Here is a 112,052-nt window from a genome sequence, read left to right on the forward strand (position 1 = left end):
CTGCGTTCGCCGAATCTCGTCTACGTCGGCACGCTCGGCAAGGCGGCCGGCGTCGCGGGCGCATTCGTCATCGCGCACGAAACCGTGATCGAATGGCTGATCCAGCGCGCGCGCAGCTACATCTTCACGACGGCCGCGCCGCCGGCCGTCGCGCATGCGGTATCGGCCAGCCTGAAGCTGATCGCGGGCGACGAAGGCGACGCGCGCCGCGCGCATCTCGCCGCGCTGATCGAGCGCACGCGCGCGCTGCTGCGCAACACGCGCTGGCAGCCGGTCGATTCGCACACGGCCGTGCAGCCGCTCGTGATCGGCAGCAACGACGCGACGCTCGCGGCGATGCGCGCGCTCGACGCGCACGGTCTGTGGGTGCCCGCGATCCGGCCGCCTACGGTGCCCGCCGGCACGTCGCGGCTGCGCGTGTCGCTGTCGGCCGCGCATTCGTTCGACGATCTCGCGCGGCTCGAAACCGCGTTGATCGAAGCCAGCGAGGCAGCAGCATGACGGCGCCGCTCTCGCTCTTCGTCACCGGCACCGACACTGAAATCGGCAAGACCTTCGTGTCGGCCGCGATGCTGCACGGCTTCGCGCGGCACGGCCTGCGTACGGCTGCACTGAAGCCGGTCGCGGCCGGCGCGTACGAACGGGACGGCGTCTGGCACAACGAGGACGCCGAGCAGCTCGACGCGGCCGCGAACGTCGTGCTGCCGCCCGAACTGCGCACGCCGTTCCTGCTGAAAGCACCGGCCGCGCCGCATATCGTCGCCGCGCAGGAAGGCGTGACGCTCGACCTCGACACGATCGTCGCGTGCCACCGCGAAGCGCTGACGCGCGCGGACATCGTCGTCGTCGAAGGCGTCGGCGGCTTTCGCGTGCCGCTGAACGACATGCAGGACACGGCCGATCTCGCGGTCGCGCTCGGCCTGCCGGTCGTGCTGGTGGTCGGCGTGCGGCTCGGCTGCATCAGCCACGCGCTGCTGACGGCCGACGCGATTCGCCAACGCGGCCTCACGCTCGCGGGCTGGGTCGCGAACCACGTCGACCCGGCGATGTCGTTCCCGGACGAGAACGTCGCGACGCTGCGCGACTGGCTTGCGCGCGAGCACCGCGCGCCGCTCGTCGGCCGCATTCCGCACATGACGCCGGCCGCTCCCGAATCCGCCGCGGCGATGCTCGACATCGCCGCGCTCGTCGAGTCGCTGCGCGCCGCGCAGCATTGACCCAACCGATCCCCCACTCCCGCCCAGGACAGGAAAACGAAATGACCCAAGCCCAGACCGCCGCCGTGCAACCCGACGCGATTCCCGTGGCCGCACCGGCCCCGCAGCGCTGGCGCGTCGCCGACGTCGTCGCGCTGTTCGCACTGCCGTTCAACGACCTGATCTTCCGCGCGCAGCAGGTGCATCGCGAGCACTTCGATGCCAACGCGGTGCAGTTGTCGACGCTGCTGTCGATCAAGACGGGCGGCTGCGAGGAAGATTGCGGCTACTGCTCGCAGTCGTCGCATCACGACACGGGCCTGAAGGCCGAGAAGCTGATGGACGTCGACACGGTGCTCGACGCCGCGCGCGCGGCGAAGGCGAACGGCGCGAGCCGCTTCTGCATGGGCGCCGCGTGGCGCAACCCGAAAGAGCGCCACATGCCGGCGCTGACCGAGATGGTGCGCGGCGTGAAGGAACTCGGCCTCGAAACCTGCATGACGCTCGGCATGCTCGAGGACGAACAGGCGCAGCAGCTCGCCGACGCGGGCCTCGACTACTACAACCACAACCTCGACACGTCGCCGGAGTTCTACGGCCAGGTGATCTCGACGCGCACGTACCAGGACCGCCTCGACACGCTCGACCGCGTGCGTGACGCTGGCATCAACGTGTGCTGCGGCGGCATCATCGGGATGGGCGAGTCGCGCCGCGAGCGCGCGGGCCTGATCTCGCAGCTCGCGAACCTGAACCCGTATCCGGAATCGGTGCCGATCAACAACCTCGTCGCGATCGAAGGCACGCCGCTCGAAGGCACCGCGCCGCTCGACCCGTTCGAATTCGTGCGTACGATCGCGGTCGCGCGCATCACGATGCCGAAGGCCGTCGTGCGCCTGTCGGCCGGCCGCGAGCAGCTCGACGACGCGATGCAGGCGATGTGCTTCCTCGCCGGCGCGAACTCGATGTTCTACGGCGACCAGTTGCTGACGACCAGCAACCCGCAGACGCAGCGCGACCGCGCGCTGTTCGAGCGCCTCGGCATCCGCGCGAGCCAGGCCGACGCGCTGTCGGACAACGCGTAAGCGAAACGGCCGTCGGGCCGAGCCTGCGAACGAAAAAGCCGGGGCATGCCCCGGCTTTTTTTCACCCGATCGTCTGCACCGCGTTGCTTTTCGCGGCTCGGATCACGGTCTTCTCGACGCGCCTGCGCACGCCGTCGAGCATCACACGTGTGCCGCCGCGCCGTCGAGCGCCGCGCGCACCCGCTCGACGAGCTGTGCGTCGACGGGTGCCAGCACCTCGCCGCGCGGCCGCACGCCCGAGCCGAAATGCACCGCGCGCACGCCGGTGGCCCGGACGAAATCGCCGACCGCATCGACGGTGAGCCCCGAACCGGCCAGCACCGTGCACGCCGCCCCTTCCGCGTGCCGCACCATCCGCGTGATCGTCGCGGCCGCGTCGAGCACCGACGGATGGCCGCCCGACGTCAGCACCGACGTGACGGCCGGCACGCGCAGCAGCGCGTCGAACGCGGCGTTGAGGTCGCGCGACACGTCGAACGCGCGGTGGAACGTCAGCGCGCGGCCATCCGCGGCGGCGGCGATGCGGGCCAGTGCGCCGAGATCGACGTCGCCGCGCGCGTCGAGCGCGCCGAACACGACACCGTTCGCGCCGGCCGCAACGGCTGCGCGCACGTCGCGTTCGATCACGCGCAGGTCGTCGGCGTCGTAGACGAACGACCGGCTGTGCGGACGCACGATCACGTTGACGGGAATCGGCACGGCGGCCACGACGGCCTCGATCAGGCCGACGCTCGGCGTCAGCCCGCCTTCGGTGATCGCGGTCACGAGTTCGAGGCGGTCGGCGCCCGCGCGGGCGGCGGCCTTCGCATCGCCGACGGTCGTGGCGATCACTTCGAGGAGGACGGAGGAAGCGGCGTTTCGGTTCATCGGCGGCTCGCGATTCGTCAGGACAATTCGCGCATCCTAGCCGAGCGGCGCGACGGGCGCCAGCGTGCCGGCCGCCGCGCGTATCAGCCGCGCCGCACGAGCCAGACGCCGGCCAGCGCGGACAACGCCGTCGCCACGGCACCGGGCGCGAACCGGAACATCCGCGCGTTCACGTCCACGCCCTGCTGCTGCATCACGTCGACGATCCCGGGCGACAGCAGCAGCGACGCCCAGCCCATCATCCCGAACGCGGTGGCCGCGGTCGCGACGAGCAGCGCGATGCCCGCGCCCCGCGCACGCGGCCGGAACGCGCCGGCGAACGCGCCCGCGGCGAGGAGCGCGGCCGAAAACGCGAACAGCACGGCGACGAAAACGAGCATCGCCGCCGTATGCCCGATCTTCATGAACGCGACCATCTGCGCGGCGATCACGCACATGCCCGCGATCGTGAACAGCACGACCGCCAGCGCGTTGCGCACGAAGCTCACGCGAGTGCCTGGCGGAAATACGCGGTCGCGGGGCGCCGGAACAGCAGGTAGACGAACAGCGCGAACAGCAGGAAGCCGGGAATCAGCACCGCGAACATCGACGGCGGCATGTTGACGAACGAGAACGCGAAGCCGAGCACGGATGTCGCGACGTACGCCTTGCGCGACCACTCGCGGCCCTTGAGGATCGCGATGCCGATCACGACGTTCGCGGCTTCGATGATCACGCTGATGCCGAGCGTCGCCCAGACGGGCAGCAGGTAGTGCGACAGCAGCGCCTGGGTGGTCGGCATGCCGATCGAGAACGGCGTATAGACGCACGTGATCGCGTTGGTCACGATGATGACCCATGCGAGGATGGTCAGCGAAATCGGTCTTTTCATTGTGTTGTCCTTTTATTCGCCGCCATGGTGGCCCCCGGGGCGGCGCGATCGCGGTCACGACGGCCGCGATCGCGCCATTTTCGGGGAAGCACGCGGGGAACGCAACGGCCGGCCCGGGCCGATGCGTGCCGATCGTCCGGATCGCCGCATGCGGTGCGCACGCGATGCTAGCCGGCGTCCGCCTCGTCGTCGCCCCAGTCGATATCGCCGCACAGCACGCGCTGCGCATCGCCGACGCGCACGGCCACCGACAGCGTCACGCACGGCTGCGCCTCGTTGATCGACAGGTACGGCCGCGTGACCTGCACGCGCCCCGGCTCGGCGATCGCCGAGCGGAAATACGGCCGGCGCAGCCAGTTCGCGCCCTGCGCGTCCGCCAGCGGCGAGAAGCGCGCCTCGCTCAGCGCGCGATCGGCGCGCAGCACGACGTTGCGGCCCGACTGCCGGCCGTGCGCGTCGAGCAGGAAGCAGCGCGCGGCCGCGTCGAGCGCGAGGAAGTTCCAGCACACCTCGTCGAGCGGTTCGCCGGCCGCGAGGCGCTCGGCCGCACGCTCGAACGCGCGCAGGTACGGCGCGATTCGCTGCGCGTCGCGCCGCTCGCGCGCTTCGGTTTGCTGACGAAAGCGCTCGGTCAGCTCGCCGATGCAGGCCGTCGCGGCCGCGCTGTCGGGCAACCCCGGCGCCGGGCGGCCGAAGTAGTAGCCCTGTACGAAATCGGCCTCGCACGACAGCGCGATCTGCGCCTCGTGCTCGGTCTCGATCCCTTCGACGAGCACGAGCTTGCCGGCCTCGTGCAGCAGCGTCACCAGCCCGTGCAGGATCGCGGTGAGCCCCGTGCGGTGCGCCGCGTGCGACAGCATGATGCGGTCGAGCTTCACGATGTCCGGGTTCAGTTGCCAGATCCGCTCGAGGTTCGAGTGGCCGGCGCCGAAATCGTCGAGCGCGATCAGGAAGCCGTGCGTGCGAAATTCGCGCACGGCCTCGGCGAGCCGCTCGACGTCGTCCGCACGCTGTTCGAGCACTTCGAGCACGACGCGGCGCGGCGGCATGCCGAGCCGCTTCAGGTTCGCGAGCAGCGCGGCCGCCTGGAACGGGTCGGTGAGCACGCCCGGATGGACGTTGAGAAACAGCCACTCGCGCTCGGCGCCGAACAGCGCGAAGTTTTCGAGATGCAGCGCCTGCGCGAGCCGGTCGAGCTGCAGCAGTTCGCCCTGGCGCGCGGCTTCGCCGAACACGTCAAGCGGCGACACGGGGCGGTCGAGCGCATCGTGCGCGCGCAACAGCGCCTCGTAGCCGATCGCACGCTGGTGCGACAGGCTGAATATCGGCTGGAACACGGTCGTGAGCGTCAGGTCGCGATGCTGCGTCGCCAGACGTTCGAGGCCGGAGCTCATCTCCCGCTCGAACCGGTACGGCGACGCGGCGGCCGGACGCTCCTGTTGCACGATCGTCATACCTTCCTCCTGGTGAAGCACTCGAACGCGCCGACCGACGAAACGGACGGCGCGTGCAATGTCTTGGTTGGACCCTCGGTTGTCCGGTCGGTGCCGGACGGCTGCCCAGCATCAAGCAAGCTCCGTGCAAGGAGCGAACAACCCATGCGCCGCGCGGGTGAGCGGGGCTGCCGCACCAGCGTGGCGCGCATCCGACGCACCATTTTCGTGCGCACGCACCGGCCGCTTGAGCGCAGCCGTCACTGCGGCACGCTACACTCCGTACGATCGTTTCATTCCCCGCATTCGCCGTATCGATGGAAATCGTCTTCACAGTCCTGATCCTGCTGCTGACCGTCGCACTGTCCGGCGCCGTCACGCGCAACCTGCCATTGCAACTGCCGCTGCCGCTGATGCAGATCGCATTCGGCGCGATCCTCGCGTGGCCGAAGTTCAACCTGCACGTCACGTTCGATCCCGAAATCTTCATGCTGCTGTTCATTCCCCCGCTGCTGTTCGCGGACGGCTGGCGAATTCCGAAACGCGAGCTTTACCTGCAGCGCCGCGCGATCCTGATGCTCGCATTCGGGCTCGTGTTCATGACGGTACTCGCAGTGGGCTACTTCGCGCATTGGCTGATTCCCGAGTTGCCGCTGCCGATCGCGTTCGCGCTCGCGGCCGTGCTGTCGCCGACCGACGCGGTCGCGCTGTCGGGCATCGCCAGCCGTGGCAGGATCCCGCCGCAACTGATGCACATCCTCGAAGGCGAGGCGCTGATGAACGACGCGTCGGGCCTCGTCGCGCTGAAGTTCGCGATCGCGGCCGCGCTGACCGGCGTGTTCTCGCTGCGCGCCGCGTCGGTCACGTTCGTGATCGTCGCCGCCGGCGGGCTCGCGACGGGCGCGATCGTGTCGTGGGGGTTCAGCGCGCTGTCGACGCGCTTCCTGAACGCCGAGCAGGAAGGCGACCCGGCCCCCGGCATCGTGATGACGCTGCTCGTGCCGTTCGCGGCCTACCTGTTCGCCGAGCACCTCGACCTGTCGGGCGTGCTCGCGGCCGTGTCGGCGGGGATGATGATGAATTACACGAGCTTCTCGCGCAAAAGCACCGTCGCGTCGCGCGTGCGCGCCGAAAGCACGTGGGCGATGATCGAGTTCGTGTTCAACGGCATGGTGTTCATCATGCTCGGGCTGCAGTTGCCGCACATCATCGGCCGCGCGCTCGTCGACGCGCACCATACGAGCGACGCGCTCGTCGGCCGGATGATCTTCAACGTGTGCGCGATGATGATCGCGCTGTATGCGATCCGCTTCCTGTGGGTCTGGCTGCTGCGCTGGATTGCGAGCCGCCGCGCGGCGCGCCAGGGCCTCGCGGGCACGATGGCCGGCGTGCGCACGATCGCGGTGATGACGGTCGGCGGCGTGCGCGGCGCGGTCACGCTCGCCGGCGTGCTGTCGATCCCGGTCGCGCTCGCCGACGGCGCGCCGCTGCCCGGGCGCGACACAGCGATCTTCGTCGCGTCGGCCGTGATCCTCGGCTCGCTCGTCGTCGCGGTGATCGGCCTGCCGCTGCTGCTGCGCGGCGTGCGCTCGTCGCGCAACCCGCTCGCCGACGAGGAACGCACCGCGCGTGCCGCCGCCGCGCAGGCCGCGATCCGCGCGATCGACTCGTCGCACGACGCGATCTCGGCCGATCTCGACGAATCGGGCGCCGCGCGCTGCGCGGACATCTCCGCGCGCGTGATGGACCAGTACCGCCGCCGGCTCGCCGCGCTCGCCGAGGACGGCCCCACGCCGCGCGCGGAAGCGAAGCAGAGCGAAACGATGGAGCTGCAGATGCGGATCGCGGCCGTGCGCGCGGAACGCTCGGTGCTGTACCGGATGCGCAGCGAGAGCAAGATTTCCGACGAGACGCTGACGAAGCTGATCCGCGAGATCGACCTGTCGGAAACCGCGCTGTCGACGCGCAAGAAAGGCATTCTCTGACGGGCCGTTCGATGCCCGGAAGCAACCGCCCATAAAAAAACGGCGACGCCGAAGCGTCACCGTTTTCACATCCGCCCGCGTTCGCGTTACTTCGCGACGACGACCGGAATCCCCTTCAGCATCCCCGCCCCCTTCATCTCGTCGAGCGCGTGCTGCACGGCCGCGCTCGTCGCCGCGTCGATGCCGAGCTGCAGCGCGAGCTCGCGCTCCGCGCGCTTCACGCCGGCCAGGTTGCGCACCTTCACGTGACCGAAGCCGCGCACGCGGGCGTGCAGGTCGGCCAGCTGCGCGACCTGCGCCGCATTGCCGGCCGTCGTCGCGGCGAGCGCACGGGCGAGCGTCGTCTCGTAGTCGTCGGCGAGCGCGCGTTCCATCCTGCGCTCGACGGTGCGGCCGAACGGATCGAGCCACGTGCCGCGCAGGCTGCGCACGCGCGCCAGCATGCCGAACACCGGCCACATCCACTGGCCGAACACGCGCTTCTTCGGCACGCCGCCGTCGCGGCCGGCCTTCGAGACCGTCGGCGGCGCGAGGTTGAACTTCACGCGATAGGCCTGCCCCGGCACGCCTTCAAACTGCGCTTCGAGCGCGGTGCGGAATGCCTCGTCCGCGTAGAGCCGCGCGACCTCGTATTCGTCCTTCACCGCGAGCAGCCGGTAGAACGTCGTCGCGACCGCGCGCGTCAGCGCGTCGTCGCCCTTCGCGGCCGCCGCGTTCACGAGCGCCCGGTAGCGATCGACGTAGCGTGCGCCGCCGTACGCATCGAGACGCGCTTCGCGATCGGCGATCAGTTCGGCAAGCGTTTCCGGCGCGGCGTGCGCGGCCACCGCGTGACGCGCGTTCCACAACGCATCGAGCCCCGCCGCATCGCCGGCCGCCATCCGCCCGATCGAGAACGCGAGCTTGTTCATCGGCACCGCGACGTTGTTCAGCTCGATCGCGCGCATCATCGCGGCGAGCGACACCGGCACGAGGCCGAGCTGCCACGCGTAGCCGAGCATCAGGATGTTCGCGCCGATCGAGTCGCCGAGGAACTTCGCGGCGAGCGCCTGCGCGTCGCAGCTCGACAGGTAGCCGTCGCCGGCCGCGTGACGCATCTTCTCGAGCAGCGCGTCCGCATGCAGGTTCGCGTCGGGGTTCTGCACGAACGACGCGTTCGGGATCCGGTGCGTGTTGACGACGATCCGCGAACGCTCGTGACGCACCGTCTGCAGCGCTTCGGCACTCGCGCCGACGACCATGTCGCACGCGAGCAGCACGTCGGCCTGCTGCGTGTCGATGCGCACCTGGTTCAGCCATCGGTCGCTCGCGGCGATCCGCACGAACGACAGCACCGAGCCGCCCTTCTGCGCGAAGCCCATGAAGTCGAGCACCGATGCGCTCTTGCCTTCGAGGTGGGCGGCCATGCTGATCAGCGCGCCGACCGTCACGACGCCCGTGCCGCCGACGCCCGTCACGAGCATGTCGAACGGCGCCGCGTCGAGATGCGTCGCCGGCACCGGCAGCGCGTCGACACGCACGGCGAGCGCCGCTTCGTCGAACGCGGCACCCGCGGCCTTCTTCAGCGCCGCGCCTTCGACCGTCACGAAGCTCGGGCAGAAGCCGTTCACGCACGAATAGTCCTTGTTGCACGACGACTGGTCGATGCGGCGCTTGCGGCCGAGCGGCGTCTCGAGCGGCTCGACCGACAGGCAGTTCGACTGCACGCCGCAGTCGCCGCAGCCTTCGCACACCGCTTCGTTGATGAACAGGCGCTTGTCCGGATCGGGGAATTCGCCCTTCTTGCGGCGGCGGCGCTTCTCGGCCGCGCAGGTCTGGTCGTAGATCAGCACGGTGACGCCCGGCGTCTCGCGCAGTTCGCGCTGCACCGTGTCGAGTTCGCTGCGGTGGTGGAACGTCGTGCCCTTCGGGAACAACCCGTGATGGCCGTCGTACTTCTCCGGTTCGTCGGACACGACGACGAAGCGCGACACGCCTTCCGCCTCGACCTGCCGCGCGATCTGCGGCACCGAGATGCTGCCGTCGACCGGCTGGCCGCCCGTCATCGCGACCGCGTCGTTGTAGAGGATCTTGTACGTGATGTTTGCTTTCGCGGCGACCGCCTGGCGGATCGCGAGGATGCCCGAGTGGAAGTAGGTGCCGTCGCCGAGGTTCTGGAACACGTGCTTCGTGTTGGTGAACATCGCGTGCGCGGCCCAGTCGACGCCCTCGCCGCCCATCTGGATCAGCCCCGTCGTGTCGCGCTCCATCCACGACGCCATGAAGTGGCAGCCGATGCCGGCCTGCGCGATCGAGCCTTCCGGCACCTTCGTCGACGTGTTGTGCGGGCAGCCCGAGCAGAAGTACGGCGTGCGCTTCACCGCGTCGGCCTCGTTCGACAGGATCTGCGGCGCGACGAGATCGACGACGCGTTCGCGGCGGTCGAGCGCCGGCTTGTGCCGCGCGAGCCATTCGGCGAACACCGGCAGGATGCGCGACGGGCGCAGCTCGCCGAGTTCGGACAGCAGGCAGGCGCCGGCGGCGTCGTGCTTGCCGAGCACGCGCGGACGCGCGCCTTCCGTGCGGTTGTACAGGTAATCCTTGATCTGCTGCTCGATGACCGGGCCTTTCTCCTCGATCACGAGCACTTCGGCGAGCCCGTCGACGAAGGTCTCGATGCGCGTCATCTCGAGCGGATACGACAGGCCGACCTTGTAGATCCGCACGCCTGCCGCGTCGAGGTCGGCCACCGTCAGGTCGAGACGGCGCAGCGCTTCCATCAGGTCGAGGTGCGCCTTGCCGCAGGTGACGATGCCGACGTTCGCCTGCGCGCTCGGCGCGATCCACTTGTCGATGCTGTTGGTGCGCGCGAAATGGCGCACCGCGTCGAGCTTCGCGGCGAGACGCGCCTCGATCGTGAGGCTCGGCAGGTCGGGCCAGCGGTTGTGCAGCCCCCCCGGCGGCGGCGTGAAGCCCGCCGGCGCCGGCCACTGCGTCTGCAGCCCGTCGAGGTCGACGGTCGAGCCCGACTCGACCGTTTCCGAAATCGCCTTGAAGCCGACCCAGGCGCCCGAGTAGCGCGACAGTGCCCAGCCGTACAGGCCGAATTCGAGCATGTCGGCGATGTTCGCCGGGTTCACGACCGGCATGTGCCACGCGATCATCGCGAAGTCGCTCTGGTGCGGCATCGACGACGATACGCAGCCGTGGTCGTCGCCCGCGACGACGAGCACGCCGCCGTGCGGCGACGAACCGTACGCATTGCCGTGCTTCAGCGCGTCGCCGGCGCGATCGACGCCCGGGCCCTTGCCGTACCACATCGCATACACGCCCTCGACCGTGCGCTCGGGATCGGCCTCGACACGCTGCGTGCCGAGCACGGCCGTGCCGCCGAGTTCCTCGTTGATCGCGGGCAGGAAGCGCACGCCGCTGCCGTCGAGCAGTTTCTGCGCTTTCCACAACTGCTGATCGACCATGCCGAGCGGCGAGCCGCGATAGCCGCTGACGAAGCCGGCCGTGTTGAGCCCCTGTTCTGTGTCGACCGTGCGCTGCATCAGCAGCAGGCGGACCAGCGCCTGCGTGCCGGTCAGGAAGATCCGGCCGCGCGTCGCGGTCAGGTTGTCGGTCAGGCGGTAGTCGGACAGGGCGGGCGGGCCGTCGACGGGCAAGCGGGCGGTCATGGGGGAAGTCTCCTGATTGTGCTGTTCTGGGCTGCGCGGCGGGGCGTCGGACGACGCGCGATCGGCGGCAGCGAATGGCTCTATTTTTTCGCGCGCAGACGAGAATGTTTTTTCTCTTCTTGCTCGGGCGGGCCCGCAGCGAGAAAAACTGCGCAGCTTTTTATCGGGATTTGAGAGAGTTTTCGCGCGCGGCGGCGGAGCGGGATGGGCGGGATGGGCGGGGCGTCGGGACGGCCGGGTGGTTTGCGGGAACAACCGGTGCGGGCCCGAAGACAGCCGGCCGGCGCGGCGGCGGGCGCTCGCGCCTCGTGCGACAAGGGTTTCAGCGGTCGGTGGCGGTCACCCTCACCATTGAAATGCACAGCATTCCGATTGGCCGGGGGCGCGGGATGTCCACAATGCTGCGCCCTTCAGCCGATCGGGCTCGCGCGCTCACCGTTCGAACGCACAGCGTTTCGAGTGGCGTTGGGGGAGGGATGTCCACATCCGAAATCGGTATCCGGTTCGCTCGGGCGCCGATGCTCACCGTTGAAATTCACAGCGCGGCGAGTGGATTTCGGCGGTGGATATCCACATCGGGATCGGCTCGTTTCGTCGATCCGAGATTCACTCTCACCGATCGAATACACAGGATCGCGAGTGGGTTTGTCGACCGGATATTCACACCGGAACACTTACGCTGCGCAATCGCAAGGGCGCTCTCACCGTTGAAATACACAGCGCTTCGAGTGGCTGCGGTAGTGGTTATCCACCGCCCGAACCGACCCTGTCGTCCGGTCTCGCGCGCACCCTCACCGTTGAAAACCACAGCACTTCGAGTGACTTTGAGAGGCGGATATCCACATGGACGAGAATCCGTGAGTCGGCCGGCATCGGCACGCTGTCCAATCGGGCGTCGACACTCACCTTCGAAATACACAGTGCCGCGAGTCGTTTGGCTGGCCGGATATCCACACGAGAATCCGCGTTGCCCTCGATAGCGTACTCGCTCTCGAGCCCGAAATGCGCGGCGCTTCAGACGACGTTGTCGGCCGAACGGCTGCGTCTTGACCGGCTGTCCGCCGATGGCGCACTCACGCTCACCATTGAATTACACAGCGCTTCGAGTCGCTTGAGAAGGTTGATACGCGCAATGAAATCCGCTCGCTGCGGACCACTTACCCGCGCTCACCGTTAAAATGCACAGCCCTTCGATTGGCTTCCCGAGCCGGATATCCACGTCGCCACGCACTCGACGTTCGGTCACGCATGCGCGCGTTCGGCTAGAATGCGCGGCGCCCGGAACCGCGCCGGAGATCGGGAAGCCGCGCCGGAGCAGGCGCTTCGCGCGATCGGGCACCGACACTCACCGCTGAATTTCACAGCATTTCGCGTCGTTCCTTGGATTGGTTATCCACAACCCTCTTCATGCATTACGTGGCATCCGGTCACCCTCACCGGCGAAATGCACAGGGCTGCGAGTCGTTTCGGTGCCGGATATCCACAACGGATCGCGCGAAGGAACGTGCTTCGGCACATCGGCGGAAGCGGCCTGCGCATCGACGCGCGGCAATCGGGCAACAGCCGGAAAGCCTTGTCCAGACAGCCTTGGCGGCACCCTCACCATTCAAATGCACAGCGTTTCGAGTCGCCTTGAGGGTGGGTTGTCCACATCCGGCCCATTGCGCTGACTCAAGCCGACTCGCACTCCGGGCAACCTCACTCGGCAATCGAACGGATGACCGTTGCCGGATTGCCGCCGACCAGCGTATTCGGCGGAACGTCCCTGGTAACGACGGCCCCGGCCGCGACGACCGAATGCTCGCCCACCGTCACGCCGCCGATGATCGTCGCACCCGCGCCGACCCACACGTTCCGTTCGATCGCGATCGGCTTCGCGACGACGAAGTCGCGCCGCCGGGAAGGTTCGACCGGATGGCCGGACGTGATGAGGCTGACGTTCGGCCCGATCATCACGTCGTCGCCGATCTCGAGCCCGCCCAGGTCGTAGAACGTGCAGTTCTGGTTGACGAACACGTTGCGCCCGATCTTCATGCCGGCGCCGCCCGTCGCATGGAACGGCGGGATCAGCACGAAGCCGTCGTCCACCTGCGTGCCGATCAGCTCGCTGAACAGCGCGCGAACTTCTGCCGCATCGTCGAACGTCAGGCGGTTGAGCCGCGCGGTAATCGCCATCGCTCGCTTGACCTCGGCCACCATGGCCGCCGATTCCGGCGTTCTTCGCGGAATGATCGTGGTGCGATCGTCGTTTGCCATTCGTTGCTTGTCTCCATGCGCGGTCGAACCGGCGGTGGGTGCGCGGCAGCGGCGCCGGGTTGAAGATTCCCGCGTTGCGCAAAGCGTCGCGATCGCGGATGAATGCCTGCACTGCCATGTGCACGCGTGCAGCGGGAGAGGCGGTGCATTGTAGTGACGCAGGCTTACACCGGGATTTTTCGTCGTTATTCATAACTAGTTTCAATATAACTAGTTATTCGAAGAATCCTTGTAACAGCGGGCTTCGCCCGGCCTTCCACCTGATTCATGTCCGACACAACACACCGGACGAGACGCGCGCAGCGGGCCGCCCCTAGCCGGGCGCGCCTGGCCGAACCTCCTGCGCTCGGGTACGCTTGAGCATCCACCGGACCCTGCCTGCACCCAAACGCGGAGGCGCGATGAAGCTCTACTACTGGCCGAAGACCCGGGCATTCCGGGCGTTGTGGATGCTCGAGGAAATCGGCGTGGTGTACGAACTCGTGCCGATCGACCTGCGCTCGCACGAACAGGGCAGCGACGCGTTCGTCCAGGTCAACCCGATGGCCAAGCTGCCCGCGCTCGACGACGGCAGCGCGCCGTTCGCCGAATCGGGCGCCGTGCTGCTCTATCTCGCCGACCGTTGCCCCGGCGCCGGGCTCGGCATCGCACCCGACGATCCGCTGCGCGGCCGTTTCCTGCAATGGATGTTCTTCACGCCGACCTGCCTCGAACCGGCGATGGCCGAGAAGTTCACGGGCGCATCGGGCAATCCGGTCGCGTTCGGCTGGGGCAACATCACGCGCGTGCAGCGCGCGCTCGCGCAGACGCTCGCCCACAGCCCCTGGCTCGTCGGCGAGCGCTTCACCGCGGCCGACCTGCTGCTCGCCAGCACGCTGAAGACCGCGTTCGACGCGCATCTGCTGCCGCACGAAGGCGTGCTCGGCGACTACGTCGCGCGAGCCGAGGACCGCGACGCGTTCCGCCGCGCGGTCGCGATCGAACAACGCGAAGCGGCGCGTCTGCTGCACGCGTGACGCATGCGGGGCGGCGCCCGCCGCCCCTCGAGCACACCTACGCAGCCGGCCCCTGCGCCGCCGCGCCCGCGTCGACCACCACGCCCGGCGAACCGCGCTCGTCGGTGTCGGCGTCGACCGGCACTATGTCGTGAAAATGCGTGTAGTCGATGTGCGTGATGCCGTCTTCGTCGTGCATCAGGTCGACATAGCGGTGACGCCAGCGGATCTCCCCGTGCGCCCACGAGTAACGCGCCTGCATGACCTGCGCGGTCGTCTCGTCCGAGCCCTCGATCGTGATCAGCAGCGACGCGTCGCGCGCGGCGAGCGATTCGGGCGTCTCGCCGAACAGCGCGCTCGATTCGTCGATCACGTGCATCAGGTTCCAGCCGAGCAGGAAGATCGGATGCTCGCTGCGCACGAGCGGCAGGTCGTGGATCTTGCGCAGCGAGTAGCCCTCGTGCGTGCCTTCGACACGCATCAGCCGCAATTTCGCCTGCGCCTCGGCAATCACGTTCTGACGCGCATTCGCGGCGCGCACCATCAGCGTCATTCGGCCGTTCAGCGGCCGCACGATCGCATAGCGCGCGAACAGGATCTTCGCCTGCGGCCGGGAAAACCGCGCGAACACGAGCCCCGTGGCCAGCGCGATGCTCGACATCCCGACGAAGATCTCGAATGTCGCGACCAGGTGCGCATAAGTGGTCTGCGGATGCATGTCGCCGTAGCCGACGGTCGCGAGCGTCTCGACGCTGAAGAAGAACGCGCCGCCGAACCCGGCCGGCGACTGGTTCGCGATCGGCGCGTGGCCAAGCATGTAGAGCATCGCGAAGCCGCCGTTGAGCAGCAGGAACAGCACCGCGAGCGACAGGAAGAACACGGGCCAGCTCACCGTCAGCGCGCGGTGATAGAAGTCGCGCCAGCCGAGCGGCGGCATCCCGTACGCGATCACCGGGCGGGTGCCCGACCAGATCTTGCGGCCACGGCCGCGGGAAGCGGGGGAGGACGAATCGACGTTCATCGCGCGATGCCGGTTGCAGGAAGGCGATGAGCGTAGCACGCGCGGCGGCGGCCGGGAATGCGCGCCGATTCGGAATGGAAATTTGCCGCGCCGCCGGACGCGTGCGGCCGCGCAGCGTCGAAAAAAACCGGCCGCATGAAAGCAGCCGGCTGCATCGTCATCGTGCGGACAAGCGCGCGGTGCGCGCCGTTATCACTTCCGGTCGACGATCACCTGGTCGAACGTGCCGCCGTCGGCGAAATGGGTCTTCTGCGCGTTCGCCCAGCTGCCGAAGACCTGCTCGACGCTGAACGTCTTCAGCGACTTGAACTCGGCCGCATGCTTCTTCAGCACGTTCGCGTCGCGCGGGCGCAGATGATGCTGCGCGATGATCTCCTGCGCTTCCGGCGTGTACAGGTAGTCGAGATACGCCTGCGCGACCTTGCGCGTGCCCTTCTTGTCGACGACCTTGTCGACGACGGCGACGGGCGGCTCCGCGAGGATGCTCGCCGACGGATACACGGCGTCGAACTGCGCGCCCGACGCGCCGGTATCCATCAGCGCGACTTCGTTCTCGAACGTGACCAGCACGTCGCCGATGCCGCGCTGCGTGAACGTCGTCGTCGCGCCTCGGCCGCCCGAGTCGAGCACCGGCACGTTGCGGAAGATCGCCTTCTCGAAGTCGAGCGCCTGCTGGTCGGTCGCGCCCTTCTGCTTCTGGAAGCCCCACGCGGCGAGATACGCGTAGCGGCCGTTGCCCGACGTCTTCGGGTTCGCGATGATCACCTGGACGCCGGGCTTCGCGAGATCGCTCCAGTCCTTGATCGCCTTCGGGTTGCCCTTGCGCACGAGGAACACCATCGTCGTCGAGTACGGCGAGCTGTTGTCCGGGAAGCGCGCGCGCCAGTCCTTCGGCAGCAGTTGGCCGCGCTCGGCGAGCAGGTCGATGTCGTTCGGCTGGTTCATCGTCACGACGTCGGCCTGCAGCCCCTGCAGCACCGACAGCGCCTGCGCGCTCGACGCGCCGTGCGACTGCTTGAGCGCGACCGTCTCGCCGGTCTTCTGCTTGTACGCGGCGGCAAAGCTCGCATTGATGTCCTTGTACAGCTCGCGCGTCACGTCGTACGACACGTTCAGGATCGACGTGTCCGCGTGCGCAACCGTCGCCGCCACGACCAGCGCCGCCGCCGCGCCCGTATGCAGCCAGCGGCCGATTCCCTTGATGCTTGCCATCGTGATATGCCCCGTTTCCAGTGGTGGTGAATGTGCGTGACGGCACGCGTACGCGCTGTCATCGAAACGTAAGCGGGCATTCTAGCGGCCGGCCGCGGCGCGCTTTCCAATCAGTCGTGGAAAGCAAATCTCGAATCCTGCTAAACGGCGGCTGACGCTCGCGCACGCGTCAGATCCGGTGTTAAGATCGCCGTTCAGCCCACTTCACGGTTCATCCATGTCCGCTGCCCTGCGCTCGCTCCCGATCCTCGCCGCCGTCGCGGCAGGTGCGCGCGCGGCCGGGCTGAAACTGAAAAAACGACTCCTCGACTGACGGGGACGTCGCGTCCCGTCAGGCGAATGCCGGACGGGACGCCCGCAGGTCGTTTCTTTCTCCTTGCCCGCATGCCTCGTTCCGGCACTCCGCCGGCGGAACGGTTCCTTCCCACTCCGTTTCCACCATGAGGCTTTGCATGCACACACGTTTCGAAGGTATCTGGCTGCCGATCGTCACGCCGTTCCACCACGGCGAAGTCGATCATGCGGCGCTCGCGCGGCTCGCGCGCCACTATGCGGCCGCGGGCATCGCCGGCTTTGTCGCGGGCGCGACGACCGGTGAAGGCGTGCTGCTCGACGCGCGCGAACAGGACGCCGTGTTCGCGACGCTGCGCGACGCGGCGCCTGGCCTGCCGATCGTCGTCGGGCTGACCGCGAGCGCGACGCATGTCGCGGCGGCCCGCGCGCGCGAACTCGCCGCGCTGCGGCCCGACGGGCTGCTCGTCACGCCGCCCGTCTACGTGCGGCCGACGCAGGACGGCATCCGCCGCCATGTCGAGGCGATCGTCGACGCGGCCGACCTGCCGGTGCTCGTCTACAACATCCCGTACCGCACCGGCGTGAACGTCGAACTGGAAACGCTGCAGGCGCTCGCGCGCGACCCGCGCGTCGCGGGCATCAAGGAATGCGGCGGCACGCTCGACCGGATGAGCCGGCTCGTGCACGACACGCCGCTCGCGATCCTGTCCGGCGACGACAACCAGAACTTCGCGGCACTGTGCGCCGGTGCGCACGGCGCGATTGCCAGCAGCGCGCACGTGCTGCCCGAATGGCATGTGCGCATCCATGCGCTGCTGCGCGACGGGCGGCTCGCCGATGCGCGGCGCCTGTCGGTCGCGCTGCAGCCGCTCGTCGCGGCGCTGTTCGCGGAGCCGAACCCTGCGCCTGTGAAGGCCGTGCTCGCCGCGCAAGGATGGTGCGAGGACGGGTTGCGGCTGCCGTTCGTGCCAGCGAGCGACGGGTTGCGGGAGCGGCTGGCCAAGCTTTGTGCCGAACTGGAAGCGTCTGCGCAAGCTGTCGCGGCAGCGTAGGATTTCGCTCCAAAAACTGTTTCAGACCGTCAGAATCCGCGACGCGCCATACTGCGAAAGATGGCCGTCCGCGATGATAAGCAGCAGCGGTTCGTACCGCGCTTGCGCGACAAGCAGCCGGTCGAACGGGTCGAGATGATAATGGGGCAGATGGCGCACGGCCGCGCCGTGCGCGGCCCGAACCGGCAGTTCGCGGTACTGGTTCGCGTCGATCCTGTCGACCAACCGATCCACATCGACGTCCAGCTTTCCCTTCCCTGCCTTGATCGCCACTTCCCAGATGCTCGCGCTGCTGATGAACACTTCGTCGGCAGCGGTGATCAGATTACGCGCACGAACGCTCAGTTTTGGATCGTTCGCCAGCGCCCACAGAAAGATGTGCGTATCGAACAGCAGCCTCATTACTTCCCTACGAACGCGGCAAGCTCTTCGGCGGAAAGCGGTGCGTCGAAGTCATCGGCGATCCATATCTGCCCCTCGAGGGCGCCGAATGAATGAATTGGCCTGAGCGGCACGAGCCGGACCGACTGCTTGCCGTCCTGCATGATCACGACGCGTTCGCCCGCGATCGCGGCATCGACCAGCCGCTGCAGATCGAGCGAGGCTTCCTGGAGGTTTGCGACTTGCATGATGAGCTCCGTCCATTGAGTGATCACCATTGTCGCGACATTCGCCCCGTTGCTCCAATAGGCCGAACGTTCAGCTGAACGCATGCCAGTCGACCCGTATCAGGCCGCCAGCGCCGCCACCGCCCCCTCCGTCGCATCCCGCACCGCCTGCGTCACGATCCGCGCGAGCCGGTCGACGGTCGGCGTCGCCGACGACGTGCGCCGCAGCAGGATCAGCGGCAGGCTCGGCAGTTCCGGCAGCCCGGACGACGCCGCGTCGAGCACGCGCACCGACGCGGGCAGCCCGTAGTGCGAGCGCACCGTCAGCCCGAGGCCGGCTGCCGCCGCCGCCCATAGCCCGGCGAGGCTCGGCGTCGTGAACGCGACGCGCCACGGCACGCCCGCGCGGTCGAGCGCATCGGTTGCCGCGCCGAAGAACCGGCACGGCCGGTCGAACACGACGAGCGGCAGCGGCTCGCCAGGCGCGCGCACGGCACGGCCGCCCGCTTCGCCGCCCGTTTCGCCGCGCGCAACCGGTGCCGCACCGTCTTCCGCACCCTCCCCGCCGCCGTCCGGCATCCCGAAACCGCCCGCGCCCACCGCGCCGATCCATTGCATCAGCACCTGCGCGATCGCTTCGCTGTCGATCCCTGCCCGCGACACGAGCGCCGCCGACGCCGGGTCGCCCCACACCAGCGCGAGATCGAGCTGGTTCGCATCGAGCCGGTCGAGCAGTTCGGCATTGCGCGCCACGCGCGCCTCGATCCGCACCTTCGGATGCGCGCGCGCAAATCGCCCGAGCACGTCGGGCAGGATCGCCTCGCCGAAGTCCTCCTGCAGCCCGACGCGCACCCAGCCGTCGAGATTCACGCCGCGCACGGCCGCGGCCGCCTCGTCGTTCAGTTCGATCATCCGGCGCGCATAACGCAGCATCGCGTCGCCGGCATCGGTCAGCGCGAGCCCACGCCCGGCTTTCACGAACAGCGGCGTGCCGGCCTGCTCCTCGAGCTTGCGGATCTGCGCGCTCACCGCCGACGACGAGCGCGCGACACGGTCGGCCGCCTTCGCGAAACTGCCGAGATCCACGCCCGCGACGAGGCTGCGCAGCGCCGCCACGTCGAAATTGGGCCGGGCCTGCGCGGCATCGGCCATTGCGGGCGGCTCGCCGCCGCCACGGGGAAGGTCTTGTCCGGGCACGTCAATCATCCTGTTTTACCGAACGATTCATCAAAAACTTTCCGATTTTCAGGATGAATGTAGGCCGCCAGACTGTCGATGTCAATTTCCAATTGGGCCTGCCACCATGGATACCATCTGCATCGCTTCCCCGACCTCGCCCACCCGCGACGCGCGCGGCCCCGCCCACCGCTGGCGCGTGCTGGCGGCCGGCGTCGCCGCGAACATGAGCTTTTCGGCCGCCGCGGCCGGCATTCCGACCACCGCCGTGTGGATGCGCACGGCCTATCACCTCGACAACGGCGCGCTCGGCCTCGTGCTCGGTGCGCTCGGCTTCGGCGTCGCGCTATCCGAGCTGCCTTGGGGGATCGCCGCCGACCGCTTCGGCGATCGCCGCGTGCTGCTGAGCGGGCTCGTCGCGACGGCCGCGATGCTCGCGCTGATGGTGTGCACGATCGTCCCGACCGCGCACGCGGTGCCGCCGCTGATGCGTGTCGTCGCGATGATGAGCTGCGTCGGCCTGCTTGGCGGCAGCGTGAACGGGTCGAGCGGGCGGGCGGTGATGCGCTGGTTCGGCGAGCGCGAACGCGGCCTCGCGATGAGCATCCGCCAGACGGCCGTGCCGCTCGGCGGCGGCATCGGCGCGGCACTGCTGCCGTCGCTCGCGTCGCACCTGGGTTTCGCCGCGGTGTTCGGTGCGCTGATGCTGTTGTGCGCGGGATCGGCCGCGCTGACCTGGCGCTGGCTGCACGAACCGCCCGCCGCGCCGGCCGCCGTGCACGGCACCGTGCATCGTCCCGTCGAACAGCAGCAGCCCGCCCGGCATGCGCGCGGCCCGCTCGCGAGCGGCCGCGTGTGGCGCATCGTGCTCGGCATGGGCCTGTTGTGCACGCCGCAGTTCGCGGTGCTCACGTTCGCGACGGTGTTCCTGCACGACTTCGGCCGGCTCGGCCTCGCCGGCATCAGCGCGGCGATGGTCGCGCTGCAGCTCGGCGCGATGGTGATGCGCGTCTGGAGCGGCCGTCATACCGACCGGCACGGCAACCGCCGCGCGTACCTGCGCGGTTCGGTGCTCGTCGCCGCCGGGTCGTTCGCGCTGCTTGCAGCCGCGACGGCCGGCAGCCCGCACGTGCCGCTCGCAGCGATCGTCGCGATTCTCGTGTTCGCGGGCGTCTGCGTATCGGCATGGCATGGCGTCGCGTATACGGAGCTCGCGACGCTCGCCGGCGCGAACCACGCGGGCACCGCGCTCGGGATGGCGAACACGATCGTCTACCTCGGGCTGTTCGCGACGCCGCTCGCGATTCCGCCGTTGCTCGCCGTCAGTTCGTGGAGCGTCGTCTGGCTCGCGGCCGCGCTGGTCGCCGGCGCGACCTATCCGCTGTTCTCGCGGTAGCGGGCACGCGCAAACCGTCAGAACTTGTACACGGCCGACAGCATCGCCGAGCGACCGTCGCCGAACTCGACCGCGGACGATCGCGATTCGCTTCCCGACACCTGCCGCACCCGCTCGACATATGCGCGGTCGAACAGGTTGTCGACGTTCAGCTGGAAACGCAGCCGGCGGCTCACGTCGTAACCGGCCATCAGGTTGTGCACCCAGTACGCGCCAAGCTGGCCGTCGCCTTGCGACGTCACGTTGCGCCGGCCGACGAAATGCGAACCGTAGCCCACCGTCCAGCCGGCCGGCAGCCGATAGGTCGTCCACAGATTGAACGCGTGCCGCGGCGTGTTGCCGAGCGCCTGCCCGTCGCGGCGTGGCGAAGACGGCGAACTCAGCGTGACGCTCGCCAAATACGTGTAGTTCGCGAACACGTCCCAACGCGGCGTCACCTTGCCGGCGGCACCAAGCTCGACGCCGCGCACGCGCTGCCGGCCCACGAGCGCGTAGCTGCCGTCGGCCATCCGTTCGCGCGCGTTCTTCTTTTCGGTCTGGAACAGCGCGCCGTTCAGCGCGACGCCGGCAAGTCCCTCCCATTTCGCGCCGAGTTCGAAGCTCTCGTTCTTCTCGGGCGCGAGCGCGCCCGTCGCCGCGCTCACGCCCGAGCCCGTCGTGACGAGAAACTCGGCGGACGGATTGAACGACGTGCCGTACGCGAAATACGCACGGCCGTTGTCGGTCGGCTTGAACACGAGCCCGGCGCGCGTGCTCAGGTGACGGTCGGCGCTGTCTGCGCGCTCGGTCGGCTTGCCGGCCGGCGTGCCTTCCGAGCGGCCGTCGATCCAGTCGTGCCGCAGCCCGACGTCGACGTCCCAGTACCGGCCGAGCGCGATCGTGTCGAACGCGTAGAGCGCCTTCACGACCAGCGCCGTGTCGTTGTGCGCGCTGTCCTGGCGCTGCGCGGGGCCGCGCCAGTCGCCGGGCGGCGCGGCGAGCGGGAAACCGCCGGCCGGGTAGAACCGGTTGAGCCCATATGAATAGGTCGTGCGGTCGTACGTTTCCCGCGAGATCTCGAAGCCTGCAACGAGCGTGTGCCCTAGCCCGAACGTGCCGAACGTGCTCGTGACGTTCGTCTGGTTCGCCCACATCGCCGTCGACGCATCGCGGCCGTAACCCTGCGGCCCGGCCGGTTTGTAGCGCCCGGGCGGCAGCCCCTGCAGGTTCACGTGCGACGCGGAGATCACCGTGTCGCGATGCAGGTGCGCATAGCGGCTCAGGTTCTGCAGCTTCAGGTTCGACGACACGTCGTGCTCGGCCTTCACGGTGAACGTGTCGGACGTGATGCGTTCGCGGTCGAGATTGCGCCAGCCGAAATAGCTGTCGCGCGACACGCCGCCCAGCACCTGCCCGTTGTGCGCGGGCAGTCCGTAGTCGGGCAGGTTGTTGTCGTCCTGGTGGAAATAGCCGAGCGTGACGCGCGTCGGCGTGCCGAGGCCGAACGCGAGCGATGGCGCGACGCCCCAGCGCCGCTTGCTGATGTCGTCGCGGCCCGGCACATCGTTGACGTGCGCCATCGCGTTCAGGCGGAACGCGGTCCTGCCGTCGGTGCCCGGCAGCGGCCGGTTCGCATCGAGCGTCACGCGCCGGTAGTCGGACGTGCCGAGCGTCGCACCGGCTTCCGTGAATGCGCCGGCCTTCGGCGCCTTGCTGACCAGATTCACCGAACCGCCCGTGGTGCCCGCGCCGCCGAACACCGAGTTCGGCCCCTTGATCACCTCGACCGCCTCGACGTTGAACAGGTCGCTGCGATTGTTCTGCGCGCTGTCGCGCAGGCCGTCGAGCTGCAGGTTCGCGCTCGCGCCGAAGCCGCGGATGTTGAACATGTCGCCCGACCCGCCCCCGCCCTCGCCCGCGTTGAACGTGATGCCCGCGACGTTCGACAGCGCTTCGCGCAGGCTCAGCGCCTGCTGCTCGTCGAGCACCGCGCGCGGCACGACGGTGATCGTCTGCGGCACGTCGAGCAGCGGCGTCGCGTATTTCGCGGAGCCGGAGCGGTCGACGCGCGAACCGGTGTCGCGGTCGCCCTGCACGAAGATCGGGCTCAGGTGCGGCGCCTGCCGCGGGTCAGCCTCTTCCGCGCACGCCGGTGCGGCCGCACAGGTCATCATCGCGAACGCGACGGAAGCAGTCGCGCGACGCGGCGGCGTCGCGCTCGACACAATGCAAAGACTCATGTTCATTCCACCTCATTGACGAGAATGATTCTCATTCAATATGAATGAACATGGCATGGCAATTGGACGTGTTCGAATTTCGTTATGCGAACGAACCCGGAGACGAAACCGGCGCGCGACCGATCGGGCGTGCTCGCGCCGTCAGCCCGCCTCGCGCGCCAGCGCACGCCGCGTGGCCGGCCGTTCGGCCTCGCGCTGCGCATGGGCGGTCCACGCGGGATGCCGCGTCATGTCGAGCCCGATCGCGACGCCCCAGCGATACAGCACGAGCAGGAACGGATCGACGATCGAATGGCCGCCCGGTTCGGCCCATGTGCGGCCGTCAGCGAGCGCGGCTTCGATCTTCTCGTTCGCGGCATCGATCGTGCCGCGCCCGTGCGTGCTGACCGCACCGTGCAGGGCCGGGTCGCCGATGAAGCGGCCCGGCCGCCACAGCGCGCCGTAGCCGACGCCATGCACCCAGCCGACCAGCCAGGCGAGCCATTCGTGGCAGCGCGCCTCACGCAGCGGATCGTCGAGCGGCAGCAATCGCGCATCCGGATAACGGCGCGCGAGATACGTGAGGATCGCGGGCGTTTCGGTGAGCACGCGCGGCTCGCCCGGAATCGCGAGCACGGGCACGCGCGCCTTCGCGTTGATCGCGAGATAGCGCGCTTCGAGGTTCTGCTGTTTCTGCAGGGAGACGATCTCGACGTCGAACGGCGCGCCGGTTTCCTCCAGCGCGATGTGAGCGGCAAGCGAGCAGGCGCCCGGCGAAAGATAGAGACGGTATGCGTTCATGATGGTGTGGCCCGACCGGGCTGTGGAAGACGGAACCGAGTGTAGGAACGCGTGGCCGGGCGCCGCAAACGATGAATTGTCGTGCTCGGACATTAGTGTTACTAATATCCGCATGCGACGCATCCACCTCCCTCCGCTGCAGACGCTGCGCGCGTTCGAGGCCGCCGTGCGGCTGCAGAGCTTCACGCGCGCGGCCGACGCACTCGCACTCACGCAAGGCGCGGTCAGCCAGCACATCCGCACGCTCGAGGCGCAGCTCGGCTATCCGCTCTTCACGCGCGAGCGCAACGGCGCGACACCGACGCACGCCGCGCACGCGCTCGCGCTGCAGGTGCGTCAGGGCCTGAACGTGCTCGAACGCGCATTCGAGCCGACGCTCGCCGTGCGCAGCCGCCCGCGCACCTGCGACGTCACGCTGAACGTGAGCGTGCTGCCGAGCGTCGCCGAGCGCTGGCTCGCGCCGCGCCTGCCGCGCTTCTCGGCCGCGCATCCGCACATCGCGATCGCGCTGCACCCGGACGCGACGCTCGCGCCGCTGCGCAAGCGCGACCGCATCGACGTCGCGCTGCGCTACGGGCCCGGCACGTGGCCGGGCGTCGTCGCCGAGAAACTGATGAACGAGACGATCTTTCCGGTCGCGAGCCCCGTGTACCGCAATCGCGACGGCGTCGCGCCGCGCGCGCCGGCCGATCTCGTGCGCGCGACGCTGCTGCGCCATCCCGCGCAGCCGTGGGAACCGTGGTTCCAGGCCGCGCGGCTCGACCTCACCGAATCCGCGCGCGCGCCGCGCTTCACCGATGCGAACGCGCTGATCGACGCGACGCTGAAAGGGCGCGGCGTCGCACTCGCACGCCGCTCGCTGATCGAGCCCGAACTCGCGGCCGGCACGCTCGTGCGCGTGTCGACGGTGCGCGTGACCGACGTGTATGCGCACTACGTCGTGTGGCGCCCCGGCCATCCGCACGAAGCGGCGATCCGCACCTGGCTCGACTGGCTGCGCAGCGAAGTACGGCGCAGGACACCGCGGCGCTGACAGCCGGCGGTCGGCGGTCGGCGATGGCCGCACGCACGCGAAAGTAATCCGTTAATTTGACGAAAGCGTTTCGCGATCACACACCGATCGCAAACGATTCACCGAAACGTCGCATCGTATCGGCATACTCGAAAACGTTTCCCGATCAGCCTGCCAGGAGAGAAGTCATGCGTCGCGTTTCCGCCGTCGTCGTTCTTTGTGCCGCCGCTTTGGTCGCCGCCTGCAGCGACGACGCGCCGCACGACGCGCACGCGGCCGACGCCTCGCAGCAGGCCGGCGCATCGAGCGGCTCCGCCAGCGCATTCAACAGCAATGCGACCGCGAATGCCGCCGCGTCCGATGCCGCGCCGCTCGCACCGTCCGTCGTGCACTACCCGCCCGATGACGACGACGATGCGAAGCCCGCGTCGAACGCGGCCGCGTCGGCCGCCGCTGCATCTTCGCCGGGCTGATCGCGCCGTTTCCGCCCCCGACCGCAGAACCGAGGTGGTCAGACCGCGTGCGCGAGCGCGCGGTCGACGAGCGCGGTCTCGAAGCCGTCGTCCGCATCGCGAAAGCGCAGCGGCGCCGCGCAATGGACGAGCGTGTCGACGAAGTACTTCGCGCGCGGCCACGGCCCGAAGCCGGCTGCCGTATTGATGTGCCCGGCGTCGCCGAGGTTCACGAACGCGCTGCCCAGGCGCTGCGCGAGCGCCCGCGCATCGGCGAGCAGCATCCACGGATCGGTCTCGCTGCCGATCACGATCGACGGCACCGCGAGCCGGCGTGCGTCGAACGGCCCGGCAAACGTGAATTTCTTCGGACTGGCGGGCGCGACGAGCAGCACGCCCGCGACATCGCCCGTATGCGGCCACTGCGCCAGCGCATGCGCGGCCGCAAGGCAGCCGAAGCTGTGCGCGGCGAGCACGAACGGGCCGCGCTCGCGGTCGAGCAGCGCGCGCACGGACTGCGCCCAGCGCGCGAGATCGGGCGCGTCCCAGTCGTCCTGCTCGACGCGCAGCGAGCGCGGGAACTGCCGCTCGAGCCAGGTCTGCCAGTGAGCGCCTTCGCTGCCGTGCAGGCCCGGTACGGTGACGAGCCGCGGCGGCCACGCCGATTTGCTGCATGCGCGCATGATTGCCCTCGCTTGCTTGAAGACGAGTTTCGATTGTGGCGCGCGGCGCCCGGCGGCCGAACCAATATTTTGTGCTTTGCTTTTGCGCGCGCCGGCCCGCGCGACGGCGCGATTCGCGTCGAAACCGTAGAATGTGGGCTTCCCGTCAGCTTCACACGGAACCGGGCCCGGCGTCGACGCGCCGGGCCCGGTCGTCAGGAGACGCCCGATGTCCGCTACGCCCGCCGGCGCGCTGCGCCCGGCCCCTCTCGCCTTTCCCGTGACGAGCCTCGCCGGCGCGCGCGAAGTCACGCAATGAAGATCCTGTTCTACTCCCCGCACCAGGAAGCCGCCGCATGGCGCGACGAGATCGCGCACGCGCTGCCGGAAGCCGAACTGCGCGCATGGCAGCCGGGCGACACGGCCGCCGCCGACTACGCGCTCGTATGGCGCGCGCCGCGCGAGTTCTTCGCGCCGCGCGACGGCCTGCGCGCGATCTTCAACCTCGGCGCGGGCGTCGACGCGCTGCTCGCGCTCGACCGCGCGCATCCGGGCACGCTGCCCGCGCACGTGCCGCTCGTGCGGCTCGAGGATTCGGGCATGGCACGGCAGATGGTCGAATACGTGACGCACGCGGTACTGCGCTACCTGCGCCGTTTCGACGAATACGACGCGCAGCAACGCGAGCGCCGCTGGCACCCGCTCGAACCGCATCCGCGCGCAACGTTCACCGTCGCCGTGCTCGGCCTCGGTGTGCTCGGCGCGCAGGTCGCGCTCGCGCTCGCCGCGCTCGGCCTGCCGGTGCGCGGCTACAGCCGCGGCGCGAAGCAGCTCGACGGCATCGCGACCTTCGCCGGCGACGGCGCGTTCGATGCGTGCATCGACGGTGCGAAGGTGCTCGTCAACCTGCTGCCGAGCACGCCCGACACCGACGGCATCCTGTCGTCGCGCGCGTTCGCGCGACTCGCGCCCGGCGCGTACGTCGTCAACGTCGCGCGCGGCACGCATCTCGTCGAGGCCGACCTGCTCGACGCGCTCGCGAGCGGCCGGATCGCCGCGGCGACGCTCGACGTGTTCCAGCACGAACCGCTGCCGGACGACCATCCGTTCTGGCGCGCGCCGCGCATCACGATCACGCCGCACAGCTCGGCCGAAACGCTGCGCGCTGAGGCCGTCGAGCAGATCGCCGGCAAGATCCGCGCATTCGAGCGCGGCGAGCGCGTCGGCGGCATCGTCGACTACGCGCGCGGCTACTGAATACAGACAAAACCGGAGACAACCATGAGCTTCCCCACCGCCGTCAAGATCGTCGAAGTCGGCCCGCGCGACGGGCTGCAGAATGAGAAGACCTTCGTGCCGACCGACGTGAAAATCGCGCTCGTCGACCGCCTGTCGCGCGCCGGCTTCCGCAACATCGAAGCCGCGTCGTTCGTGTCGCCGAAATGGGTGCCGCAGATGGCCGACGGCGCCGACGTGATGGCCGGCATCGAGCGCTGCGCGGGCACCGTGTACTCGGTGCTCACGCCGAACCTGAAGGGCTTCGAGAATGCGCTCGCCGCGCGCGCCGACGAAGTCGTGATCTTCGGCGCGGCGAGCGAGGCGTTCTCGCAGCGGAACATCAACTGCAGCATCGCCGAGAGCATCGCGCGCTTCGAGCCCGTCGCGAAGGCCGCGAAGGATGCGGGCCTGCGACTGCGCGGCAGCGTGTCGTGCACGCTCGGCTGCCCGTACCAGGGCGAGGTGCCGGTCGCGTCGGTCGTCGACGTGGTCGAACGCTTCGCGGCGCTCGGCTGCGACGAGATCGACATCGCCGACACGATCGGCGTCGGCACGCCGAAGCGCACGCGCGAAGTGCTGTCGGCCGTCACGCGCGTGTTCCCGCGTGAGCGCCTGTCGGGCCACTTCCACGACACCTACGGCCAGGCGCTCGCGAACATCTACGCTGCGCTGTTCGAAGGGATCGAGATCTTTCACGCGTCGGTCGCCGGCCTCGGCGGCTGCCCGTACGCGAAGGGCGCGACCGGCAACGTCGCGACCGAGGACGTGCTGTACCTGATGCAGGGCCTCGGCATCGACACCGGCGTCGATCTCGCGCAGGTCGTCGCCGCCGGCGACTTCATCTCGAACGCGATCGGCCGCACGAACGTGTCGCGCGCCGGTCGCGCGCTGCTCGCCAAGGCGCAGAGCGCGGCCGACGCCGCGAACTGCGTCTGACCCCGGCATTCCATGGATTCCTCAACATGACGACACCTGCTTCATTCGATTCCCTCCCCGATTCCGCGCGAAGAGTCGCGCTGCTGCTGCGCGAGCGCGGCCATGCGAAAGGCATCGTGATGCTCGCCGGAACCGGCAAGACGTCGGCCGAGGCGGCAGCCGGGCTCGGCTGCTCGGTCGCGCAGATCGCGAAGTCGATCCTGTTTCGCCGGCAGTCGGACGACGCGCCCGTGCTCGTGGTCGCGAGCGGCGTCAACCGCGTCGACGAGAAGAAGGTCGCCGCGCAGGTCGGCGCAGTGGGCCGCGCGGACGCGAAGTTCGTGCGCGACAACACCGGCTATGCGATCGGCGGCGTCTGCCCGATCGGCCATCTCGTCGAACCCGTCACGCTGATCGATGCCGACCTGCTCGAGCTCGACAGCCTGTGGGCGGCCGCCGGCCATCCGCACGCGGTGTTCAACCTGTCGCCGCACGAACTCGTGTCGCTGACGGGTGCGCCGGTCGCGGACGTCGCATTGCGGGACAACGCATGAGCGACGTACCGGTGTCGGTACCGGTCGGCACGGTCGCATCGCCGTGCACGGACGTCTGCAGGATCGATCCGCGCACCGACTGGTGCGCGGGCTGCCTGCGCACGCGCGACGAGATCAAGGGATGGCGTGCGTCGGACGACGACGCGAGGCGCGCGCTGCTCGCGCGGCTCGATGCGCGGCGGCGCATGCTCGCCGGGAGCGGCACATAAAAAAAGAGCCGTTCAGCCTCACGGGCGAACGGCATCGAGATCGGAATCCTGTGAACGTGATCAACGTCACAGCCCGCATGATACGAGCGACGCGGCCGCATCGCATCGGGTGTTTCCCTACAACTTCTTACAGCGTCTTTCGCGCGTGCGCGCGGGCCCATTTCGAACGCAATCCGAGCGCAATCCGCGTTCCTGAAATCCCCCGGCGAGCCGCGGCGATACCCCGTCGCGGCGCCAAATCGTACGGTTTCAGTTGCCGACCGCCGTGCGACGCGTGGGCACGATGCGCCAGCCGAGATTCACGCCGGCCGCCGCAAGCAGGATCAGCAGCGCGCCGAACACCTGCGTCCACGCGAGCGTCTGCCCGAACGCAACGCGATCGACGACGATCGCGACGACCGGATACACGAACGACAGCGCGCCGGTCATCGCGGTCGGCAGCTTCTGGATCGCGCCGTACAGCAGCACATACATCAGGCCCGTGTTCACGACGCCGAGCACGACGAGGTCGAGCCATTGCCCGGCAGTCGCGGGCAGCGTATCGAAGTGCGCGAACGGCGCGAGCAGCACGATCCCGAGGCCGGCCTGCAGCAGCGCGAGCAGATGCGGCGGCGTGCCCTTCAGATGCTTCGTGACGATCGACGAGATCGCGTACAGGAATGCCGCGCCGAGCGACAGCGCGACGCCTTCCAGATATTCGCCCGGCACCGCGAGCACGGCCGGCTCGACGCGCACCACGAAGACGAGCCCGGCGAACGCGAGCGCGAGCCACGCGATCGTCGACGCGGTGATCCGTTCGCGGAACACGATCGCGCCGAGCGCGACGAGCATGAACGGCTGCGTGTTGTAGACGGCGGTCGCCATCGAGATCGACGCGCGCGAATAGGCGGCGAACAGCAGCAGCCAGTTCGCGACGATCGCGACGCTGCCGAGCGTCGCGAGCGCGAGCATCCGCGGCGAAAACAGCGAGCGGCGCAGGAAGCCGAACGCCGCGCAGACGATCGCAAGCGTCGCGGCGCCGAACAGGCAGCGGAAGAACACGACGTTCGTCAGCGGCTGCCGCGACGACATCACGAGCCAGCCGATCGTGCCGGACATCATCATCGCGACGACCATCTCGGCGGCACCGCGGCGAATTTCATTCGAGGCCATCTTGAACTCCGTTGATGAGAGTGGATGACTTCGATTCTAGAAACTTGCTTTCGCCGAAACCACGGCTAAACTGAAGTGAATCAGCCGATTTACCTTCGAAAGCAAAGCGATCATGCCGAAACGCCTTTCCCCACCTGCCGTCGCGTCGCTCGACGCGACCGACCGCGCGATCCTCGCTGCGCTGGCCGACGACGCGCGCATCGCGACCAGCGAGCTCGCGCGGCAGATCGGGCTGTCGGCGCCCGCGACCGCCGACCGCGTGCGGCGGCTCGAGGCGCAAGGCGTGATCGCCGCGTTCACCGTCGAGCTCGACCCGCGCGCGCTCGGCTACACGCTGCAGGCGATCGTCCGCGTGAAGCCGCTGCCGGGCCAGTTGCATCTGGTCGAGGAGTTGCTGCGGCGGATTCCGGAATTCGTCGAATGCGACAAGGTGACCGGCGAAGACTGCTTCATCTGCCGGCTTTACCTGCGCACGATCGAGCACCTCGACGACATCCTGTCGAAGGTGACGGAGCGCGCGGAGACGAGCACCGCGATCGTGAAATCGACGCCCGTGCCGCGCCGCCTGCCGCCGCTCGTCGAGGACGACAACGCGCACCGCTGAGCGGACGGCCCGCGCCGCCCGCCCGCGCCCTCATGCGGCCGGGTCGCGCGCCTCGAAGAACGCGAGCAGTTCGTCGATCAGCGCGACGGGCGCCTCTTCCGGAATGTAGTGCCCGCATTCGAGCGCGCGGCCGCTGACGTCGCGCGCGACGCGACGCCATTCGTCGAGCGGATCGAAGCAGCGACCGACGATCCCGTGCTCGCCCCACAGCACGCGCAGCGGACACGCGACCTTGTTGCCGCGCTCGAGATCCGCGCGGTCGTGCTCGAGGTCGATCGTCGCCGATGCGCGGTAGTCCTCGCACATCGCGTGCACGGCGCCCGGCTGCGCGAGCGCGGCGCGGTACGCGTCGAGCGCCTCGGGCGCGAACGGCGCGAGCCCGGCGGACCGGTTGCCCATCACGCGCTCGATGTACGCATCGGTATGCCCGCCGATCAGCGTCTCGGGCAGCGGCTCCGGCTGGATCAGGAAGAACCAGTGGAAATACGCGGTCGCGAACGCGCGATCGGTTTTCTCGTACATCGCAAGCGTCGGCGCGATGTCGAGCAGCATCATCCGCTCGACGGCATCCGCGTGATCGAGCGCGAGCCGGTGCGCGACACGCGCGCCGCGATCGTGCGCGCAGACATGGAAGTGCTCGAAGCCGAAATGCCGCATCACGGCGACCTGATCGGCCGCCATCGCGCGTTTCGAATACGGCGCGTGCCGCGCGTCGCTCGGCGGCCGGCCCGACGCGCCGTATCCGCGCAGGTCGGTGGCGATCACCGTGAAGTGATTCGCGAGCGTCGCGGCAACGCGATGCCAGATCATGTGGGTTTGCGGATGCCCGTGCAGCAACAGGAGCGGCGGGCCCGCGCCTCCTTTGACACCGAAGATGTCGGTGTCCTGCACCGTCACGCGAAACGGTGCAAACGCCTCAAACGACATGGTTTATTTCTCGTTGGTTTGTTATGGCGGCTATTTTAGGAGCGCTAGCGCATCTTCACAGCGGGGCAGCAGCCGGAATCCGTAGAAAGAGAACACTCACTCGATTGCGGCCATACCGCGCATTTTGTTAAGCTCGCGTAGAATCGCACGACCGTTCGTATTAATATGAACGATCTCGTTCCGCAGCTACACTCGAATCATCGTTCGACCGCAAAGCATGGTGTCGGCGTCAACGCGACCGCGCGGGCGCCGGCCCTCCCTGGAGACTGGAGACATCACATGGCATTGCCCACCGTCCTGCAGAACCTGACGCTGCCCGTCATCGCGTCGCCGATGTTCATCGTCAGCTACCCCGAACTCGTGCTCGCGCAATGCAAGGCGGGCATCGTCGGTTCGTTCCCCGCGCTCAACGCCCGTCCGGCCGAACTGCTCGACGAGTGGCTCACGCAGATCCAGTCGGAACTCGCCGACCACAAGGCGAAACACCCCGATGCGGTGATCGGCCCGATCGCGGTCAACCAGATCGTCCACCAGTCGAACGCGCGGCTCGAGCACGACGTGCGCGTATGCGTCGAGCACAAGGTGCCGATCTTCATCACGAGCCTGCGCGCGCCGGCGCGCGAGATCGTCGACGCGGTGCACAGCTACGGCGGCATCGTGCTGCACGACGTGATCAACCTGCGCCACGCGCAGAAGGCGCTCGAAGCCGGCGTCGACGGGCTGATCCTCGTCGCGGCCGGCGCGGGCGGCCACGCGGGCACGACGTCGCCGTTCGCGCTCGTCGGCGAGGTCCGCAAGATCTTCGACGGTCCGATCGTGCTGTCCGGCGCGATCGCGAACGGTGGCTCGATCCTCGCCGCGCAGGCGATGGGCGCCGATTTCGCGTACATGGGCACGCGCTTCATCGCGACGCAGGAAGCGCACGCGATCGACGACTACAAACACGCGATCCTGAACGCGAAATCGTCCGACATCATCTATACGAACCTCTTCACCGGCGTGCACGGCAACTACATCCGCGAGAGCATCGAGAAAGCCGGCCTCGATCCGGAAGCGCTGCCGGAATCCGACAAGACGAAGATGAATTTCGGCGGCGACAAGACGAAGGCGTGGAAGGACATCTGGGGCGCCGGCCAGGGCGTCGGGCTGATGGACGACCTGCCGAGCGTGGGTGCGCTCGTCGAGCGCCTGAAGCGCGAGTACGACGACGCGAAGGCGCGGCTCGGCATCGCACGCTGATGGATGCGGCGGCCATTGCGGCCGCATTCGCCACCGCCGCCAATCCCGTCGGACCAGACAAAAAGCGCGAACCGAGCGGTTCGCGCTTTTTGTTTCATCGCCCCGCCGCCGCGGGACACGGCTCAGCCCGCGCGCTTGATCCGTGTGATCGGCAGCACGCGCAGGCGCGACTCGATCGACGGGCACAGCGACTGGCCTTCGAAACGCGCCGCGAGGAAATCGACGAACGAACGCACCTTCGCGGATACGTGACGGCGGCTCGCGTACACCGCATAGATCGGCGCCTCGTGCGGCGGCACCGAATCGAGCAGCACCGGCACGAGCCGGCCGGATTCGATGTCGTCGCCGACCACCTCGGTGCCGAGCAGCGCGATGCCCGCGCCCGCGAGCACGGCCGCACGCAGCCCTTCGAGATGGTTCACGATCAGGTTGCCGTTGAGGGTCACGCGCGACGCGGCCGCCGCGTCGATCACGAGCGAGTCGAGCATCGTCGAATTCGAGTCGCGCCGCAGGTAGTTGTGATGCGCGAGATCGGCAATCGTTGCGGGCGTGCCGTGCTTGTCGAGATACTCGGGCGACGCGACGAGCAGGATGTGCGCGGTCGCGATCTGCCGTGCGACCAGCGACGACGACTTCAATCCGTTCGGCGCCGCGCGCACCGCGACGTCGTAGCCTTCCTCGATCAGGTCGACCACGCGATCGGACAGCGTCATGTCGACGGTCACGTCCGGGAACCGGCCCGCGTAATCGGTGACGGCCTGCATCACGTGCCGCAGCCCGAACGCGGACAGCGACGTCACGCGCAGGCGGCCCTGCGGCACCACGCTCGCGGCGCCGACGGCCTGCCCGGCTTCGTCGAGTTCAGACAGCGCCTGCACGAGGCGCTCGTAATATTCGCGTCCCGCCTCGGTAGGCGCGACGCGGCGTGTCGTGCGATGCAGCAGCCGCGCGCCGAGCTGCTGCTCGAGATGCATCACGTGCTTGCTCGCCATCGCAGCCGACATCTGCATGCGCTCGGCCGCGCCGACGAAGCTGCCCACTTCGACGACGTAGCGAAACACATTCATGCTGACGAGGGTATCCATCAAACTAGCTCGTAATGACGGGGGGAATGGTCCAATTACGAGATAGGGTAACAAAGGCGAGGAAACAGAAAGGTCAACAAAGGCAAAACGGCGCCGCGGAGCGCTTTCCAATGGAACAGGAGCCTGGGCGAGGGTCTTCGCTGGTTCTTGTGTAGCGCCTTTGGCGCGTTTCCAATGCAAATGAGCCTGTTGTTGGCCCGATACGCACGAGTTGACCGACATCGGAGCACCGGGGTGGATGATCATTTACCGGATGATCATCAACTTGAACGAATCGCAAATCCGCGCCCTGGACCAAGTGCGTGCCGTCCTCGACGGCACACAGACGCTCGACTTCGCACCCGCCGCGTGCCCTCACGAACGGCGCGAATGGGTCGCCTCCGTGCTACGGCGCTTTCGCTACGACCGGCTCAAGCGAACTCACCGGGGGCTCGTGCTGCGCTATCTGCGCCGCTTTAGCGGCTTCAGCCGAGCTCACATGACACGGCTGGTACAACGCTGGGTGCAAGGGCAAAGGCTCGCGTGGCTGAAGGGCACGCCCGCGAATGCCTTCGCCCGCCGCTACACCGATGAGGACATCTTCACGCTCGCCCAGACCGAGCGCGAGTACGGCAGGCTTTCCGGACCGGCGATGGTCGTGGTGCTGCGCCGGATGTATCAGGTCTACAACGATGAGCGCTACGAGCGCCTGCAGCACCTTTCAGCATCTCACCTGTACAACCTGCGACGTTCGCAGGCTTATCGTCTGCATCACACGGTCTACACGAAGACTCAGGCCAATCCCAGAGGCGCGGCAATCGCCGTGCGCCGGGCTCCCGCGCCAGAGAACCGCCCCGGCTTCATCCGCATCGACAGCGTTCATCAGGGCAACATCGACGAACAGCGCGGCGTGTATCACATCAACGCCGTCGACTGCGTAACCCAGTGGGAAGTCGTCGCGACCGTGCCATCGTTGGAGCGGGAACACATGCTGCCGGTACTGCGCGACATGATTGACCAGTTTCCGTTCCGTATTCTTGGCTTTCACAGCGATGGCGGTTCGGAGTACATCAATCACGAGGTCGCGAAGATGCTCAAGGAACAACTCATCGAGTTCACCCGCTCACGTCCACGACGCTGTAACGACAACGCCCTGGCCGAATCCAAGAACGGCAATGTCGTGCGCAAGCAATTCGGCTACGCGCACATACCGGCCGAGTGGGCGAAGCAGTTCAACGCCTTTTGCGTAGATCTGCTTAATCCGTTTTTGAACATGCACCGACCCTGCCTTTTCGGCACCGAAGTCCCTGATCCCAGGAAGCCGGGCCGCATGCGACGCGTTCACCGAGCCGAAGATGTGATGACGCCGCTTGAGAAGCTAGCCAGCCTGCCGGACGTGGATGATTTCCTGCGCAAGGACATCACGATCGATCAACTGAAGCAGCACGCGCGCAGCCAGACAGATGTCGAAGTCGCCCGTCAGGTTCGCCAGGCGCGGGAACGTCTGATGGGCAAGGTTGCCGACCAAACCCGGCCTCGGTACCCCGATGTATGGAGCCTGGCTCGGGCACGCCGCGCATAGCCCGCAAGGATGCAAGCCGCTATGGGCTATGCCCGTCACAGCTTCCCCTCGCAACCGAGACTCCCCATACCCTAAAATGCAGTTCCCTTTAACGACCATCCAACCCCAAGTACTCCGCTCCCTCCAGGCTCCTTTCGGTTTTGGAAAGTACTGCGGATGGCGGCGCCGTTTCGGGCGGGACAACATGCAGCCGGAACGCGCGATTTCCGCGCGCGTCCGGCGCGCCGATCGCGCGTGCGCGTCAGAACTTCGCGCGGATACCTGCGCCGAACGTGTTGCCGGTCGACAGGCCGCTGATGTGGTCGTTCATGTACGCGGCGTAGACGTCCGTGCGCTTGGACAGCGGGTAGTCGTAGCCGACGGCCCAGGTCTGGCGCGTCTGGTCGAGGCCGCCGGCATCGCGCGAATATGCGTACGACGCCATCGCGTTGCCGACGCCGAGCGGCACCGACACGCCGCCCTGCGCGGTGTTCACGTGCCAGCTGCCCGCGATCTGGTCATTCTTCGTATACATGTACTGGCCGAACAGCTTCACGACCTTCAGGTCGTAGGTCGCGCCGACCAGCGCGATGCCCTGGCTCTTCATCCCGGCGACGAGTGCGCTCAAGTCGCGCGGGCCGTTGTTGAAGTTCACGTACTGATACATGGCAGTCGCCGCGAACGGGCCGTTCGCATAGTTGAACTGCGCGCTCCACTTCTTCGAGCCGTTGTCGCCGGCCTGGTTGCCGAACGCGTACATCGCGCTGCCATTCAGCCCGCCGAACGAAGGCGACGTGTACGACACCGCGTTGTTCCAGCCCGAATCGCCGACCGCGCCCTGGTCGCTCGGATAAGTCGGGAACGTGCCGAGGCCGAGGAACACGTGGTACACCATCGGCGAGAAGGTGTACGAATCGTAGAACGGGTTGAACAGGATCGTCGACAGGAACAGGTGCGTCGTCAGGCGGCCTGCCGTCACCGTGCCGTACGGCGAGCTGATGCCGACGTACGCGTTGCGGGCGAAGAACGTGTCGCCCTGGAAGCGGCCGAACTGGCCGTTCTGCGCGCGGAAGAAACTTTCCAGCGTGAAGATCGCCTTGTAGCCGTTGCCCAGATCCTCTGCGCCGTGCAGGCCCCAGTACGACGTCGACATCCCGCCGCCCGACACGTTCCATGCGCGATCGCCGCCCGGGAACTTGGTCGCGCCGACCCATTCGTCTACCTGACCGTAGAGCGACACGCTCGATTGCGCATAAACGGGTGCGGCAGCCGCCGCACAGGCGGCCGCGGCGATCAGCTTGACGGACGTGCGCGACGCACGGCGAGCGAATGCTTTCATGGGATCTCCAGGTTTTGTCGAATGGTCGATAAGTGGCGCGAGCGTTGTTTTTTGGAGCCGAGTGCTTGCGTCGTATGGGGCGCAGCCATCTTTACGGATCATTTGTCCGGTCAAAATTGCGCACACTTATTGCTGGTATAGCGCCAGCATTAACTTCGCGGAATCGATACGTGGCGGATGCGCCGCGGTGGCCCCGCGCAAAAGCGGTTGCGCGACGGGACGGCGGCGTGGCGCACGCGAGCCGGGCGCGAAAGATAGCGCAATGCGACGGGAAAATCAGCGGAAATCTGCGCGCGACTGTGGCGAATTCGCATCAGCCGGCGGGGGGCCAGGGCCTGTTCCCGCTAATAACGGGCTTGCGCTGGCGCGCGGGCGCTCAGTTTCGGTAGAACGGGGAGAAATACGGCGAGTGCGAGGGCTCTTCCTGCGAACGGGGCGGCGGCATCGGACGGCCGCCGCGCTCCTCGTTGTAGCGCGCGACGTCGGCGCGGATCGAACCGGCGCGCAGCGGCACGTTGCCGCCGCCCGGTGGGCGCGGCATCTGGCGCGCGTCGGCACTGATCGGGCGATACGGGCTTTGCGCGGCGTAATGACCGTACGACGGCGTCGGCCGCAGCCCCCAGCGGGAGCCGTAGCTGCTCACGCCGCCGGCGCGTGCACCGGCGGGGGGCGGAACGCGGCGCCAGACGGGCCCGCCACCGAACCCGCCGCCAGCCTGCTGACCGTACGCACGCATGTCGCCGCCACCGAAACCGTGGCCGCCGAACCCATGACCGCCGTGTGGCGGCTGCGCGAGCGCAAGCGGCATCAGCAGCGCGCCGAGCACGCCTGCCACCCATCGTCCGATCTTCCGTTTCACACGTTCCGTCATCGTTCAGTGCCTGTCCACGCCTGCCGCCGGCTCCTTTCGGCCGACGCAAGGCTTTCAGCAGTAATTTATGAGCGGCCCGAAACGGTGTCGAGCCAAAAAGTGTTAGGTCGCCGGCATCGGTGTAACACCATGTTACTGCTAGGTTTTTTCACTTCAGGGCGCGAACGCGACAGAACATTCTTCTGCCGTTTTGCGCATGGCCGGGGTGGGTGCGACGGCCGTTGTCGCATGCAGTCGATTCATCAATCGATTCTCACAATGAATTTGTGTAGTGAATGGCCAACCGGGACAATAGCGCCATCCGCGCGCGCGACGCGCGCCTCCGTCGTTTCCGAATCGAGTTCCCGATGGCCCGCCCCCGTTTTCTTCCCGACAACTTCACGCTCGCACTGGTCGGCACCGTCGTGCTCGCGAGCCTCCTGCCGTGCCGTGGCCCGGCCGCCCACGCGTTCAACTGGGCGACCAACATCGCCGTCGGCCTGCTGTTCTTCCTGCACGGCGCGAAGCTGTCACGGGAAGCGGTCGTTGCGGGCGCAACGCACTGGCGGCTGCACGCGGTCGTGCTGCTCAGCACGTTCGCACTGTTCCCGCTGCTCGGCTTCGCGCTGAAACCCGTGCTGCAGCCGCTCGTCACGCCGGCGCTTTACGCGGGCGTGCTGTTCCTGTGCACGCTGCCGTCGACGGTCCAGTCGTCGATCGCGTTCACGTCGATCGCGAAAGGCAACGTGCCGGCCGCCGTGTGCGCGGCATCGGCGTCGAGCCTGCTCGGGATCTTCGTCACGCCGGCGCTCGTCGGGCTGATGATCACGTCGCAGTCGGCCGCCGCCGCGTCGCCGTGGAGCACCGTCGGCAGCATCGTGATGCAGCTGCTCGTGCCGTTCATCGCCGGCCAGTTGCTGCGGCCCGTGATCGGCCGCTGGATCGAACGCAACCGCGGCGTGCTGCGCTTCGTCGACCAGGGCTCGATCCTGCTCGTGGTCTACGTCGCGTTCAGCGAAGCCGTCAACGAAGGCCTGTGGCACCAGATTCCGGCGCGCGCGCTCGGCGGCCTGCTGATCGTCAACCTCGTGCTGCTCGCGATCGCGCTGCTGCTGACCGCGTTCGTCAGCAAGCGGCTCGGCTTCAATCGGGCCGACCAGATCACGATCATCTTCTGCGGATCGAAGAAGAGCCTCGCGGCCGGCGTGCCGATGGCGAAGGTGATCTTCTCGGCGAACGCGGTCGGCGCGATCGTGCTGCCGCTGATGCTGTTCCACCAGATCCAGTTGATGGCGTGCGCGGCGCTCGCGCAGCGCTGGGGCGCGCGCGACACGAGCGGCGAGCGCGACGGGCAGGATGGCGCGGCATCGGCGCCCGGCGCGCTGAACGCGGGCAAACGCTGACGGGACGGGAGGCGGGACGGTCACTGGATGGTGGCGCTTTCCGCTCCCCGCCTTTCCGCCTTTCCGCCTTCCAAACGCGCACCGAGGCGCGCCCGACGCGATGCACCATCAGCGCCCATCGCGTCACGAAATCTTCATTCAATTCCCCGCGAGCGGTGCCGTTAAGCCGGATATCCCGTCGATTCGGCTGCCCTCGCCCATGCCCGCGCTCCATTCCGACTCCGCTGCCGCCAGCATCACGCGCCTGATCGCGGATCGCGCGCTCGCCGCCGTTTTCCAGCCGATCGTCGATCTCGGGTCGGGGACGGTCGTCGGCTACGAAGGCCTGATACGCGGCCCGCGCGGTACCGACCTCGAGCCGCCCGCCGCGCTGTTCGCGCAGGCCGCGCGCGAAGGCGCGACCATCGTGCTCGAACAAGCCGCCGCGCTCGCCTGCCTCGACGCGTTCGCGGCGCTCGGCTGCGACGGCAAGCTGTTCCTCAATTTCAGCGCGGGCACGATCCTGCAGCTCGCCCGCGAACGCGAGCGCGCGCGCCACTTTCTCGGCCGCGCGCGGGTCGGCGCCGAGCGCATCGTGATCGAGCTGACCGAGCAGAACGCGATACCGGATGTCGCGCACTTCGGGCCGGCGGTCGCGTCGCTGCGCGATGCGGGCATCCAGTTCGCGCTCGACGACTACGGCACCGCGAACGCGAGCATGAACCTGTGGCTGCGCCTGCAGCCGGACGTCGTGAAGATCGACCGCTTCTTCATCCACGACATCGCACGCGACCCGCTCAAGTTCGAGGCCGTGAAGGCCATGCAGCACTTCGCGCAGGCGAGCGGCGCGCGACTGATCGCGGAAGGCATCGAGAACGAATGCGACCTGATCGTCGTGCGCGACATGGGGATCTGCTGCGTGCAGGGCTTCCTGCTCGGCCGGCCGGACGCGCAGCCGTCGCGGGTCGTCGCGCCGGCCGCGCGCGATGCGATCCGCGCGCCGCACATCGCGGTGTTTCCCGGCGCGACGCGCACCGTGCGGCCGGCCGGCACGATCGCCTCGAAAATGCTCGTCGCCGCGCCGGCACTGCCGCGCGACGCGACCAGCAACGACGTGCTCGACCTGTTCAACCGGATGCCCGACCTGCACGCGGTCGCGCTGGTCGAACGCGGGCGGCCCGTCGCGCTCGTGAATCGCCGCGGCTTCATCGACCGCTTCGCGCTGCCGTATCACCGCGAGGTGTTCGGGAAGAAGCCGTGCCTGCAGTTCGCGAACGACGCGCCGCTGATGATCGACAACGCGACGACGTTCGAGCAGCTCGCGACGCTGCTCGCGAGCCACGACCAGCGCTATCTCGCGGACGGCTTCGTGATCACCGAACACGGCCGCTACGTCGGGCTCGGCACCGGCGAGAGCCTCGTACGCGCGGTGACCGAGATGCGCATCGAAGCCGCGCGCTACGCGAACCCGCTGACGTTCCTGCCCGGCAACATCCCGATCAGCGCGCATATCGACCGCCTGCTCCAGCGCGATGCCGGCTTTCATGCGTGCTATGTCGACCTGAACCAGTTCAAGCCGTTCAACGACCAGTACGGCTACTGGCAGGGCGACGAGGTGCTGAAGTTCGCCGCGACGGTGCTGGCCGGCGTGTGCGACCCGCAGCGCGACTTTCTCGGGCACGTCGGCGGCGACGATTTCCTCGTGCTGTTCCAGCGCGACGACTGGCACGTGCGCGCGACCGACGCGATCGCGCGCTTCAACGACGGCGCGCAGCGCTTCTACACGCAGGCCGACCGGCAGGCGGGCGGGCTGCGCGGCGAGGACCGCCACGGCAACCCGGCATTCTTCGGCTTCGTGACGATGGCGATCGGTGCCGTCGGCGTGCCGGCCGGCGCGCACGGCGCGAAGCGCTACGGCAGCGACGAGATCGCGTCGGTCGCGGCGCTCGCGAAGCGGCGCGCGAAACAGCAGCCGGGCGGACTCGCGGTCGTCGATCTCGACGCGGGCCGCGCCGCGCTGCGCAATCGCGGCGAACCGCCGACGGTGGCGGCGACGGTCGCGGCGGACTGAACGGCGGGCAATCGTCGAGCGCGGATACGGCTGCGCTCCGGGCGACGGAGACGGGCATCCGCCCGTCAACCAGCCGAATCGTTGCGCATCGGCTGCCGGCCGCTCGTGCAGGTCGCCGGGCACGCTGCGCAGACGCTCGAAACAGCCCGTTTTCCAGCATATTCCCGCCCCCTTCCCGCCAGTCGCCCGCGCCGCCGGGCGCACGCACGACCACCTTGCCTTTTTCGCGTTTTGTTTAGTATTTTTAGTAACGGCGTTTTCGCAGATTAGCGCTTAAAAACCCGTTATTCACGGGTATTCCCCGGTTATCCGGCCCGAATTTCGCGATATGTTTTACTATACAATCGCTTTCACCCTAAACAAACCGAACCCCGAACGATGGGCACCACCATTCGCGATGTCGCGCGGGCGGCAGAGGTCTCGATCGGCACCGTCTCCCGCGCGCTGAAAAACCAGCCGGGCTTGTCGGAAGCAACGCGTGCGCGCATCGTCGAGATCGCGCAGCAGCTCGGCTACGATCCCGCGCAGTTGCGGCCGCGCATCCGCCGGCTCACCTTCCTGCTGCACCGCCAGCACAACCGCTTTCCCGCGAGCCCGTTCTTCTCGCACGTGCTGCACGGCGTCGAGGACGCATGCCGCGAGCGCGGCATCGTGCCGACGCTGCTCACGGTCGGCCCGAACGACGACGTGCTGCGCCAGATGCGCCCGCACGCGCCCGACGCGATCGCGGTCGCCGGCTTCATCGAGCCCGAGACGATCGAGGCGCTCGCCGCGACCGGCCGGCCGCTCGTGCTAATCGACCTGTGGGCGCCCGGGCTGCGCTCGGTCAACATCGACAACGCGACGGGCGCCGCGCTCGCGATGCGCCACCTGCTCGCCACCGGCCGCTCGCGGATCGCGTTCATCGGCGGCTCGCCCGCGCACTACAGCATCGCGCAGCGCGCGATCGGCTACCGGCGCGCGTTCTTCGAGGCCGGGCGGCTGTTCGATCCCGCGTACGAAGTGACGATCGACGCGGGGCTCGACCCCGACACCGGCGCCGCGCGTGCGATGGAGCAACTGCTCGACGCGCCGGGCCCGCGCCCCGACGCCGTCTTCGCATACAACGACGCGGCCGCGCTGGCCGCGCAGCGCGTGTGCACCGCACGCGGCCTGCGGATTCCGGACGACATCGCGATCGTCGGCTTCGACAACATCCCGGCCGCCGCGCACGCGAGTCCGCCGCTCACGACGCTCGCGGTCGACAAGGAAGCGCTCGGCCGCCGCGGCGTCGAACTGCTGCTCGCCGAAGCGCCCGAGCGCACCGAGATCTCCCTGCCCGTCGAGCTGATCGTGCGGGCCAGCAGCCAGCCCGCCGGCTCTCCGGCACTCGATACCGCCACGGTCACCGAATCATGAACATGCCCCCGGTCCAACCCTGCACGGCCGCGCCGGCCGCCCACACGCAAGCCGCGCCGCTCGTCGCGAATTTCCGCGATCCGTCGTTCCTGCTGTCGCACATCGAGGACACGCTGCGCTTCTACGCGACGAATGCGTACGACCCGACGGGCGGCTTCTATCACTACTTCCGCGACGACGGCAGCATCTACAACCGCACGTCGCGCCACCTCGTCAGCAGCTGCCGGTTCGTCTTCAACTACGCGATGGCGTACCGGCATTTCGGCGACCCGCGTCATCTCGACTACGCGCGCCACGGGCTGCGCTTCCTGCGCGACGCGCACTGGGACGACGAACTGCAGGGCTACGACTGGGAACTCGACTGGCGCGACGGCGCGAAGCGCGCGACGCTCGACGGCACGCGCCACTGCTACGGGCTCGCGTTCGTGCTGCTGGCGGCCGCGCACGCGACGATGGCCGGCATCGACGAGGCGCGTCCGCTGATCGCGGCGACCTACGAGCTGGCCGAGCACCGCTTCTGGGATGCGGCCGCGGGCCTGTATGCGGACGACGCGACGCCGAACTGGATCGTGTCGTCGTACCGCGGCCAGAACGCGAACATGCACATGACGGAGGCGCTGCTCGCGGCCTACGAGGCGACCGGCCACCTCACGTACCTCGATCGCGCGGAAAAGCTCGCAAGCCACGTCACGCAGCGCCAGGCCGCGCTGTCGGGCGGGCTCGTATGGGAGCACTACCACGCGGACTGGTCGGTCGACTGGGACTACAACAAGGAAGACAGCTCGAACATCTTCCGTCCGTGGGGCTTCCAGCCCGGGCACCAGACCGAATGGGCGAAGCTGCTGCTGATCCTCGAGCGGCACCGCCCGCTCGACTGGCTCGTGCCGCGCGCGGCCGAACTGTTCGACGCGGCGCTCGCGCACGCGTGGGACGCCGATCACGGCGGCCTGTACTACGGCTTCGGCCCCGACTTCACGATCTGCGACCACAACAAGTACTTCTGGGTGCAGGCGGAAACCTTCGCGGCGGCCGCGATGCTCGGCGCGCGCACCGGCAGCGAGCGCTTCTGGGACTGGTACGACGAGATCTGGCGCTATAGCTGGACGCATTTCGTCGACCACCGCTACGGCGCGTGGTACCGGATCCTCACCTGCGACAACCGCAAGTACAGCGACGAGAAGAGCCCGGCCGGCAAGACCGACTATCACACGATGGGTGCGTGCTACGACGTGCTCGCGACCCTTGCGCGCACGGTGCGCAGCGAGCCGACGCAATGAGCGGCGGCACGTTTCCGGCTTTCGTGTCGGCGGGCGACATCCTGACCGACATGGTGCGCGCGGGCGATGCGCAGTGGACGTCGGTGCCGGGCGGCGCCGGCTGGAACGTCGCGCGCGCGGTCGCGCGGCTCGGCGTGCCGAGCGCGCTCGCGGGCTCGATCGGCGAGGACTGCTTCTCCGACGTGCTGTGGCGCACGAGCGAAGCGGCCGGGCTCGACCTGCGCTTCCTGCAGCGCGTCGCACGGCCGCCGCTGCTCGCGATCGTCCACGAGACGCGCCCGCCCGCGTACTTCTTCATCGGCGAAGCGAGCGCCGATCTCGCGTTCGATCCCGCGCGGCTGCCGGCCGGCTGGACCGGCCACGTGAAATGGGCGCATTTCGGCTGCATCAGCCTCGTGCGCGAACCGCTCGCGGGCACGCTGGCCGCGCTCGCGGCCGACCTGCACGCGCGCGGCGTGAAGATCAGCTTCGATCCGAACTACCGGAACCTGATGACGGCCGCGTACCGGCCGACGCTGGAGAAGATGGCTGCGCTCGCCGACCTGATCAAGGTGTCCGACGAGGACCTGCGGCACCTGTTCGGCGGCGACGGCCCCGACGCGGTCGCGGCGGTGCGCGCGCTGAACCCGCGCGCGTCCGTGCTCGTCACGTGCGGCGCGCAGGCGGCGACGCTGTATGCCGACGGCGACGTGCACGAGGCCAGCCCGCCGCGCGTCGAGGTGGTCGATACCGTCGGCGCGGGCGACGCGTCGATCGGCGGCATGCTGTTCAGCCTGATGGCCGCGCCGCAGCGATCGTGGCGCGAGCATCTCGCGTTCGCGCTGGCGGCGGGCGCTGCCGCATGCCGGCACACGGGCGCGCACGCGCCGACGCTCGACGAAGTCGTCGCGCTGATCGAGGGCTGATCGTCGAGGGCTGATCGAACGGTGACCGAGCGCCGCGACCGGACACCGCGACCGGACACCGTTCGGTCACCGATAAGCCGCGCTGTACATGCTGCGCCGCAGTGCTACGATGAAGTGTCCTTTTGCGGGAGAGGCACGATGGACACGAACACGTTCACGAAGGGCATCTACACGGCCAAGGCGCATACCCAGCATTCGGCCAACGGGCAGTTCCAGGGTTACGTGATTCTCTCGAAGGACGACGGGGACGACACCGAGAACACGCGCTATGACGTCCACTCGACGAGCCCCAGCGAGGAAGAAGCGTTTGACGAGGCGAAGGCGCTTGCGCACCGGATCCTCGGCGAGATCGAGCTGTAACGCGCACCGCCCTTTCCGGCGCGGCTCAGAGCAGCCGCGCCACCATCGATACCAGCATCGTCAGCACCAGCGTCGACATGAACGGGAACGGGTAGCGCCGCCCGCCGAGCGTCAACGTGACGTCGCCCGGCATCCGCCCGATGCCGAGCTTGCCGAGCCACGGCCAGCAGCGCGTCAGGATCATCACCGCGACGAACGACGTCATCAGCCAGCGCAGCATGCCGGCCTCAGAGCGCGTGCGAGCGGTCGCCGCGCGCGAACGCGTCGAGCGTGCCGTCGATGCCGCGCGAAAAGGCGATCACCTTGAACAGCTCGCCCATCTCGGCTTCGGAAATCAGCTTCTGCACCGCGTTCGCGGCCGGCAGGAACTGCCGGATGTCGGACGGGTCGATCGCGGCCAGCGCGTCGGTGATGCCCGCGTTCAGCAGGAAGCGCGCCTGCGACGTGTAGCCGAGCAGGTCGGCGCCGGCGGCGACGGCCGCGTCGTAGATGCCGGTGAATTCGACGTGCGCGGTGATGTCCTGCAGGCCCGGGTACAGGAACGGGTCGTCGTGTGCGTGGTGGCGGTAGTGGCACATCAGCGTGCCGCGGTCGCGCTGCGGATGGTAGTACTCGTGCGCGGGAAAACCGTAGTCGACCAGCAGCACCGCGCCGCGCGCGAGCATCGTGCAGACGGTGCGCGTGAACGCCAGCGCGGCCTCGTGCGTCTCGGTCACGTAGCCGTCGGCGACCTCGGCGGTAAGCGCCGCGAGCACCGGCGGCCGGCTGGCCGGCGCGGCCGGCCGGTCCTCGAACACGAACGCGCGCCGCGCGTCGAGCGCGACGCCGCGCTCGTGCCACGCGCCGTCCGCCTTCACGAACAACCGCACCGGCATCGCATCGAGCACCTCGTTGCCGACCACGACGCCCTCGAACCGCTCGGGCAGCGCGTCGAGCCAGCGCACCTTCGCGGCGAGCGCCGGCGCGTCGGCCGCGATCGTGTCGCGCTGACGTTCGCGCAGCTCGCCGGACAGGTCGACGATCAGGTATTCGTCGAGCTCGACGCCCAGCGCGTCGAGCGCCGCGAGCAGCCCGGCCGCGAGCTTGCCCGTGCCCGCACCGAATTCCATCACGCGGCGCGTGCCGCTCGCCGCGAGCGCTTCCGCGACCGGTTGCGCCAGAGTTTGCGCGAACAGCGGCGACAGCTCGGGCGCGGTGACGAAGTCGCTGCCGTCGTCGGCGCGGCGCCCGAACTTGCGCGCGCCGCCGCTGTAATAGCCGAGGCCCGGCGCGTACAGCGCGCGCTCCATGAAGCGGTCGAACGGCAGCCAGCCGCCGGCCGCCGCGATCTCGTCGCGCAGTTGCGCGGCAAGGGTTTCGGACTGCGCGAGCGCGTCAGGGCCGGGAGCAGGTAAACTAGCGGGTTCGTGAGCTTTCGGGTTCATCCCGGCATTGTAAATGACCGTTTCAGCCGATACGTCGACCCTGCGCGTGGTGCTCGTCGCGGGTGCCCTGGGCAGCGCGGCCGACGCCGCGTCGATCGGTCGTGCGCTCGCGACGGAATTCGCGCGCCGCGGCTGGGACGTCGCGCTGCAGCGCAGCCACGGCGCGCCGCGCGCGGCCGCCGATGCGATCGTCGCCGAAGTCGCGGCGCTCGGCCGCCATGCGGCCGTGCTCGACGCCGATCTGGCCCTGGAAGCCGACGCGGCCGCGCTGGTCGCCGCGTGCGGCGCGGCGCTCGGCCGGCCCGCGTGCGCGGTGTTCGTGAGCGCCAGTGCGGGCGCCGACGACGCGCACACGGTGGACGGCGCGTCGCTCGCCGGCGCGCTCGCGCGCAACGTGACGGCGCCGCTCGCGCTGGCCCGCGCGCTCGCCGATGCGACGCCCGACGCCGCGCGCGAGCACGAAGCGCTGCGCGCGTGCGCGATCCACGTGCTGGACCAGGCACTGTTTCACCCGGCGCCGGCACAGTTGTCGCACGCGCTGATGCAGGCCGCGCTGAACCGCGCGACGTCGGCGCTGGCGCTGGCGCTCGCGCCGAAGGTGCGGGTCGCGGCACTGGTGCGCGGCCACGCGGCGCATGCGGACGACATCGCGGCGGCCGCCTGCTATCTCGCGAGCGCGCCCGGCGTCACGGGCGCGACGCTGACCGTCGACGGCGGCGAGCACCTCGTGCCGCCCGCCGCCGGCCCGAATGAATGAACCGCGGGCGCGCGGCCTGACTGCCGCCGCCCGCGCCGCTTTGCGTGCGCGCACGCCAATTTGACTGGGACGACCATGTTTTCCGCTCTCCTGCACCCCCGCCTCGCGGATTGCCGCAGGCTCTACCTGCGCGATTACGAGGTGCACATCAACATCGGTGCCTTCGAACACGAGAAGCGCGGCGAGCAGCGCGTCGTCATCAACGTCGACCTGTTCGTGCCGCTCGCGCTGTCCACCCCCGTCGACGATCGTCTCCATGAAGTCGTCGACTACGACCTGATGAAGCAGAGCGTCGCGCAATGCATGGCGCGCAGCCACATCCACCTGCAGGAAACGCTGTGCGACGCGATCGCCGCGCACCTGCTGGCGCACGATGCCGTGCGCGCGGTACGCGTCTGTACCGAGAAACCGGACGCCTATCCGGACTGCGACGCCGTCGGCGTCGAAGTCTTTCGCATCAAGGACGAGGAGCGCGCATGAACGCCCCCCACATGAACGACACGGCGGCCGACGCCGCCACCCTCGACGCGGCCGCCCCGGCCGGCCGCCAGGCGCTGACGCGCCGCGAGCAGAAGGAAGCGTACGAGAACAACAAGCTGTTCAAGCGGATCGTGCGCCAGGTCGGCCAGGCGATCGGCGACTACAACATGATCGAGCACGGCGACAAGGTGATGGTCTGCCTGTCGGGCGGCAAGGACAGCTACGCGATGCTCGACGTGCTGCTGCGCCTGCGCGAGCGCGCGCCGATCGACTTCGACATCGTCGCGGTGAACCTCGACCAGAAGCAGCCGGGCTTCCCCGAGCACGTGCTGCCCGAATACCTGAAGCAGGTCGGCGTGCCGTTCCATATCGAGAACCAGGACACCTACAGCATCGTCAAGCGGCTCGTGCCCGAAGGCAAGACGACCTGCTCGCTGTGCTCGCGGCTGCGCCGCGGGATCCTGTACCGCGTGGCCGGCGAGCTCGGCGCGACCAAGATCGCGCTCGGCCACCACCGCGACGACATCGTGCAGACGCTGCTGCTCAACATGTTCTACGGCGGCAAGCTGAAGGGGATGCCGCCGAAGCTGCAGTCGGACGACGGCAAGAACATCGTGATCCGCCCGCTCGCGTACGTGAAGGAAACCGATCTCGAGAAATACGCGGAGCTGCGCGAATTCCCGATCATCCCGTGCAACCTGTGCGGCAGCCAGCCGAACCTGAAGCGCGCGGAAATGAAGGCGCTGATCCGTGAATGGGACAAGCGCTTCCCGGGCCGCGTCGAGAACATGTTCAACGCGCTCGCGAAGGTCGTGCCGTCGCACCTGATGGACACGACGCTGTTCCCGTTCACGTCGCTGCGCGCGACGGGCGTTGCCGATCCGCAGGGCGACATCGCGTTCGACGAAGAACCGTGCGCGTCGGGCGACGACGCCGCGGCGCCGGGCGCCGCGCAACCGATCTCGATCGTCCAGTTCGACGACCTGTAAGCGGGGTCGGAAGACCCGCCGGAACGGGGCGCCAGCCGCCCTTTCCGGCGCCGCCGGGCCCGCGCGGCGGGCCCGGAACGGCGGGGGCCGCATGCTAAAATGGACGGCTTCGAACTCCTCTGACAAGCTGGCGCCATGAATATCGTGATTTTGGCGGCAGGCACCGGCAAGCGCATGCGTTCCGCGCTGCCGAAAGTGCTTCACCCCCTGGCCGGCAGGCCGCTCCTCTCCCACGTCATCGACACCGCGCGCACGCTGCAGCCGTCCCGGCTCGTCGTCGTCGTCGGTCACGGCGCCGAGCGGGTCCAGGCTGCCGTCGCCGCGCCCGACGTCCAGTTCGCGGTACAGGCCGAGCAGCTCGGCACCGGCCACGCGGTGCGCCAGGCGCTGCCGCTGCTCGATCCCGCGCAACCGACGCTCGTGCTGTACGGCGACGTGCCGCTCACCCGCGCGTCGACGCTGCGACATCTCGTCGACGCCGCGCGCGACGGCCGCTACGGAATTCTGACCGTCACGCTCGACGATCCGACCGGCTATGGCCGCATCGTGCGCGACGCGGCAGGCTTCGTCACGCGCATCGTCGAGCAGAAGGACGCGTCGCCGGAACAGCTGAAGATCGCCGAGATCAACACCGGCATCATCGTCACGCCCACGGCCCAGCTGTCGATGTGGCTCGGCGCGTTGAAGAACGAAAACGCCCAGGGCGAGTACTACCTGACCGACGTCGTCGAGCTCGCGATCGAGGCCGGCTTCGAGGTCGTCACGGCGCAGCCCGACGACGAATGGGAAACGCTCGGCGTGAACAGCAAGGCGCAGCTCGCCGAACTCGAGCGCATCCACCAGCGCAATGTCGCGCAAGCGCTGCTCGTCGACGGCGTCACGCTCGCCGATCCGGCGCGCGTCGACGTGCGCGGCACGCTGCGCTGCGGCCGCGACGTGTCGATCGACGTGAACTGCGTGTTCGAAGGCAACGTGACGCTCGCCGACAACGTGACGATCGGCGCGAACTGCGTGATCCGCAACGCGTCGGTCGGCGCCGGCACGCGCATCGACGCGTTCTCGCACATCGACGGCGCCGAGCTCGGCGCGAACACCGTGATCGGCCCGTACGCGCGGCTGCGCCCCGGCGCACAGCTCGCGGACGAAGCGCACGTCGGCAACTTCGTCGAGGTGAAGAACGCGGTGATCGGCCACGGCTCGAAGGCGAACCACCTCACGTACATCGGCGACGCCGACATCGGCGCGCGCGTGAACATCGGCGCGGGCACGATCACCTGCAACTACGACGGCGCGAACAAGTTCCGCACCGTGATCGAGGACGACGTGTTCGTCGGCTCCGACACGCAGCTCGTCGCGCCCGTGCGCGTCGGCCGCGGCGTGACGATCGCCGCCGGCACGACGATCTGGAAGGACGTTGCCGACGGCCTGCTCGCATTGAACGAGAAGACCCAGACGACGAAGAGCGGCTACGTCCGCCCGGTCAAGAAGAAAAGCTGAACCCTTTGCGGGCGCCCCGGCGGCGCCCGCGTCGACCTACAGGATTGACCATTCATGTGCGGCATTGTCGGCGCAGTTGCGCAGCGTAATATCGTTCCGGTGCTGATCGAAGGATTGCGGCGCCTCGAATACCGTGGCTACGACTCGTGCGGCGTCGCCGTGCTCGAGCCGGGCGCACCGAAGCGCGCGCGCAGCGTCGCGCGCGTCGCCGATCTCGACGCGCAGGTGCGCGAATCGCACCTCGAAGGCACGACCGGCGTCGCGCACACGCGCTGGGCGACGCACGGCGCGCCCGTCACGCACAACGCGCACCCGATCTTCTCGTCGGACGCGCTCGCGCTCGTCCACAACGGCATCATCGAGAACTTCGAGCCGCTGCGCGAAGCGCTGCGCGCGAAGGGCTACGAATTCGTGTCGCAGACCGACACCGAAGTGATCGCGCACCTCGTGCACAGCCTGTACCGCGGCAACCTGTTCGACGCGGTGCACGAAGCCGTGCAGCAGCTGCACGGCGCGTATGCGATCGCCGTGATCCACAAGGACCAGCCGCACACCGTCGTCGGCGCGCGCCAGGGTTCGCCGCTCGTCGTCGGCCACGGCGACGGCGAGAACTTCCTCGCGTCCGATGCGCTCGCGCTCGCGGGCAGCACCGACCGCTTCACGTTCCTCGAGGAAGGCGACGTGTGCGAGCTGTCGCTCGACGGCGTGAAGATCGTCGACCGCCACGGCGCCACCGTGCAGCGCGACATCCGCGTGGTCAGCGCATACGGCGGCGCGGTCGAGCTTGGGCCCTATCGCCACTTCATGCAGAAGGAAATCTTCGAGCAGCCGCGCGCGATCGGCGATACCGTGCCGCAGACCGACGCGTTCGACGCGACGCTGTTCGGCGACGCCGCGCCCGCCGCGTTCGCGGACATCGACAGCCTGCTGATCCTCGCGTGCGGCACGAGCTACTACTCGGGCCTCACCGCGAAGTACTGGCTCGAATCGATCGCGAAAATCCCGACCCAGGTCGAGATCGCGAGCGAATACCGGTACCGCGAGTCGGTGCCGAACCCGCGCCAGCTCGTGCTGGTGATCTCGCAGTCGGGCGAGACGGCCGATACGCTCGCGGCGCTCAAGCACGCGCAGTCGCTCGGCCACACGCATACGCTCGCGGTCTGCAACGTCGCGACGAGCGCGATGGTGCGCCTGACCGAAATGCAGTTCCTGACGCACGCGGGCACCGAGATCGGCGTCGCGTCGACCAAGGCGTTCACCACGCAGCTCGTCGCGCTGTTCGTGCTGGCCGCGACGCTCGGCAAGCTGCGCGGGCACGTCGACGCCGCGCAGGAAGCCGAATTCCTGAAGCAGTTGCGCCACCTGCCGGCCGCGCTGAACAGCGTGCTCGCGCTCGAACCGCAGATCATCGCGTGGTCGGAGGAATTCGCGCGCAAGGAAAACGCGCTGTTCCTCGGCCGCGGGCTGCACTACCCGATCGCGCTCGAAGGCGCGCTGAAGCTGAAGGAAATCTCGTACATCCACGCCGAGGCCTATCCGGCCGGCGAACTGAAGCACGGGCCGCTCGCGCTCGTCACCGAAGCGATGCCGGTCGTCACGGTCGCGCCGAACGACACGCTGCTCGAGAAGCTGAAGTCGAACATGCAGGAAGTGCGGGCGCGCGGCGGCGAGCTGTACGTATTCGCCGATGCCGATACGCAGATCGTCAACGACGACGGCCTGCACGTGATCCGGATGCCGGAGCACTACGGGCAACTGTCGCCGATCCTGCACGTCGTGCCGCTGCAACTGCTCGCGTATCACACCGCGTGTGCGCGCGGCACCGACGTCGACAAGCCGCGGAACCTCGCGAAATCGGTGACGGTGGAGTAAGGCAGGACGACCGGGATGGCCCTCGCCGGGCCGTCCCGGCTGCGTATCGGTGAGAAGCAGGCCATTCGGCCAGGTCGAAATATGTACCACGTAGTGGTATATAATCCTGTGCTAACTCGACCGGCCCGACATGCCTGCTTCCATACGACGCGTCTTCAAGACGAAGTGGTTTCACAAGGCAGCCAGAAAGGCAGGAATCGCCGATGCCGAACTCTGCCGCGCCGCGCGGGAACTGGCGCGCGGCCAGGGCGTCGAGCTCGGCGGCAACGTCTGGAAAAAGCGCCTGGACGGGAATCGGCACCGCGGGATCGTGCTGAGCAAGGTCGGGCAGGCGTGGGTTTTCGTGTTCCTGTTCGCAAAACGCGACAGGGGCAACATCGACGAACGCGAACTGCGCGCCTTCAGAAAGCTCGCCGCGGATGTCGGGCGCCGCACCGACGCCGATATCGCGACGCTGATCGCACTGAAAGAGCTTGTGGAGATTTGCAATGGCTAAGAGTCGATTCAAGAGCGACGCAACGGAGGCGATCCACAGCGCCGCGTCGGGCCTCTATCGCGCAAACCTGATCGACAAGAAAACGATGCGCGAATACGACGATCTCTGCATCGAAGCCGCCCCGCAGTTCGATCCGCAAGCGATCGCCCGCATCCGCAAATCCGTCAACGTCAGCCAGAGCGTATTCGCGCTCTACCTGAATACGACGACGTCGACGATCCGCCAATGGGAACAGGGCGACAAACGGCCGAGCGGCATCGCCGCGCGGATGCTCCAGATCGTCGAGAAACACGGGCTCGAGGTGTTCTCCTGAGCCGACTTCCCCGAATGCGCATAAGCGGCCGACCGAACGCGGTCCGCACCGGACACCGCGACGCGAGCCGCAACGAATATGACGGAGAGACAATGGTAAGACTGTTTGGATGCGGATTGCTGGCGCTGACGTTCGCGTCGACGAGCTGGGCCGCCGAGCACTACGTCGAGGTCTGGAACCCGCCCGAGGCGCGACGGCCGGCGGCCCGTACGCCGGAAGGCCGTACGCCGGACGCCCATACGCCGGCCGCGCACGCGGGCGCCGATGCACGCGCCGGCAAGAGCGCCGAGAAGCACGCGAGCGCAACGCCGAAAGCCGCTGCGAAACCGCACAAGCGTCGTGTCACGCAAACCGTGAAAGCCGGCTCGCCTCGCCCGCCCGCCGCGGCCGAGGCGCCGGTCGCACCGCGCCCCGTCGCGCAGCCCGCGCCGGGCCGTCTCACGGTGATGCAGCCCGCCGACCCCGACGAGACGCACGCGCTCAACTTCTCCGACATCCCGCGGCAATACACGCCGGACGGCAACGTGCTGCGGGTCGGCACGCACAACCGCTCCGCGGAGGTGACTCGATAATGGAAGCGCAAAACTACCTCGGCTACCAGATCTGGGGCCACGCGATCCTGCAGCAGGACGAGATCCTGCAGCCCGAACGCTTCGCGGCGAGCGGCACGATCACGCAGAACAACAAGCTCGTCGAAGCGTCCGGCGTGCTCGGCGTATTCGACACCGAGGACGACGCGCGCGAGGCCGGGCTCGAATGGGCCCGCGCGTGGATCGACAGCCACCGCTGACCGGCGCGCGGCCGACCTCGGGCTGACCGCGAGCCGCAAACGAAAGAAGGGGCGTCATGGACGCCCCTTCTTTCGTTCGAACCCGGGAAAACTCACGCGGCATGCCGTGGCGGCCTCATCGTCGCCTGCGGACGACCGACGAGCCGCGTCAGCACGACGATCGCCGCCAGCGTCGCGACGTACGCGGCGATCTGGATGCCCGCCGGACGCGCGGTATAGCCGATCAGCGTATGCAGCGCCTTGCCGACGATGCTCGACTCCTTCAGCAGCCACGACGTGTCCCAGATCGCATCGCCCCACGACGGCACGAGGCCAGCCGCCAGCAGGAAACCGACGCACTGGCTCGCCATCCCGGCCGCCAGCAGCACGATCAGCCCGTTGGTGACGGAGAACAGGCGCTTCAGCGGAATCTGCAGCAGACCCGCATACATCGCATAACCGAGCCCGGCTCCGCCGAGCACGCCGAGCAGCCCGCCGACGACCATCTGCGGCGTCTGCCCCGGATCGCCCGCGGCGATGCCGTACAGGAACAGCACGGCCTCGGAGCCTTCGCGCAGCACCGCGACGCCGACCACGATCGCCAGCCCCGTCAGCGGCCGGCTGCCGGCCGCGACGGCCCGTCCGACTTCGCCCATGTGCAGCGCCATCTCGCGGCCGTGCCGGCTCATCCAGATGCAGTGCCAGGCCAGCATCAGCGTCGCGACGAACATCACGCCCGCGTTGAATACCTCCTGCCCCATGCCGGACGCCCACTGCGAGATCACGTCGGCGAACGCCGCGATCAGGCCCGCGCCGACCACGCCGCCGACGAGCCCGCCGCCGACCCACCAGCCGCGCCGCGGCACGCCCTTCGTGGCGGCCATCACGATCGAGACCACCAGCGCGGCCTCGAGCACTTCACGAAAGACAATCAGCGCGGTAGACAGCATGGCGGGATTCGCTTACTTGACGGTCAGGTGGGTCTTCGACTGCGCTTCGTGATACTCGTCGTGAAACTCGTAAGTGCCGGCCTTCAGCGGCCCGACCAGGATCTCGGCCGACTTGCCGGCGGGAATGACCTTCTCGGCCTTGAAGTCGTCGCTCTCGAATTCCGCGGGCGTCGCATCGAGGTTCTTCACGACGAACTTCACTTTCTTGCCGGCCGGAATCGTCACGCCATCGGGCGAAAACTTGTGGTCCTTCAGCGTCAGGTTGACGACGTCGTCGGCGGCGAATGCGGTGGCGGCCGACGCGGCCAGCAGGACAGCGGCGAAACCCAGTGCGAAACGGTTCATGTACGTAATGAAATGAAATATCGAAGGACATTGATAGTAAGATCGATTCGCATTTCCATATCGCGTACCCTTACTTCCGTTATGGAGATAGCGCTTCACAAGTGCGTGCCGCGCGTTGCCAGGCAAGGCGCTCATCGCATGGTGGCGACCGCGCACCGGCGTCAATCGGGAAAGATTCCGACTGACACATGCGACTGTCCTCCTATTTGTCTGACCTCACCCTGACGAATCATTTCGCCGCGCCGGGCGACAACGCATGCATCGGGCTGCATGAATGCGCTTGACCTTCCCACCATGGCAAGCTTCATGCTGACCCTGCTCGTCAATCGTCAACTCAGGAGAACACGATGGAATTCGAAGTCCAGGACATGACCTGCGGCGGCTGCGCCAATGCAATCACGCGCGCGGTGACGGCCGCCGATCCCGCCGCGAAGCTCGATATCGACGTCGCGACGAAGATCGTCAAGGTCGAATCGGCGCAAGGCGCCGAGCGCGTGCAGTCGATCATCGAAGCCGCCGGCTTCCACCCCGCGCTGCGCACCGCATAACGCGGACTTCTGGCTGCGGGCCGCGGGCGCACCGCCTCGCGGCGCTGCGCCCGCGGCATCGCGTCAGCGCAGCCGGATCAGCGTCGACTTCAGCTCGGTGTACTTCTCGAGCGCATGCAGCGACTTGTCGCGGCCGTTGCCCGACTGCTTGTAGCCGCCGAACGGGAAGTTCATGTCGCCGCCCTCGTCGTAGCAGTTCACCCACACCGTGCCCGCGCGCAGCCGGCGCGACACGTCGTGCGCGGTCGTCAGGTTCGACGTCCATACGGCCGCGGCCAGCCCGTATTCGGTGTCGTTAGCGATCCGCACGGCCTCGTCGACGTCGTCGAACACGATCACCGACAGCACGGGCCCGAAGATCTCCTCGCGCGCGATCTTCGCATCGGGTTTCACCTCGAACACCGTCGGCTCGACGTAGAAGCCGCCCGTCTCCTCCTTCACGCGCGCACCGCCCGTGACGAGCCTGCCTTCGCTGCGCCCGGCCTCGATATAACCGAGCACGCGCTCGAGCTGGATGCCGTCGACGATCGCGCCCATCGACACCGACGGATCGAGCGGGTTGCCGGGCACGTACGCGCGCGCGGCCGCCACGAGCTTCTCGATGAATACGTCCTTGATGTCGCGATGCACGAGCAGCCGCGAGCCGGCCGTGCACATCTCGCCCATGTTGTAGAAGATCGCGCCGGCCGCCGCCTGCGCGGCGCGGTCGAGATCGGGACAATCGGGCAGCACGATGTTCGGCGACTTGCCGCCGAGTTCGAGCCATGCGCGCTTCAAATTCGACTGCGCGGCGTACTGCATGATCAGCTTGCCGACCGCCGTCGAGCCGGTGAATGCGATGCAGTCGACGTCGCGATGCAACGCGAGCAGCTTGCCGGGTTCGCCCGCGCCCGGCACGACGTTGAACACGCCGGCCGGGATGCCGGCTTCGTACGCGAGCTGTGCGACGCGAATCGCGGTCAGCGGCGACTTCTCCGACGGCTTCAGCACGACGCTGTTGCCGGCCGCGAGCGCGGGGCCGAACTTCCATGCGGCCATCAGGATCGGGAAGTTCCACGGCACGACGGCCGCCACCACGCCGACCGGCTCGCGCGTGACGAGACCGACGAGATGATGATCGGCCGGCGCGACTTCGCCGCCGACCTTGTCGATCGCTTCCGCAAACCATTCGACGCAATACGCGGCGCCCGGCACGTCGACCGTCGTCGTGTCGCCGATCGGCTTGCCCGCGTCGAGCGTCTCGAGCAGCGACAGTTCGTCGAGATGCTCGTGCATCAGCGCGGCCCAGCGCAGCAGCACGGCCTTGCGCGCACGCGGGTTCAGGCCGGCCCATACGCCCGCGTCGAACGCGCGGCGCGCGGCCGCGACCGCCGCGTTCACGTCGGCTTCGCCGCAATCGGCGACCTTCGCCAGCACGCGGCCGTCGATCGGGCTCACGCAGTCGAACGTCTTGCCGCCCTGCGCGTCGCGCGACGCGCCGTCGATGAATGCGCGCCCTTCGATCTCGAGCGACGCCGCCTTGTCCTGCCAGTCAGCCAAAGTCAACTTGTTCATCAGGATGCCTCAATGTTGTGGCATTCGCGGTGCGACGCGCCGCGCGCATCATGTGCGGCCGGCCGCGAATGCGGTGACGCGCGGTCAGAAGGTTGCCGGCGAATTGGCCGACACGACCTCGCAGATCTGTTCCGCGCTGGGATTGCGAAAACGGTGCGGCAAACGGCTTTCGAAGTAGTAGCCGTCTCCGGGGTCGAGCAGCCACGTCGCGCCGTCGACGGTCAGCTCGAGCCGACCCGATACGACGACGCCGCCCTCGTGCCCAGCGTGCACGAGCATCTCGGGCCCCGTATCGGCGTGCGGCTGGTAGATCTCGCGCAGGATGCACATGTTGCGGTCCTTCACGCTCGCGCCGACCAGATGAAACGCGAGCGTGTCGTTGCCGAGGTTCGGCATCTCGGCGCGACGCGATACGACCGTGCGCGATTCGACGAGCTCGAACGTAAAGAACTCCGCGAGACTCATCGGGATGCATTCGAGCAGCTTCTTCAGCGAGCCGACCGACGGGCTCACACGGCCCTGTTCGATCAGCGAGATCGTGCCGTTGGTCACGCCGGCGCGCTTCGCGAGTTCGCGCTGCGACAGGCCATGCTTGTTGCGCACGAAACGCAGGCGCTCGGCGACTTCGGTGGACATCGATTCGGTTTCGGACACGATAAGTGCGATGACAAAGTGAAACGACGCAGTGGACAGCCGTTGAATATTCTAATCACTTTATGCCGTGCATCAGCCGGGAAAACCCTGAAAGGCGTTCGAAATAATGAACACCGCCCCGATTATTCCTTTTGCGAATCTTTGTTTTCACTGCTCGGGAAAGCCCTGATACAGGACCGTTAAAAAACATTTGACGCCGTTTTTGGCTCGTATATGCTGGCTCTCAGGTCAGCGTCATTTGGCTTTCACAGGCAGCAAAACGCGTTATTGCAACGCAAAAATTGATGCCCATCAATGTAAATGACGTGTAACCGGCGCCTTGATTATTTTAAACGCCCAGCGCGTCGAAACGGTCAGGTGTTCAATACTTTCAACAACCCAGTCGAGTGTAATCGTGAGAGTCCGTGGCCCTCTGGTGAGGTGGGATCGAAGCGTGGCGCGAAGTTCGCGCAGCGCGGCGTCCCCTTCCGATGGCAGTTGCGGCTGGCATAGTCCTCGCCTGCAGCATCTGTCGATCTACACCATCCTGTCCCGTCGTTCCGTTCGGCGCCACAACGCCGTTTCCGCACGCGCATTCGTCGCCGTCGATACCGACGAAGTGGCGTCGCTGCTGCCGTAGCGCCTCTCCTTTCTTTACGTCGTTCGTTTTGTCTGCCGATTCGCCAACCGCATCGTCCATGCGGTGACGGAACGCGTTCGCGCATTCGTTGCCGCGTCGCGTATCGCAACCCAACGAACGACGGCCTGATCGTCGCGCGCAGCGCGGATCGCCACGTCATCCCGCTGCGCCCATTCACCAGCGGCCTTGCGCTCTGCGCCAGGCTGCGGGGCCGTGTCGCGCCTGCGTTTTGCAATATCCGACCCGACGCACGCCACAGCCCTACGGATTACTGATTGACGTCATGGAAAGGAAACCCCTCGTCGGCATCACCGCCGACCACACGCAAATCGGCGCACACGCGTCGCATACGGTCGGCGACAAATACGTCGCCGCGATCGTCGACGGCGCGCAGGCGCTCGCGATGGTGCTGCCCGCGCTCGGCGAGCGCCAGTCGGCTGACGACATCCTCGACACGGTCGACGGCCTGCTGTTTACCGGCAGCTACTCGAACGTCGAGCCGCACCTGTACGGCGGCGAGCCGAGCGCACCCGGCACGAAGCACGACCCGGCACGCGACGCGACGACGCTGCCGCTGCTGCGTGCGGCGATCGCCGCGGGCGTGCCGGTGCTCGCCGTCTGCCGCGGCTTCCAGGAGCTGAACGTCGTCTACGGCGGCACGCTGCACCAGCGCGTGCACGACGTGCCGGGCCTCGCCGATCACCGCGAGGACAACGCCGCGCCGATGGACACGCAATACGGCCCCGCACACGTCGTGCACCTGACGCCCGGCGGCAAGCTGCACGCGCTCGCCGGCGGCCGCGATGAAGTGCGCGTGAACTCGCTGCACCAGCAGGGCATCGCGCAGCTCGGCTCCGGCCTCGCCGTCGAGGCGGTCGCACCGGACGGCCTGATCGAGGCCGTCAGCGTCGTCGATGCCCCGGCTTTCGCACTTGCCGTGCAATGGCACCCGGAATGGCGGCATGCGCAGGATCCGCTGTCGAGCGCGATCTTCCGCGCCTTCGGCGACGCCTGCCGCGCCCGCCGCACTGCCCGCACGCGCGCCACGGCCGCCGCCGCGCTCGCCTGAGCGCGCCGACCCACTTACGAGAACAGACATGCAAGACATCGAAAGTTTTCTGAAGCAACACCGGATCACCGAAGTCGAGGCGATCATTCCCGACATGGCCGGCATCGCGCGCGGCAAGATCACGCCGCGCAACAAGTTCACGTCCGGCGAGTCGATGCGGCTGCCGCAGGCCGTGATGGTGCAGACCGTCACCGGCGACTATCCGGAAGACGGCTCGCTGACCGGCGTGACCGATCCCGACATGGTGTGCGTGCCCGACGAGTCGACGATCCGCCTGATCCCGTGGGCCGTCGACCCGACCGCGCAGGTGATCCACGACTGCGTGCATTTCGACGGCTCGCCGGTCGAGATCTCGCCGCGCTACGTGCTGCGCCGCGTGCTCGAGCTGTACAAGGCGAAGGGCTGGAAGCCCGTCGTCGCACCGGAGCTCGAGTTCTATCTGGTCGACATGAACAAGGACCCCGACCTGCCGCTGCGCCCCCCGGTCGGCCGCACGGGACGCCCCGAAACGGGCCGCCAGTCGTATTCGATCGAGGCCGTCAACGAGTTCGATCCGCTGTTCGAGGACATCTACGAGTACTGCGAAGCACAGAACCTCGACATCGACACGCTGATCCACGAAGTCGGCGCCGCGCAGATGGAGATCAACTTCATGCACGGCGACGCGCTGTCGCTGGCCGACCAGGTGTTCCTGTTCAAGCGCACGGTGCGCGAGGCCGCGCTGCGTCACAACATGTACGCGACGTTCATGGCCAAACCGATGGAGAACGAGCCGGGTTCGGCGATGCACGTGCACCAGAGCATCGTCGACGAGGAAACGGGCCAGAACCTGTTCACGTCGCAGGAAACCGGCGGCGCGACGTCGATGTTCTACAACTACCTCGCGGGGCTGCAGAAGTACACGCCGGCGCTGATGCCGATCTTCGCGCCGTACATCAACTCGTATCGCCGCCTGTCGCGCTTCATGGCCGCGCCGATCAACGTGCAGTGGGGCTACGACAACCGCACGGTCGGCTTCCGCATCCCGCACTCGGGCCCGTCGGCGCGCCGCATCGAGAACCGCATTCCGGGCGTCGACTGCAACCCGTACCTCGCGCTCGCCGCGACGCTCGCGGCCGGCTACCTCGGCATGACGCAGCGCCTGGAGCCGACCGAGCCGCTCGTCAGCGACGGCTACGACCTGCCGTACCAGCTGCCGCGCAACCTCGAGGAAGGGCTGACGCTGATGGCCGCGTGCGAGCCGCTCGGCGAAATCCTCGGCCAAAAGTTCCTGAAGGCGTATTTCGCGCTGAAGGAAACCGAATATGAAGCGTTCTTCCGCGTGATCAGCTCGTGGGAACGCCGCCACCTGCTGCTGCACGTCTAAGCGCGCGCACAACCGCCATACGGAATCACGGAGGAAACATGACTTACCGCAACGAATCTGCCTGGATCCAGCCGGCCGCGCCGGCCGCCGCGCCGCGCGCGACGCAGGCACGCTCGACCGCCGAATACCGCGCGCTCGACGCCGCGCACCACATCCACCCGTTCTCGGACATGGGCGCGCTGAACCGCGCGGGCAGCCGCGTGATCGTGAAGGCCGACGGCGTCTACCTGTGGGACTCGGACGGCAACAAGATCATCGACGGGATGGCCGGCCTCTGGTGCGTGAACGTCGGCTACGGCCGCAAGGAACTCGCCGATGCCGCGTATCGCCAGCTGCAGGAACTGCCGTTCTACAACACCTTCTTCAAGACGACGCACCCGCCGGTGATCGAGCTTTCCGCGATGCTCGCGGAAGTGACGCCCGCCGGCTTCAACCACTTCTTCTATTGCAACAGCGGCTCGGAAGGCAACGACACCGTGCTGCGCCTCGTGCACCAATACTGGCGCGTGCAGGGCAAGCCGCAGAAGAAATACGTGATCTCGCGCAAGAACGGCTACCACGGCTCGACGATCGCGGGCGGCACGCTCGGCGGGATGGGCTACATGCACGAGCAGATGCCGTCGAAGGTCGAGCACATCGTGCATATCGATCAGCCATATTTCTTCGGCGAAGCGCAGCCGGGCGAAACGCCCGAAGCGTTCGGCCTCGCGCGCGCGCAGCAGCTCGAAGCGAAGATTCTCGAACTCGGCGCGGAGAACGTCGCGGCGTTCATCGGCGAGCCGTTCCAGGGCGCGGGCGGCGTGATCTTCCCGCCGTCGACGTACTGGCCGGAAATCCAGCGGATCTGCCGCAAGTACGACATCCTGCTGGTCGCCGACGAAGTGATCGGCGGCTTCGGCCGCACCGGCGAATGGTTCGCACACCAGCACTTCGGCTTCGAGCCGGACCTGATCACGATGGCGAAGGGCCTCACGTCGGGTTATGTGCCGATGGGCGCGGTCGGGATTCACGAGCGGGTTGCACGCCCGATCATCGACAACGGCGAATTCAACCACGGCCTCACGTACTCGGGCCACCCGGTCGCCGCGGCCGTCGCGGTCGCGAACCTGAAGCTGCTGCGCGACGGAGGGATCGTCGAGCGCGTGAAGAGCGACACGGGCCCGTACTTCCAGGCGCTGATGCGCGAAACCTTCGCGCGCCACCCGATCGTCGGCGAAGTGCATGGCCACGGCCTCGTCGCGAGCCTGCAGCTCGCCGAAGCGCCGGCCGAACGCCGCCGCTTCGCGAACGGCGGCGACGTCGGCACGATCTGCCGCGACTTCTGCTTCAACGGCAACCTGATCATGCGTGCGACCGGCGACCGGATGCTGCTGTCGCCTCCGCTCGTGATCTCGCGTCAGGAAATCGATGAACTCGTGTCGAAGGCGAAGAAGGCCGTCGATGCAACCGCCCAGCAACTGGGTATTTCGTAACGGCCTTGCCTACAGGCGTGCGGCGGTCGCCGCACGCTGCCATAACCAGGGGAACTCCACCATGCGTGCCTGCTTTCTTCGCCAAGCCTGCTCTGTTGCCGCCCTCGCCGCCGCGGCAGCGTTCACGTCGGTCGCCAGCCCGTCGGCGCACGCCGACGAGCTGAATGTCTACAACTGGTCCGACTACATCGCACCGGACACGATCCCGAACTTCCAGAAGCAGACGGGCATCCACGTCAAGTACGACAACTACGACAGCGACGATACGCTCCAGGCGAAGCTGCTTGCCGGCAGTTCGGGCTACGACATCGTCGTGCCGACGTCGAACTACATGGCCAAGCAGATCCAGGCCGGCGTGTACCAGAAGCTCGACAAGTCGAAGATCCCGAACCTCGCGAACCTCGACCCGCTGCTGATGAAAATGATCTCGGATGCCGATCCGGGCAACCAGTACGGCGTCCCCTGGGCCTACGGCACGGACGGCATCGGCTACAACGTGCAGGCAGTGAAGAAAGCGCTCGGCGACAACGCGCCCGTCGACAGCTGGGCACTGGTGTTCGATCCGGCCAACATGGCGAAGCTGAAGGGCTGCGGCGTGTCGTTCCTCGACCAGGCCGTCGACGTGTTCGCCGCCACGCTGCAGTACATGGGCAAGGATCCGAACAGCAAAAACCCCGGCGACTACCAGGCTGCATTCGAAGTCCTGAAGAAAGTCCGCCCGTACATCACCCAGTTCAACTCGTCCGGCTACATCAACGACCTCGCGAACAACGACGTGTGCGTCGCGCTCGGCTGGTCGGGCGACGTCGGCATCGCGCACCGCCGCTCGTCGGAAGCGAAGCGCTCGTACGACATCAAGTTCTCGAACCCGAAGGAAGGCGGCCTGCTGTGGTTCGACGTGATGGTGATCCCGAAGGATGCGCCGCACCCCGAGGCCGCGCTGAAGTGGATCAACTACGTCTCCGACGCGAAGGTCAACGCGGCGATCACCAACACGGTGTTCTACCCGACCGCGAACAAGGCCGCGCACCAGTTCGTCACGCCGGCCGTCGCGCAGGACCCGACCGTCTACCCGCCCGAAGACGTGCTGAAGAAGATGGTGCTGATGAAGCCGATGCCGGCCGACATCCTGCGCCTCGAGAACCGTCTGTGGGCGCAGCTGAAAACCGGCCACTGATCGCCATGCATCACGGCGGCGCAGGCATCGCTCCACGCCTGCGCACCTGAGATTCGCGGACCTCCGTCCGCCCGCGCGCACCGCGCGCACTGTTCCATCCGGCACGAGCCGTTGTCCGCGAGTCGCGTTGCGCGCCTCGTGCGGGGACGCTCACGCCTGCAATCCGTGAAGAACGAATGGTGACTCCCATGCAATCGATACCCTCTTCCGCTGCTGCACGACAGACCCAACCGGCCGCCGCGGCCCGTACGCAAAACGACGCGTTCGTGCGCATCGAAAACGTCGTGAAGAAATTCGGCGACAGCACGGCCGTCGACAACGTGAACCTGACGATCGCGAAGAACGAGCTGTTCGCGCTGCTCGGCAGCTCGGGCTGCGGCAAGTCCACGCTGCTGCGCATGCTCGCCGGGCTCGAAACGGCGACCTCCGGCAAGATCTTCGTCGACGGCGAAGACCTCGCGTCGCTGCCGCCGTACCGCCGCCCGGTGAACATGATGTTCCAGTCGTATGCGCTGTTCCCGCACATGACGGTCGAATCGAACGTCGCGTTCGGCCTGAAGCAGGAAGGCACGCCGAAGAATGAGATCAAGGAGCGCGTGGCCGACGCGCTCGCGCTCGTGCAGATGAGCAAGTACGCGAAGCGCAAGCCGCACCAGCTGTCCGGCGGCCAGCAGCAGCGCGTCGCGCTGGCGCGCTCGCTGGTCAAGCGCCCGAAGCTGCTGCTGCTCGACGAGCCGATGTCCGCGCTCGACAAGAAGATCCGCCAGAAGACCCAGCTCGAACTCGTGAACATCATCGAGAAGGTCGACGTGACCTGCGTGATGGTCACGCACGACCAGGAAGAGGCGATGACGATGGCGAGCCGCCTCGCGGTGATGAGCGAAGGCAAGATCGTGCAGATCGGCGCGCCAGGCGAAGTCTACGAATTCCCGAACAGCCGCTTCTCCGCCGAATTCATCGGCTCGACCAACCTGTTCGAAGGCCGCGTCGTCGAGGACGAGCCCGACCATATCTTCGTCGAGAGCGACGACCTCGAGGCGCGCATGTACGTGAGCCACGGCATCACCGGCCCGCTCGGGATGCCGGTCGGCATCTCGGTGCGCCCGGAGCGCGTGCACGTGTCGCGCGAGAAGCCGGGTTCGAAGCACAACTGGGCGCGCGGCGTCGTGACCGACATCGCGTACATGGGCGCGTACTCGCTGTATCACGTGCGCCTGCCGAGCGGCAAGACGGTCGTGTCGAACCTGTCGAGCTCGCACCTGTTGACCGACGCGGCACCGGCCTGGAACGACGACGTGTTCGTGTCGTGGTCGCCGGCCAGCGGCGTCGTGCTGACGCAATGAGGACGACACGATGAGAACCTCCGCTTCCACTTCGTCCGCGCCGGTGTCGACCGGCGCTGCGAGCACCGGCGCCGGCCGATCGCGCCCGGGCCGTTTCGCCGCGCTGTCGCGGTTCCTGCCGTCGGGCCGCAACGTCGCGATCGGCGTGCCGTTCCTGTGGCTCGCGGTCTTCTTCGCGCTGCCGTTCGTGCTGGTGCTGAAGATCAGCTTCGCCGACCAGGTGATGGGCATCCCGCCGTACACGTCGCTCGTCGAGTTCAAGGACGGCGTCGTGCACTTCGCGCTGCAGCTGTCGCACTACGCGTTCCTGCTGCAGGACGACCTGTACATCGCGACCTACCTCAGCTCGCTGAAGATGGCCGCCGTGTCGACGGTGCTGTGCCTGCTGATCGGTTATCCGATGGCGTACTACATCGCGCGTGCGGAACCGAACCGGCGCAACGTGCTGATGATGGCCGTGATGCTGCCGTTCTGGACGTCGTTCCTGATCCGCGTGTACGCATGGATCGGCATCCTGAAGGACGACGGCCTGCTGAACCACACGCTGATCGCGCTCGGCATCATCCACTCGCCGCTGCGGCTGTACCACAGCGACGCGGGCGTCTACATCGGGATGGTCTATTCGTACCTGCCGTTCATGGTGATGCCGCTGTACGCGCACCTGGTGAAGATGGACCTGACGCTGCTCGAAGCCGCGTACGACCTCGGCGCCAAGCCGTGGGTCGCGTTCACGCGGATCACGCTGCCGCTGTCGAAGAACGGGATCATCGCCGGCAGCCTGCTGGTGTTCATCCCGGCGGTCGGCGAGTACGTGATTCCGGAACTGCTCGGCGGCGCCGACACGCTGATGATCGGCCGCGTGATGTGGGATGAATTCTTCAACAACATGGACTGGCCGATGGCGTCCGCGGTGACGGTCGCGATGGTGATGCTGCTGCTGGTGCCGATGGCGCTGTTCCAGTACTACCAGGTCAAGGAACTGGAGGAAGCGAAATGATCAAGCCGAGCAAACCGCTGTCGACGGGCGTTCTCGCCTTCGGCTTCCTGTTCCTGTACATCCCGATCATCAGCCTGGTCGTGTACTCGTTCAACGAGTCGAAGCTGGTGACGGTGTGGTCGGGCTTCTCGCTGAAGTGGTACGCGTCGCTGTGGCAGGACGACGAGCTGCTGAGCGCCGCGTGGCTGTCGCTGAAGATCGGCCTGCTGACGGCCACCGCGTCGGTCGTGATCGGCACGTGGGCGGGTTTCGTGCTCGCGCGCTTCGGCCGCTTCAGGGGCTTCACGCTGTACACGGGGATGATCAACGCGCCGCTGGTGATTCCGGAAGTGATCCAGGGCATCTCGCTGCTGCTGCTGTTCGTTGCGCTGGAGCAGATGTTCGGCTGGCCGAAGGGCCGCGGGATGGTGACGATCTGGATCGGCCACGTGATGCTGTGCGTGTCGTACGTGGCGATCATCGTGCAGTCGCGCGTGAAGGAGATGAACAAGTCGCTGGAAGAGGCCGCGCTCGATCTGGGTGCGACGCCGCTGAAGGTGTTCTTCGTGGTGACGCTGCCGCTGATCTCGCAGGCGCTGCTGTCGGGCTGGCTGCTGTCGTTCACGCTGTCGATCGACGACCTGGTGCTGTCGGCGTTCCTGTCGGGGCCGGGTTCGACGACGCTGCCGCTGGTGGTGTTCTCGCGCGTGCGGCTCGGGCTGAACCCGGAGATGAACGCGCTGGCGACGCTGTTCATCACGGCCGTGACGATCGGCGTGATCGTCGTGAACCGGATGATGATCGCGCGCGAGCGGCGCCGCGTGGCCGACATGAAGGCGGCGTTCGCGGTGGCGTGAGCCTCCCCTTTCCCTTTCCTCGATAACAAGACCCGCGCGCCGCGCCATGCGGCGCGCGAACCGATCGCACTTTGACTGGCGCACGACAAGGAGAATCCGCAATGAAGAAGAAACTGATCTGCCTGCTGGTGGCCGGCGCGTTGCCGGGCATCGCGCTGGCCGGCTCGACATCCGCCGAGATCAAGGCGCTGCAGGCGCAGGTCGCGGCGCTGCAGAAACAGATGAAGGCCATGCAGGCGCAGCTCGCCGCGAAGCCGGGCGGCGCCGTGGTCGCTACGTCCGGCACGGCCGTCGCCGGCAAGTCCGTCGCGGTGGCCGTCGATCCGGGCTCGCCGGACTACGGCCGCGCGCAGGCCACGCTGACCAACGACGAGGTCGGCGAAATGAAGCAGCAGATCGCGAACCAGCAGCTGAAGGTCGACTCGCTGACCGACGCGGCCAGCACGGGCCCGCTCGCCGGCCTGTCGGTGACGGGCTACATCGATCCGACCTACATCTACAACCGCGCGGCCGGCACGTCGTCGTTCCTGTTCGCGAACCACGAGAACGCGTACAACTACTTCAACAGCACGTTCGGCGATCTCTACCTCGACATCAAGAAGACCTTCGGCGTCGGCCCGATGGCGCCGTCGGCCGAGATCACGCTGATGCCGAACCGCGGCAACGGCATCACGCTGCTGCAGAACTCGCGCGGCTCGATCACCGACAACCTGCTGAACACGGCGGTCATCAACGTGCCGATCACCGCCACGACGACGCTGGTCGCCGGCCTGATCCCGAGCTTCGGCGGCTACGAGGTGCAGCAGTCGAACCAGATGCTCACGCTCACGCACAACCTGCTGTACGATTTCTCGGATCCGGGCAGCTACGTCGGTGTCGGCGCGAACTACACGAAGGGCAACTGGGCGTGGAAGTTCTTCCTCGGCAACGAGCAGTACCGCACGTACGGCTCGGTCACGCAGACGGGCACCAACGCGCTCGGCGATCCGATCAGCACCAGCAACAAGGTGCCGACCTTCACTGCGCGCGCGGACTACACGTGGTCGAGCGCGCTCGATATCGGCGGGTCGTTCAACATCGGGCGGCAGACGCTGGCAAGTGCGATCGACGACCAGGGCGTCGTCCATTACGGCCCGGGCGGTGCGGCGCCGAGCGCATACGGTTCGTTCTTCTTCGGCGAACTCGACGCGACCTACACGCTTGCCGATATCCAGTACAACGCCGAAGTCGACTACGGCCGGCAGCAGCATGCGGCGTTCAACGGCGGGCTCGCGCAGTGGTACGGGCTGTCGCTGCTCGCGCACCGCAAGTTCAACGCGCCGGTGGTCGGCCGCATGGGCGTGACGCTGCGCTACGACCTGCTCGCCAATACGAAGAACGGCGGTGGCGGCGGCGGCATCGCGCTGAACGGCAACGGGATGGATCCGAACAACGGCTTCGGCGTCGACGCGGACTGCCTCGCGATGTCGAAGGCCGGCGGCGGCCTGGGCTTCGAGTGCAAGGGCGCCGTGCGCCAGGACGTCGCGCTCGACCTGCTGTTCTATCCGACCCAGCAGATCACCGTGAAGGTCGAATACCGGCACGACTGGGCGAACAACAAGGTGTTCCTGCGCAACGACGGTTCGTACGGCAAGTCCAACGACCTGCTCGCGACGCAGTTCATCTATTCGTTCTGACGCAGCACACGCGGGACGCCGTGCCGCGCGCACGGCGTCCCGCGCCGTTTTTGCCGGCCGGATCGCGGTGCGTCGCGCATCGAATGCCAGCCGTAAAGAGGGAGTCGATTTGATGACGCAGTCTTTCACCCGCCGCGCCGATGCGCTCGCGCGCGACTCGTACTACGAAGCGACGGCCACGCGGCCCGCGGTCGACGATCCTTCGCTCGACGATGGAATCGACGTCGACGTCTGCGTGATCGGCGCCGGCTTCGCGGGCCTGTCGACGGCGCTCGACTGCCGCGCGCGCGGGCTGTCGGTCGCCGTGATCGATGCGCACCGGCCCGGCTGGGGCGCATCGGGCCGCAACGGCGGCCAGGCGATCACCGGCTTCGCGAAGGACGAGGAGATCGAGCGTCAGCTCGGTGCCGACGGCGCGCGCGCCGCGTGGTCGCTGTCGCTGGACGGCGTCGCGCTGATCGCCGAGCGGATCGCACGCTACGGAATCGACTGCGACTTCACGCGCGGCTACCTGACGGTCGCGACGAAGCCGCGCCGCATCGACGACCTGCGCGCGTGGATGGATGCCGCAACGTCGCGCTGGGGCCATCCGTCGCTCGCGTGGCTCGACACCGGCGCGATCCGCGCGCGCATCGCGTCGACGCGCTACCTGGCCGGCGTGCACGATCCGCTGTCGGGCCACCTGCATCCGCTCAAGTATTGCCTGGGCCTCGCCGATGCCGCGCGCCGCGAAGGCGTCGCGCTGTATGCGCACACGCCCGCGCTCGACATCGTGCGCGGCGCGCGGCCCGTCGTGCGCACGCCGTCGGGCGAGGTGCGCTGCCGCTACGTCGTATCGTGCTGCAACGCGGGCCCCGGCGGCGTGCTGCCGGCCGCGACCGCCGCGCGCATCGCGCCGATCGCGTCGTACATCATCGCGACCGAGCCGCTCGGCCAGGTACGCGCCGACGCACTGATCGCGCGGCGCGAAGCCGTGTGCGACAACAACTTCTTCCTCGACTATTTCCGGCTGTCGGCCGACCACCGGATGCTGTTCGGCGGCCGCGCGAATTCGGCCGGCGCGTCGCCCGCGACGCTCGCCGAAACGATCCGGCAACGGATGGTCGGCGTGTTTCCGCAACTCGGCGACGTGCGCGTCGACCACGCGTGGGGCGGCTTCGTCGACGTCACGCGCAACCGCGCGCCGGATTTCGGCGCGCTCGATCCGAATTTCTTCTACGTGCAGGGTTTCAGCGGGCACGGCGTCGCGCTCACCGGCATCGCCGGACGCGCGGTCGCCGGCGCGATCGTGGGCGACACGCGCGCGTTCGACCTGTTCGCGCGCATGCGCCACCGGCGCTTCCCCGGCGGCGACGCATGGCGGCAACCCGCGCTCGAACTCGGAATGCTGTACCACCGCGTGCGCGAGCTATTCTGACTTTCTCCGTTCTCCTGACCATGCAGACATTCGCCAACCAGCCGCACGTCGCGTCCTACTACGCGGCGACCGCCAACGATACGACCCGCCACGCGCCGCTCGGCGGCACGACCGACGCCGACGTGTGCGTGATCGGCGCGGGCCTCACGGGCCTGTCCGCCGCGCTCAACCTCGCCGAGCGCGGCCACTCGGTGACCGTGCTCGAAGCGTCGCGGGTCGGATGGGCGGCGAGCGGCCGCAACGGCGGCCAGTTGATCGGCGGCTTTGCGTGCGACATCGACACGTTCGGGCAATTCATGCCGGAAGGCGACGTGAAGCGCATCTGGGACATGGGGCTCGAAACGCTGTCGCTCGTGAAGTCGCGCATCGCGCGGCACGACATCGACTGCGCGCTGGTGCCCGGCTACCTGACCGCCGCGAACACCGCGCGCGACGCCGATGCGCTGAAGCGCTGGCGCGACGAAGCCGCGAAGCGCTTCGGCTACGACCGCTTCCACTTCGTCGAAGCCGACGAACTCGGCGACTACGTGCAGTCCGCCCGCTATTGCGGCGGCCTGTACGACCCGGACAGCGGCCACCTGCATCCGCTCAACTACACGCTCGGCCTCGCCCGTGCGGCGACCGGCGCGGGCGTGCGGATCCACGAGGACAGTTGCGTGACGCGCGTGCGCGACGTCGCGGGCGGCCACGTCGTCGAGACGAGCGGCGGCAACGTTCGCGCGCGTTTCGTCGTGCTCGCATGCAATACCTACGTCGGCACGCTCGCACCCGCGCTGTCGAAGAAGATCACGCCGGTCGGCACCTACGTGATCGCGACGGAACCGCTCGGCGAGGCGCGCGCCGCCGCGCTGATGCCCGCGCGCGCGGCGATCTGCGACAGCCGCTTCGTGCTCGACTATTTCCGGCCGGCGCCCGACACGCGGCTCGTGTGGGGCGGCAAGGTCAGCTATTCGACGCGAGAGCCGCGCGATCTCGCGGCCGCGATGCGCGCGGACATGCTGAAGACGTTCCCGCAACTCGCGGACGTGAAGGTCGACTACGCATGGGGCGGCTTCGTCGACATCACGATGAACCGCGCACCGCACTTCGGCCGCGTCGCGCCGACGATGTACTTCGCGCAGGGATTTTCGGGGCACGGCGTGAACACGACCGCGCTCGCGGGCAAGCTGATCGCCGAGGCGATCGACGGACAGGCGAGCCGCTTCGACCTGTTCGGCAAGATCCGGCATCGCGACTTCCCCGGTGGCGCGGCACTGCGCACGCCGGCGCTGGTGCTCGCGATGAGCTGGTACCGGCTGCTCGACGCGTTCGGCGTGCATTGAGCCGCCGCGCGGCGCCGGCCGCTTTTCGCATTTTTCCGGCCGCATCGACGCAAAACGGCCGCGCACTGACGTGCGCGGCCGCTCCGTTTCGATGCCCCTATGCAGCGGGGCAGCCTGAGTCGGTCAGTCCGTACCGTACTTCGGCGAATGCGGCCCATACAGCAACCCGCTCGGCGGCCCGGCCGACAACAGCCGGCTGCTCGTGAACGCGGCGACGTCGTGACTCTGATCCATCAACGTGTTCGCGATCTGCTTGACCGCTGCCACCACGAGCATGCCGATCAGGCCGCCACCGCCGTTGTTGCCGCCCTCGTCGCTGCTCGCGCTCGCCCGGCCCTGCCACAGCACGTCGCCCGTGCGCAGGTCGACGAGCTTCGCCGATGCGGACACGACCGTCGCGCTCGCGAGAATCCGGTACACGGTGCCGTACTGCGAAACCTTCGAATACAGCGCGGCGTCCGCGCCGAAGATCTCGCGCAGCTTCGCGGGCGACGTTCCCTGGATCTCGGCCGCGTTGGTCAGGCCGTTCTGCTTGAACGTCTCGTCCATCACCGCGACCGGCACCACGTAATAGCCGGACTCGGCGAGCGGCAGCGTCATTTGCGACAGCACCCCGTAGGTGGCCGCGACGTCCGAGGTCTCGTTGATCGGCGGCAGCACGAGGATCGAGCGCGGCTGGCTCTTCTTGAACGCCGTGTAGTCGGGTCGTTTCACCGGCTGCGCGCACGCGCTCAGCAGCGCGACGATCGACAGCACGGACATCAGCTTGAATGAGAGTGTCTTGAACATGGCGGGCGCGTCACTGTTTGGCGGTGTTCGTATCGGCGTTCTTCTGGCCGGCGATCGTCTGGCCGGCGGCGCTCTGCCCGGCAGTCTTCTGATCCGCGGGTTTCGCTGCGCCGGCCTTCTTCTTCAGCAGGAAATCCATGAAGGTCGACGATTCCGGGAACAGCTGCTTCTCGGCCTGCAGTTCCTGCTCGGCCTGCTGCTCGTTGCCGACGCTCGCGTACAGCATCCCGAGATGCGCATGGAAGCCCGGCGGCGGCGTATGGCCCTTCCCGCGGATGTCCTGCAACGCCTTTTCGAGCGCGTCGATCTGCTCCTGCGGCGACTTCTGCCCCTTGAAGTATTCGTACACCTGCGGCTGATAGCCCGTCCACTGATAGAGCGGCGGCGTGGAGCTCACGCAGCCGGCGAGCAGCAATGCGGCGGCCGTCGCCGGCAGCCAGTTACCCCGTTTCATGGTCTTTTCTCTTTGATGTCGTGGTGAATCGATCGCATGCGGCGCCGGCCCCGGCGCCTGCAGCGCTTACTGCGCGGTCTTCAGCGCACCGGCGTCGACCTGTTCGGCGAGATGGTTCACGGCCTCCTGGATCGCGAGGTCGAGCACCTTGCCGTTGAGCGTCGAATCGTAGCCGGCCGTGCCGCCGAAGCCGATCACTTCGCGGTTCGACAGGCTGAACTCGCCCGCGCCCTGGCTCGACGCGACGACTTCCGACGTCGTCGTGTCGACGATGTTCAGGTTGACCTTCGCGTACGCGACCTGCGTCTTGCCGCGGCCGAGGATGCCGAACAGCTGGTGATCGCCGACGTCCTTGCGGCCGAATTCGGTCACATCGCCCGTCACCACGTAGTTCGCACCCTTCACCGCCTGCGCCTTCTTCATGAAGCCGGCTTCCTGCTTGATCTCGTCGAGGTTCTCGCGATCGAGCACGTTGAAGCGCCGGCTCTGCTGCAGGCGCGTGACGAGAATCGTCTTCGCCTGTCCGCCGAGGCGGTCGATGCCGTCGGAGAAGATGCCGCGCATGTAGCTCGAGCGGTTGTCGAACTTGCCGACCGCGATCGCAACGGGCTTGCCCGCGTAAGGCTTCTGCGCGCTGCTCACGGCCGGCACGTCGAGCGTGCGCGACGATTCGGTCGCGCAGCCGGACAGCGCTGCGACGACCGCTGCCGCCACGAGTACGGTGCGTCGTGTCTGGATTTTCACTGCTGGTCTCCTTGCGTGGAAAGAATGCCCGGAACGGGCGTGTCGGCACGGACGTGCGCGCATCGACGCGGCGCACGCGCGGCCTGATTCATCGCCGGACGGGCGACTACGATATTCGAAGGAAAGATGCGCGCAACAGGCGTGTCGCGGCGAAAAGCGGAAAGGCGGCAGAACACGTGACATGCACGTGCGCGCCCGTTACCCCGTTATTGCGGATGCTGCGCTGTTGATCGCGCATGATCGGCCCCCTGTATGGTTTTGCGCGATGATACCAAACGTATTTATCGAGACGGAACGTGTTTTAGATAATTGACGAATTTTGTGTGGCGGCAGCACGGCAACGGCGATCGCCCGGAATCGACGCTGGACGAACCCGGTCGCCGCGCGCCCAGCCGACAGCTCATTGGCCGAGGCCATCGCGAGCGCGACGATCGGCGATTGGCGCATGCCGATAAATGCCGAATAAGACACGATTCAACATCCGGCATTTCGAAAGCAATCGGGGCAGGAAATCGAATGCGCCCGATTGCAATGCCGCAGGCGCGTCCGTGCGTCCCCCCGCGCCGCTAGTCGGCCGCCTTCTGCCGCATCGTCACGAATTCCTCGGCCGCGGTCGGATGGATGCCGATCGTGTCGTCGAACTGCGCCTTCGTCGCGCCCGCGCGAATCGCGATCGCGATCCCCTGGACGATCTCGCCCGCATCGCGGCCGACCATGTGCGCGCCGATCACGCGCTGGCTGTCGCGCGCGACGACGAGCTTCATCAGCGTGCGCTCGTCGCGGCCCGACAGCGTGTGGCGCAGCGCCTTGAACGACGTGCGGTAGATGTCGACGTCGCCGTACACGCGACGCGCATCGGCCTCGGTCAGCCCGACCGTCGCGACCTCGGGCTGGCTGAACACGGCCGACGGCACCCATTCGTGATCGGCCGCGACGCGCGACCCGCCGAACAGCGTGCGTGCGAGCAGCCCGCCGTCGCGCGTCGCCACCGGCGTGAGCTGCGGCCGCGACGTGACGTCGCCGATCGCGTGGATGGACGCGACCGACGTTGCCGAATACGCATCGACCGCAATCGCGCCGCGTGCGTCGAGCATCACGCCCGCCTGCTCGAGCCCGAGCCCGTCGACATTCGGCACGCGGCCGGTCGCATAAAGCACCGCATCGTAAGGCCCGTGCTGCGCATCGCCGACGCGCACGCTCAGCGTGCCGTCGTCAGCGCGGGAAATCGATTCGACCACCGTGCGCGCGTGGATCGCGACGCCCTGCTTCGTCATCTCGTCGGTCAGGAATCGACGCACGTCGTCGTCGAAGCCGCGCAGAATCTTCTCGCCGCGATAGAACAGGTCGACGCGACTGCCGAAGCCGTTGAAGATGCCCGCGAACTCGACCGCGATATAACCGCCGCCGACTACCGCGATGCGCTTGGGACACGTCGCGAGCGACAGCGCCTCGCGCGACGTGATCGCATGCTCGATGCCGGGCCGATGCGGCAGCGACGGACGCGAGCCGGTCGCGATCGCGATGTGGCGCGCACGGATCGTGCGTTCGCCGATCGCGACGGTATGCGCATCGACGAGCGTCGCGCGCCCCGCGTGCATCTCGACGCCCGATTGCCGCAGCAAATCGATGTAGATATCGCTCAGCCGATTGATCTCGCGATCCTTCGCGGCGATCAGCGCGGACCAGTCGAGCGTGCCGGCGCCGAAGGTCCAGCCGAAGCCCTGCGCGTCCTCGACTTCGTGCGGGTAGTGCGATGCGTAGACGAGCAGTTTCTTCGGAATGCAGCCGCGCAGCACGCAGGTGCCGCCGATCTGCTCTTGTTCCGCTATGCCGACGCGCGCGCCGTATGACGCCGACATCCGTGCGAGCCTCACGCCGCCCGAGCCGGCCCCGATGACGAACAGGTCGTAGTCGAAATCCATCGCATTGCCTCATCGCAGTTCGGATGACGGCACGATAGCAAGATTCCGGAATTCTTGCGGCGCACGGCACGCCCCGGCGTGCGCCCAATAAAAAACGGCGAGAAGCGTCGCCTCTCGCCGGTCAAACCAGCTGCCGGGTGTGCCATGCGTCACCGATCGACCACATGCCCGACCTGCCGGCCGCGCGGCACCGGTCCGCCCGGGCGCGCGAGGAGCGCGCCCGCGGCCGAACCGGCCGCCATGCTCATGCCTGCGACGTGTCGCTGCCGTCCGTCGCCTGCGTATCGTCTGCCGCCTGTTCGGGCTTCTCTTCCTTCTTCTCGAGCATGCCCTCGATCGCTTCGGCGCCCTTGAAGCCGGCGACGGCCGCTGCCGCCTTGGTCAGCAGGCCCGCATCCGGATCCAGCTTTTCCACGCCTTCAACTGCCGCCACTGCGCCGGCGATTTCGCCCACGGTGTCCAGGATACCCATCGTCATCCCCTTTCAAGAAATCGTGAGGCCGATCGTCCCACGAAAAAAAACCGGCAGACCGTGTCTGTCATCACCGGATACACAAGTTACGCACCAGGCCGGCCACGCTCGACGAGCGCCACCGGAACGACGCACGCGCGTGCACGGCGGCACGCAGCGGACGATGCACGCAGCGTAGCGGAAAGCCTTCGCGCGTACTGTAAAAGTATGTTCTGGAATGCCGACGGATCGCTTACGGCGCGGGAAATCCGTGATGAAGCGATTGCCGAATAGTCGTGTGCGCGTATGAACGCCGCATGACGAAAAAAAAGAGGCGCCTTGCGGCGCCTCTTCGATGCGTGCCGGACGAATGCCGGCGCGTGCGTTCCGACGTTCGTCAGAAGATATTGCGCAGGCCGATCGCGATGCCCGTCTGGTTGCTGCGGCCCGGCAGCTCGACGTTCGCCGCGCCGTTCGTCTTGTTGAAGTCGACGGTGCCGTAGATTTCGGTGCGCTTGCTCAGCGCGTACTCGGCGATGCCGACGATCGCGTAGCGGTTGCCGCTCGCGAGCGTGCCGTTCGCGGTCATCGCATTGCGCATGTGGTCGTAGTAGAACGCGCCCGTCAGCGTCAGCGGCGTGCTGACCTGCCAGCTCACGCCCGCGAACGGACCGTCGTCGATCCGGCCCGTGCCCTTCGCGACCGGAATCGTCTGCTGCGCGAGCAGGCTGTCGACGAAGCCGGTGTCGTCCTTCGAGCGCAGGTAGCCCGCGTAGACCTTCGCCTTGCTGAACGCGTACACGACGTTCGCGTGGTAGATGGTCTGCTTGCGCGCCGAGTTGTCGCTGTTCTGCTGCGCGCCGGCCGCGATGCTGAGCGGGCCCATCACGTACGACAGCGACACGCCCCACGCATTGCCCTTGCCGAGCGAACCCGGAATCTGGCCCGAGAAGCCGCCGGCGCCGGTCGATTCGTAGTTGGTGCCCGTCGAGTACATCGCCTTCGCGGTCAGGCCCGCGAACGTGCCCGTGTACTTGATCTGGTTGTCCGCATACAGGCCGCCGCCGAGTGCGACCGGCAGCCATGCATTTTCGAGGTAGTTGCCGACCGTCAGCGGATCGTAGGTGTCCGACAGCAGGTCGAACAGCGGCGTCTTCTGGCGGCCGAGGGTCACCGTGCCGTACGGGCTATCCAGACCGACGTATGCCGCACGGTTGAACAGGCGGCCGCTGTCGGCGAATGCGCCGTTCTGCAGGTTCACGCCGCTTTCGAGCTTGAACACGGCCTTCAGGCCGCTGCCGAGGTCTTCCGTGCCGTAGATGCCGAAGCGGCTGTTGGTGATCGCGCCGTTGGACATCGACAGCAGTCCGTCATTCTTGGCGTTCGCGTTGGTCAGATACCGGACGCTGACGTCGGCGACGCCCCAGAGCGTGACCGAGCTTTGTGCGGCCGCGTACTGGCTGGCGAATGCGAGCGCGGCGCCCCCTGCGATGGCTGCGAGTCGAGTGGTCTGCTTCATGAGCTTTCCTTTTTGTGGGTGTCTCCGTTCATTGCCGGCCGCGTGCGCAGCCGGGTGGCGATCGCGGCGCGCTCTTGGCGCGCGCGATGTGGCTTGAATCATAAGACGAGTGCAATCTCTGAAAGAAATTGAAACGCGCGGTAATCGCGCGACTGTCGCCCGGGAACAACGTTTCCCCCGCCGGGCCGTGCCGGGCTTGCGTCGCGCGCCGGCGGGACGGTTCGCAACGGCATCGGCGGGTGCACGCGGCACTGTAAGGGTCGGCGCTGGTGCGGCGCGGTAAATGACGTATCGCGGCGGGCCGGCTGGCGCGGTCGATGCAACCGGAACATGTCGCGAAGGCCGGCTACGGGCGCGACCGGTGCAACCGGCCCACGTTCGGGTGCGCCGACGGATCGTGCTTCGGTAGTGACTCGGTGAATTGATGAAGCGGTGACGCGGTCAATCCGGAACGCGGCGCCCACGGCTGCCGCGTAAAACACGCCATCAGGCCGCTTGCGCCGCCCCGTCGTCGTCGCTACTGCTGCCGCCGCTCCCCGCGCGACGCCACGCGCGCCGCACGATCTCCGCGAACGCACCGACGAGCAGCAGCACGGCGCCCCACAGCGCGATGTCCGGCACGAGCCGCGTCACGAGGCCGCCGGCCACCGCGCCGGCCAGGAAGCAGAAGCTGATCGTCGCGAGCAGCGCCGAGTCGTGCAGCGCACCCGCGTCGTAGCGCGGGATCAACCCGACGAACAGCTTCTGCGCGGCGCGCCGCAGGTTGCCGGTCGTCATCACCGACGTGTACGACAGTTCCTCCAGATGGGTGAACGACAGCGTCTGCAGCGTCGCGACGAACGAAATGCCCGGAATCAGCCACGCGCTCGACGCGCCGACGAGGCCGCTCGCGGCGACGCCGAGAAACGCGATCTCGACGATCAGGCTCGCGAACGCCGTGTGCCGCATCCAGCCGCGCTGCGCGGCGAGACCGAGCAGGTGCGCGACGAACACCGCGATCACGAAGCCGACGAGCGGCGGCACGTGATGCAGCGCGGCGGCCCATTCGCCGGCCGACAGGTTGATGCCGAGCAGCGCGACGTTGCCGGTCATCGTGTTCGCGAACACGTGGCCGTGGCCGACGTACGTGTACGCGTCGAGGTAGCCGCCCGACAGCGTCAGCAACGCGGCGACGGTGAGATTGCGGCTGGCGCCGTCGAGATCCATCGATCCTCCCGTGAAAATTCGCGCCAGTATGCGGCACGGGAGATCGCTTGTCCTTCGCTCACTGCCCGAAGCCGGTGAGCCCGATCAGCGCGCCGCCCGCGAGCAGCCACAGCGGATGGATGCGCGTGCGCCACGCGAGCAGCGCGCAGGCGGCCGTGATGCCCCACTGGATCGCCGTGCGGTTCGACGCGTCGGAGATCAGCACCGCGCTCGCCGCGACGAGCCCGGCCGTGACGGGCATCATCCCCTGCTGCACGTAGCGGCGCCACGGCCGGTCGCGAAAGCGCTCCCATGCATGCAGCGCAAGCACGGTGACGATCGACGACGGCCCGAACTTCGCGAGCGACGCGACGAGCAGCCCCGCCCAGCCGGCCACGTGCCAGCCCACCAGCGACACGATCATCATGTTCGGCCCGGGCGCCGCCTGGGCCAGCGCGAACAGCGCGGTGAACTCGTGCGCGCTCATCCAGTGATGCACGTCGACGACCTGCCGCTGCATCTCCGGCAGGATCGTATTGCCGCCGCCGAACGCGAGCAGCGACAACTGGCTGAAGATCGTCGCGATCGCGACCAGCGTGTCGTTCATGGCCGGCCTCCGGGCTGCGCGTCGCGCGCGGCAGCCGGCGCCGGCTGCGGCGTGCCCGCATCGCGGCGCCGCGACGCGAACCAGACGCTGACGGGCGTCAGCACGAGCATCGTGGTCAGCAGCGGAATGCGCAGCACCGCGATCGCGACGAACGCGAGCGCCGCGATGCCGGCCGCCGCGCGCGCGTGCCGCAGCGGCTTCGCGACCTTCACGGCCATCGCGACGAGCAGCCCGGCGGCCGCGGCGGCGAGCCCCGCGAACAGGTGCTGCACGTGCGGATCGTTCTGCGTCTTCGCGTACAGCACGCCGAGCGCGACGACGACGAGCGTCGGGCCCGCGATCAGCCCGAGAATGCCCGCGAACGCGCCGGCGATGCCGCGAAAGCGCATGCCGACGGCGACCGACAGGTTGATCACGTTGCCGCCCGGCAGGAATTGGCACAGGCCGAGCAGATCGGTGAATTCGTCGGCGGACAGCCACTTGCGCTCGTCGACGATCGTGCGCCGCGCGAACGGCAGCGCGCCGCCGAACGACATGAGGCCGAGCGACAGGAAGCCGGTGAACAACTCGGCGAGACCGACGCTGCGAAGCGGCGCGGCAGGCTGCGGGGAAACGGATTGCATGGGGCTCCTCATCAAATGGTCAGCCGAGGTTACCGCCGTTCGGGATCGCGGCAAAACGATTTTATCGACGCGCCCTTGTGATCTAGAATCACAAGCATGGCACGCGATCTCCCGCCCTTTTCCGCGCTTCGGGCCTTTGAAGCCGCCGCACGACATGAAAGCTTCAGCGCCGCCGGCGACGAGCTGCATGTGACTCACGGTGCCATCAGTCGGCAGATCGCCGCGTTCGAGGCTTGGCTCGGCAAGCCGGTGTTCCACCGCTACGGCAAGCGCGTGAAGCTGACCGACGAAGGCCGTCGCTACCTGGACACCGTGCGTGCGGCATTCGACAGCATCGCGCACGCGACCGAGCAGTTGCGCAACACGGGGGCTGCGCGCGTGCTGCGCATCAACGCGCTGCCGACCTTCGCGATGAAATGGCTGCTGCCGCGCCTGTCGCGGTTCCAGCGCGACGTGCCGAACGTCGAACTGAAGCTGTCGACATCGAACGCGCCGCTCGACGCGCTCGACGGCTTCGATGTCGCGATCCGCCGCGGCCCCGGCCACTGGCCGAACTGCACGAGCGGCCACTTCCTCGACGAAAGCGTGATTCCGGTCTGCAGCCCGGCGCTGCTCAAACGCGCGCCGATCGCGCGCGCGGACGATCTCGCACGGCACGTGCTGCTGCATTCGGATACGCGGCCGGAAGGCTGGCGCGACTGGTTCGCGGCGGCCGGCGTCGCGATGAAGGGGCGCAAGCGGCAGTCGTTTGACCATTTCTACCTGGCGCTGCAGGCGGCCGTCGACGGGCTCGGCGTCGCGCTCGGCCCGCTGCCGCTGATCGACGACGAACTCGCGAGCGGCCGGCTCGTGATGCCGCTGTCCGGGCCGCGCATCGCGACGCGCAGCTACTGGTGGATCGCACCGCGCGCGCCGGCCGACGATCCGCTCGTCGCGCAGTTCTGCGCGTGGCTGGAAGCGCAGTCGAATGCGAACGCGTGACGCGCCGCGCACCCGGCGCCTGATCGAAACGGCGGCGATGCGCCGCCGCCCCTCCCCGCACGCGTTGCAAGGCTGAAACCGTTCCGCCGCGGCGCGTCCGTTTCCCCTGCGGAATCGCCGTCGCGCCGCACCTGCGATCCCCCGTCCGTCAGGCCGTTCCGCACCAGGCCCGGCGCGCCGCCGACCGGCTCTGCCGCCGCAGGTTTCACGCCTGAAACATTACCGCCTCCGCCCCGTTGCACGGCTGCAGGCAGCGACCGCTCAGTCCCTGTCCGCGCGGCAATCCGCGCGCTGGCCCGCCGCTTGCTCATGCAGCCGTGCAGACAAAAGCGACTGCACGGCCGAGCGGCTCGATGCAGGCGACAAACAATCATGAAGTCGGGGAAATCATGTCGAAAATCATTTCGGCCGTCACACGGCTGCTGTCTCGCATCACGGCTCCTTTCACTGCTCCTGTCACGCATCCGCTGATGCCGACGGCGCGACTTCGCACCGTCGACATCCGATGCGCCGACACGGTCCGCACCGTCACCCGACGCCGCGACGCCTCGATTCGATAGGCGAACCCCGGGAAACCCCTGCCGGGCGCATGCGCGCCGCGACGACGCCCCGCGCCGTTCGCACGGGCCTTGCCGCCGGCCGCCGCCCGCGCGCAGACAAGCGCGCGGGCGGCGACGGCTGCGGGACGTCGTACGCCCCGCGGCGCCGAAGCCAGGCCTGCCGAGCCCCAGGCGCCGCGCCGGTCCGGCCGGCGCATACCGACACGAAGGAGGTGCCCACCCAGCAAACGACCCGATTCCGATGCAACCAGAAAACCCATCGCGCATCCGGACGATCGAGATCCCGTCCCGAACGACCCTCTCGTCGCACCGGCCGCCATTCCAGCTTTCAAGGGGGAAACCCATCATGACGCAATCCTTACTGACCAAGGCGGCATTTGCCGCATCGCTCGCCTGCGTGGCCGTCGCGGCGTCGGCCGGCCAAGCCAGCTCGACCTTCGGCGTGTCCGCCACCGTCAACGCAACCTGCCTGATCGACTCGGCGAGCGCGCTGACCTTCCCCGCCTACACACCGGGAACCGGCGATCAGACGGCGCAGTCGGCGGTCACGGTCCGCTGCACGAACGGCACGAATTTCAACATCGGCCTGAACGCGGGCACCACGTCCGGCGCGACGGTGGCCAACCGCATCATGACGAGCGGCTCGAATCAGCTCAACTACACGCTGTACCAGGATTCGAACCGCACGGTCGTCTGGGGCAACACGCCGCCGACCGACACCGTCAACGGCACCGGCGCAGGCATGGCGATGGCCCAGGCGATTACCAAGACCGTCTACGGCAAGGTGCCCGATCAGCCCAATGCGGTGCCGGGCAACTACGCCGATACGGTGACGGTCACCGTGACGTTTTAGTGCCGCGCGGGGGCCCGCCGCATCCCGCATGCACGGGCCCTCCCCACCGGCAGCCGCCGCGCGTGGCGAAGCGAATCTCTTGGAGGTGGATCTGTCATGAAACAGAACGTGCGCAAACTCGCGACCTGGATCGCGGCCGTGACGCTCGCCGCCGCATGCGTCGACAGCCAGGCAACCGACTTCACCGTGTCGCCCGTTCGCGTCGAGCTATCCGCGGCGCAACGGAGCGTCGCGCTCATGGTCAGGAACGAGTCGTCCGACGAACCCGTGGTCGTCCAGCTGCGCACCGTTGCGTGGTCGCAGAACGCGGGCGACGACGTCTACGCGTCCACCGGCGACCTGATCGCGGCCCCGCCCATCTTCACGATCGCGCCCGGCGGTTCGCAGGTCGTGCGCATCGGCTTGCGGCACGCGCCGGCCTCGGATCAGGAAGCCGGCTACCGGCTCTATCTGCAAGAGATTCCGCGCGCGCCGAAGCCGGGCTTCGCCGGCGTGCAGATCGCGCTGGAAATGAGCCTGCCGATCTTCGTCAAGCCGGCCACCGAAACCGCCGCGCGGCTGCGCTGGGCAGCGGAGCCGCGCCCGGGCGGCACGGGCATGCTCGCGCTGCGCGTGACCAACGACGGCACCGCGCATGCGCAAGTGGCGAACCTCGCGCTGTTCGCGCCGGGCAGCGATCGCCCCGTCGCCACGCATGCGGAATTCGCGTACGTCCTGCCCGGCCAGTCGCGGGAACTGATGTTCAAGCCCGGCGCAGGAACCGCGCCGGCCGTTGCTTCCGGGTTGCATCTGGTCGGCTACTCCGATGCGGGCGACATCGATTCGACGATCGCGCCGAACGCCCGCTAAGGCGGCGCTTCTGATCGCGATCCTCATGAGCGCACAGATGACACTCGCGGAAGAACGCCCCGCCACGGCACCGGCGGCGCACGGCGCGGCGGGCGGCCCGGCCGAGCTGCTGTATCAGGTCGACATCAACCGGCAGGGGCTCGACGAAACCGCGTTGCTGATCAAGGCGGCCGACGGCGAATTCTACGTGTCGGCCGACGACCTGAAACGCTGGCGGCTCAGGCAGCCGGACGTCCCGCCGCTGGCCGGCAGCGACGCGCCGTTCTACCCGCTGAAAGCGATCGCGGGGCTCGCGTACACGGTCGACGAGCAAAGCCTGACGATGGTGATCAGCGTCCCGGCCCAGGCATTCGTCGGCGCGACCTTCGACGAGACCGACCGGCACCGCGCGAGCGCGGTCGAGCCCGGCATCGGCGGCTTCTTCAACTACGACCTGCTCGCGGAGCAGGCCGCGGGCCGGACGCACGGCTCGGGCCTGTTCGAGCTCGGCTTCTTCAACCGCTTCGGCGTCGGCGTCGGCACGTTCCTCGCGGACGAGTCGGGCCCGACCCGGCGGCTGACGCGCCTCGAAACCACGTGGACGACCGATCGGCCCGGCAAGCTCGCCAGCCTGCGCGTCGGCGACGCGATCAGCCGCCCCGGCATGTGGGGCCGCGCGATCCGCTTCGGCGGCATTCAGTACGCGACCAATTTCGCGACGCAGCCCGGGCTCGTCACGATTCCGCTCCAGGGCGTGAGCGGGCAGGCCGTGCTGCCGTCGACCGTCGACGTCTACGTGAACAACGCGCTCACGTCGACGCGCGACGTCGCGCCCGGCCCGTTCGCGATCAACAACGTGCCCGTGGTGACCGGCCAGGGCGACGTGCGGGTCGTGGTGCGCGACGTCATGGGCCGCGAGCAGGTGATCACGCAGTCGTTCTACGCGAGCGCGAATCTCCTCAAGCAAGGCATGCAGGACTTCTCGTACGAGGTCGGCAAGGAGCGGCGGGATTTCGGCCTGGCGAGCAACAACTACGGGCGATGGTTCGCCAGCGCGACGCACCGGATCGGCGTGACCGACCGGTTCACCGGCGAGATCCACGCCGAAGCCGAAGCGTCCCGGCAGAACCTCGGCGTCGGCGGCGTGGTGCTGGCCGGGCCGCTCGGCGTCGTCAATGCGTCCGCCGCGGCGAGCCGCAGCGCCGATGGCGCGGGCGCCCTCGCGACGATCGGCGTCGAGAGCCAGTCCGGCCTCGTCGACATCGGCGCGCACGCGCAATGGGCCACGCCGCATTTCGCGCAGATCGGGCTCGAACCGGGCACGCTCGCGCCGAAGCTGCTGACGAGCTTCAACATCGGCGTCGGGATGGGCCGCTTCGGCTCGCTCGGCCTCGCGCACGTGTTCGTCGACGATCGCGGCGGCTACAAGGTGCAGCTGCTGTCGCTCAGCTACAGCGTTCAGCTCGGACGCTTCGGCTTCGCGAACGTCAGCGTCAGCAAGCCGCTGGGCGGCTCGGGCGCGACGACCGTCGGCGTCGCATGGACGATACCGATCGACAACCGCACGAGCGCGTCCGTCACGATGACGCACCAGCAGGGCGCCACCGACATGCTCGCGCAAGTGCAGCGCAGCCTGCCGGTCGGCGAAGGATTCGGCTACGCGCTTCAGGCCGGCAACAACACGCAGGATGCGAGCGCGACGCTGCAAACGCGCACCGGCACCTACAGCGTCGAGGCCGCGTCCTATCGCGGCCGGGCCGGCGTACGGGCCAACGCGGCGGGCGGCATCGCGTTCGTCGACGGCACCGCGCGCCTGTCGCGGCAGATCACGGACAGCTTCGCGCTCGTCAAGGTGCCGGGCTTCGCCAACGTCGGCATCCTCGCGGACAACCAGCTCGTCGCGCACACCGACGCCAACGGCGTCGCGCTGCTGCCGCGGCTGCGCGCGTACGAAAGCAACCCGATCTCGATCGAGCAGGCCGACCTGCCGTTCGACGCGACGATCGGCACGCTGAAGCTCGACGCGGTGCCCTATTTCCGCAGCGGCATGGCGCTCGAGTTTCCGGTCTCGCGCTCGCGCGGCGCGGTGCTCACGCTCGATCTCGAGAACGGCGCCCACTTGCCGGCAGGCGCGATCGTCACGGTCGCCGGGCAGAAGGAAGCCTTCCCGGTCGGCCACGACGGCGTCGTCTATCTCACCGGGCTGTCGGAGCAGAACCGCCTGCGCGCGACGTGGCGCGACCAGCAGTGCGACCTGTCCGTCCGCTTTCCCGCCGGCGACGATCCGCTGCCGGACCTGGGCACTCATCTTTGCAAGGGAGTCACACCATGAGACATCGCAAGCATGCCGGGCGGCATGACCGGCTGACGCACCTGCGCGCCGCCGCCGCGGCGCTCGCGGCCGGCGCGGGCATGCTGGCCGCGCTGCCCGCGCTCGCGGCGACGACCTGCACGATGAATGCGCCGTCATCGATGGTGTTCGGCACATACGACACGCTCAATGCCGCCACCTCCGCGATCACGATCTCGGTCAACTGCAGCGGCAGCGGCAACGCCACGCCCACGGTGACGGCGAGCCCGGGCGGCGGCACCTTCGCGAATCGCCTGATGACCAGGACCGGCGGCACGCAGACGCTGGGCTACAACCTGTATCTCGACAGCGCGCACACGTCGATCTGGGGTGACGGCACGAGCGGCACGTCGGTGATTTCGTGGGGCAAGATCAGTGGCGCCGGAACCTTCAACGCAACCGTGTACGGACTGATCCGCGGCGGCCAGAACGTCGTGCCGGGCGGATACGAGGTCACGAACATCACGATCCTGTTCAACTACTAGGCGCGACGGCGGCGCAGGCATGCGCGTACCGCCGTCGATCGCCATCACCAACTCGGACAAGGGGGCAGACCATGAATCGAACCGAGACAGCGAGCGCCGCCGCATCGCGGTGCGGCCCATGCGGACCGACCCGCGCGGCGCCTCTCGCCCCGCCGCGGGCCGCCCGCCACGCGCGGCGGCTGTTTGCCGCAATGGCCGCGCTATCGATCGCGCTGCTCGGCGCCGCGCCGGGCCAGACCGATGCGAAGCAGGCCAACCGATCGCTGCAGGTCGGCGCGACGGTCCAGGCGTATGCGCGGATCAAGGCGACCAGTCCGGCCCAGCTCGTGATCGCGAACAAGGACACGAGCACCGGCTACCTGAGCGTGCCGAACATCAACAACCCCGCCGGGACGACGCTCGCGGTCCAGACCAACGACCGGGCCGGGTATACGGTGCTGGTGCAGGTTGCCGCCGCCAGCCAGTCGCAGTTCAGCTCGATCGAGATCAGCGGAATCGGCAGCAAGGTCGTGCTGCCGGCGACGGGCGGCAAGATCGCCGTGCCGTATACAGCGCTGAACACGACCTTCACCGTGACCTATCGCTTCGTGTTCGCACCGAAGGCGAAGGACGGGACCTTCGCATGGCCGATTACGTTTTCGGTGCAGCCCAACCCGTGATGCCCGACGCTCGCCGGGGCCCGCGGCGATGATCCGCGCAGCTGCTCAAAGCACCGGGCCCGGCTCCTTTTCCTTGCGCAGGATCGCGTACAGGATGATCGCGCCGAAGGTCGCGGTGCCGATCCCGCCGAGCGCGAAGCCGCCGAACTTCAGCGAGAAGTCGCCCGCGCCGAGCACCAGCGTGACGGCCGCGACGATCAGGTTGCGGTTGTCGGAGAAGTCGACCTTGTTGACGACCCAGATCCGCGCGCCCGTCACCGCGATCAGCCCGAACACGACGATCGACACGCCGCCGAGCACCGGGCCCGGAATCGTCTGGATCACCGCGCCGAATTTCGGCGAGAACCCGAGCCCGATCGCGATCAGCGCGGCGACCGCGAACACCAGCGTCGAATAGATCCGCGTGACGGCCATCACGCCGATGTTCTCCGCGTAGGTCGTGACGCCCGTGCCGCCGACGCTGCCCGACACGATCGTCGCAAGGCCGTCGCCGATGAACGCGCGGCCGACGTAGCGGTCAAGGTTGGTCCCCGTCATCGCGCTGACGGCCTTGATATGGCCGAGGTTCTCGGCGACGAGGATCACCGCGACCGGCGCGAGCATCAGCATCGCGTGCGGGTCGAACACCGGCGTACGGAACGCCGGCACGCCGAACCACGCGGCATGCCCGACGATCGCGAAGTCGATCGGCTTGCCGAGGCCCATCCCGTTGGTCGCGATCGCGTAGATCGCGTAGGCGATCGCAAGCCCAACGAGGATCAGCAGGCGCTGCATCATCCCGCGCGCGAACACCGCGACGCCGCCGACGCAGAGCACCGTGACGAGCGCCATCACCGAATCGAAGGTCGACGCCGATACGCCCTTGACCGCGATCGGCGCAAGGTTCAGCCCGATCACCGCGACGACCGCACCGGTCACGACCGGCGGCATCAGCGTCTCGATCCAGCGCGTGCCGATCGCCTGCACCAGCGCGCCGAGCGCGACATACACGACGCCGCACGCGACGATCCCCCCGAGCGCGACCGGAATGTTCGGGTTCGGGCCGCTGCCGCCGTAGCCCGTCACCGCGATCACGAGCCCGATGAACGCGAAGCTCGAGCCGAGATAGCTCGGCACACGGCCGCCGACCAGCGCAAAGAACAGCAGCGTGCCGATGCCCGACATGAAGATGCACAGGTTCGGGTCGAAGCCCATCAGGAGCGGCGCGAGCACGGTCGAGCCGAACATCGCGACGACGTGCTGCACGCCCATCGCGACCATCTGCGGCCACGGCAGGCGCTCGTCGGGGCCGACCACGCGCGACGCCGCGCCGGTCGATTGCACCCGCCAGCGCGGGAAGTAGGAATCGGACATGGGGAAAAGGCTCCTGTCGGTCTGTCGCCGGCTGCGGAGGGCGCGCCGGTCTGGAATCTGGCGCGAGTTTACGGAGCGGGAATGGGGCTGGCAAGCGGCGGGCGCGCACACGGCGGCCGAACGGCAGCGATGCAGATTCGAACTCGTCCAATTCACGGCCGGGGTCACCCGCCCTAAAGTGTCTGGACTGCCCCGCTGCAAGCGTGGCGGCACTGATCCATCGAGTTCCAACAGTAGCTCAACACGAGAAAGCCCGCATCGGTGCGTGCAGTCCGCTTATTCCGGAACACCGGAAAAAGGACGCATCTGAATGCCAATAAAAACTGGAGAGACAGGAATTGATAATCGAGGAAATATCGCGATGGGACGAAATCGAACAATCGATTTCCGCGCTGAGAAAGCGCGTCGTAATCGACTGCGGCCACGTTTCAGTGCGCCGCGACCACCAGGGGTTCTCGTTTGGTGGTCGGGGAGGGCCCAGCGCGTCGACCTTGCAGACATTTGAACTCGGCGTAGCACTGCGCCGCCGGCTGGCGTCCGAAGGCCGCGAGGCGACACTCAGCCTGTGCCTGTCCGATACCTCGCGTCTGCTCGGCGACAGCAAGGAACGCGCGGAGCTGGCATCCGCCATTGCAGAGCGGCGCTGGGCCGCGATTTTGCCGTCCGAATATCTGCATCGGCTTTCGCGGGACGAATTCGATCAGACAATCGTGACCCTGCAGACGAGAAACAGCAATCGTTTTTCCGGAGCATTGAAGAAATTCAAAACCGCGGCATCGCGCAGCGGGTCGTCCGAAGTCTTTTACCGGGAATCCGGAAGCCTGCTGCTGTCGAGTTTCGACGGTGACCGCCTGGCCATCAGCACGCCGTTTCTGATCGAATGCGCGAACGAAGACACCTATTACGAAAATGCCGACTGGAGAAACCCGGGCTATTTCGATCGCGAAGAAGACATTATCGCGAGACCCATGACCCGTCTCCTGAGAAGCGGCTTCATCAACCTGTACGAAAAGAGCTCCGGCATTCTCTGCCCGGCCACCTATGGCGGATTGCTGCTCAATTACGACGAATCCAGCGACCACATCTGCATCTATTCACGCAGTGATGATCCGCATATCGGCGAAAAAATCCTGCGCGGCGTGATCGCGGCCAATGCGGTCAGACGCGGCATGTCGCGAACCTTCCTGCAGATCGTATTTCCTGAAATCTCGCGGACCCCGGAAATCTCGCTGCTCGACTCGTCCCGCTTGAAACGATCGGACATGTCATGGGCCAGGTTTGCGAGCGCACTGGAGTTACGGGACGTCTTCAACCGCATGGAGCCGTATGTGGAACGGAAAAACTCGGAGGACACGCCAGCATGAACAAATACTTCGATCACGCTGCATCCATGGAGGTCTCCGCCAAGGCCTGGCTCGATACGCTGTCCAGCTATGGGCCCGGCAATCCGTCCAGCGCGCACGGCGCAGGCGAGCAGGCACGCCGCATCATAGGCGACACCCGTAACCGGATCGCCGCCTATCTCGGATGTCGCGCCGAACGTATCTATTTCACGTCAGGCGCCACCGAATCTGCCAATCTTCTGATCCAGGGATATCTGTCGACGCTGCGCCGCAAGGAAAGCACCCGTTCTGAGATCGTCGTATCGGCGGTCGAGCATCCCGCCGTGTACCAGACGGTCATGTCCATGAAGAAGCATGGGTATACCATTCGCGAACTTCCGGTGAACCGTCACGGAGTCGTCACGAGCGCGCATGTCGACGCGGCGATCAATGAGCGTACGGCGATGCTCTGCCTGATGGCCGTCAACAACGAAACGGGCGCCATCCAGCCCGTCAATGAAGTCGCGCGCGCCGTCAAACACGCCGATCCCGACATCCTGGTCGTGTGCGACGCAGTGCAGCATTTCGCCAAGTTGAACTGGCAGATCGACCTGGACGTCGTTGACGCCCTGTTCATGTCCGGCCACAAAATCGGCGCCGACAAGGGAGTCGGCTGCTTCTACCTGAATGGTCGATTCAAGCTCACGCCGCTCATGTACGGGGGCGCCCAGGAACAAACTTACCGCCCCGGCACGGAGAACGTATTCGGCATCGGCTTGCTCGGCGCCGCACTCCGGGAGGCAACGCGCGCGCCCGCCGACAAGCTCGCGCACGTCGGCGCACTTGGCGAACGCCTGACTGACCAATTGACCGGGGCCCGCATCGCCTTCAAGCGGCTGGTCCCCGCAGCAGACGCATCGGCCTACATCCTGGCGCTGGCCTTTCCTGGCGTGCCGTCACGGCAAATGATCGCGGAGCTGGCTGCGTCGGGATATTGCGTTTCGCAAGGGTCCGCGTGCAGCAGCCATTCACTGGAGCCATCCCGGGTGCTGTCGGCGATGCGCGTGCCGCCTGAGCACCTCAACTGCCTGATTCGCATTTCCTTTTCACCGAACCACACCATGCAGGACATCGACGAGCTCGCGACGCACATCGTCGATATCTGCCGCGCGCACAGCGACGCCTGACCGCCAGTAATCCAGAGCGTGCGTGAACGGCAAAAGGCGCACGCGCCACGAGAGGAGCAAACCCATGAAGGTTCTCATCATCGAGCCGTGTTTCTTCGGCCTCGGTTACATTCAGGCTGCCCGTGCGCTAGGCCTGGAATGCTGGGTGGTAACCAGCGACGCGACGCACCCGGATCAGTACAAGTATCGGGAGCAGGTGCGTGGCGTGCTGGTGTGCCCGGTAAACGACGCGCAAGCCGTCAAGCACGCGCTGGACGAAGCAGGCCTGCAGTCGACCATCGCGGCCGTGGTCGCCGGCAATCAGTTCGTCACCGTGACGGCCGCGAAACTGGCCGCCGTGCTGGGACTGCGCGGCGTCACCCCGCTCGCGGCCGAAAACGGCGTCCACAAGGATCTCGCAAGGCACGCGTATCGGCAGGCGGGGGCACCGTCGCTCGACTACGCGCTGGTTGCGACCCTGGACGATGCGCAAGCCGCAGCAGCCCGAATCGGCTACCCGCTCGTGATCAAGCCGACCAGCGCCGCGTCGAGCAAGGGGGTCACGCTGCTGCGAGACGAAACCGCACTCGAACCTGCGTATCGGCGGTTGCAGCAAACGGACTTCGGCATGTTCGGTCTGGCACGCCGTACCGAGTATCTGCTCGAGGCGTTCGCGGACGGTCGCGAGTTCAGCGTCGAGCTGGCGCTAGTCGACGGAACCATTCGGTTTGCCGGCGTAACGGAGAAATGGGTGACGTCACCGCCGTCCTTTGTCGAGATCGGTCACGTATTCCCCGCCCGCCTCCCCGCGCAGCAACGCCAGGCACTGCTCGACGCGGCCCGCTCCGCGACGCAGGCGCTCGGCCTGGATACCGGCGTATTTCACATCGAGTTGCGCTGGACTTCGACCGGCCCCCGCATCATCGAGACCAACCCGCGCCCCGGTGGCGATCACATCACAACGCACCTGGTCCCGCTCGCGACCGGCATCGATCTGTTCAAGCTCCACCTGCGAGCGCTGCTGGGCGACTCCGAAACAACGCCCCCCGCTCGCAACGCGGCGGCGGCCGTGGGGTTCGTCGTTGCCCCGCGCGAAGGAGTACTGGAAGCGCTCGACGGTTGGGACGACGTCACGCGGCGCGACTACATCGTCCATTGCGGGCTGGAAAAGAAACCGGGGGACCGCATTCGCCCACCCGAAAGCTCCGGGGACCGGATCGCATTCGTTATCGTGACCGGTGACACGGCCGACATCGCGGCCACCCGGGTGCAGACGGTGCTGCGCGATGTGGTCGTCAGGATCGCACAATGAATCGACCGCTGCTGACGCTGCTCGCCTTCCACGCGCTCGACAAGCTCCTGTTCTTCTCGATTGCGCCGAACAAACCCATTTCCGCCTGGCAGGCAGGCTGGCTGGACGATTCGGGGCTCGCGCTATTCTTCGTGATCCAGATCTTCTGCTACCGGCTCTTCCCTTTGCTGGGTGGATTCCTCGCGGACCGGTATTCGAAACGCTCGACGCTCGCGTTCGGCTCGCTGCTGCAGGCGCTCGGGCTGGTTGCACTGTGTCAGGCCACCTCGTCGCCGGCGCTGTTCTGCGCGGGCGGACTGGTCGGAATCGGTGGCGGGATCCTGAATCCGGTCATCTATTCGATGCTGAGCCAGGTATCGGGCCCGGCCGGCAGCCGGGCTTTTTCCACGCACTATCTGTTGATCAACGTCGGGGCGCTGGCCGGCCCGCTACTCCTGTGGCCTGCCTTCGGCAACGCATGCCTGTGGCTCCTGCTTCCGGCTGGCGTCGCACTGGCGACCGTACTCGCGTCCCCGGCAGGATCGCACGCGATGCCGGCTCGGCATCGATCCGCGTCCTGGTTCGCACCGCTGCACGACCCGATCTTCCTGAGGGTGTTCATCCTGTTCAGCGCGATCTGGGCGTGCTACACGATGATCTTTTCCAGCGCCCCGCTGATTGCGGCCCAACTCGAGTTGCACACGCAAGGCAACGTCTGGCTGGGCGTGAATTCGGCCACGGTCCTGCTCGCGTACCTGTGGACGCTGCGCCGCCCGGCAAGGACCGGTATCTCGTGGTCCAGTGTGTCGGCCGGACTCGCGCTGACCGCCGCCGGCGTCGCGCTGGTGGGAGCAGCACCCACCGGCTGGATCGTCGGCGCGGGCATTGCCGTGTTGAGCATCGGTGAACTCCTGTCGATCCCGGTGCTCTACCATCTGGTTTCCGAACACGCACCCGCGCATGCGCGCAGCCGCTACTTTGGCTTCATCTGGGTCGCAGGCGCGTTCGGGGAGGCCGGCGCGCAAGCGCTGCTTTGGGCGTGTCCGCAGCCGCGCATCGTCTGCATCGTGGCGGCCGCGATGCTGGCGATCGCAACCCTGACGACGACGCGCAAGGTCAAGCTCCGTGCGGCCGAAATCAACGCCACTGAAAGTCGCGCGCTGTCGACTTCCTAGCGCGCGGCCTGATACGGCAGCCGCCTGGGCAGGCACTCGGCCGGCCGGCACGCCGCGCGATGCAAGCGGGCGCTCACATCGCGACAGGCGCCGCGGACATCACGGATTGATGTACTGGAACAGCGACAGGTTCTGAAGCTGCGCGTAAGCCTTCTGCGAGCCCGTCAGCGCGTTCTGCATCTGCAGGAACTGGCTGATCGTCGACACCATGTTGGTGCTCGTCAGGTCGGCCAGGTTGCTGGTGACCTGCAGCGTGTTGGTCTGGTTCACCGTCTGCATCGCCTTGATTTCCTGCTCGCGGCCGCCGACCGACGCCTGCACGGTGAGGACGTTCGTCATCATGTTGTTCAGCTTCGTCGTGCCGGTGGTCATCGCGTTCGCGAGCGCGGCCGCGACAGTCGTGTTGCTGCTGATCGGCACCTTCAGCGCGGCGATCATCGTGTCGAGCGCCGCGAACACGTCGGTGCCGGCCTTCGGCGCGGGCGTGACCGTGAACGTGTCGCCGGGCGCGGGCGTCCCCGACACCGGCACCGACAGGCCGCTGCCGAGCGCGATCCCCGCGCCGGCCGAATACGGCTGCGCGGCGGTGGTGGTCGGCGGCACGACCGAGTTGTCGGTCACCGTATAGGTCGGCGCGGCCGCCGTGCCGGCGAATGCGATCGTGAACTGGTGCGCGTTGGTCGCGGCCGACGGGCTCGTGATCGACACCGCGCCGATCGTGCCCGTACCCGTGTTGCCCGCGCCGGCGAGCGGCACCGGCTGGCTGCCGAGCATCGGCACCGACAGGAACACGTTCGCGCCGTTGTCGCCCTGCGAGATCGAACGCGTGTCCGCAATCTGCACCTGCCGCGAACCCATGTCGCCGCTGTAGGTCACGCCGCCGCCCGACGCGTTCGAGAACGGCGCCGTGGTCGACTGGAAGCCCGAGAACAGGTAGTTGCCCGAACCGTCCGTCGAGTTCGCGAGCGTCAGCAGCTGGTCGCGATAGCCCTGCAGCTGCGTCGACAGTGCCGAGCGGTCGCTGTCGGACAGCGAACCGTCGCCGGCCTGGATCACGACCGTATGAATGCTGTTCAGCAGGTTGTTGACGCTGATCAGCGTCTGGTCTTCCTTCTGCAGCGACGACAGCGCGGTGTTCTGGTTCGACGCGTACTGCGACAGCGTCGCCGACGTCATCGACAACTGCACGGCCTGCGCCGCGCCGAGCGGGTTGTCGGCCGGCGTCGCGAGGCTCACGCCGCTCGAGATCTGCTGGTACAGCTGCGACAGCTGCGCCTGCTGGTCGCTCATCTGAGCGACGTTCTGCTGGTAGAACTGGGTGGTGGAAATCCGCATCGCTTCGGTCCCCGAAATCAGTTGAACAGGCCGAGCACGGTCTGGAACAGCGTCGACGCCGTCTGGATCACCTTCGCGTTCGCCTGGTAGAGCTGCTGGTATTGCATCAGGTTGGCCGCTTCCTCGTTCTGGTTCACGCCCGACACCGACTGCTGCGCGGACGTGATCTGGCCGACCAGCGCGGTCTGCGCGGCGCTCGACGACTTCAGCTGGCTCGTCGTGTTGCCGATGCCGTTCACGTAGTTCGCGTATGCGCCCGTCAGCGTGGTCGAGCCGTTGCCGAACGATTTCGAGTTGACGAGCTTCGACAGCGCGAGCGCGTTGCTGCCGTCGTTCGTGCCGCCCGTGTTCGGCGCGACCGTGAACGTGTCGCCCACCGCCGGCGTGCCCGACACCGTCACCGTGACGCCCGCCGTCAGCGTGATCGGCGAGCCGGCCTGGTACGGCTGCGCACCGGTGGTCGTCGGCGGCACGGCCGTGTTGTCCGTGACCGTATAGGTCGGCGCGGCCGACGTCCCGCCCATCGTGATCGTGTACTTGTGCGCATTGGCCGCGGCCGCCGCGCTCGTGACCGACAACCCGCCGATCGTCCCGGTGCCCGTGTTCGTCGTGGTGGCCGACGGCACGTACGGCGCCGCCGCCGCGATCGCCGAGCCGTTCGACGTCGCGAGGCCGAAACCGTTCAGCGCGCCGCGCGTCGGCTGCACGGTGAACTTGTCGCCGGCGCTCATCGAGCCCGACGTGAACGAGAAGTTCAGCCCGCCGATCGACGCCGGCATCGACGCCGACGAGCCGACCGCCGTGCCGCTCGCGCGGTCGGTCAGCGTGTAGTTCGTGCCGTCGTACGACAGCGTGTAGTCGCCCGTGGTCGGCTGCGCCGCGTTCGCGAACGACACGGACAGCGCCGCGTTGCCGGTGTTGCCCTGGTTCGCGTAGATGATCGGCGAGCCGGTCGTGAACAGGTTGCCGCCGACATTGCCCGACAGGTCGAGGCCGAGCGCGTTCTGCGCGTTGACCTGCGCGGCGAAGCTGGTCGCGATCGCGCCGAGCTGCGCCTGCGCGGGGTCGAGCGTCTGGCTGCGGAACGCGAGCAGGCCGCCGAGCGTGCCGCCCGACAGCGACGCGTCGGACAGGAACTGGTTCGGCCCCTGCGGGGTCGCGCCGGCGATCCCCTGCGACACGACGGTCAGCTCGCTCGGATCGGACGGCGACGTGACGGTCGCGAGCTGGTAGCTCTTGTCCGCGACGACGAGCGGCGTGCCGCCGGCGAGAAACACGCTGTAGCCGTCGCTGTTGCGCACGACCTGCACGCCCGCGAGGTTCGACAGGTTCGACACCGCGAGGTCGCGCTGGTCCATCAGCTGGTTCGGCGGCTGGCCCTGGCTGCTCGCGGACGCGATCTGCTGGTTCAGCTGCGCGATCTGCGCGGTGTACGCGTTGATCTGCGTGACGGTGCTCGTGAGCTGCGTGTTCACGCTCTGGCGCAGCGCGTCGTATTGCTGGCCGGCCGCCGTGATCTGGTTCGCGAGCGTCTGCGCATTGCTCATCGCGGTCTGCCGCACCGACGAGTCGGACGCGCTGTTCGCGACGTTCTGCAGCCCGGTGAAATAGTTCGTGACCGCGGTCGAGATGCCGGCCGTCGGGCTGCCGACGTAGTTGTTCAGCTGCGTGACGAGCGAATACCACGTCGACAGCGCGCCGCCCTGCGTCTGCGCGCCGTTCAGCTGGTCGCTGAGGTACTGGCTGTACTGCCGCTGCACGGTGACGGTGTTCACGCCCTGCGGCATGTAGCCGCTGCTCGTGTACTGGCCGCTCGCCTCGGCATAGACGGGGCGTTCGACCGAATAGCCCGGCGTCGCGGCGTTGCTGATGTTCTGGCCGGTCGTCGTGAGGCCCCAGAGCGCGGCATTCAGGCCGCTGACGCCGAGGTTCATGAGTGAGTTGGACATGCGCGATCCTGATGAGCCGGCCGCGCTGCGGCCGCCGGGTTGCGTAACTCCCGGTATAACGGCCGCGGATCGAAAAAATTGAGGAAAAAATGCACGCGCGACGCGCGGGTGCGCAGCGCTGGTCGGAGCGTCCGGCCGGCGGGGCCGACGCCGGTGCGCGGGCGGCCCGTGCGGGCCGGCGGCCGCGTATGCGTCAGGCCCGCACGAGCGAGCGGCGCTTCATCTCGAGCTGCGTGATCAGCCGCTGCAGCGTGTTCTCGGCGCTGCCCGGCAGCGACATGTAGCGGAAGCCGAGCTGGTAGCGCCGCGACCCGTTCGGCATCTGCGTCGAGCGCTGCGACACGAGCTGCAGGTCGAGCGACAGCTTGCCGTGGCCGGTCAGCTCGAGCTCGACGTCGGGCAGCAGCGTGCCGACCTCGAGCACCTCGACGCGTTCGTCGGCCGTGCGCAGCCCCACGCCGCCGAGCGACAGGTTGTGCACCTCGAACAGGAAGCCCTCGCCGTCCGGCAGCTTGCCGCGGCACAGGAACGGATCGACGATCGGCGCGTCTACCCGGAAATATTCGCGGCGCTGGATGCACATCAGCACTTCGGGGAAATCGGCGACGAACGCGGGCAGCCCCTCGTAGCGCGTCTCGCGCGGCGTGCCCGTGGTGAATTCGACGCGCACGCCCTCCGGCGACGCCGCGAACGTGCAGTGCGACGCACCGAGGATGCCGGCGTTCTGCTCGGACAGCGCGCCCCAGTCGAACGTGAACGTCCGCGCGCCGACGTCGACCTCGAGCAGGCGCGTGACGAGCTGGCCGCCCGGATACTGGACGGTCAGGAAATCGCCGCGGTTCACGAGGTTGCGCAACTGCACGCCGATTTCCAGCGGATTGCGGCGGGCATAGTCGGGCCCGGAGTGGCCTGCGTCCAGGCTGGGGTCCGTCGACGTTTCGATATTCATGGCTAGCCGGTCTTTCTTGTCATGGGCGCCCGGACAACCGGTGCGCAATAAAACCGGGTCAGAACAAGTCCCGGTCGCAGGTCTCTCACACTTAGCGGCAGTGCTGACCGAAAGTTTAGATCGATTTCCCGTTTTTTTTCGCGCAAACGTTGAAACCGCGCGCGGCGGTATGCCGGGCGCGGTCCTGAGAGGGTAACTGACGGTGGGCCGGAGCCTGTTATCGGCGGGCGCAGGCCCTGGCCCGTCAGCCGATCTGCTGCATGATCGAGATCAGCTTCTTCGCGTAGTTCGGGTCGGTCGCGTAACCGGCCTTCTGCATCCCGTGCGCGAAGCCTTCGACGCTGCGGCTCGCGCTCAGCACGCCCGAATAGCGCGGATTGTTCTTCAGCAGGTTCGCGTAATCGGTCATCGCGTGCTCGTACGAGTCGTAAGCGCGGAATTTCGCGACCACGCGGCGCGGCGTGCCGTTCACGTATTCGGTCGTCAACGCCGACACCGTGCGGCCCGTCCAGCCCTTGTTCGCCTTGATGCCGAACACGTTGTAGCTGGTCGAGCCGTCGGCCGCGCGAATCTCGCGCTTGCCCCAGCCCGATTCGAGCGCGGCCTGGCCGACGATGAAGCGCGCCGGGATGCCGGTCGACGCGCTGGCCGCCTGTGCGGGGGCCGCGAGCCGGTCGACGAACGCGTCGGTGTCCGGCGCGCCGCTCGCGCCCTTCAGCGGCGGCGTCAGCGCGCTGCCGGCCGAGTAGCCGCGCGCGCCGGCGAGGCCGCCGTTGTTGCCGGCCGCGTTCGCGTACGCGCGCGCCATCGCGTTCATCGCGGCGAGGCTGCCTTCGTTGCCGGCCGTGCCGAGGCCGCCCGAGCCCAAGCCGCCCAAGCCGCCCGTACCGACGTCGGCCGCCGTGTCGCTGCCCGCGCCCTGCCCCGCATTGCGCAGCAGCTGCTTCATCAGCGCATCGGCGACGCCGATCCCGCGCGTCGACATCTGCTGCGCGAGCTGCTGGTCGAGCATCGACGTGTACATCTTCGACGTATGCGAATCGAACAGCCCGCCGTCGGGCGACGCGTCGCGCATGCTCTTGAGCATCATCTGCGTGAACATCGCGTCGAACTGGCCCGCGACGGCCTTCGCGCCGGCCTGCGGCGACTGCTTCGCCTGCGCGCGCAGCGCGTCGAAACCCTGCACGTCGAGCGCGAAGCGCTGCGTGAGGTCGTTCGCGTTCGGAAGATTCGCTGCCATTTAGATGACCTCCAGGTCGGCGCGCAACGCGCCGGCCGCCTTCATCGCCTGCAGGATCGACATCAGGTCCGCCGGCGTCGCGCCGAGCGTGTTCAGCGCCTTCACGACGTCGGCGAGGTTCGCGCCGGCCGTCACCATCTTCAGCGCGCCGTTGTCCTGCTTGAGCTGGATCTGCGACTGCTGCGCCACCACCGTCTGCCCGTTCGAGAACGGCCCCGGCTGCGACACGACCGGCTGCGTGTTGACGACGACCGACAGGTTGCCGTGCGCGACCGCGCAGCTCTGCAGCGTGACCATCTGGTTCATCACGATCGAGCCGGTGCGCGCGTTCAGGATCACCTTCGCAGCGGCCTTGTCCGGGCTCACGTCGAGGTTCTGCAGCCGCGCCATGAACGCGACCTGCTGCGCCGAGTCGGCCGGCGCCGCGAGCTGGATCGTGCGGCCGTCGAGCGCCGTCGCGGTGCCCGGGCCGAAGCTCGAATTGACCGCGGACACGATCCGCTGCGCGGTGCCGTAGTCCATGTCGTTCAGCTGCAATTGCAGCACGCCGTTCATCTGCGCGATCGCGTTCGGCACCGAACGCTCGACGATCGCGCCGCCGACGATCCGGCCGGCCGCGAGCTGGTTCACCTGCACGCGGCTGCCGTTCGCGCTGGCACCCGCGCCGCCGACCGCCATGTTGCCCTGGGCGAGCGCGTACACCTGCCCGTCCGCGCCCTTCAGCGGCGTGAGCAGCAGCGTGCCGCCGCGCAGGCTCTTGGCGTTGCCGAGCGACGATACGGTCACGTCGAGCGCCTCGCCGGGCCGCGCGAACGGCGGCAGCGTGGCGGTCACCATCACGGCCGCGACGTTCTTCAGCTGCATGTTGTTCAGCGACGACGAACCGCCGTTGGCCGACCCGTTGTTGATCGAGATGCCGAGGTTCGCGAGCATGTTCGCGAGCGTCTGCGTCGTGAACGGCGTCTGCATCGTCTGGTCGCCCGTGCCGTCGAGGCCGACGACGAGGCCATAACCGATCAGCGGGTTGTCGCGCACGCCCTGGATCTGCGCGAGATCCTTCAGGCGTTCCGCGTGCGCGGGCGCCGCGCCGAACACGCAGGCCGCGGCCGCGAACGCGACGGCGAGCCGCGCGAACGCCCGTGCGCGGGACGACAGGCGGTTGAACAGGGGCTTGCGCATCGTCATCACCACGGTGCGATGTTGAGGAAGAAGCGCTGCAGCCAGCCCATCGTCTCGGCTTCGTTGATGTAGCCCTTCGCCGAGTATTCGATCCGCGCGTCGGCGACCTGCGTCGAGTAGACCGAGTTCGCGCCCGAGATCGTGTTCGGGTTGACGATGCCCGAGAAGCGCACGAATTCGTTGCCCTGGTTGATCAGCATCTGCTTCTCGCCGCTGACGACGAGGTTGCCGTTCGGCAGCACGTTGGTGACGGTCACCGTGATCGTGCCGTTGAACGTGTTCGCCGCGCTCGCGCCGCCCGTCGCCGCGAACTTGTTGTTGCCGGCCGCCGACAGGTTCGCCTTCGCGAACAGCCCGCCGAGGAAGCCGGCCGTCGGCACGTCGAAGCCGGTGTTGCCCTGCCGGTTCGTGTTCGCGCCGGACGATTTCGTCGCGTTGATGTTTTCCGCGATCACGATCGTCAGGATGTCGCCGGTGTTGCGCGGCCGCTGATCCTCGAACAGCGGCCGCCCCGCGTAGCCGGGGTTGTAGATCGAGCCGGGCGCCTGCATCGACATCGGCGCTGGCGGCTGCGCCGTCATCGGCTGCTGGATGATCGGATCGCGCGGGATCTGCGCGCAACCGGCGAGCGCCGCCACCGCGACCGCGCACGCGGCGCGGACGGTGGCTGACGGGAGGAGGCGAACCTGCTTCATGGCGACGACGGGGTGTTCCGGTTAGGTCTTCATCTGCGTGACGGTCTGCAGCATCTGGTCGGACGTCGTCACGGCCTTGCTGTTGATCTCGTAGGCACGCTGGGTCTGGATCATGTTGACGAGTTCCTGCACGACGTTCACGTTCGACGCTTCGACATAACCCTGGTTGAGCACGCCCGCGCCGTTCAGCCCCGGCTGCGACACGTTGGGCGCGCCCGACGACGTCGTTTCCGCGAACAGGTTCTCGCCCTTCGCCTCGAGGCCGGTCGGGTTGATGAAGGTCGCGATCTGCAGCGAGCCGATCTGCACCGCGTTGCCCGAGCCCGGCTGCGTGACCGACACGACGCCGTCCTTGCCGATCGTCAGCGACTGCGCGTTCTGCGGCACGGTGATCGCCGGCAGGATCTGGTAGCCGCTCGACGTGACGAGCTGGCCCTGCGCGTTGGTCTGGAACGAGCCGTCGCGCGTGTACGCATTCGTGCCGTCCGGCATCAGCACCTGGAAGAAGCCCGCGCCGTTGATCGCGACGTCCTTCGAGTTGCCGGTCTGCGTGAGGCCGCCCTGCGTGTACAGGCGCTCGGTCGCGACCTGCTGCACGCCGGTGCCGAGCTGCAGGCCCGACGGCAGCTCGGTCTGCTGCGTCGAGTTCGCGCCGGGCTGGCGGATCGTCTGGTAAAGCAGATCCTCGAACACCGCGCGCGACGCCTTGAAGCCGTTCGTGCTGGTGTTCGCGAGGTTGTTCGAAATCACGTCCATCTGCGCCTGCTGCGCATTCATGCCGGTGGCGGCGATGTAGAGCGAACGGTTCACTTGTAAGGTCTCCTGCGTGGGCTGGCGCGGGCGCTCAGCTGAAGTTGAGCAGCTGGTTCGCCGTCTGCTCGTTCTGGTCGGCCGTCTGGATCAGCTTCGACTGAAGCTGGAACGCGCGCGCGTTGTCGATCATCGCGACCATCGCGGTCACCGGGTTGACGTTGCTGCCTTCGAGCGAATTCGGCGTGACGACCACGTTCGGGGCGGCGTCGGCCGGATTGCCGTCGGCGGTGCGGAACAATCCGTCGTTGCCGCGCGTGAGCGTGGCCGGATCGGGATTGACGAGCTTCATTTGGTCGACGATCGCGACCGCCGTCGGCGGGTCGCCCGGCATCAGCGCGGAAACGGTGCCGTCCTTGCCGATCGTCACCTCCGCGTTCGGCGGCACCGAGATCGGGCCGCCGTTGCCGATCACCGGCAGGTTGCTCGCGTTGACGAGCTGGCCGTTCTCGTCGACGTGCAGGTTGCCGGCGCGCGTGTATGCCTCGCTGCCGTCGGCCGTTTGCACGGACAGCCAGCCGGCGCCCTGCACGGCGACGTCGAGCGGATTGCCGGTGCGCGTGATCGGACCCGGCGCGTAATCCGCGCCGGGCGTCGACGCGAGCACGTAGGTGCGCGTCGTCGTCGGGTCGATCGTACTGCCGTCGCCGAAATTCATCGGCACCGCGCGATACGTCGCGAGCTGCGCGCGAAAGCCCGTCGTCGATGCGTTCGCGAGGTTGTTCGCGACGATCGCCTGCTGGTCGAGCGACTGCGACGCGCCCGTCATCGCCGTGTAGATCAGTCGGTCCATGGCTGCCGGTTATCCGCGCTTACAGGTTGATGAGCGTCTGGTCGACGGTCTGCTGCGTCTTGATCGTCTGCGCGTTCGCCTGGTAGTTGCGCTGCGCGGTGATCAGGTTGACGAGCTGCGACGTAAGGTCGACGTTCGAGTTCTCGAGCGCGCTGCCCTGCAGCGTGCCGTGGTTCGTGCTGCCCGGTGCCGAGATCTGCGGCACGCCCGATGCGGAGGACTCCGCATACTGGTTGCCGCCGAGGTTGACCAGCCCGTTCGGGTTGTTGAAGTTCGCGAGCGCGATCAGGCCGAGCACGGCGGTCTGGCCGTTCGAGTAGTTGCCGGTCAGCTTGCCGTCGGCGCCGATCGAATAGGTCGTCAGCGTGCCGCTCGCGTAGCCGTCCTGCGCGAGGTTGTTCACGCCGTCCTTGCCGCCGTACTGCGTCGTGCCGGTCAGGTCGAGCGTGAGGCTCTGCGGCGTCACCGAGCCGTCGGTGTTCGGCACCGTGAACTGGAACTGGCCGAGCGACGTGGTCGGCGCCGCCGGCGTGCCCGTCGTCGTGCTCTGGATCGCGCCCGACGAATTGAACGTGACCGTGCCGAGATCGGTCGTGGCGCCGCCCTGGACACCCGCGTACGCTTCCCACGTGCCGGCCGCCGACTTCACGAAGTACATGTTGACCGCCTGCGAACCGCCGAGCGTGTCGTACACCTGGATCGACGTCGAGTAATTGTAGGTCGTGGTGTCGGTCGCGTTGAACGGCGTCTTGGCCGGCACCGTGTCCTGCGAGTTCAGGTTGAACTGGCCGGTGATCTTGGTCGTCGCGGTCGGCGCGATGTTGGACGTCGGCGCCTGCATCGGCACGGTCTGCGCGGTGTTGATCACGCCGCCCGAGCCGGCCGCGTAACCCATCAGGTTGCGGCCTTGCGAATCGACGATATAGCCGTTCTTGTCGCGCTGGAACGTGCCGTCGCGCGAGTACGTCGTCACGCCGTTGTTCGACATCTGGAAGAAGCCGTTGCCGTTGATCGCGACGTCGAGCGACGAGTTCGTCGTATTGATCGTGCCCTGGCCGAACTGCTGCTGCACCGACGCGAGCGTCGTGCCGATGCCGATCTGCGTGTTGACCGACGTCGCGACCGAGTTCGCGTACATGTCGGCGAACTGCGCGGTGCTCGACTTGAAGCCGACCGTGTTCGCGTTCGCGATGTTGTTGCCGATCACGTCGAGCGCGTTCGATGCGCCGGCGAGGCCGCTCAGACCCTGTTGATAACCCATTTCGGTCTCCGTTTCGGGAAAGCTGAATCAGTTGGACGTAGTGCCGCCGGACGACGACGTGTTCGGGAAAATCGACGCGACCTGGGTGAGCCCCACCGTCGTGCCGTTCGACAGCACGAGCCCCGCCGTGCCGTCTGCCTGCTTGATCACGCTCTGCACCTGCGCGGCCGCGAGCGTCGTGGCCGCCTGCGGCGTGCCGGCGCTGTTGGTATACGACGCGCTGATCGTGTACTTGCCGTCCGGCAGCGCATTGCCCGCCGCGTCGGTCGGCGTCCAGTTGAACGGCACGGTGCCGGCCGACTGCGCGCCCGCGTTGATCGTGTTCACGACGGCGCCCGCCGAGTTCTTCACGGTGATCGTCAGGTTCGACACCGAGCTCGCCAGCGACACGCCGAACGGCGACGCCGCGCCGCCCTTCACCGCGACCGCGTTGCCCGGCGCGAGCACGTTCGAGCCGATCAGCAGCGCGGCCTGCGTCTGCTGGCCGGCCGTGAGCTGCGTCGACAGCGACGTGAGCGACGTGTTCAGCTGCGCGATGCCGCTCACCGTGTTGATCTGCGCGAGCTGCGACGTCATCTGCGAGCTGTCGACCGGGCTCGTCGGATCCTGGTTCTGCAACTGCGTGACGAGCAGCTTCAGGAACGTCGCCTGCAGGTCGCTCGCCGACGTGCCGTTGGTCGACGACACCTTGTTGGTGTTCATCGTGTCGGTCGGCAGGGTCGACACGCTCGTGCCGTTGCCGCCGATCGTCGTGCTGGAGGAAGTCATCCTGGGTGGCCTTGTATCGGAACTGTCGGGTTAGTGTCGGTCGGCGCGCGGCTCACGAGCCGATCGTCAGCGTCTTGAGCATCAGCGTCTTCGCGGTGTTCAGCGTCTCGACGTTGGCCTGGTACGAGCGCGACGCCGAGATCATGTTCACCATCTCCTGCACCGGGTCGACGTTCGGCATCTGCACGTAGCCGTTCGCGTCGGCGGCCGGGTTCGCCGGGTCGTAGGTCGACTTCATCGGCGACGGGTCGTCCATCACCTTCGTCACGCGCACGCCGCCCACGCCCTGGCCCGACGCGGTGCGCGCGCCGCCCATCGGGTCGGTCGCGAACACGACCTGCTTGGCCTTGTACGGCTTGCCGTCGGGGCCGGTGGCGCTGTCGGCGTTCGCGAGGTTCGACGCGGTGACGTTCAGGCGCTGCGATTGCGCGGACAGCGCCGAACCGGCGACGCCGAAGATGTTCATCAACGAAGGCATGGAGGCTCCTTGTGCTTGTGCGCGGGTTCGAAAGCGGCGCGCTTACGAGTTCGTCGAGATCGCGGCGATCATGGCCTTGATCTGCTGGGTCATCACGGTCATCCCGGTTTCGTAGTGCAGCGCGTTGTTCGCGAACTGCACGCGTTCGACGTCGAGATCGACCGTGTTGCCGTCGAGCGACGGCTGCAGCGGCATCCGGTACTGCGCGCGGCCGTAGTCGTCCGCCGGGCCGCCCGTCGGGATCAGCTTCGCCGTGCCGGCCATGTGGCCCGCCGCCGTCGACACCATCGACATGCCGCTCGTCACGCCGGCCGGCTGCGTCATCGGCAGTTGCGCGGCGTTGCTCGGCGCGAGGCCGCCGTTCGTCTGCTTGAGCGAGCGCGCGAGCGTCGACGCGAAATCGACGTCGCGGGCCCGGTAGCCGGGCGTGTCGGCGTTCGCGATGTTCGACGACAGCAGTTCCTGCCGATAGGCGCGCACGTCGAGCGCCTGTCGGCCGAACGCGAATTCCGCATCGAGTTTGTCCAGCATGTGTGCGTCTCTCCGTATGAAGCGCTGCACGCCCCTCGCGCCGGATGGCGACCCGAGAGGCTTTTTTCCATGACAGCGATGGTAGGCGCGGCACGCAACCGGCAATCGGGCGAATAACGCGGCAAAGCCCCCCTCTATTCATCGTTTGCGCGGCGGCCCCGCTCCCTAGAATGCAAATCGGATCAACGGATCGAGGGCAAGGCGATGACTGGCAGCGCACTTCGCGGCAGGAACGGGCGGCTCACGCACGTCCGGCGTGCGTTTGCGCTCGCCGCGGCGCTATGGATCGCCGCCCCGGCCGCGCACGCGGACGACGGGACGATCGTGATTCCCGGACGCGGCGAAACGGCCGAAACCGCGCTCGCGCACGCCAATGCGGCGAGCGGCGGGCAGTTCGGCGGGAATGCGGGGACGGGTTCGGGCGCAGGCATGGCGCCGGACGCGGGACGCGCGGCGGCAGGCGCGGGTGGTGCGGCCGGTGCCGTCGCTGCCGGCTATGCGGCGCAACCGGCGAGCGCGATGGTCGTGACGAACGTCCCGCCGCCGGCCCCCGCACCGGCAGCCGCGCCGGCCCCCGCCTATGCAGCCGCTCGCGCGAACACCGTCTACGGCGCGCCGCGCGCCGCCGATCCCAACGCCATCGCGACGGTCGTCGCCGGTACGGCCGAGCCCGCGTCGAATCCCGCGCGGCCGGCGCCCCAGGCAGTCGCCGCGCGCATGGCGGCAGCGCGCGCCGCGTCAGCCGCGCCGGCGCCGCGCGCGCCGGCGGCTTCCCCAGCGGCTTCCGCCAACCCGGCCCAGGCAGCCCCCGCGGCCCAGAGCGCGACGCCGCCCGGCCAGCAGGATCCCGACTCGATCCGGCGCGCGGCCCTCGCGTTCCTGCAGCAGCAGATCGCGGGCCTGCCCGGCAAGACCACCGCGACGGTCACGACCGCGTTTCCGCGCGGGCTCGCCGCGTGCACGACGCTCGAGCCGTTCCTGCCGACCGGCGCGCGCCTGTGGGGCCGCACGACGGTCGGCGTGCGCTGCGCGGGCGAACGGCCGTGGACCGTCTACCTGCAGGCGAAGGTCGCCGTGCAGGCCACCTATTACGTCGCCGCGCGCCAGATCGCGCCCGGCGAGCCGCTGGGCGCGGCCGACCTGGTCGCGCGCGACGGCGACCTGACGGTGCTGCCGCTCGCGGTGATCACCGATCCGGCGCAGGCGGTCGGCTCGACCGCGCTCGCGCGCATCTCGGCCGGGCTGCCGCTGCGGCAGGACATGCTGAAGAGCGCGGCGTCGGTATCGGCCGGCCAGACGGTGCGGGTCGTCGCGGCCGGCCCCGGTTTCACGATTTCGGCCGAGGGCAGCGTGCTCGCGAATGCGGCGCCCGGCCAGTCGGTGCGGGTGCGGATGGCGGCGGGCCAGATCGTCACGGCAATCGTCAAGGACGCCGGCACCGTGGAAATTCCGCTGTAGGGACGGATCCCGCCGCAAGATTGCAAAGAATTGTTTATTCGGAGAATTTCGGGCTCACGATGCTAAAGTTCGGGCCGACCCGGCCGTTATCTGGGTCAAACCGTACAGGAAACCCATCGTGAAGATCGATTCCACTCCGAAACCGAGCCCCCTCGCGCCGACCGGCAACGGCGCGGCCCGTGCACAATCCGGCGCGGCCCAATCGTCCTCGCAGGCGGCCGACGCAGGATCGACCGGCGGCGACGCGACCGTGAACCTGTCGGGTCTGTCCGGCCAGTTGCGCTCGGCATCCGCGTCCGGCAACGCCGATATCGACACGGGCCTGGTCCAGTCGATCAAGGACGCGCTGAACAACGGCACGCTGACGATCGACGCGAACAAGATTGCCGACGGCGTATTGAACACCGCCCGCGAACTGCTGCAACAGCAGCGCCCGCAGGGCAGCTGAGCCGGCCGCCTCGCGGCCGGTCCCCCCGGTTTGCCGGCGCGCCGCACCCCGCGCTCCGGCGCGACGAGCATGACGCGATGAGAGAAGAGCTGCTGGCCACGGTCAACGACGAACACGCGACGGTCGAGGCGTTCGCGTCCCTGCTCGCCTACGAGGAAAAAGCGCTGACGACGGCGGAGCCGCTCGACATGCTGCCCGGGATCGTCGAGAAGAAGAGCGAGCTGATCGACCGGCTCGCGCAGCTCGAGCGCACACGCGACACGCAGCTGTCCGCGCTCGGCTTTGCGTCGGGCAAGAAAGGGATGGACCAGGCCGCCGAGCGCGATGCACGCCTCGCCGGCCGCTGGCAGTTGCTGCAGCAGGCCGCCGAACGCGCGCGCCAGGCCAACGCGAACAACGGGATGCTGATCCGGATCCGGATGGACTACAACGAGCGCGCGCTCGCGGTGCTGCGCTCGGCCCCCGCGCCGGCCGGCGTCTACGGCCCCGACGGGCGCGTGTCGGCGCTGACGCGCTGACGTCGCGCCGCGCGGCCGCCCGACGGCCGCGCGCCTGCCTTGCCCTTCCTTACAACAGCGGACACGCGGTGACCTGCGTGCCGCGCGCCACGCACAGCCGTTCGTAGTCGCGCAGGTACGCGCACTCGTCGTCGTCCAGCAGGTCGAGATCGATCAGGTCCCAGTCGTAGCCGACCGTCACGATGTTCTCGAACGTCACCGTATCCGGCTGCGCTTCGTCCGGCCGGATGATCACGATGTTCTCGATCCGCACGCCGCCCTTGCCCGGCACGTAGATGCCCGGCTCAACCGAAATCACCGCATTCGGCACCAGCCCGTATTTCGCGCCCGGCGCGAAACGCACGCCGCCTTCGTGCACGTGAATCCCGACGCCGTGCCCGGTGCCGTGGCCGAAATCGTGGCCATGATCGCGGCACACCTGCCGCACGAGCGCATCGACGTCGCCGCCCGTCGCCGAGGCCGGGAAGCGCGTGACGAGCCCCTTGATGCAGGCCTTCAGCGCGACCGTGTAGATCTCGCGCTGCCACGGCTGCGCGACCGTGTCCGCGCGCGTGCGGCGCAGCACGACGCGCGTGCAGTCCGTCGCGAAGCCTGCTTCGTAGTACGCACCGCTGTCGAGCAGCACGAGTTCGCCTTCCGTCAGCTCGACGTCGGCGCTCGCCGCCGTGTAATGCGCGAACGCGCTGTTCGCGCCGTTCGCCGCGATCGACGGAAACGTCAGCGCGACCGCCGAGCGCGCGCCGTACGCGTCGTTGATCGTGCGCGCCAGGTCGTATTCGGTGTGGCGTGCGCCCGGCTCGCCGGTCTTCGCCCAGCGCATCGTCTCGGCGATCGCCGCGGAGCTGCGCGCGAACGCGTCGCGGAACCGGTCGAGCACCGCCGGCGTCTTCGCGGCCCGCATCGCCTCGACCGGATTGAAGTCGGCATGCCGCGCGTGCGGCCACACGCGGCTGACCGCGTCGACGAGCGCGCAGTTCACCGATTCGAAGCCGTAGCACACGTGATCGACCGCGAACTGCGCGAGAAAGCGTTCGAGCGCCGCGACGTCGCGCCGGATCACGTGCAGCGCCGGATACGACTCGAGCGCGACTTCGCAGCGGTCGCAGCCTTCCGGCAGGAACAGCGCGACCTCCCCGCCGACCGAGAACAGGAAGCCGAGATGCGACGATGCATTCGGGATGTGATAGCCGCGGCTGTTCAGCAGATACGCGAGATCGTCCGACGCGCAGGTGAAGAACGCGACCTTGCCGTCGGCCGCGCCGGTATGCGCGGCGAGCTTGCGGCTCAGCGTGTCGAGGTTCTGCGCGACGCTCAGGCCCGTCATCGATTCCGGCAGCTCGAAGATCGGCCGCTCGACGGCCCAGCCCGGCAGCGCGATCGCGCGGTCGATCTCGCGATCGGCGAGGCTCGTCCAGTCGAGCACTGCGGCCTGCGTCTGCTCGAGCAGCCGGTCGCGCTGCGCGACGCTGATCCGCAGCCCGTCGTAGCCGACCCGCGCGAGCCGGCTCGCATGCGCGACCAGCCAGTCGACCATCGCCTGCCAGATCGTTACGTTCATCCCGAGCTTCTCGATGCGCACGCGCGCCGGATCGCACTGCTGCTCGGCCTGCAGGTGATAGCGGCCATCGACGAACAGCACGAACGGCGGCACGCCGAGCACCTGCGCGGTCTCCGCGCTCAGGAAGATCCCGCAGCCGGCCGAGCCGTCGAAGCCCGACAGCGCGTAGCGCGGGTTATTGCTGCGCGGCAGGTACTCGGTGACGTATTCGTCCTGCGACGTGACCACCACCGCGTCGAGCCGCGCGGCGTCGAGCAGGCGCGACAGGCCGGCCTGCGTGTCGGCGACGGACGCGTCGTACGGGGGAAGGCCGGAGAAGCTGTATTTCAGTCGATCGATCATCGGATGCCCACGTTATCCATTGTTGTCGGCGGCCGGCGGCGTGACGCGGCGGGGCGCATGCCTGAAGCAGGCATGTCGCGACACGGCGCCGATGGTCGGGCAACGCGCGGCACTGCACGTCGCCGGGCCGCTGTGCAGTGCCAGCGGCAGGTCCGCGGAAATTTTTGTCTCACTTAACTTTGTTTGATGCGCGCGACAGAATCTAGAGCACGCTGAAATTGAGGTCAAGCCAAAATTTTCGTAGGACTAAAATCGGCGGCACGGTTCCGCATGCAGGCGCGGCGTGGCGTCGCCCGCCGACACCGCGCGGTACAATGCGCCGGCATCGTCGTCCCGACGGCCGTGCTTCGTGCGATGCGCGGAAGGCAATGTCCCGGCGACTGCACCGCCTCTCCGCCAGGACCTCCCGACTCGTTGCCACGAAAGAGATTCATGGATTCAGACATCATGCGTATCGGCCAGCGCATTCGCCGCCTGCGCCGGGAAGCGAAGAAGACGCTGCTGGAAGTCGCGACCGAAGCGAAGCTGTCGGTCGGGTTCCTGTCGCAGGTCGAGCGTCATCTCACGGGTATCTCGCTGTCGTCGCTCGTCAATGTCGCGAAGGCGCTGGGCGTGCCGCTCGGCGCGCTGATCGACCAGCCGCGCCAGGCGCAGCCCGATTCGCACGAAGGCAGCCGCGAGCCGTACGCGGTCGACAGCGCGTCGCAGTGGTACGAACGGCTGTCCACCACGTTCGACGGCAGCCAGATCAACGCGGTCAAGGTCCAGATGATGGAAGGCTACCGCTCGGAATGGGTGTCGCACGGCGGCGACGAATTCGTCTACGTGCTGACCGGCCGCATCTGCTACACGGTCGGCAAGAAGGATTACCCGCTGGCGCCCGGCGACTCGCTGCACTTCGACGCGCGCAAGCGGCATCGCGTCGCCAACGTGGGTGACGGGCCCGCCGAACTGATCGTGGTCGGCACACTGCCGCTGTTCGACGACAGTTGCGCCGAATTCGTGTCCGCGACGATGGAAATCAGGCAGCCCGAGCCCGGCGTGCGCATTGCGCCGGGCGAGCCGCGCGCGAGCCGCCGCGAACCGGCGCCGAAACGCGGCCGCGACGCCGCTCCGGCACGGCCGGCCGGCGCGGCGGAAAAGAAGGCCACGGCCAAGCCGCGCGCATCCGCCGGCAAACGCCCGGCGGCCGCGCCCCCGGCACGCAAGGCAGCCGCGCGCCAGAAGCCGTAACGGCTGGCGGCCACCCGCCGCCGTCATACCTGCCGCCCTATTCGCCGATCGCGAGCGCCTGCGCGACGGCCTGGATCCGCGCGCGATGCACGGCCTCCTTGATCTTCTCCGCTTCGCTGCCGATGCCGCGCGCGATCGCGCCGGCATCGACGCCGCGCGCGGCCGCGAGCGCCACGCGCAGCCGCTCGGCCTGCGGATACGGCTGCGCGTCGAGCCCGAGCCGCCCGCGCGCATCCGATTCGCACGCCTGCAGCATCTCGGCGAAACGCGCCGGCTTGCGCAGCGCGTCGCTGCGCTCGAACAGCCGCACCAGCGCGGCCGCGCCCATCTCCATCACGCGATGCAGGTTGCCGTGCTCGCGTGCGACCACGAGCGCCAGATCGCGGCAATCGTTCGGCACGCGCAGCCGCTCGCACAACGGCTTGAGCAGGTCGACGCTGCGGCCCTCGTGGCCGACGTGGCGCGGCAGCACGTCCGCGGGCGTCGTCGCCTTGCCGAGATCGTGCGTGAGCGCCGCGAAGCGCACCGGCAGCGAATAGCCCTGCTTCGCCGCGTAGTCGACGACCATCATCACGTGCACGCCCGTATCGACTTCCGGATGGTAGTCGGCGCGCTGCGGCACGCCCCACAGCGCATCGACCTCGGGCAGGACGCGCGCGAGCGCGCCGCAGTCGCGCAGCACCGCGAACATCCGCGACGGCTTCGCCTCCGTCAGCCCGCGCGCGATTTCCTGCCACACGCGCTCGGGCACCAGCGCGTCGGCCTCGCCCGCGTCGACCATCCGCCGCATCAGCGCGAGCGTTTCGTCGGCGACCGTGAAATCCGCGAACCGCGCGGCGAAGCGCGCAACGCGCAGGATCCGCACCGGATCCTCGACGAACGCGTCGCTCACGTGCCGGAACACGCGCGCGCGCAGGTCGGCCTGCCCGTCGAACGGGTCGATCACGGGCCCGACCAGCGCGCCCTCCGGGCTCACCTCGCGCGCCATCGCGTTGATCGTCAGGTCGCGCCGCGCGAGATCCTCGTCGAGCGTCACGTCCGGCGCGTAATGGAACTGGAAGCCGTGATAGCCGGCCGCCGTCTTGCGCTCGGTGCGCGCCAGCGCGTATTCCTCCTGCGTGTGCGGATGCAGGAACACCGGAAAATCCTTGCCGACCGGCCGGAAGCCCTGCGCGGCCATCTGCTCGGGCGTCGCGCCCACCACCACGTAGTCGCGGTCCTGCACGGGCACGCCGAGCAATTCGTCGCGAATCGCCCCGCCTACTGCGTAGATGTTCATGGCTGCGGCTCGTATTCGGCGATCACGTTGGTCTCGCTGCGCGCGGCGTCGATCCACCGCTGCACCGCCGGCAGCGCCGTCACGCGCGCCGCGTAGCCGGCCGCGTCCGGCGACAGGCCCGGCTCGTACGTGTTGAAGCGCATCACGACGGGCGCGTACATCGCATCGGCGATCCCGAACTCGCCGAACAGGAACGGCCCGCCCGACGCCTCGAGGCACGCGCTCCACAGCGCGTCGATGCGCGCGACGTCGGCGAGCGCGTCGGGCGTCGCGCCGCGCCCCGGCATCGACGCGCGCACGTTCATGCCCATCTGCGTGCGCAGCGCCGCGAAGCCCGCATGCATCTCGGCCGCGATGCAGCGCGCATGCGCGCGTTCGAGCGGATCGGCCGGCCACATCGGAAACTGCGGATAGCGCTCGGCAAGCGTCTCGGCGATCGCGAGCGAATCCCAGATCGCGACGCCGTTGTCGTCGACCAGGCACGGCACCTTGCCGGACGGCGAATACTCGAGGATGCGCGCGGCCGTGTCGTCGCGACGCAGCTCGACCGCGATCTCGTCGAACGGGATGCCGAAATGCACGAGCAGCAGCCACGGACGCATCGACCACGACGAGTAGTTCTTGTCTCCAATGACGAGTTTCATGACGGTGTTCCG

At 68.0% G+C, this 112,052-nt stretch carries 109 protein-coding genes and 1 pseudogene (1 of these 110 cut by a window edge); 59 read left to right on the plus strand and 51 right to left on the minus strand.

Going from position 1 to position 112,052, the window contains the following annotated elements:
* The 3 genes in view from bioF to bioB are tightly spaced (at most 41 nt apart) and all read left to right on the plus strand, a layout consistent with a single transcriptional unit that may run on beyond the window.
* Window positions 1-501, plus strand: partial view of an 8-amino-7-oxononanoate synthase gene (gene bioF, locus FPJ27_RS34230; protein WP_204424761.1) — the 3' portion only. The gene continues 690 nt to the left of window position 1, outside the view; only the last 501 of its 1,191 coding nucleotides appear in the window; the start codon falls outside the window, past its left edge; the stop codon is at window positions 499-501.
* Window positions 498-1,217, plus strand: coding sequence for a dethiobiotin synthase (bioD, locus tag FPJ27_RS34235; RefSeq protein WP_204424763.1), 720 nt, complete (start codon window positions 498-500; stop codon window positions 1,215-1,217). The genes bioF and bioD overlap by 4 nt, the downstream gene beginning before the upstream one ends.
* Window positions 1,218-1,258: 41 nt before the next feature.
* Window positions 1,259-2,278 carry a biotin synthase BioB gene (gene bioB, locus FPJ27_RS34240; RefSeq protein WP_034179184.1) on the plus strand — a complete coding sequence of 340 codons (1,020 nt, stop codon included), beginning with the start codon at window positions 1,259-1,261 and terminating at the stop codon, window positions 2,276-2,278.
* 141 nt (window positions 2,279-2,419) lie between these two features.
* Here the strand turns inward: bioB and FPJ27_RS34245 are convergent, their stop codons facing one another.
* The 4 genes from FPJ27_RS34245 to FPJ27_RS34260 all read right to left on the minus strand — a co-directional run bounded on the left by FPJ27_RS34245 (window position 2,420) and on the right by FPJ27_RS34260 (window position 5,470).
* Window positions 2,420-3,145: a copper homeostasis protein CutC gene (locus tag FPJ27_RS34245; RefSeq protein ID WP_204424765.1), complete on the minus strand. Its 726-nt coding sequence runs from the start codon at window positions 3,143-3,145 to the stop codon at window positions 2,420-2,422.
* Window positions 3,146-3,228: 83 nt separating this feature from the next.
* Complete coding sequence (locus FPJ27_RS34250) at window positions 3,229-3,633, minus strand: hypothetical protein (protein ID WP_175963780.1); 405 nt, start codon at window positions 3,631-3,633, stop codon at window positions 3,229-3,231.
* Window positions 3,630-4,016, minus strand: a complete 387-nt coding sequence (locus tag FPJ27_RS34255; RefSeq protein ID WP_204424767.1) for a hypothetical protein — start codon at window positions 4,014-4,016, stop codon at window positions 3,630-3,632. Before FPJ27_RS34255 ends, FPJ27_RS34250 begins: the two co-directional genes overlap by 4 nt.
* A gap of 167 nt (window positions 4,017-4,183) precedes the next feature.
* On the minus strand, window positions 4,184-5,470 hold the full coding sequence (locus FPJ27_RS34260; protein WP_072437423.1) for an EAL domain-containing protein: 1,287 nt from the start codon (window positions 5,468-5,470) through the stop codon (window positions 4,184-4,186).
* 296 nt (window positions 5,471-5,766) lie between these two features.
* Between FPJ27_RS34260 and FPJ27_RS34265 the strand changes: the two genes are divergently transcribed.
* Entirely contained in the window at window positions 5,767-7,434 is a 1,668-nt protein-coding gene (locus FPJ27_RS34265; protein ID WP_204424769.1) for a Na+/H+ antiporter, read from the plus strand.
* 86 nt (window positions 7,435-7,520) lie between these two features.
* On the opposite strand, the gene FPJ27_RS34270 is transcribed toward FPJ27_RS34265, so the two are convergent.
* Both FPJ27_RS34270 and FPJ27_RS34275 read right to left on the minus strand, forming a co-directional pair.
* On the minus strand, window positions 7,521-11,093 hold the full coding sequence (locus FPJ27_RS34270) for an indolepyruvate ferredoxin oxidoreductase family protein (protein ID WP_204424771.1): 3,573 nt from the start codon (window positions 11,091-11,093) through the stop codon (window positions 7,521-7,523).
* 1,698 nt (window positions 11,094-12,791) lie between these two features.
* On the minus strand, window positions 12,792-13,349 hold the full coding sequence (locus tag FPJ27_RS34275; protein ID WP_204424773.1) for a sugar O-acetyltransferase: 558 nt from the start codon (window positions 13,347-13,349) through the stop codon (window positions 12,792-12,794).
* A 401-nt stretch (window positions 13,350-13,750) separates the two neighbouring features.
* On the opposite strand from FPJ27_RS34275, the gene FPJ27_RS34280 reads away from it, so the two are divergent.
* Window positions 13,751-14,365: a glutathione S-transferase gene (locus FPJ27_RS34280; protein WP_204424775.1), complete on the plus strand. Its 615-nt coding sequence runs from the start codon at window positions 13,751-13,753 to the stop codon at window positions 14,363-14,365.
* A 37-nt stretch (window positions 14,366-14,402) separates the two neighbouring features.
* Here FPJ27_RS34280 and FPJ27_RS34285 read toward each other — a convergent pair whose 3' ends face one another.
* Both FPJ27_RS34285 and FPJ27_RS34290 read right to left on the minus strand, forming a co-directional pair.
* Complete coding sequence (locus tag FPJ27_RS34285; protein ID WP_204424777.1) at window positions 14,403-15,365, minus strand: ion channel; 963 nt, start codon at window positions 15,363-15,365, stop codon at window positions 14,403-14,405.
* A 192-nt stretch (window positions 15,366-15,557) separates the two neighbouring features.
* Window positions 15,558-16,577, minus strand: coding sequence for a sulfate ABC transporter substrate-binding protein (locus FPJ27_RS34290; RefSeq protein ID WP_072437433.1), 1,020 nt, complete (start codon window positions 16,575-16,577; stop codon window positions 15,558-15,560).
* A 452-nt stretch (window positions 16,578-17,029) separates the two neighbouring features.
* On the opposite strand from FPJ27_RS34290, the gene dapA reads away from it, so the two are divergent.
* A complete protein-coding gene (gene dapA, locus FPJ27_RS34295; RefSeq protein ID WP_204424780.1) occupies window positions 17,030-17,923 on the plus strand; it encodes a 4-hydroxy-tetrahydrodipicolinate synthase in 894 nt (297 codons plus the stop codon).
* A 21-nt stretch (window positions 17,924-17,944) separates the two neighbouring features.
* Here the strand turns inward: dapA and FPJ27_RS34300 are convergent, their stop codons facing one another.
* From FPJ27_RS34300 to FPJ27_RS34310, 3 genes are read right to left on the minus strand one after another with little or no spacing between them, the layout of a single operon-like run.
* Entirely contained in the window at window positions 17,945-18,325 is a 381-nt protein-coding gene (locus tag FPJ27_RS34300) for a type II toxin-antitoxin system VapC family toxin (protein ID WP_204424782.1), read from the minus strand.
* Window positions 18,325-18,636: a prevent-host-death protein gene (locus FPJ27_RS34305; protein ID WP_110281344.1), complete on the minus strand. Its 312-nt coding sequence runs from the start codon at window positions 18,634-18,636 to the stop codon at window positions 18,325-18,327. Before FPJ27_RS34305 ends, FPJ27_RS34300 begins: the two co-directional genes overlap by 1 nt.
* 15 nt (window positions 18,637-18,651) lie before the next feature.
* Window positions 18,652-19,737, minus strand: coding sequence for a LysR substrate-binding domain-containing protein (locus FPJ27_RS34310; RefSeq protein WP_204424784.1), 1,086 nt, complete (start codon window positions 19,735-19,737; stop codon window positions 18,652-18,654).
* 97 nt (window positions 19,738-19,834) lie between these two features.
* Between FPJ27_RS34310 and FPJ27_RS34315 the strand changes: the two genes are divergently transcribed.
* Window positions 19,835-21,103 (plus strand): MFS transporter, encoded by a 1,269-nt coding sequence (locus tag FPJ27_RS34315; protein ID WP_204424787.1) that lies wholly within the window; start codon window positions 19,835-19,837, stop codon window positions 21,101-21,103.
* A 17-nt stretch (window positions 21,104-21,120) separates the two neighbouring features.
* Here the strand turns inward: FPJ27_RS34315 and FPJ27_RS34320 are convergent, their stop codons facing one another.
* The gene (locus FPJ27_RS34320) at window positions 21,121-23,322 is read right to left on the minus strand and encodes a TonB-dependent siderophore receptor (RefSeq protein WP_204424788.1); all 2,202 of its coding nucleotides are present in this window, start codon (window positions 23,320-23,322) and stop codon (window positions 21,121-21,123) included.
* A 141-nt stretch (window positions 23,323-23,463) separates the two neighbouring features.
* Complete coding sequence (locus FPJ27_RS34325; protein WP_204424789.1) at window positions 23,464-24,102, minus strand: glutathione S-transferase N-terminal domain-containing protein; 639 nt, start codon at window positions 24,100-24,102, stop codon at window positions 23,464-23,466.
* Between the two features lie 112 nt (window positions 24,103-24,214).
* Here FPJ27_RS34325 and FPJ27_RS34330 point away from each other — a divergent pair, with 112 nt between their 5' ends.
* Entirely contained in the window at window positions 24,215-25,135 is a 921-nt protein-coding gene (locus tag FPJ27_RS34330) for a LysR substrate-binding domain-containing protein (RefSeq protein WP_204424790.1), read from the plus strand.
* Between the two features lie 167 nt (window positions 25,136-25,302).
* Entirely contained in the window at window positions 25,303-25,587 is a 285-nt protein-coding gene (locus FPJ27_RS34335) for a hypothetical protein (protein ID WP_204424791.1), read from the plus strand.
* Window positions 25,588-25,625: 38 nt separating this feature from the next.
* Here FPJ27_RS34335 and FPJ27_RS34340 read toward each other — a convergent pair whose 3' ends face one another.
* Window positions 25,626-26,249, minus strand: coding sequence for an alpha/beta hydrolase (locus tag FPJ27_RS34340; protein ID WP_204424792.1), 624 nt, complete (start codon window positions 26,247-26,249; stop codon window positions 25,626-25,628).
* Window positions 26,250-26,457: 208 nt separating this feature from the next.
* On the opposite strand from FPJ27_RS34340, the pseudogene FPJ27_RS34345 reads away from it, so the two are divergent.
* The 5 genes and pseudogenes from FPJ27_RS34345 to FPJ27_RS34365 form a co-directional block, all read left to right on the plus strand.
* Window positions 26,458-26,532 (plus strand): annotated as a pseudogene (locus tag FPJ27_RS34345) (glyoxalase); the annotation flags it as partial.
* Window positions 26,533-26,543: 11 nt separating this feature from the next.
* Entirely contained in the window at window positions 26,544-27,485 is a 942-nt protein-coding gene (locus FPJ27_RS34350; RefSeq protein ID WP_204424793.1) for a glyoxylate/hydroxypyruvate reductase A, read from the plus strand.
* A gap of 24 nt (window positions 27,486-27,509) precedes the next feature.
* Window positions 27,510-28,442, plus strand: coding sequence for a hydroxymethylglutaryl-CoA lyase (locus tag FPJ27_RS34355; protein WP_204424795.1), 933 nt, complete (start codon window positions 27,510-27,512; stop codon window positions 28,440-28,442).
* Between the two features lie 26 nt (window positions 28,443-28,468).
* Window positions 28,469-28,975 carry a YbaK/EbsC family protein gene (locus tag FPJ27_RS34360; protein WP_204424797.1) on the plus strand — a complete coding sequence of 169 codons (507 nt, stop codon included), beginning with the start codon at window positions 28,469-28,471 and terminating at the stop codon, window positions 28,973-28,975.
* Window positions 28,972-29,184 (plus strand): DUF1289 domain-containing protein, encoded by a 213-nt coding sequence (locus FPJ27_RS34365; RefSeq protein ID WP_072437453.1) that lies wholly within the window; start codon window positions 28,972-28,974, stop codon window positions 29,182-29,184. Before FPJ27_RS34360 ends, FPJ27_RS34365 begins: the two co-directional genes overlap by 4 nt.
* A 249-nt stretch (window positions 29,185-29,433) precedes the next feature.
* Here FPJ27_RS34365 and FPJ27_RS34370 read toward each other — a convergent pair whose 3' ends face one another.
* Entirely contained in the window at window positions 29,434-30,336 is a 903-nt protein-coding gene (locus tag FPJ27_RS34370; RefSeq protein WP_204424799.1) for a DMT family transporter, read from the minus strand.
* Window positions 30,337-30,448: 112 nt separating this feature from the next.
* On the opposite strand from FPJ27_RS34370, the gene FPJ27_RS34375 reads away from it, so the two are divergent.
* Window positions 30,449-30,940 carry an Lrp/AsnC family transcriptional regulator gene (locus FPJ27_RS34375; protein ID WP_047899190.1) on the plus strand — a complete coding sequence of 164 codons (492 nt, stop codon included), beginning with the start codon at window positions 30,449-30,451 and terminating at the stop codon, window positions 30,938-30,940.
* 30 nt (window positions 30,941-30,970) lie between these two features.
* On the opposite strand, the gene FPJ27_RS34380 is transcribed toward FPJ27_RS34375, so the two are convergent.
* Window positions 30,971-31,867: an alpha/beta hydrolase gene (locus tag FPJ27_RS34380; protein ID WP_204424802.1), complete on the minus strand. Its 897-nt coding sequence runs from the start codon at window positions 31,865-31,867 to the stop codon at window positions 30,971-30,973.
* Window positions 31,868-32,146: 279 nt separating this feature from the next.
* Between FPJ27_RS34380 and FPJ27_RS34385 the strand changes: the two genes are divergently transcribed.
* Window positions 32,147-33,106, plus strand: coding sequence for a nitronate monooxygenase family protein (locus FPJ27_RS34385; protein ID WP_072437462.1), 960 nt, complete (start codon window positions 32,147-32,149; stop codon window positions 33,104-33,106).
* A 122-nt stretch (window positions 33,107-33,228) separates the two neighbouring features.
* On the opposite strand, the gene FPJ27_RS34390 is transcribed toward FPJ27_RS34385, so the two are convergent.
* Window positions 33,229-34,191, minus strand: coding sequence for a LysR family transcriptional regulator (locus FPJ27_RS34390; RefSeq protein ID WP_034179216.1), 963 nt, complete (start codon window positions 34,189-34,191; stop codon window positions 33,229-33,231).
* Between the two features lie 211 nt (window positions 34,192-34,402).
* Here FPJ27_RS34390 and FPJ27_RS34395 point away from each other — a divergent pair, with 211 nt between their 5' ends.
* Entirely contained in the window at window positions 34,403-35,752 is a 1,350-nt protein-coding gene (locus tag FPJ27_RS34395; protein WP_226263835.1) for a transposase family protein, read from the plus strand.
* Between the two features lie 241 nt (window positions 35,753-35,993).
* On the opposite strand, the gene FPJ27_RS34400 is transcribed toward FPJ27_RS34395, so the two are convergent.
* Window positions 35,994-37,070, minus strand: coding sequence for a porin (locus tag FPJ27_RS34400; protein WP_204424809.1), 1,077 nt, complete (start codon window positions 37,068-37,070; stop codon window positions 35,994-35,996).
* A gap of 376 nt (window positions 37,071-37,446) precedes the next feature.
* Window positions 37,447-37,941: a hypothetical protein gene (locus FPJ27_RS34405; protein ID WP_034179218.1), complete on the minus strand. Its 495-nt coding sequence runs from the start codon at window positions 37,939-37,941 to the stop codon at window positions 37,447-37,449.
* A 347-nt stretch (window positions 37,942-38,288) separates the two neighbouring features.
* On the opposite strand from FPJ27_RS34405, the gene FPJ27_RS34410 reads away from it, so the two are divergent.
* The 6 genes from FPJ27_RS34410 to FPJ27_RS34435 all read left to right on the plus strand — a co-directional run bounded on the left by FPJ27_RS34410 (window position 38,289) and on the right by FPJ27_RS34435 (window position 45,313).
* The gene (locus tag FPJ27_RS34410; RefSeq protein ID WP_204424811.1) at window positions 38,289-39,323 is read left to right on the plus strand and encodes a bile acid:sodium symporter family protein; all 1,035 of its coding nucleotides are present in this window, start codon (window positions 38,289-38,291) and stop codon (window positions 39,321-39,323) included.
* A gap of 199 nt (window positions 39,324-39,522) precedes the next feature.
* Entirely contained in the window at window positions 39,523-41,373 is a 1,851-nt protein-coding gene (locus FPJ27_RS34415) for a phosphodiesterase (RefSeq protein WP_204424813.1), read from the plus strand.
* Between the two features lie 378 nt (window positions 41,374-41,751).
* Window positions 41,752-42,771, plus strand: a complete 1,020-nt coding sequence (locus tag FPJ27_RS34420) for a LacI family DNA-binding transcriptional regulator (RefSeq protein WP_072437468.1) — start codon at window positions 41,752-41,754, stop codon at window positions 42,769-42,771.
* The gene (locus FPJ27_RS34425; RefSeq protein WP_204424816.1) at window positions 42,768-44,048 is read left to right on the plus strand and encodes an AGE family epimerase/isomerase; all 1,281 of its coding nucleotides are present in this window, start codon (window positions 42,768-42,770) and stop codon (window positions 44,046-44,048) included. Before FPJ27_RS34420 ends, FPJ27_RS34425 begins: the two co-directional genes overlap by 4 nt.
* Window positions 44,045-44,953, plus strand: coding sequence for a carbohydrate kinase (locus FPJ27_RS34430; protein ID WP_204424818.1), 909 nt, complete (start codon window positions 44,045-44,047; stop codon window positions 44,951-44,953). The genes FPJ27_RS34425 and FPJ27_RS34430 overlap by 4 nt, the downstream gene beginning before the upstream one ends.
* Window positions 44,954-45,091: 138 nt before the next feature.
* A complete protein-coding gene (locus FPJ27_RS34435) occupies window positions 45,092-45,313 on the plus strand; it encodes a hypothetical protein (protein ID WP_072437474.1) in 222 nt (73 codons plus the stop codon).
* A 25-nt stretch (window positions 45,314-45,338) separates the two neighbouring features.
* Here FPJ27_RS34435 and FPJ27_RS34440 read toward each other — a convergent pair whose 3' ends face one another.
* Entirely contained in the window at window positions 45,339-45,533 is a 195-nt protein-coding gene (locus FPJ27_RS34440) for a DUF2905 domain-containing protein (RefSeq protein ID WP_031399528.1), read from the minus strand.
* Window positions 45,534-45,540: 7 nt separating this feature from the next.
* Window positions 45,541-46,737 carry an SAM-dependent methyltransferase gene (locus FPJ27_RS34445; protein WP_204424825.1) on the minus strand — a complete coding sequence of 399 codons (1,197 nt, stop codon included), beginning with the start codon at window positions 46,735-46,737 and terminating at the stop codon, window positions 45,541-45,543.
* A gap of 13 nt (window positions 46,738-46,750) precedes the next feature.
* Here FPJ27_RS34445 and FPJ27_RS34450 point away from each other — a divergent pair, with 13 nt between their 5' ends.
* From FPJ27_RS34450 to FPJ27_RS34490, 9 genes are all read left to right on the plus strand, one after another.
* Window positions 46,751-47,494, plus strand: coding sequence for an SDR family oxidoreductase (locus FPJ27_RS34450; protein ID WP_175963752.1), 744 nt, complete (start codon window positions 46,751-46,753; stop codon window positions 47,492-47,494).
* 75 nt (window positions 47,495-47,569) lie between these two features.
* Entirely contained in the window at window positions 47,570-47,974 is a 405-nt protein-coding gene (locus FPJ27_RS34455; RefSeq protein ID WP_204424827.1) for a dihydroneopterin aldolase, read from the plus strand.
* On the plus strand, window positions 47,971-48,963 hold the full coding sequence (gene ttcA, locus FPJ27_RS34460; protein WP_034179228.1) for a tRNA 2-thiocytidine(32) synthetase TtcA: 993 nt from the start codon (window positions 47,971-47,973) through the stop codon (window positions 48,961-48,963). Before FPJ27_RS34455 ends, ttcA begins: the two co-directional genes overlap by 4 nt.
* Window positions 48,964-49,098: 135 nt before the next feature.
* The gene (gene glmU, locus FPJ27_RS34465; protein ID WP_204424829.1) at window positions 49,099-50,460 is read left to right on the plus strand and encodes a bifunctional UDP-N-acetylglucosamine diphosphorylase/glucosamine-1-phosphate N-acetyltransferase GlmU; all 1,362 of its coding nucleotides are present in this window, start codon (window positions 49,099-49,101) and stop codon (window positions 50,458-50,460) included.
* A gap of 54 nt (window positions 50,461-50,514) precedes the next feature.
* The gene (gene glmS / locus FPJ27_RS34470; protein WP_204424837.1) at window positions 50,515-52,332 is read left to right on the plus strand and encodes a glutamine--fructose-6-phosphate transaminase (isomerizing); all 1,818 of its coding nucleotides are present in this window, start codon (window positions 50,515-50,517) and stop codon (window positions 52,330-52,332) included.
* 130 nt (window positions 52,333-52,462) lie between these two features.
* The gene (locus FPJ27_RS34475) at window positions 52,463-52,828 is read left to right on the plus strand and encodes a type II toxin-antitoxin system RelE/ParE family toxin (protein ID WP_204424844.1); all 366 of its coding nucleotides are present in this window, start codon (window positions 52,463-52,465) and stop codon (window positions 52,826-52,828) included.
* A complete protein-coding gene (locus tag FPJ27_RS34480) occupies window positions 52,821-53,141 on the plus strand; it encodes a DNA-binding transcriptional regulator (protein WP_034179231.1) in 321 nt (106 codons plus the stop codon). Before FPJ27_RS34475 ends, FPJ27_RS34480 begins: the two co-directional genes overlap by 8 nt.
* A 92-nt stretch (window positions 53,142-53,233) precedes the next feature.
* Window positions 53,234-53,713, plus strand: coding sequence for a hypothetical protein (locus FPJ27_RS34485; protein WP_204424846.1), 480 nt, complete (start codon window positions 53,234-53,236; stop codon window positions 53,711-53,713).
* Entirely contained in the window at window positions 53,713-53,931 is a 219-nt protein-coding gene (locus FPJ27_RS34490; protein WP_072437493.1) for a hypothetical protein, read from the plus strand. Before FPJ27_RS34485 ends, FPJ27_RS34490 begins: the two co-directional genes overlap by 1 nt.
* A gap of 92 nt (window positions 53,932-54,023) precedes the next feature.
* Here the strand turns inward: FPJ27_RS34490 and FPJ27_RS34495 are convergent, their stop codons facing one another.
* Window positions 54,024-54,860, minus strand: coding sequence for an FTR1 family protein (locus FPJ27_RS34495; RefSeq protein ID WP_204424850.1), 837 nt, complete (start codon window positions 54,858-54,860; stop codon window positions 54,024-54,026).
* 12 nt (window positions 54,861-54,872) lie between these two features.
* Entirely contained in the window at window positions 54,873-55,205 is a 333-nt protein-coding gene (locus FPJ27_RS34500) for a cupredoxin domain-containing protein (protein WP_204424852.1), read from the minus strand.
* A gap of 347 nt (window positions 55,206-55,552) precedes the next feature.
* Here FPJ27_RS34500 and FPJ27_RS34505 point away from each other — a divergent pair, with 347 nt between their 5' ends.
* Entirely contained in the window at window positions 55,553-55,753 is a 201-nt protein-coding gene (locus tag FPJ27_RS34505; protein ID WP_047899211.1) for a heavy-metal-associated domain-containing protein, read from the plus strand.
* A gap of 63 nt (window positions 55,754-55,816) precedes the next feature.
* Here FPJ27_RS34505 and FPJ27_RS34510 read toward each other — a convergent pair whose 3' ends face one another.
* Together FPJ27_RS34510 and FPJ27_RS34515 are read right to left on the minus strand one after the other, a co-directional pair.
* Entirely contained in the window at window positions 55,817-57,307 is a 1,491-nt protein-coding gene (locus FPJ27_RS34510) for an aldehyde dehydrogenase (RefSeq protein WP_204424854.1), read from the minus strand.
* A gap of 84 nt (window positions 57,308-57,391) precedes the next feature.
* The gene (locus FPJ27_RS34515) at window positions 57,392-57,943 is read right to left on the minus strand and encodes a cupin domain-containing protein (RefSeq protein ID WP_072437665.1); all 552 of its coding nucleotides are present in this window, start codon (window positions 57,941-57,943) and stop codon (window positions 57,392-57,394) included.
* Window positions 57,944-58,355: 412 nt separating this feature from the next.
* Here FPJ27_RS34515 and FPJ27_RS36690 point away from each other — a divergent pair, with 412 nt between their 5' ends.
* The 11 genes from FPJ27_RS36690 to FPJ27_RS34565 all read left to right on the plus strand — a co-directional run bounded on the left by FPJ27_RS36690 (window position 58,356) and on the right by FPJ27_RS34565 (window position 71,255).
* Window positions 58,356-58,580, plus strand: a complete 225-nt coding sequence (locus FPJ27_RS36690) for a hypothetical protein (protein WP_072437498.1) — start codon at window positions 58,356-58,358, stop codon at window positions 58,578-58,580.
* A 283-nt stretch (window positions 58,581-58,863) separates the two neighbouring features.
* Window positions 58,864-59,649, plus strand: a complete 786-nt coding sequence (locus tag FPJ27_RS34520; protein ID WP_204424856.1) for a gamma-glutamyl-gamma-aminobutyrate hydrolase family protein — start codon at window positions 58,864-58,866, stop codon at window positions 59,647-59,649.
* A gap of 28 nt (window positions 59,650-59,677) precedes the next feature.
* A complete protein-coding gene (locus FPJ27_RS34525; RefSeq protein WP_204424859.1) occupies window positions 59,678-61,015 on the plus strand; it encodes a glutamine synthetase family protein in 1,338 nt (445 codons plus the stop codon).
* Between the two features lie 38 nt (window positions 61,016-61,053).
* A complete protein-coding gene (locus FPJ27_RS34530; protein ID WP_204424861.1) occupies window positions 61,054-62,487 on the plus strand; it encodes an aspartate aminotransferase family protein in 1,434 nt (477 codons plus the stop codon).
* A gap of 61 nt (window positions 62,488-62,548) precedes the next feature.
* Window positions 62,549-63,664, plus strand: coding sequence for a polyamine ABC transporter substrate-binding protein (locus FPJ27_RS34535; protein WP_072437505.1), 1,116 nt, complete (start codon window positions 62,549-62,551; stop codon window positions 63,662-63,664).
* A 188-nt stretch (window positions 63,665-63,852) separates the two neighbouring features.
* Complete coding sequence (gene potA, locus FPJ27_RS34540) at window positions 63,853-65,007, plus strand: polyamine ABC transporter ATP-binding protein (protein WP_204424863.1); 1,155 nt, start codon at window positions 63,853-63,855, stop codon at window positions 65,005-65,007.
* A 10-nt stretch (window positions 65,008-65,017) separates the two neighbouring features.
* A complete protein-coding gene (locus FPJ27_RS34545) occupies window positions 65,018-66,004 on the plus strand; it encodes an ABC transporter permease subunit (RefSeq protein WP_204424865.1) in 987 nt (328 codons plus the stop codon).
* A complete protein-coding gene (locus FPJ27_RS34550; protein WP_034179243.1) occupies window positions 66,001-66,840 on the plus strand; it encodes an ABC transporter permease subunit in 840 nt (279 codons plus the stop codon). The genes FPJ27_RS34545 and FPJ27_RS34550 overlap by 4 nt, the downstream gene beginning before the upstream one ends.
* A gap of 101 nt (window positions 66,841-66,941) precedes the next feature.
* The gene (locus FPJ27_RS34555) at window positions 66,942-68,516 is read left to right on the plus strand and encodes a DUF3138 family protein (RefSeq protein WP_204424867.1); all 1,575 of its coding nucleotides are present in this window, start codon (window positions 66,942-66,944) and stop codon (window positions 68,514-68,516) included.
* 112 nt (window positions 68,517-68,628) lie between these two features.
* A complete protein-coding gene (locus tag FPJ27_RS34560) occupies window positions 68,629-69,933 on the plus strand; it encodes an FAD-binding oxidoreductase (protein ID WP_204424869.1) in 1,305 nt (434 codons plus the stop codon).
* 20 nt (window positions 69,934-69,953) lie between these two features.
* The gene (locus FPJ27_RS34565; protein WP_204424871.1) at window positions 69,954-71,255 is read left to right on the plus strand and encodes an FAD-binding oxidoreductase; all 1,302 of its coding nucleotides are present in this window, start codon (window positions 69,954-69,956) and stop codon (window positions 71,253-71,255) included.
* A gap of 123 nt (window positions 71,256-71,378) precedes the next feature.
* Here the strand turns inward: FPJ27_RS34565 and FPJ27_RS34570 are convergent, their stop codons facing one another.
* From FPJ27_RS34570 to FPJ27_RS34615, 10 genes are all read right to left on the minus strand, one after another.
* Window positions 71,379-72,044 (minus strand): DUF799 domain-containing protein, encoded by a 666-nt coding sequence (locus FPJ27_RS34570; RefSeq protein ID WP_072437515.1) that lies wholly within the window; start codon window positions 72,042-72,044, stop codon window positions 71,379-71,381.
* Between the two features lie 10 nt (window positions 72,045-72,054).
* Window positions 72,055-72,498 carry a DUF4810 domain-containing protein gene (locus tag FPJ27_RS34575; protein WP_204424873.1) on the minus strand — a complete coding sequence of 148 codons (444 nt, stop codon included), beginning with the start codon at window positions 72,496-72,498 and terminating at the stop codon, window positions 72,055-72,057.
* 66 nt (window positions 72,499-72,564) lie between these two features.
* Window positions 72,565-73,236 carry a CsgG/HfaB family protein gene (locus tag FPJ27_RS34580; protein WP_204426390.1) on the minus strand — a complete coding sequence of 224 codons (672 nt, stop codon included), beginning with the start codon at window positions 73,234-73,236 and terminating at the stop codon, window positions 72,565-72,567.
* Window positions 73,237-73,440: 204 nt separating this feature from the next.
* Window positions 73,441-73,713: a hypothetical protein gene (locus FPJ27_RS34585; protein ID WP_204424875.1), complete on the minus strand. Its 273-nt coding sequence runs from the start codon at window positions 73,711-73,713 to the stop codon at window positions 73,441-73,443.
* 95 nt (window positions 73,714-73,808) lie between these two features.
* Window positions 73,809-75,164 carry a glutathione-disulfide reductase gene (gene gor / locus FPJ27_RS34590; protein WP_204424877.1) on the minus strand — a complete coding sequence of 452 codons (1,356 nt, stop codon included), beginning with the start codon at window positions 75,162-75,164 and terminating at the stop codon, window positions 73,809-73,811.
* A 244-nt stretch (window positions 75,165-75,408) separates the two neighbouring features.
* Window positions 75,409-75,636: a hypothetical protein gene (locus tag FPJ27_RS34595; protein WP_204424880.1), complete on the minus strand. Its 228-nt coding sequence runs from the start codon at window positions 75,634-75,636 to the stop codon at window positions 75,409-75,411.
* Window positions 75,637-76,012: 376 nt separating this feature from the next.
* A complete protein-coding gene (locus FPJ27_RS34600; RefSeq protein ID WP_072437667.1) occupies window positions 76,013-77,134 on the minus strand; it encodes a porin in 1,122 nt (373 codons plus the stop codon).
* Between the two features lie 486 nt (window positions 77,135-77,620).
* Window positions 77,621-78,340 (minus strand): YoaK family protein, encoded by a 720-nt coding sequence (locus FPJ27_RS34605; RefSeq protein ID WP_072437522.1) that lies wholly within the window; start codon window positions 78,338-78,340, stop codon window positions 77,621-77,623.
* Window positions 78,341-78,398: 58 nt separating this feature from the next.
* Window positions 78,399-78,926: a chromate transporter gene (locus tag FPJ27_RS34610; RefSeq protein ID WP_034179253.1), complete on the minus strand. Its 528-nt coding sequence runs from the start codon at window positions 78,924-78,926 to the stop codon at window positions 78,399-78,401.
* Entirely contained in the window at window positions 78,923-79,549 is a 627-nt protein-coding gene (locus tag FPJ27_RS34615) for a chromate transporter (protein WP_204424882.1), read from the minus strand. The genes FPJ27_RS34610 and FPJ27_RS34615 overlap by 4 nt, the downstream gene beginning before the upstream one ends.
* Window positions 79,550-79,645: 96 nt before the next feature.
* On the opposite strand from FPJ27_RS34615, the gene FPJ27_RS34620 reads away from it, so the two are divergent.
* The 7 genes from FPJ27_RS34620 (at window position 79,646) to FPJ27_RS34650 (ending at window position 86,265) form a co-directional block, all read left to right on the plus strand.
* Window positions 79,646-80,530, plus strand: a complete 885-nt coding sequence (locus FPJ27_RS34620) for a transcriptional regulator GcvA (protein WP_204424884.1) — start codon at window positions 79,646-79,648, stop codon at window positions 80,528-80,530.
* Between the two features lie 353 nt (window positions 80,531-80,883).
* Entirely contained in the window at window positions 80,884-81,090 is a 207-nt protein-coding gene (locus tag FPJ27_RS34625; protein ID WP_143155695.1) for a hypothetical protein, read from the plus strand.
* A gap of 346 nt (window positions 81,091-81,436) precedes the next feature.
* Window positions 81,437-81,943, plus strand: a complete 507-nt coding sequence (locus FPJ27_RS34630) for a spore coat U domain-containing protein (RefSeq protein ID WP_072437528.1) — start codon at window positions 81,437-81,439, stop codon at window positions 81,941-81,943.
* Window positions 81,944-82,039: 96 nt separating this feature from the next.
* Window positions 82,040-82,792: a molecular chaperone gene (locus FPJ27_RS34635; protein ID WP_072437529.1), complete on the plus strand. Its 753-nt coding sequence runs from the start codon at window positions 82,040-82,042 to the stop codon at window positions 82,790-82,792.
* A 25-nt stretch (window positions 82,793-82,817) separates the two neighbouring features.
* Window positions 82,818-85,103 (plus strand): fimbria/pilus outer membrane usher protein, encoded by a 2,286-nt coding sequence (locus FPJ27_RS34640; protein ID WP_239483348.1) that lies wholly within the window; start codon window positions 82,818-82,820, stop codon window positions 85,101-85,103.
* Complete coding sequence (locus FPJ27_RS34645) at window positions 85,100-85,606, plus strand: spore coat U domain-containing protein (protein ID WP_072437530.1); 507 nt, start codon at window positions 85,100-85,102, stop codon at window positions 85,604-85,606. The genes FPJ27_RS34640 and FPJ27_RS34645 overlap by 4 nt, the downstream gene beginning before the upstream one ends.
* Before the next feature lie 191 nt (window positions 85,607-85,797).
* On the plus strand, window positions 85,798-86,265 hold the full coding sequence (locus FPJ27_RS34650; RefSeq protein WP_239483349.1) for a hypothetical protein: 468 nt from the start codon (window positions 85,798-85,800) through the stop codon (window positions 86,263-86,265).
* A gap of 45 nt (window positions 86,266-86,310) precedes the next feature.
* On the opposite strand, the gene FPJ27_RS34655 is transcribed toward FPJ27_RS34650, so the two are convergent.
* Window positions 86,311-87,618, minus strand: coding sequence for a solute carrier family 23 protein (locus tag FPJ27_RS34655; RefSeq protein WP_204424888.1), 1,308 nt, complete (start codon window positions 87,616-87,618; stop codon window positions 86,311-86,313).
* Window positions 87,619-87,956: 338 nt separating this feature from the next.
* On the opposite strand from FPJ27_RS34655, the gene FPJ27_RS34660 reads away from it, so the two are divergent.
* The 4 genes from FPJ27_RS34660 (at window position 87,957) to FPJ27_RS34675 (ending at window position 92,572) form a co-directional block, all read left to right on the plus strand.
* Entirely contained in the window at window positions 87,957-88,982 is a 1,026-nt protein-coding gene (locus tag FPJ27_RS34660) for a hypothetical protein (protein ID WP_204424890.1), read from the plus strand.
* Window positions 88,979-90,127 carry a cysteine desulfurase family protein gene (locus tag FPJ27_RS34665; RefSeq protein ID WP_204424892.1) on the plus strand — a complete coding sequence of 383 codons (1,149 nt, stop codon included), beginning with the start codon at window positions 88,979-88,981 and terminating at the stop codon, window positions 90,125-90,127. Before FPJ27_RS34660 ends, FPJ27_RS34665 begins: the two co-directional genes overlap by 4 nt.
* Before the next feature lie 64 nt (window positions 90,128-90,191).
* Complete coding sequence (locus FPJ27_RS34670) at window positions 90,192-91,418, plus strand: ATP-grasp domain-containing protein (protein WP_204424894.1); 1,227 nt, start codon at window positions 90,192-90,194, stop codon at window positions 91,416-91,418.
* Complete coding sequence (locus tag FPJ27_RS34675) at window positions 91,415-92,572, plus strand: MFS transporter (RefSeq protein WP_204424896.1); 1,158 nt, start codon at window positions 91,415-91,417, stop codon at window positions 92,570-92,572. Before FPJ27_RS34670 ends, FPJ27_RS34675 begins: the two co-directional genes overlap by 4 nt.
* Window positions 92,573-92,671: 99 nt before the next feature.
* Here the strand turns inward: FPJ27_RS34675 and flgL are convergent, their stop codons facing one another.
* From flgL to flgB, 12 genes are all read right to left on the minus strand, one after another.
* The gene (flgL, locus tag FPJ27_RS34680; RefSeq protein ID WP_204424898.1) at window positions 92,672-93,907 is read right to left on the minus strand and encodes a flagellar hook-associated protein FlgL; all 1,236 of its coding nucleotides are present in this window, start codon (window positions 93,905-93,907) and stop codon (window positions 92,672-92,674) included.
* Between the two features lie 17 nt (window positions 93,908-93,924).
* Window positions 93,925-95,856, minus strand: coding sequence for a flagellar hook-associated protein FlgK (gene flgK, locus FPJ27_RS34685; protein WP_204424906.1), 1,932 nt, complete (start codon window positions 95,854-95,856; stop codon window positions 93,925-93,927).
* Window positions 95,857-96,049: 193 nt separating this feature from the next.
* Window positions 96,050-96,805: a flagellar brake protein gene (locus FPJ27_RS34690; RefSeq protein WP_072437535.1), complete on the minus strand. Its 756-nt coding sequence runs from the start codon at window positions 96,803-96,805 to the stop codon at window positions 96,050-96,052.
* A 244-nt stretch (window positions 96,806-97,049) separates the two neighbouring features.
* The gene (flgJ, locus tag FPJ27_RS34695; RefSeq protein WP_204424914.1) at window positions 97,050-98,045 is read right to left on the minus strand and encodes a flagellar assembly peptidoglycan hydrolase FlgJ; all 996 of its coding nucleotides are present in this window, start codon (window positions 98,043-98,045) and stop codon (window positions 97,050-97,052) included.
* On the minus strand, window positions 98,046-99,224 hold the full coding sequence (locus tag FPJ27_RS34700) for a flagellar basal body P-ring protein FlgI (RefSeq protein ID WP_072437669.1): 1,179 nt from the start codon (window positions 99,222-99,224) through the stop codon (window positions 98,046-98,048). It abuts the gene before it with no gap.
* Between the two features lie 5 nt (window positions 99,225-99,229).
* Complete coding sequence (flgH, locus tag FPJ27_RS34705) at window positions 99,230-99,919, minus strand: flagellar basal body L-ring protein FlgH (protein WP_072437537.1); 690 nt, start codon at window positions 99,917-99,919, stop codon at window positions 99,230-99,232.
* A gap of 21 nt (window positions 99,920-99,940) precedes the next feature.
* Window positions 99,941-100,729: a flagellar basal-body rod protein FlgG gene (gene flgG, locus FPJ27_RS34710; protein ID WP_072437538.1), complete on the minus strand. Its 789-nt coding sequence runs from the start codon at window positions 100,727-100,729 to the stop codon at window positions 99,941-99,943.
* Window positions 100,730-100,763: 34 nt separating this feature from the next.
* A complete protein-coding gene (gene flgF / locus FPJ27_RS34715) occupies window positions 100,764-101,522 on the minus strand; it encodes a flagellar basal-body rod protein FlgF (RefSeq protein ID WP_152864126.1) in 759 nt (252 codons plus the stop codon).
* Between the two features lie 19 nt (window positions 101,523-101,541).
* Entirely contained in the window at window positions 101,542-102,783 is a 1,242-nt protein-coding gene (gene flgE / locus FPJ27_RS34720) for a flagellar hook protein FlgE (RefSeq protein ID WP_204424923.1), read from the minus strand.
* A 27-nt stretch (window positions 102,784-102,810) separates the two neighbouring features.
* On the minus strand, window positions 102,811-103,551 hold the full coding sequence (gene flgD / locus FPJ27_RS34725) for a flagellar hook assembly protein FlgD (RefSeq protein WP_204424925.1): 741 nt from the start codon (window positions 103,549-103,551) through the stop codon (window positions 102,811-102,813).
* Between the two features lie 52 nt (window positions 103,552-103,603).
* Complete coding sequence (gene flgC, locus FPJ27_RS34730) at window positions 103,604-104,029, minus strand: flagellar basal body rod protein FlgC (RefSeq protein WP_006485701.1); 426 nt, start codon at window positions 104,027-104,029, stop codon at window positions 103,604-103,606.
* A 42-nt stretch (window positions 104,030-104,071) separates the two neighbouring features.
* The gene (gene flgB / locus FPJ27_RS34735; protein ID WP_175963352.1) at window positions 104,072-104,560 is read right to left on the minus strand and encodes a flagellar basal body rod protein FlgB; all 489 of its coding nucleotides are present in this window, start codon (window positions 104,558-104,560) and stop codon (window positions 104,072-104,074) included.
* Between the two features lie 204 nt (window positions 104,561-104,764).
* On the opposite strand from flgB, the gene flgA reads away from it, so the two are divergent.
* From flgA to FPJ27_RS34750, 3 genes are all read left to right on the plus strand, one after another.
* Window positions 104,765-106,018 (plus strand): flagellar basal body P-ring formation chaperone FlgA, encoded by a 1,254-nt coding sequence (gene flgA, locus FPJ27_RS34740; protein ID WP_204424927.1) that lies wholly within the window; start codon window positions 104,765-104,767, stop codon window positions 106,016-106,018.
* Window positions 106,019-106,136: 118 nt separating this feature from the next.
* Window positions 106,137-106,466 carry a flagellar biosynthesis anti-sigma factor FlgM gene (gene flgM / locus FPJ27_RS34745; RefSeq protein ID WP_204424935.1) on the plus strand — a complete coding sequence of 110 codons (330 nt, stop codon included), beginning with the start codon at window positions 106,137-106,139 and terminating at the stop codon, window positions 106,464-106,466.
* Window positions 106,467-106,543: 77 nt separating this feature from the next.
* The gene (locus FPJ27_RS34750; RefSeq protein WP_072437544.1) at window positions 106,544-106,984 is read left to right on the plus strand and encodes a flagellar protein FlgN; all 441 of its coding nucleotides are present in this window, start codon (window positions 106,544-106,546) and stop codon (window positions 106,982-106,984) included.
* 49 nt (window positions 106,985-107,033) lie between these two features.
* On the opposite strand, the gene FPJ27_RS34755 is transcribed toward FPJ27_RS34750, so the two are convergent.
* Window positions 107,034-108,884 carry a M24 family metallopeptidase gene (locus FPJ27_RS34755; RefSeq protein WP_204424944.1) on the minus strand — a complete coding sequence of 617 codons (1,851 nt, stop codon included), beginning with the start codon at window positions 108,882-108,884 and terminating at the stop codon, window positions 107,034-107,036.
* A gap of 432 nt (window positions 108,885-109,316) precedes the next feature.
* Between FPJ27_RS34755 and FPJ27_RS34760 the strand changes: the two genes are divergently transcribed.
* On the plus strand, window positions 109,317-110,117 hold the full coding sequence (locus FPJ27_RS34760) for an XRE family transcriptional regulator (protein WP_204424946.1): 801 nt from the start codon (window positions 109,317-109,319) through the stop codon (window positions 110,115-110,117).
* 37 nt (window positions 110,118-110,154) lie between these two features.
* On the opposite strand, the gene FPJ27_RS34765 is transcribed toward FPJ27_RS34760, so the two are convergent.
* Window positions 110,155-111,396, minus strand: a complete 1,242-nt coding sequence (locus FPJ27_RS34765; RefSeq protein ID WP_204424954.1) for a multifunctional CCA addition/repair protein — start codon at window positions 111,394-111,396, stop codon at window positions 110,155-110,157.
* A complete protein-coding gene (locus tag FPJ27_RS34770) occupies window positions 111,393-112,040 on the minus strand; it encodes a glutathione S-transferase family protein (RefSeq protein ID WP_204424956.1) in 648 nt (215 codons plus the stop codon). Before FPJ27_RS34770 ends, FPJ27_RS34765 begins: the two co-directional genes overlap by 4 nt.
* Window positions 112,041-112,052: the final 12 nt, after the last annotated feature.

The sequence above is a fragment of the Burkholderia sp. MS455 genome, from assembly GCF_016899445.1.
GTDB classification, from domain to species: Bacteria; Pseudomonadota; Gammaproteobacteria; order Burkholderiales; family Burkholderiaceae; genus Burkholderia; species Burkholderia pyrrocinia_C.

Bases quoted from the DNA above. Each gene is read 5' to 3' on its own strand.
- FPJ27_RS34375 (WP_047899190.1), top strand. From the start codon at position 30,449: ATGCCGAAACGCCTTTCCCCACCTGCCGTCGCGTCGCTCGACGCGACC.
- FPJ27_RS34350 (WP_204424793.1), top strand. From the start codon at position 26,544: ATGAAGATCCTGTTCTACTCCCCGCACCAGGAAGCCGCCGCATGGCGC.
- FPJ27_RS34675 (WP_204424896.1), top strand. From the start codon at position 91,415: ATGAATCGACCGCTGCTGACGCTGCTCGCCTTCCACGCGCTCGACAAG.
- FPJ27_RS34770 (WP_204424956.1), bottom strand. From the start codon at position 112,040: ATGAAACTCGTCATTGGAGACAAGAACTACTCGTCGTGGTCGATGCGT.
- ttcA (WP_034179228.1), top strand. From the start codon at position 47,971: ATGAACGCCCCCCACATGAACGACACGGCGGCCGACGCCGCCACCCTC.
- FPJ27_RS34400 (WP_204424809.1), bottom strand. From the start codon at position 37,070: ATGAAAGCATTCGCTCGCCGTGCGTCGCGCACGTCCGTCAAGCTGATC.
- FPJ27_RS34535 (WP_072437505.1), top strand. From the start codon at position 62,549: ATGCGTGCCTGCTTTCTTCGCCAAGCCTGCTCTGTTGCCGCCCTCGCC.
- FPJ27_RS34440 (WP_031399528.1), bottom strand. From the start codon at position 45,533: ATGCTGCGCTGGCTGATGACGTCGTTCGTCGCGGTGATGATCCTGACG.
- FPJ27_RS34360 (WP_204424797.1), top strand. From the start codon at position 28,469: ATGACGACACCTGCTTCATTCGATTCCCTCCCCGATTCCGCGCGAAGA.
- FPJ27_RS34335 (WP_204424791.1), top strand. From the start codon at position 25,303: ATGCGTCGCGTTTCCGCCGTCGTCGTTCTTTGTGCCGCCGCTTTGGTC.
- flgL (WP_204424898.1), bottom strand. From the start codon at position 93,907: ATGCGGATTTCCACCACCCAGTTCTACCAGCAGAACGTCGCTCAGATG.
- FPJ27_RS34545 (WP_204424865.1), top strand. From the start codon at position 65,018: ATGAGAACCTCCGCTTCCACTTCGTCCGCGCCGGTGTCGACCGGCGCT.
- FPJ27_RS34620 (WP_204424884.1), top strand. From the start codon at position 79,646: ATGGCACGCGATCTCCCGCCCTTTTCCGCGCTTCGGGCCTTTGAAGCC.
- FPJ27_RS34325 (WP_204424789.1), bottom strand. From the start codon at position 24,102: ATGAACGCATACCGTCTCTATCTTTCGCCGGGCGCCTGCTCGCTTGCC.
- flgE (WP_204424923.1), bottom strand. From the start codon at position 102,783: ATGGGTTATCAACAGGGTCTGAGCGGCCTCGCCGGCGCATCGAACGCG.
- FPJ27_RS34385 (WP_072437462.1), top strand. From the start codon at position 32,147: ATGGCATTGCCCACCGTCCTGCAGAACCTGACGCTGCCCGTCATCGCG.
- FPJ27_RS34595 (WP_204424880.1), bottom strand. From the start codon at position 75,636: ATGGGTATCCTGGACACCGTGGGCGAAATCGCCGGCGCAGTGGCGGCA.
- FPJ27_RS34380 (WP_204424802.1), bottom strand. From the start codon at position 31,867: ATGTCGTTTGAGGCGTTTGCACCGTTTCGCGTGACGGTGCAGGACACC.
- FPJ27_RS34760 (WP_204424946.1), top strand. From the start codon at position 109,317: ATGGATTCAGACATCATGCGTATCGGCCAGCGCATTCGCCGCCTGCGC.
- glmS (WP_204424837.1), top strand. From the start codon at position 50,515: ATGTGCGGCATTGTCGGCGCAGTTGCGCAGCGTAATATCGTTCCGGTG.
- FPJ27_RS34665 (WP_204424892.1), top strand. From the start codon at position 88,979: ATGAACAAATACTTCGATCACGCTGCATCCATGGAGGTCTCCGCCAAG.
- FPJ27_RS34405 (WP_034179218.1), bottom strand. From the start codon at position 37,941: ATGACGGAACGTGTGAAACGGAAGATCGGACGATGGGTGGCAGGCGTG.
- FPJ27_RS34495 (WP_204424850.1), bottom strand. From the start codon at position 54,860: ATGCTGTCTACCGCGCTGATTGTCTTTCGTGAAGTGCTCGAGGCCGCG.
- bioD (WP_204424763.1), top strand. From the start codon at position 498: ATGACGGCGCCGCTCTCGCTCTTCGTCACCGGCACCGACACTGAAATC.
- glmU (WP_204424829.1), top strand. From the start codon at position 49,099: ATGAATATCGTGATTTTGGCGGCAGGCACCGGCAAGCGCATGCGTTCC.
- FPJ27_RS34605 (WP_072437522.1), bottom strand. From the start codon at position 78,340: ATGGATCTCGACGGCGCCAGCCGCAATCTCACCGTCGCCGCGTTGCTG.
- flgJ (WP_204424914.1), bottom strand. From the start codon at position 98,045: ATGGCAGCGAATCTTCCGAACGCGAACGACCTCACGCAGCGCTTCGCG.
- FPJ27_RS34625 (WP_143155695.1), top strand. From the start codon at position 80,884: ATGCAGGCGACAAACAATCATGAAGTCGGGGAAATCATGTCGAAAATC.
- FPJ27_RS34560 (WP_204424869.1), top strand. From the start codon at position 68,629: ATGACGCAGTCTTTCACCCGCCGCGCCGATGCGCTCGCGCGCGACTCG.
- FPJ27_RS34420 (WP_072437468.1), top strand. From the start codon at position 41,752: ATGGGCACCACCATTCGCGATGTCGCGCGGGCGGCAGAGGTCTCGATC.
- FPJ27_RS34565 (WP_204424871.1), top strand. From the start codon at position 69,954: ATGCAGACATTCGCCAACCAGCCGCACGTCGCGTCCTACTACGCGGCG.
- FPJ27_RS34310 (WP_204424784.1), bottom strand. From the start codon at position 19,737: ATGATTGACGTGCCCGGACAAGACCTTCCCCGTGGCGGCGGCGAGCCG.
- gor (WP_204424877.1), bottom strand. From the start codon at position 75,164: ATGGATTTCGACTACGACCTGTTCGTCATCGGGGCCGGCTCGGGCGGC.
- FPJ27_RS34430 (WP_204424818.1), top strand. From the start codon at position 44,045: ATGAGCGGCGGCACGTTTCCGGCTTTCGTGTCGGCGGGCGACATCCTG.
- FPJ27_RS34505 (WP_047899211.1), top strand. From the start codon at position 55,553: ATGGAATTCGAAGTCCAGGACATGACCTGCGGCGGCTGCGCCAATGCA.
- FPJ27_RS34260 (WP_072437423.1), bottom strand. From the start codon at position 5,470: ATGACGATCGTGCAACAGGAGCGTCCGGCCGCCGCGTCGCCGTACCGG.
- FPJ27_RS34670 (WP_204424894.1), top strand. From the start codon at position 90,192: ATGAAGGTTCTCATCATCGAGCCGTGTTTCTTCGGCCTCGGTTACATT.
- FPJ27_RS34370 (WP_204424799.1), bottom strand. From the start codon at position 30,336: ATGGCCTCGAATGAAATTCGCCGCGGTGCCGCCGAGATGGTCGTCGCG.
- FPJ27_RS34550 (WP_034179243.1), top strand. From the start codon at position 66,001: ATGATCAAGCCGAGCAAACCGCTGTCGACGGGCGTTCTCGCCTTCGGC.
- FPJ27_RS34275 (WP_204424773.1), bottom strand. From the start codon at position 13,349: ATGGCAAACGACGATCGCACCACGATCATTCCGCGAAGAACGCCGGAA.
- FPJ27_RS34755 (WP_204424944.1), bottom strand. From the start codon at position 108,884: ATGATCGATCGACTGAAATACAGCTTCTCCGGCCTTCCCCCGTACGAC.
- FPJ27_RS34340 (WP_204424792.1), bottom strand. From the start codon at position 26,249: ATGCGCGCATGCAGCAAATCGGCGTGGCCGCCGCGGCTCGTCACCGTA.
- flgD (WP_204424925.1), bottom strand. From the start codon at position 103,551: ATGACTTCCTCCAGCACGACGATCGGCGGCAACGGCACGAGCGTGTCG.
- FPJ27_RS34600 (WP_072437667.1), bottom strand. From the start codon at position 77,134: ATGAAGCAGACCACTCGACTCGCAGCCATCGCAGGGGGCGCCGCGCTC.
- FPJ27_RS34655 (WP_204424888.1), bottom strand. From the start codon at position 87,618: ATGTCCGATTCCTACTTCCCGCGCTGGCGGGTGCAATCGACCGGCGCG.
- flgH (WP_072437537.1), bottom strand. From the start codon at position 99,919: ATGAAGCAGGTTCGCCTCCTCCCGTCAGCCACCGTCCGCGCCGCGTGC.
- FPJ27_RS34510 (WP_204424854.1), bottom strand. From the start codon at position 57,307: ATGAACAAGTTGACTTTGGCTGACTGGCAGGACAAGGCGGCGTCGCTC.
- flgK (WP_204424906.1), bottom strand. From the start codon at position 95,856: ATGTCCAACTCACTCATGAACCTCGGCGTCAGCGGCCTGAATGCCGCG.
- FPJ27_RS34530 (WP_204424861.1), top strand. From the start codon at position 61,054: ATGACTTACCGCAACGAATCTGCCTGGATCCAGCCGGCCGCGCCGGCC.
- FPJ27_RS34520 (WP_204424856.1), top strand. From the start codon at position 58,864: ATGGAAAGGAAACCCCTCGTCGGCATCACCGCCGACCACACGCAAATC.
- FPJ27_RS34690 (WP_072437535.1), bottom strand. From the start codon at position 96,805: ATGAATATCGAAACGTCGACGGACCCCAGCCTGGACGCAGGCCACTCC.
- FPJ27_RS34300 (WP_204424782.1), bottom strand. From the start codon at position 18,325: ATGAGGCTGCTGTTCGATACGCACATCTTTCTGTGGGCGCTGGCGAAC.
- dapA (WP_204424780.1), top strand. From the start codon at position 17,030: ATGCACACACGTTTCGAAGGTATCTGGCTGCCGATCGTCACGCCGTTC.
- FPJ27_RS34365 (WP_072437453.1), top strand. From the start codon at position 28,972: ATGAGCGACGTACCGGTGTCGGTACCGGTCGGCACGGTCGCATCGCCG.
- FPJ27_RS34255 (WP_204424767.1), bottom strand. From the start codon at position 4,016: ATGAAAAGACCGATTTCGCTGACCATCCTCGCATGGGTCATCATCGTG.
- FPJ27_RS34285 (WP_204424777.1), bottom strand. From the start codon at position 15,365: ATGAACGTCGATTCGTCCTCCCCCGCTTCCCGCGGCCGTGGCCGCAAG.
- FPJ27_RS34500 (WP_204424852.1), bottom strand. From the start codon at position 55,205: ATGAACCGTTTCGCACTGGGTTTCGCCGCTGTCCTGCTGGCCGCGTCG.
- FPJ27_RS34700 (WP_072437669.1), bottom strand. From the start codon at position 99,224: ATGCGCAAGCCCCTGTTCAACCGCCTGTCGTCCCGCGCACGGGCGTTC.
- FPJ27_RS34320 (WP_204424788.1), bottom strand. From the start codon at position 23,322: ATGAGTCTTTGCATTGTGTCGAGCGCGACGCCGCCGCGTCGCGCGACT.
- flgF (WP_152864126.1), bottom strand. From the start codon at position 101,522: ATGGACCGACTGATCTACACGGCGATGACGGGCGCGTCGCAGTCGCTC.
- FPJ27_RS34270 (WP_204424771.1), bottom strand. From the start codon at position 11,093: ATGACCGCCCGCTTGCCCGTCGACGGCCCGCCCGCCCTGTCCGACTAC.
- FPJ27_RS34415 (WP_204424813.1), top strand. From the start codon at position 39,523: ATGCCCGCGCTCCATTCCGACTCCGCTGCCGCCAGCATCACGCGCCTG.
- FPJ27_RS34425 (WP_204424816.1), top strand. From the start codon at position 42,768: ATGAACATGCCCCCGGTCCAACCCTGCACGGCCGCGCCGGCCGCCCAC.
- FPJ27_RS34765 (WP_204424954.1), bottom strand. From the start codon at position 111,396: ATGAACATCTACGCAGTAGGCGGGGCGATTCGCGACGAATTGCTCGGC.
- FPJ27_RS34480 (WP_034179231.1), top strand. From the start codon at position 52,821: ATGGCTAAGAGTCGATTCAAGAGCGACGCAACGGAGGCGATCCACAGC.
- FPJ27_RS34280 (WP_204424775.1), top strand. From the start codon at position 13,751: ATGAAGCTCTACTACTGGCCGAAGACCCGGGCATTCCGGGCGTTGTGG.
- FPJ27_RS34355 (WP_204424795.1), top strand. From the start codon at position 27,510: ATGAGCTTCCCCACCGCCGTCAAGATCGTCGAAGTCGGCCCGCGCGAC.
- FPJ27_RS34315 (WP_204424787.1), top strand. From the start codon at position 19,835: ATGGATACCATCTGCATCGCTTCCCCGACCTCGCCCACCCGCGACGCG.
- FPJ27_RS34445 (WP_204424825.1), bottom strand. From the start codon at position 46,737: ATGAACCCGAAAGCTCACGAACCCGCTAGTTTACCTGCTCCCGGCCCT.
- flgC (WP_006485701.1), bottom strand. From the start codon at position 104,029: ATGCCTTCGTTGATGAACATCTTCGGCGTCGCCGGTTCGGCGCTGTCC.
- FPJ27_RS34615 (WP_204424882.1), bottom strand. From the start codon at position 79,549: ATGCAATCCGTTTCCCCGCAGCCTGCCGCGCCGCTTCGCAGCGTCGGT.
- FPJ27_RS34645 (WP_072437530.1), top strand. From the start codon at position 85,100: ATGAGACATCGCAAGCATGCCGGGCGGCATGACCGGCTGACGCACCTG.
- flgA (WP_204424927.1), top strand. From the start codon at position 104,765: ATGACTGGCAGCGCACTTCGCGGCAGGAACGGGCGGCTCACGCACGTC.
- FPJ27_RS34525 (WP_204424859.1), top strand. From the start codon at position 59,678: ATGCAAGACATCGAAAGTTTTCTGAAGCAACACCGGATCACCGAAGTC.
- FPJ27_RS34635 (WP_072437529.1), top strand. From the start codon at position 82,040: ATGAAACAGAACGTGCGCAAACTCGCGACCTGGATCGCGGCCGTGACG.
- FPJ27_RS34515 (WP_072437665.1), bottom strand. From the start codon at position 57,943: ATGTCCACCGAAGTCGCCGAGCGCCTGCGTTTCGTGCGCAACAAGCAT.
- FPJ27_RS34610 (WP_034179253.1), bottom strand. From the start codon at position 78,926: ATGAACGACACGCTGGTCGCGATCGCGACGATCTTCAGCCAGTTGTCG.
- FPJ27_RS34750 (WP_072437544.1), top strand. From the start codon at position 106,544: ATGAGAGAAGAGCTGCTGGCCACGGTCAACGACGAACACGCGACGGTC.
- FPJ27_RS34435 (WP_072437474.1), top strand. From the start codon at position 45,092: ATGGACACGAACACGTTCACGAAGGGCATCTACACGGCCAAGGCGCAT.
- potA (WP_204424863.1), top strand. From the start codon at position 63,853: ATGCAATCGATACCCTCTTCCGCTGCTGCACGACAGACCCAACCGGCC.
- FPJ27_RS34265 (WP_204424769.1), top strand. From the start codon at position 5,767: ATGGAAATCGTCTTCACAGTCCTGATCCTGCTGCTGACCGTCGCACTG.
- FPJ27_RS34330 (WP_204424790.1), top strand. From the start codon at position 24,215: ATGCGACGCATCCACCTCCCTCCGCTGCAGACGCTGCGCGCGTTCGAG.
- flgB (WP_175963352.1), bottom strand. From the start codon at position 104,560: ATGCTGGACAAACTCGATGCGGAATTCGCGTTCGGCCGACAGGCGCTC.
- FPJ27_RS34555 (WP_204424867.1), top strand. From the start codon at position 66,942: ATGAAGAAGAAACTGATCTGCCTGCTGGTGGCCGGCGCGTTGCCGGGC.
- FPJ27_RS34575 (WP_204424873.1), bottom strand. From the start codon at position 72,498: ATGAAACGGGGTAACTGGCTGCCGGCGACGGCCGCCGCATTGCTGCTC.
- FPJ27_RS34290 (WP_072437433.1), bottom strand. From the start codon at position 16,577: ATGGCAAGCATCAAGGGAATCGGCCGCTGGCTGCATACGGGCGCGGCG.
- FPJ27_RS34390 (WP_034179216.1), bottom strand. From the start codon at position 34,191: ATGGATACCCTCGTCAGCATGAATGTGTTTCGCTACGTCGTCGAAGTG.
- bioB (WP_034179184.1), top strand. From the start codon at position 1,259: ATGACCCAAGCCCAGACCGCCGCCGTGCAACCCGACGCGATTCCCGTG.
- FPJ27_RS34650 (WP_239483349.1), top strand. From the start codon at position 85,798: ATGGCCGCGCTATCGATCGCGCTGCTCGGCGCCGCGCCGGGCCAGACC.
- FPJ27_RS34410 (WP_204424811.1), top strand. From the start codon at position 38,289: ATGGCCCGCCCCCGTTTTCTTCCCGACAACTTCACGCTCGCACTGGTC.
- FPJ27_RS34450 (WP_175963752.1), top strand. From the start codon at position 46,751: ATGACCGTTTCAGCCGATACGTCGACCCTGCGCGTGGTGCTCGTCGCG.
- FPJ27_RS34640 (WP_239483348.1), top strand. From the start codon at position 82,818: ATGAGCGCACAGATGACACTCGCGGAAGAACGCCCCGCCACGGCACCG.
- FPJ27_RS34245 (WP_204424765.1), bottom strand. From the start codon at position 3,145: ATGAACCGAAACGCCGCTTCCTCCGTCCTCCTCGAAGTGATCGCCACG.
- FPJ27_RS34305 (WP_110281344.1), bottom strand. From the start codon at position 18,636: ATGCGTTCAGCTGAACGTTCGGCCTATTGGAGCAACGGGGCGAATGTC.
- FPJ27_RS34455 (WP_204424827.1), top strand. From the start codon at position 47,570: ATGTTTTCCGCTCTCCTGCACCCCCGCCTCGCGGATTGCCGCAGGCTC.
- FPJ27_RS34630 (WP_072437528.1), top strand. From the start codon at position 81,437: ATGACGCAATCCTTACTGACCAAGGCGGCATTTGCCGCATCGCTCGCC.
- FPJ27_RS34490 (WP_072437493.1), top strand. From the start codon at position 53,713: ATGGAAGCGCAAAACTACCTCGGCTACCAGATCTGGGGCCACGCGATC.
- FPJ27_RS34475 (WP_204424844.1), top strand. From the start codon at position 52,463: ATGCCTGCTTCCATACGACGCGTCTTCAAGACGAAGTGGTTTCACAAG.
- FPJ27_RS34570 (WP_072437515.1), bottom strand. From the start codon at position 72,044: ATGTTCAAGACACTCTCATTCAAGCTGATGTCCGTGCTGTCGATCGTC.
- FPJ27_RS34485 (WP_204424846.1), top strand. From the start codon at position 53,234: ATGGTAAGACTGTTTGGATGCGGATTGCTGGCGCTGACGTTCGCGTCG.